At 61.6% G+C, this 111,515-nt stretch carries 100 protein-coding genes, 4 tRNA genes and 7 pseudogenes; 58 read left to right on the forward strand and 53 right to left on the reverse strand.

The genetic code is table 11. The features are described 5' to 3' along the window. The first annotated feature begins 72 nt into the window (after positions 1-72). Complete coding sequence (locus HAQ05_RS17835) at positions 73-993, forward strand: LysR substrate-binding domain-containing protein (RefSeq protein WP_238936543.1); 921 nt, start codon at positions 73-75, stop codon at positions 991-993. 13 nt (positions 994-1,006) lie between these two features. Here the strand turns inward: HAQ05_RS17835 and tsaA are convergent, their stop codons facing one another. From tsaA to rimO, 3 genes are all read right to left on the reverse strand, one after another. Beyond that, on the reverse strand, positions 1,007-1,705 hold the full coding sequence (gene tsaA, locus HAQ05_RS17840; protein WP_190422981.1) for a tRNA (N6-threonylcarbamoyladenosine(37)-N6)-methyltransferase TrmO: 699 nt from the start codon (positions 1,703-1,705) through the stop codon (positions 1,007-1,009). Between the two features lies 1 nt (position 1,706). Next, positions 1,707-2,168, reverse strand: a complete 462-nt coding sequence (locus HAQ05_RS17845) for a YehS family protein (RefSeq protein WP_190422983.1) — start codon at positions 2,166-2,168, stop codon at positions 1,707-1,709. Positions 2,169-2,316: 148 nt separating this feature from the next. Next, entirely contained in the window at positions 2,317-3,657 is a 1,341-nt protein-coding gene (gene rimO / locus HAQ05_RS17850; protein WP_190422985.1) for a 30S ribosomal protein S12 methylthiotransferase RimO, read from the reverse strand. 342 nt (positions 3,658-3,999) lie between these two features. Here rimO and HAQ05_RS17855 point away from each other — a divergent pair, with 342 nt between their 5' ends. After that, on the forward strand, positions 4,000-5,835 hold the full coding sequence (locus tag HAQ05_RS17855; RefSeq protein ID WP_420825780.1) for a potassium transporter Kup: 1,836 nt from the start codon (positions 4,000-4,002) through the stop codon (positions 5,833-5,835). A gap of 44 nt (positions 5,836-5,879) precedes the next feature. On the opposite strand, the gene HAQ05_RS17860 is transcribed toward HAQ05_RS17855, so the two are convergent. From HAQ05_RS17860 to HAQ05_RS17875, 4 genes are all read right to left on the reverse strand, one after another. Then, positions 5,880-7,163 carry a virulence factor family protein gene (locus HAQ05_RS17860; protein ID WP_190422990.1) on the reverse strand — a complete coding sequence of 428 codons (1,284 nt, stop codon included), beginning with the start codon at positions 7,161-7,163 and terminating at the stop codon, positions 5,880-5,882. Beyond that, the gene (gene mprF, locus HAQ05_RS17865; RefSeq protein ID WP_190422992.1) at positions 7,163-9,805 is read right to left on the reverse strand and encodes a bifunctional lysylphosphatidylglycerol flippase/synthetase MprF; all 2,643 of its coding nucleotides are present in this window, start codon (positions 9,803-9,805) and stop codon (positions 7,163-7,165) included. The genes HAQ05_RS17860 and mprF overlap by 1 nt, the downstream gene beginning before the upstream one ends. Before the next feature lie 255 nt (positions 9,806-10,060). Next, positions 10,061-10,137 (reverse strand) — tRNA-Met (locus HAQ05_RS17870). A gap of 116 nt (positions 10,138-10,253) precedes the next feature. After that, a tRNA-Met gene (locus tag HAQ05_RS17875) sits at positions 10,254-10,330 on the reverse strand. Between the two features lie 181 nt (positions 10,331-10,511). Between HAQ05_RS17875 and dinB the strand changes: the two genes are divergently transcribed. Next, the gene (dinB, locus tag HAQ05_RS17880; protein WP_190422993.1) at positions 10,512-11,579 is read left to right on the forward strand and encodes a DNA polymerase IV; all 1,068 of its coding nucleotides are present in this window, start codon (positions 10,512-10,514) and stop codon (positions 11,577-11,579) included. 124 nt (positions 11,580-11,703) lie between these two features. On the opposite strand, the gene HAQ05_RS17885 is transcribed toward dinB, so the two are convergent. Continuing rightward, positions 11,704-13,419, reverse strand: a complete 1,716-nt coding sequence (locus tag HAQ05_RS17885) for a proline--tRNA ligase (protein WP_190422994.1) — start codon at positions 13,417-13,419, stop codon at positions 11,704-11,706. 126 nt (positions 13,420-13,545) lie between these two features. After that, complete coding sequence (locus HAQ05_RS17890; RefSeq protein ID WP_190422995.1) at positions 13,546-14,853, reverse strand: OprD family porin; 1,308 nt, start codon at positions 14,851-14,853, stop codon at positions 13,546-13,548. A 793-nt stretch (positions 14,854-15,646) separates the two neighbouring features. Here HAQ05_RS17890 and HAQ05_RS17895 point away from each other — a divergent pair. After that, on the forward strand, positions 15,647-16,069 hold the full coding sequence (locus HAQ05_RS17895) for an HIT domain-containing protein (RefSeq protein ID WP_190423145.1): 423 nt from the start codon (positions 15,647-15,649) through the stop codon (positions 16,067-16,069). After that, positions 16,057-16,281: a SlyX family protein gene (locus tag HAQ05_RS17900; RefSeq protein ID WP_338050255.1), complete on the forward strand. Its 225-nt coding sequence runs from the start codon at positions 16,057-16,059 to the stop codon at positions 16,279-16,281. Before HAQ05_RS17895 ends, HAQ05_RS17900 begins: the two co-directional genes overlap by 13 nt. 17 nt (positions 16,282-16,298) lie before the next feature. Here the strand turns inward: HAQ05_RS17900 and HAQ05_RS28725 are convergent, their stop codons facing one another. Continuing rightward, a complete protein-coding gene (locus HAQ05_RS28725; RefSeq protein WP_238935105.1) occupies positions 16,299-16,538 on the reverse strand; it encodes a cold shock domain-containing protein in 240 nt (79 codons plus the stop codon). A gap of 99 nt (positions 16,539-16,637) precedes the next feature. Further along, positions 16,638-16,907: pseudogene (locus tag HAQ05_RS29170) on the reverse strand (cold shock domain-containing protein membrane protein); the annotation flags it as partial. A gap of 452 nt (positions 16,908-17,359) precedes the next feature. Between HAQ05_RS29170 and HAQ05_RS17910 the strand changes: the two are divergent. The 20 genes and pseudogenes from HAQ05_RS17910 to tnpB all read left to right on the forward strand — a co-directional run bounded on the left by HAQ05_RS17910 (position 17,360) and on the right by tnpB (position 31,330). After that, positions 17,360-17,680 carry a ribbon-helix-helix domain-containing protein gene (locus tag HAQ05_RS17910; protein ID WP_190422997.1) on the forward strand — a complete coding sequence of 107 codons (321 nt, stop codon included), beginning with the start codon at positions 17,360-17,362 and terminating at the stop codon, positions 17,678-17,680. Positions 17,681-17,776: 96 nt separating this feature from the next. Further along, positions 17,777-17,995, forward strand: coding sequence for an FmdB family zinc ribbon protein (locus tag HAQ05_RS17915; protein WP_190422998.1), 219 nt, complete (start codon positions 17,777-17,779; stop codon positions 17,993-17,995). A gap of 83 nt (positions 17,996-18,078) precedes the next feature. After that, positions 18,079-19,854 (forward strand): aspartate--tRNA ligase, encoded by a 1,776-nt coding sequence (gene aspS / locus HAQ05_RS17920; RefSeq protein ID WP_190423000.1) that lies wholly within the window; start codon positions 18,079-18,081, stop codon positions 19,852-19,854. Positions 19,855-19,942: 88 nt separating this feature from the next. Then, a complete protein-coding gene (locus tag HAQ05_RS17925; RefSeq protein ID WP_190423002.1) occupies positions 19,943-20,689 on the forward strand; it encodes a YebC/PmpR family DNA-binding transcriptional regulator in 747 nt (248 codons plus the stop codon). 85 nt (positions 20,690-20,774) lie between these two features. Next, complete coding sequence (ruvC, locus tag HAQ05_RS17930) at positions 20,775-21,305, forward strand: crossover junction endodeoxyribonuclease RuvC (protein ID WP_190423004.1); 531 nt, start codon at positions 20,775-20,777, stop codon at positions 21,303-21,305. 64 nt (positions 21,306-21,369) lie between these two features. Beyond that, positions 21,370-21,975, forward strand: coding sequence for a Holliday junction branch migration protein RuvA (gene ruvA, locus HAQ05_RS17935; RefSeq protein ID WP_190423006.1), 606 nt, complete (start codon positions 21,370-21,372; stop codon positions 21,973-21,975). After that, on the forward strand, positions 21,976-23,019 hold the full coding sequence (ruvB, locus tag HAQ05_RS17940; protein WP_190423008.1) for a Holliday junction branch migration DNA helicase RuvB: 1,044 nt from the start codon (positions 21,976-21,978) through the stop codon (positions 23,017-23,019). It begins immediately after the preceding gene. A 129-nt stretch (positions 23,020-23,148) separates the two neighbouring features. Continuing rightward, a complete protein-coding gene (ybgC, locus tag HAQ05_RS17945; protein ID WP_190423011.1) occupies positions 23,149-23,586 on the forward strand; it encodes a tol-pal system-associated acyl-CoA thioesterase in 438 nt (145 codons plus the stop codon). Positions 23,587-23,604: 18 nt separating this feature from the next. Continuing rightward, positions 23,605-24,300 (forward strand): protein TolQ, encoded by a 696-nt coding sequence (gene tolQ, locus HAQ05_RS17950; protein ID WP_190423012.1) that lies wholly within the window; start codon positions 23,605-23,607, stop codon positions 24,298-24,300. A 14-nt stretch (positions 24,301-24,314) separates the two neighbouring features. After that, positions 24,315-24,767, forward strand: coding sequence for a protein TolR (gene tolR / locus HAQ05_RS17955; protein WP_190423013.1), 453 nt, complete (start codon positions 24,315-24,317; stop codon positions 24,765-24,767). Further along, entirely contained in the window at positions 24,764-25,813 is a 1,050-nt protein-coding gene (tolA, locus tag HAQ05_RS17960) for a cell envelope integrity protein TolA (RefSeq protein WP_190423014.1), read from the forward strand. The genes tolR and tolA overlap by 4 nt, the downstream gene beginning before the upstream one ends. Then, positions 25,810-27,111: a Tol-Pal system beta propeller repeat protein TolB gene (tolB, locus tag HAQ05_RS17965; protein ID WP_190423015.1), complete on the forward strand. Its 1,302-nt coding sequence runs from the start codon at positions 25,810-25,812 to the stop codon at positions 27,109-27,111. The genes tolA and tolB overlap by 4 nt, the downstream gene beginning before the upstream one ends. Before the next feature lie 51 nt (positions 27,112-27,162). After that, on the forward strand, positions 27,163-27,669 hold the full coding sequence (gene pal, locus HAQ05_RS17970; RefSeq protein WP_190423016.1) for a peptidoglycan-associated lipoprotein Pal: 507 nt from the start codon (positions 27,163-27,165) through the stop codon (positions 27,667-27,669). A 6-nt stretch (positions 27,670-27,675) separates the two neighbouring features. Further along, positions 27,676-28,512, forward strand: coding sequence for a tol-pal system protein YbgF (gene ybgF / locus HAQ05_RS17975; RefSeq protein WP_190423017.1), 837 nt, complete (start codon positions 27,676-27,678; stop codon positions 28,510-28,512). Between the two features lie 159 nt (positions 28,513-28,671). Continuing rightward, the gene (queE, locus tag HAQ05_RS17980; protein WP_190423018.1) at positions 28,672-29,319 is read left to right on the forward strand and encodes a 7-carboxy-7-deazaguanine synthase QueE; all 648 of its coding nucleotides are present in this window, start codon (positions 28,672-28,674) and stop codon (positions 29,317-29,319) included. An 11-nt stretch (positions 29,320-29,330) separates the two neighbouring features. Next, entirely contained in the window at positions 29,331-30,005 is a 675-nt protein-coding gene (queC, locus tag HAQ05_RS17985; RefSeq protein ID WP_190423020.1) for a 7-cyano-7-deazaguanine synthase QueC, read from the forward strand. A 60-nt stretch (positions 30,006-30,065) separates the two neighbouring features. Beyond that, positions 30,066-30,141, forward strand: a tRNA-Lys gene (locus HAQ05_RS17990). Positions 30,142-30,765: 624 nt separating this feature from the next. Continuing rightward, positions 30,766-30,822 (forward strand): annotated as a pseudogene (locus HAQ05_RS29505) (hypothetical protein); the annotation flags it as partial. 23 nt (positions 30,823-30,845) lie between these two features. Continuing rightward, positions 30,846-31,037, forward strand: coding sequence for a hypothetical protein (locus HAQ05_RS28730; RefSeq protein ID WP_238935092.1), 192 nt, complete (start codon positions 30,846-30,848; stop codon positions 31,035-31,037). Beyond that, positions 31,034-31,330: an IS66 family insertion sequence element accessory protein TnpB gene (gene tnpB, locus HAQ05_RS18000; protein WP_338050258.1), complete on the forward strand. Its 297-nt coding sequence runs from the start codon at positions 31,034-31,036 to the stop codon at positions 31,328-31,330. The genes HAQ05_RS28730 and tnpB overlap by 4 nt, the downstream gene beginning before the upstream one ends. A gap of 23 nt (positions 31,331-31,353) precedes the next feature. Here tnpB and HAQ05_RS18005 read toward each other — a convergent pair whose 3' ends face one another. Then, positions 31,354-32,532: a M20 aminoacylase family protein gene (locus HAQ05_RS18005; RefSeq protein WP_190423026.1), complete on the reverse strand. Its 1,179-nt coding sequence runs from the start codon at positions 32,530-32,532 to the stop codon at positions 31,354-31,356. 3 nt (positions 32,533-32,535) lie between these two features. Next, entirely contained in the window at positions 32,536-33,852 is a 1,317-nt protein-coding gene (locus HAQ05_RS18010; RefSeq protein WP_190423028.1) for an MFS transporter, read from the reverse strand. Between the two features lie 384 nt (positions 33,853-34,236). Here HAQ05_RS18010 and HAQ05_RS18015 point away from each other — a divergent pair, with 384 nt between their 5' ends. Further along, a complete protein-coding gene (locus HAQ05_RS18015) occupies positions 34,237-35,376 on the forward strand; it encodes a porin (protein ID WP_190423029.1) in 1,140 nt (379 codons plus the stop codon). Here the strand turns inward: HAQ05_RS18015 and HAQ05_RS18020 are convergent. The 3 genes and pseudogenes from HAQ05_RS18020 to vapB form a co-directional block, all read right to left on the reverse strand. Beyond that, entirely contained in the window at positions 35,373-36,296 is a 924-nt protein-coding gene (locus tag HAQ05_RS18020) for a LysR substrate-binding domain-containing protein (RefSeq protein WP_190423030.1), read from the reverse strand. The two genes, HAQ05_RS18015 and HAQ05_RS18020, sit on opposite strands and share 4 nt — an antisense overlap. 498 nt (positions 36,297-36,794) lie before the next feature. Then, positions 36,795-37,203, reverse strand: a pseudogene (locus tag HAQ05_RS18025) (type II toxin-antitoxin system VapC family toxin). Continuing rightward, entirely contained in the window at positions 37,200-37,430 is a 231-nt protein-coding gene (vapB, locus tag HAQ05_RS18030) for a type II toxin-antitoxin system VapB family antitoxin (RefSeq protein ID WP_190423031.1), read from the reverse strand. Before vapB ends, HAQ05_RS18025 begins: the two are co-directional and overlap by 4 nt. Before the next feature lie 277 nt (positions 37,431-37,707). On the opposite strand from vapB, the gene HAQ05_RS18035 reads away from it, so the two are divergent. Further along, positions 37,708-38,220, forward strand: a complete 513-nt coding sequence (locus tag HAQ05_RS18035; RefSeq protein ID WP_190423032.1) for a MarR family winged helix-turn-helix transcriptional regulator — start codon at positions 37,708-37,710, stop codon at positions 38,218-38,220. On the opposite strand, the gene HAQ05_RS18040 is transcribed toward HAQ05_RS18035, so the two are convergent. Next, positions 38,212-38,622 carry an ester cyclase gene (locus tag HAQ05_RS18040; RefSeq protein ID WP_190423033.1) on the reverse strand — a complete coding sequence of 137 codons (411 nt, stop codon included), beginning with the start codon at positions 38,620-38,622 and terminating at the stop codon, positions 38,212-38,214. The two genes, HAQ05_RS18035 and HAQ05_RS18040, sit on opposite strands and share 9 nt — an antisense overlap. 318 nt (positions 38,623-38,940) lie before the next feature. Further along, positions 38,941-40,827, reverse strand: a complete 1,887-nt coding sequence (locus tag HAQ05_RS18045) for a sigma-54-dependent Fis family transcriptional regulator (protein WP_190423034.1) — start codon at positions 40,825-40,827, stop codon at positions 38,941-38,943. A gap of 432 nt (positions 40,828-41,259) precedes the next feature. Between HAQ05_RS18045 and HAQ05_RS18050 the strand changes: the two genes are divergently transcribed. The 3 genes from HAQ05_RS18050 to HAQ05_RS18060 are packed head-to-tail and all read left to right on the forward strand — an operon-like array spanning position 41,260 to position 45,795. After that, a complete protein-coding gene (locus HAQ05_RS18050) occupies positions 41,260-42,618 on the forward strand; it encodes an ammonium transporter (RefSeq protein ID WP_190423035.1) in 1,359 nt (452 codons plus the stop codon). Positions 42,619-42,648: 30 nt separating this feature from the next. Continuing rightward, the gene (locus tag HAQ05_RS18055; protein WP_190423036.1) at positions 42,649-44,283 is read left to right on the forward strand and encodes a GMC family oxidoreductase; all 1,635 of its coding nucleotides are present in this window, start codon (positions 42,649-42,651) and stop codon (positions 44,281-44,283) included. 12 nt (positions 44,284-44,295) lie between these two features. Then, a complete protein-coding gene (locus HAQ05_RS18060) occupies positions 44,296-45,795 on the forward strand; it encodes an aldehyde dehydrogenase family protein (RefSeq protein ID WP_190423037.1) in 1,500 nt (499 codons plus the stop codon). Positions 45,796-45,953: 158 nt separating this feature from the next. On the opposite strand, the gene HAQ05_RS18065 is transcribed toward HAQ05_RS18060, so the two are convergent. Beyond that, positions 45,954-46,538 carry a hypothetical protein gene (locus HAQ05_RS18065; protein WP_190423151.1) on the reverse strand — a complete coding sequence of 195 codons (585 nt, stop codon included), beginning with the start codon at positions 46,536-46,538 and terminating at the stop codon, positions 45,954-45,956. A gap of 400 nt (positions 46,539-46,938) precedes the next feature. Between HAQ05_RS18065 and HAQ05_RS28735 the strand changes: the two genes are divergently transcribed. Together HAQ05_RS28735 and HAQ05_RS18075 are read left to right on the forward strand one after the other, a co-directional pair. After that, positions 46,939-47,223 (forward strand): hypothetical protein, encoded by a 285-nt coding sequence (locus HAQ05_RS28735; RefSeq protein WP_238935090.1) that lies wholly within the window; start codon positions 46,939-46,941, stop codon positions 47,221-47,223. Beyond that, positions 47,220-48,998 (forward strand): ABC transporter ATP-binding protein, encoded by a 1,779-nt coding sequence (locus HAQ05_RS18075; RefSeq protein ID WP_190423038.1) that lies wholly within the window; start codon positions 47,220-47,222, stop codon positions 48,996-48,998. Before HAQ05_RS28735 ends, HAQ05_RS18075 begins: the two co-directional genes overlap by 4 nt. 321 nt (positions 48,999-49,319) lie before the next feature. Here the strand turns inward: HAQ05_RS18075 and HAQ05_RS18080 are convergent, their stop codons facing one another. Beyond that, positions 49,320-50,480 (reverse strand): lactonase family protein, encoded by a 1,161-nt coding sequence (locus tag HAQ05_RS18080; protein WP_190423040.1) that lies wholly within the window; start codon positions 50,478-50,480, stop codon positions 49,320-49,322. A gap of 264 nt (positions 50,481-50,744) precedes the next feature. Then, on the reverse strand, positions 50,745-51,740 hold the full coding sequence (locus HAQ05_RS18085; RefSeq protein WP_190423147.1) for an aldo/keto reductase: 996 nt from the start codon (positions 51,738-51,740) through the stop codon (positions 50,745-50,747). Between the two features lie 329 nt (positions 51,741-52,069). On the opposite strand from HAQ05_RS18085, the gene HAQ05_RS18090 reads away from it, so the two are divergent. The 5 genes from HAQ05_RS18090 (at position 52,070) to HAQ05_RS18110 (ending at position 59,011) form a co-directional block, all read left to right on the forward strand. Next, the gene (locus HAQ05_RS18090; protein ID WP_190423042.1) at positions 52,070-53,089 is read left to right on the forward strand and encodes a FecCD family ABC transporter permease; all 1,020 of its coding nucleotides are present in this window, start codon (positions 52,070-52,072) and stop codon (positions 53,087-53,089) included. Next, positions 53,086-53,847: an ABC transporter ATP-binding protein gene (locus HAQ05_RS18095; RefSeq protein WP_238935089.1), complete on the forward strand. Its 762-nt coding sequence runs from the start codon at positions 53,086-53,088 to the stop codon at positions 53,845-53,847. The genes HAQ05_RS18090 and HAQ05_RS18095 overlap by 4 nt, the downstream gene beginning before the upstream one ends. A gap of 14 nt (positions 53,848-53,861) precedes the next feature. Next, positions 53,862-55,973, forward strand: a complete 2,112-nt coding sequence (locus HAQ05_RS18100; RefSeq protein WP_190423046.1) for a TonB-dependent receptor — start codon at positions 53,862-53,864, stop codon at positions 55,971-55,973. Continuing rightward, complete coding sequence (locus HAQ05_RS18105) at positions 55,973-57,055, forward strand: ABC transporter substrate-binding protein (RefSeq protein ID WP_238935088.1); 1,083 nt, start codon at positions 55,973-55,975, stop codon at positions 57,053-57,055. Before HAQ05_RS18100 ends, HAQ05_RS18105 begins: the two co-directional genes overlap by 1 nt. A 654-nt stretch (positions 57,056-57,709) precedes the next feature. Beyond that, positions 57,710-59,011, forward strand: coding sequence for a hypothetical protein (locus HAQ05_RS18110; protein ID WP_190423048.1), 1,302 nt, complete (start codon positions 57,710-57,712; stop codon positions 59,009-59,011). On the opposite strand, the gene HAQ05_RS29510 is transcribed toward HAQ05_RS18110, so the two are convergent. From HAQ05_RS29510 to HAQ05_RS18135, 5 genes are all read right to left on the reverse strand, one after another. Further along, positions 58,955-59,302, reverse strand: coding sequence for a LysR substrate-binding domain-containing protein (locus HAQ05_RS29510; protein ID WP_190423050.1), 348 nt, complete (start codon positions 59,300-59,302; stop codon positions 58,955-58,957). The two genes, HAQ05_RS18110 and HAQ05_RS29510, sit on opposite strands and share 57 nt — an antisense overlap. Before the next feature lie 104 nt (positions 59,303-59,406). Further along, positions 59,407-61,005, reverse strand: a complete 1,599-nt coding sequence (locus HAQ05_RS18120) for a gamma-glutamyltransferase family protein (RefSeq protein ID WP_190423052.1) — start codon at positions 61,003-61,005, stop codon at positions 59,407-59,409. 424 nt (positions 61,006-61,429) lie between these two features. Then, positions 61,430-62,947, reverse strand: a complete 1,518-nt coding sequence (locus tag HAQ05_RS18125) for an ABC transporter substrate-binding protein (protein ID WP_190423053.1) — start codon at positions 62,945-62,947, stop codon at positions 61,430-61,432. A gap of 350 nt (positions 62,948-63,297) precedes the next feature. Continuing rightward, the gene (locus HAQ05_RS18130; protein WP_190423055.1) at positions 63,298-64,083 is read right to left on the reverse strand and encodes a GntR family transcriptional regulator; all 786 of its coding nucleotides are present in this window, start codon (positions 64,081-64,083) and stop codon (positions 63,298-63,300) included. A gap of 453 nt (positions 64,084-64,536) precedes the next feature. Further along, complete coding sequence (locus HAQ05_RS18135; RefSeq protein ID WP_190423057.1) at positions 64,537-64,998, reverse strand: hypothetical protein; 462 nt, start codon at positions 64,996-64,998, stop codon at positions 64,537-64,539. A gap of 384 nt (positions 64,999-65,382) precedes the next feature. Here HAQ05_RS18135 and HAQ05_RS18140 point away from each other — a divergent pair, with 384 nt between their 5' ends. Genes HAQ05_RS18140 through HAQ05_RS18155 form a run of 4 tightly spaced genes read left to right on the forward strand, consistent with a single transcriptional unit; the run spans position 65,383 to position 71,779 of the window. Next, positions 65,383-66,420 (forward strand): alcohol dehydrogenase catalytic domain-containing protein, encoded by a 1,038-nt coding sequence (locus HAQ05_RS18140; protein WP_190423059.1) that lies wholly within the window; start codon positions 65,383-65,385, stop codon positions 66,418-66,420. Between the two features lie 29 nt (positions 66,421-66,449). Beyond that, positions 66,450-67,697 (forward strand): acetate/propionate family kinase, encoded by a 1,248-nt coding sequence (locus tag HAQ05_RS18145; RefSeq protein WP_190423061.1) that lies wholly within the window; start codon positions 66,450-66,452, stop codon positions 67,695-67,697. Positions 67,698-67,755: 58 nt separating this feature from the next. Further along, a complete protein-coding gene (locus HAQ05_RS18150; RefSeq protein WP_190423063.1) occupies positions 67,756-70,251 on the forward strand; it encodes a phosphoketolase family protein in 2,496 nt (831 codons plus the stop codon). A 40-nt stretch (positions 70,252-70,291) separates the two neighbouring features. Further along, the gene (locus HAQ05_RS18155) at positions 70,292-71,779 is read left to right on the forward strand and encodes a DASS family sodium-coupled anion symporter (RefSeq protein WP_190423065.1); all 1,488 of its coding nucleotides are present in this window, start codon (positions 70,292-70,294) and stop codon (positions 71,777-71,779) included. Between the two features lie 57 nt (positions 71,780-71,836). Here the strand turns inward: HAQ05_RS18155 and HAQ05_RS18160 are convergent. Further along, a pseudogene (locus tag HAQ05_RS18160) lies at positions 71,837-72,527 on the reverse strand (MgtC/SapB family protein). A 332-nt stretch (positions 72,528-72,859) separates the two neighbouring features. Next, a complete protein-coding gene (locus tag HAQ05_RS18165) occupies positions 72,860-73,381 on the reverse strand; it encodes a CinA family protein (protein WP_190423068.1) in 522 nt (173 codons plus the stop codon). A 429-nt stretch (positions 73,382-73,810) separates the two neighbouring features. Between HAQ05_RS18165 and HAQ05_RS29515 the strand changes: the two are divergent. After that, positions 73,811-74,299, forward strand: a pseudogene (locus HAQ05_RS29515) (pyridoxal-phosphate dependent enzyme); the annotation flags it as partial. Positions 74,300-74,327: 28 nt separating this feature from the next. Here the strand turns inward: HAQ05_RS29515 and HAQ05_RS18175 are convergent. Then, positions 74,328-75,254 carry a Gfo/Idh/MocA family protein gene (locus HAQ05_RS18175; protein ID WP_190423070.1) on the reverse strand — a complete coding sequence of 309 codons (927 nt, stop codon included), beginning with the start codon at positions 75,252-75,254 and terminating at the stop codon, positions 74,328-74,330. Positions 75,255-75,509: 255 nt separating this feature from the next. Here HAQ05_RS18175 and HAQ05_RS18180 point away from each other — a divergent pair, with 255 nt between their 5' ends. After that, positions 75,510-76,133 (forward strand): cell wall hydrolase, encoded by a 624-nt coding sequence (locus tag HAQ05_RS18180; protein WP_190423072.1) that lies wholly within the window; start codon positions 75,510-75,512, stop codon positions 76,131-76,133. A 105-nt stretch (positions 76,134-76,238) separates the two neighbouring features. Here the strand turns inward: HAQ05_RS18180 and HAQ05_RS18185 are convergent, their stop codons facing one another. The 9 genes from HAQ05_RS18185 to HAQ05_RS18225 form a co-directional block, all read right to left on the reverse strand. Then, positions 76,239-76,691, reverse strand: coding sequence for a GNAT family N-acetyltransferase (locus HAQ05_RS18185; protein WP_190423074.1), 453 nt, complete (start codon positions 76,689-76,691; stop codon positions 76,239-76,241). A gap of 265 nt (positions 76,692-76,956) precedes the next feature. Continuing rightward, a complete protein-coding gene (locus tag HAQ05_RS18190; RefSeq protein ID WP_190423076.1) occupies positions 76,957-77,835 on the reverse strand; it encodes a manganese catalase family protein in 879 nt (292 codons plus the stop codon). A gap of 407 nt (positions 77,836-78,242) precedes the next feature. Beyond that, on the reverse strand, positions 78,243-79,133 hold the full coding sequence (yghX, locus tag HAQ05_RS18195; RefSeq protein ID WP_190423078.1) for a YghX family hydrolase: 891 nt from the start codon (positions 79,131-79,133) through the stop codon (positions 78,243-78,245). Between the two features lie 105 nt (positions 79,134-79,238). Further along, on the reverse strand, positions 79,239-79,718 hold the full coding sequence (locus HAQ05_RS18200; protein WP_190423080.1) for a nuclear transport factor 2 family protein: 480 nt from the start codon (positions 79,716-79,718) through the stop codon (positions 79,239-79,241). Between the two features lie 107 nt (positions 79,719-79,825). Further along, entirely contained in the window at positions 79,826-80,833 is a 1,008-nt protein-coding gene (locus HAQ05_RS18205) for a ligase-associated DNA damage response exonuclease (RefSeq protein ID WP_190423082.1), read from the reverse strand. 11 nt (positions 80,834-80,844) lie between these two features. Continuing rightward, a complete protein-coding gene (locus tag HAQ05_RS18210) occupies positions 80,845-82,686 on the reverse strand; it encodes an ABC transporter ATP-binding protein (protein ID WP_190423084.1) in 1,842 nt (613 codons plus the stop codon). Positions 82,687-82,720: 34 nt separating this feature from the next. Further along, the gene (locus HAQ05_RS18215; RefSeq protein WP_190423086.1) at positions 82,721-83,281 is read right to left on the reverse strand and encodes a peptidylprolyl isomerase; all 561 of its coding nucleotides are present in this window, start codon (positions 83,279-83,281) and stop codon (positions 82,721-82,723) included. 299 nt (positions 83,282-83,580) lie between these two features. After that, positions 83,581-84,501 (reverse strand): LysR family transcriptional regulator, encoded by a 921-nt coding sequence (locus HAQ05_RS18220; RefSeq protein WP_190423088.1) that lies wholly within the window; start codon positions 84,499-84,501, stop codon positions 83,581-83,583. A 149-nt stretch (positions 84,502-84,650) separates the two neighbouring features. Further along, the gene (locus HAQ05_RS18225) at positions 84,651-86,084 is read right to left on the reverse strand and encodes a M48 family metalloprotease (protein WP_190423090.1); all 1,434 of its coding nucleotides are present in this window, start codon (positions 86,082-86,084) and stop codon (positions 84,651-84,653) included. Positions 86,085-86,266: 182 nt separating this feature from the next. On the opposite strand from HAQ05_RS18225, the gene HAQ05_RS18230 reads away from it, so the two are divergent. The 3 genes from HAQ05_RS18230 (at position 86,267) to HAQ05_RS18240 (ending at position 88,320) form a co-directional block, all read left to right on the forward strand. After that, on the forward strand, positions 86,267-86,506 hold the full coding sequence (locus tag HAQ05_RS18230; RefSeq protein WP_190423092.1) for a sulfurtransferase TusA family protein: 240 nt from the start codon (positions 86,267-86,269) through the stop codon (positions 86,504-86,506). Between the two features lie 37 nt (positions 86,507-86,543). Then, complete coding sequence (locus HAQ05_RS18235) at positions 86,544-87,617, forward strand: AI-2E family transporter (protein WP_190423094.1); 1,074 nt, start codon at positions 86,544-86,546, stop codon at positions 87,615-87,617. Positions 87,618-87,729: 112 nt separating this feature from the next. Beyond that, complete coding sequence (locus tag HAQ05_RS18240) at positions 87,730-88,320, forward strand: tRNA-uridine aminocarboxypropyltransferase (protein ID WP_190423097.1); 591 nt, start codon at positions 87,730-87,732, stop codon at positions 88,318-88,320. Here the strand turns inward: HAQ05_RS18240 and HAQ05_RS18245 are convergent. The 6 genes from HAQ05_RS18245 to HAQ05_RS18270 form a co-directional block, all read right to left on the reverse strand. Beyond that, positions 88,308-88,961: an HAD family hydrolase gene (locus HAQ05_RS18245; RefSeq protein WP_190423098.1), complete on the reverse strand. Its 654-nt coding sequence runs from the start codon at positions 88,959-88,961 to the stop codon at positions 88,308-88,310. The two genes, HAQ05_RS18240 and HAQ05_RS18245, sit on opposite strands and share 13 nt — an antisense overlap. A 19-nt stretch (positions 88,962-88,980) precedes the next feature. Beyond that, on the reverse strand, positions 88,981-89,970 hold the full coding sequence (locus HAQ05_RS18250; protein WP_190423100.1) for an ABC transporter ATP-binding protein: 990 nt from the start codon (positions 89,968-89,970) through the stop codon (positions 88,981-88,983). A 1-nt stretch (position 89,971) separates the two neighbouring features. Then, the gene (locus HAQ05_RS18255; protein ID WP_190423102.1) at positions 89,972-90,766 is read right to left on the reverse strand and encodes an ABC transporter permease; all 795 of its coding nucleotides are present in this window, start codon (positions 90,764-90,766) and stop codon (positions 89,972-89,974) included. Then, positions 90,756-91,598, reverse strand: a complete 843-nt coding sequence (locus tag HAQ05_RS18260) for an ABC transporter permease subunit (RefSeq protein WP_190423103.1) — start codon at positions 91,596-91,598, stop codon at positions 90,756-90,758. The genes HAQ05_RS18255 and HAQ05_RS18260 overlap by 11 nt, the downstream gene beginning before the upstream one ends. After that, positions 91,595-92,401 carry an alkaline phosphatase family protein gene (locus HAQ05_RS18265; RefSeq protein ID WP_190423105.1) on the reverse strand — a complete coding sequence of 269 codons (807 nt, stop codon included), beginning with the start codon at positions 92,399-92,401 and terminating at the stop codon, positions 91,595-91,597. The genes HAQ05_RS18260 and HAQ05_RS18265 overlap by 4 nt, the downstream gene beginning before the upstream one ends. 72 nt (positions 92,402-92,473) lie before the next feature. Next, complete coding sequence (locus HAQ05_RS18270; protein WP_190423107.1) at positions 92,474-93,538, reverse strand: ABC transporter substrate-binding protein; 1,065 nt, start codon at positions 93,536-93,538, stop codon at positions 92,474-92,476. Between the two features lie 303 nt (positions 93,539-93,841). Here HAQ05_RS18270 and HAQ05_RS18275 point away from each other — a divergent pair, with 303 nt between their 5' ends. Then, positions 93,842-94,564 (forward strand): UTRA domain-containing protein, encoded by a 723-nt coding sequence (locus HAQ05_RS18275; RefSeq protein WP_190423109.1) that lies wholly within the window; start codon positions 93,842-93,844, stop codon positions 94,562-94,564. A 190-nt stretch (positions 94,565-94,754) separates the two neighbouring features. On the opposite strand, the gene HAQ05_RS18280 is transcribed toward HAQ05_RS18275, so the two are convergent. Beyond that, positions 94,755-95,012 carry a YdcH family protein gene (locus tag HAQ05_RS18280; protein ID WP_190423111.1) on the reverse strand — a complete coding sequence of 86 codons (258 nt, stop codon included), beginning with the start codon at positions 95,010-95,012 and terminating at the stop codon, positions 94,755-94,757. Between the two features lie 143 nt (positions 95,013-95,155). Between HAQ05_RS18280 and HAQ05_RS18285 the strand changes: the two genes are divergently transcribed. Next, positions 95,156-95,521, forward strand: coding sequence for a 5-carboxymethyl-2-hydroxymuconate Delta-isomerase (locus HAQ05_RS18285; protein WP_190423113.1), 366 nt, complete (start codon positions 95,156-95,158; stop codon positions 95,519-95,521). A 48-nt stretch (positions 95,522-95,569) separates the two neighbouring features. On the opposite strand, the gene HAQ05_RS18290 is transcribed toward HAQ05_RS18285, so the two are convergent. The 3 genes from HAQ05_RS18290 to HAQ05_RS18300 form a co-directional block, all read right to left on the reverse strand. Continuing rightward, positions 95,570-96,112, reverse strand: coding sequence for a DUF1003 domain-containing protein (locus HAQ05_RS18290; RefSeq protein WP_190423115.1), 543 nt, complete (start codon positions 96,110-96,112; stop codon positions 95,570-95,572). Positions 96,113-96,311: 199 nt separating this feature from the next. Continuing rightward, positions 96,312-97,586 (reverse strand): glucarate dehydratase family protein, encoded by a 1,275-nt coding sequence (locus tag HAQ05_RS18295; protein WP_190423117.1) that lies wholly within the window; start codon positions 97,584-97,586, stop codon positions 96,312-96,314. A gap of 37 nt (positions 97,587-97,623) precedes the next feature. After that, a complete protein-coding gene (locus HAQ05_RS18300; protein WP_190423119.1) occupies positions 97,624-98,955 on the reverse strand; it encodes an MFS transporter in 1,332 nt (443 codons plus the stop codon). A gap of 118 nt (positions 98,956-99,073) precedes the next feature. Here HAQ05_RS18300 and HAQ05_RS18305 point away from each other — a divergent pair, with 118 nt between their 5' ends. Further along, positions 99,074-99,973 (forward strand): LysR substrate-binding domain-containing protein, encoded by a 900-nt coding sequence (locus HAQ05_RS18305; RefSeq protein WP_190423121.1) that lies wholly within the window; start codon positions 99,074-99,076, stop codon positions 99,971-99,973. 83 nt (positions 99,974-100,056) lie between these two features. On the opposite strand, the gene HAQ05_RS18310 is transcribed toward HAQ05_RS18305, so the two are convergent. Both HAQ05_RS18310 and speB read right to left on the reverse strand, forming a co-directional pair. Further along, complete coding sequence (locus HAQ05_RS18310) at positions 100,057-101,556, reverse strand: purine-cytosine permease family protein (RefSeq protein ID WP_190423123.1); 1,500 nt, start codon at positions 101,554-101,556, stop codon at positions 100,057-100,059. 253 nt (positions 101,557-101,809) lie between these two features. After that, complete coding sequence (gene speB, locus HAQ05_RS18315) at positions 101,810-102,760, reverse strand: agmatinase (RefSeq protein ID WP_190423125.1); 951 nt, start codon at positions 102,758-102,760, stop codon at positions 101,810-101,812. A gap of 166 nt (positions 102,761-102,926) precedes the next feature. Here speB and HAQ05_RS18320 point away from each other — a divergent pair, with 166 nt between their 5' ends. The 3 genes and pseudogenes from HAQ05_RS18320 to HAQ05_RS18325 all read left to right on the forward strand — a co-directional run bounded on the left by HAQ05_RS18320 (position 102,927) and on the right by HAQ05_RS18325 (position 105,484). Further along, on the forward strand, positions 102,927-103,820 hold the full coding sequence (locus HAQ05_RS18320; RefSeq protein ID WP_190423127.1) for a LysR family transcriptional regulator: 894 nt from the start codon (positions 102,927-102,929) through the stop codon (positions 103,818-103,820). Positions 103,821-103,918: 98 nt separating this feature from the next. After that, a pseudogene (locus HAQ05_RS29520) lies at positions 103,919-104,209 on the forward strand (PAS domain-containing protein); the annotation flags it as partial. 246 nt (positions 104,210-104,455) lie between these two features. Beyond that, positions 104,456-105,484 (forward strand): methyl-accepting chemotaxis protein, encoded by a 1,029-nt coding sequence (locus HAQ05_RS18325; protein WP_420825781.1) that lies wholly within the window; start codon positions 104,456-104,458, stop codon positions 105,482-105,484. A 26-nt stretch (positions 105,485-105,510) separates the two neighbouring features. Here the strand turns inward: HAQ05_RS18325 and HAQ05_RS18330 are convergent, their stop codons facing one another. Continuing rightward, the gene (locus tag HAQ05_RS18330; RefSeq protein ID WP_190423132.1) at positions 105,511-105,975 is read right to left on the reverse strand and encodes a peroxiredoxin; all 465 of its coding nucleotides are present in this window, start codon (positions 105,973-105,975) and stop codon (positions 105,511-105,513) included. Between the two features lie 9 nt (positions 105,976-105,984). Beyond that, on the reverse strand, positions 105,985-106,545 hold the full coding sequence (locus HAQ05_RS18335; RefSeq protein WP_190423133.1) for a glycine cleavage system transcriptional repressor: 561 nt from the start codon (positions 106,543-106,545) through the stop codon (positions 105,985-105,987). Between the two features lie 370 nt (positions 106,546-106,915). Here HAQ05_RS18335 and dapA point away from each other — a divergent pair, with 370 nt between their 5' ends. The 5 genes from dapA to HAQ05_RS18360 all read left to right on the forward strand — a co-directional run bounded on the left by dapA (position 106,916) and on the right by HAQ05_RS18360 (position 110,608). Next, positions 106,916-107,794 (forward strand): 4-hydroxy-tetrahydrodipicolinate synthase, encoded by an 879-nt coding sequence (gene dapA / locus HAQ05_RS18340; protein ID WP_190423135.1) that lies wholly within the window; start codon positions 106,916-106,918, stop codon positions 107,792-107,794. Positions 107,795-107,811: 17 nt separating this feature from the next. Beyond that, positions 107,812-108,930, forward strand: coding sequence for an outer membrane protein assembly factor BamC (bamC, locus tag HAQ05_RS18345; protein ID WP_190423138.1), 1,119 nt, complete (start codon positions 107,812-107,814; stop codon positions 108,928-108,930). After that, entirely contained in the window at positions 108,931-109,689 is a 759-nt protein-coding gene (locus HAQ05_RS18350; RefSeq protein WP_190423140.1) for an MBL fold metallo-hydrolase, read from the forward strand. It abuts the gene before it with no gap. Between the two features lie 26 nt (positions 109,690-109,715). Next, the gene (purC, locus tag HAQ05_RS18355; RefSeq protein ID WP_190423142.1) at positions 109,716-110,426 is read left to right on the forward strand and encodes a phosphoribosylaminoimidazolesuccinocarboxamide synthase; all 711 of its coding nucleotides are present in this window, start codon (positions 109,716-109,718) and stop codon (positions 110,424-110,426) included. Between the two features lie 92 nt (positions 110,427-110,518). After that, a tRNA-Ser gene (locus HAQ05_RS18360) sits at positions 110,519-110,608 on the forward strand. A gap of 104 nt (positions 110,609-110,712) precedes the next feature. On the opposite strand, the gene HAQ05_RS18365 is transcribed toward HAQ05_RS18360, so the two are convergent. Then, positions 110,713-111,231, reverse strand: a complete 519-nt coding sequence (locus tag HAQ05_RS18365) for an HNH endonuclease (RefSeq protein WP_190423143.1) — start codon at positions 111,229-111,231, stop codon at positions 110,713-110,715. A 43-nt stretch (positions 111,232-111,274) separates the two neighbouring features. On the opposite strand from HAQ05_RS18365, the pseudogene HAQ05_RS29175 reads away from it, so the two are divergent. Beyond that, a pseudogene (locus HAQ05_RS29175) lies at positions 111,275-111,388 on the forward strand (site-specific integrase); the annotation flags it as partial. Between the last annotated feature and the right edge of the window lie 127 nt (positions 111,389-111,515).

The raw sequence follows: 111,515 nt of genomic DNA on the forward strand, positions 1-111,515 counted from the left end.
GGGCTGGGCTGGGATCATGACGAAAATGTTGCACCCTCCCGTTGATCGCGACAAACGAGATTAACGCGGGCTATGTGTGAGAAAATCGAACGCATGCTCAATTCATTGCCCCCGCTCAATGCCATACGTGCCTTTGTTTGCGCGGCGCGCCACCAGAGTTTTACGCTCGCTGCCAGTGAACTGCATGTGACCCACAGCGCAGTCAGCCGCCAGGTAAAGGCATTGGAAGCGTACCTGGGGGTGCGCCTGTTCGAGCGGCGTATTCGCCAGGTGAGCCTGACGGTGGAGGGGCTAAGGTTCTTCGCACAGGCTGAAGCGGCGTTGAGCCAAATCGTCGCGGCGGCCCAGTCGGTCATGGGCCAGATGCCTTCGCGGGTGGTCAAGATCAATGTCCGCCCCTCGTTCGCGGTACGTTGGTTGATCCCTCGGTTGCCTGACTTCGTCGAGCGCTATCCTGGGATCGAACCGCAGGTGCTCACCACGACGCTCCCCCCCGCCAAGGCCACCGACCACTTCGATATCACCGTGCGCCGGGGCCATGAAGGGTGGCCGCCTTCGATCGCGGTTCACCCGTTCCTCGAAGATGAAGCCTGCGTCGTGGCTGCACCGGCCTTGCTCGAAAACCATGCCGTCACCGACCCTTGCGCATTGGCATCCTGCGTAATGCTCTGGTCGCGATCACGCAAGGGCGATTGGGATGCGTGGCTGGCGCACACCGGTATCGCGCCGGTAAAACCGGCTGGGCAGATGCAGTTCGAACATGTGCATTTTGTGTTGCAAGCGGCCATAGACGGTTTGGGCTTTGCCGTGGCGCCGGTGTCATTGGTGTCGGCGGGCATCGCCTCAGGCCAGCTTCGTTGCCCGTTTCCCACGTTACGCATGCCGGTACCGCGCTATTACTATGGCATTGCCCGCAACGCCGTACCGGAGGCGAGGTTCTTCGCGGCGTGGCTGGAAGATGAGCTGGCCAGGCAGAACCTGGGCCAGGCTTAACGCCAGTGGAACCCTAGGCAGGGTTAGCAAGCACCTCCAGCACCTGAATATGCGCCGCATGAGGGTAGTGCCAACGCACGTCTACGTCCCAAAGCCGAACGCCGTAGCGGCGCTGCGGCGGCGGTACTTGATAGGCCGGCCGTGGGTCTTGCGCCAGGCATTGTTCGATCAGCGCCACCAGTGGCTCGCCCAGGCGCTGGCCATGGGCGGCGGCGGCCGCCAGTGCGGCGGCCTCCCAACCCACGGTGACCTGTTGCGGCGCTGCCGCGGCCATGTGGTTATGTGCTTGTGCCACATGGTCGGCATAAGGCACGTAGGGTTTTATGTCCAATACCGGGGTGCCGTCTAGCAGGTCGATGCCCGAAAGGTACAAGCGCCCAGGTTCCACACGCTCCAGGCGCACCACCGACTGGCCGATGCCATTGGGTCGGTGGGTGGCACGGGTGGCGAACACGCCCACGCTGCGGTTACCGCCTAACCGGGGTGGGCGCACTTTCAGCCGTGGGCTTTGCTCCAATGCCTGGTGGAACAAAAACAGCAACCACACGTGGCTGGCCTGTTCCAGGCCTTGTACGGCTTCGCCGGTGTCGAACGGGGGAACCAGCTCCAGCACGCCGCGCGCCGCGGGCGCCAGCGCCGGCTGGCGGGGAATGGCGAATTTTTCCTTGAAGCAGCTACGCACGTAGCCCACGGGTTCGACCAGGTGCTGCATGTTAGCCGCGCACGCGCAGGGTCAAACCCTTGAGGAAATTACGCAGCAGTTGATCGCCGCAGGGCCGGAAGTTACTGTGGCCGGCTTTGCGGAACAACGCGCTCAGCTCAGGCTTGGACACTTCGAATTGCACCGACTCGAGGATCTGGCGGATGTCATCCTCTTTCAGCTCGAAGGCCACGCGCAGTTTTTTCAGCACGTCGTTGTTGGTAACCGGCACCACGATAGGCAATGCGGGGCGGCTGTCGTCCTTGCCGCGCTTGTACACCACCAAGCCGTCGAGAAAATGCGCCATGACTTCGTCCGGGCAGCGCACGAAGCCTTCTTCCTCTTCTTTTTTAAGGTAGTGGGCAATGTCGGCCACGGTGACCGTTAACCCAGCCAGCTTGATAATGTCGACCAGTTTGCCGTCGCCCACATTCAGCAGGTAACGCACGCTGCGCAGTACATCGTTGAGTATCATCGGTTTGCCCGTTCCCTTGCCAAAAACAGCGGCATTGTAGCCTAACCGCCCAGGCGATTCTGGCCTGGGTATGCTCGGGGCGGCCGTGGCAGTGGCAGTGGCAGTGGCAGTGGCCAGGCCGGTGGGGGGGCGCGCCGGCCTGGCGGGGTCAGACGGTTTCGGCCCAGAGGTCGTACTCATCGGCATTGGTGATGCGGCAGCGCACTTTGTCACCGGGCTTCAAGTTGCGGTCGGTGTTGATATAAACGTTGCCGTCGATTTCTGGAGCGTCGAAGAAACTGCGGCCAACCGGGCCTTGTTCATCCACTTCGTCGACCAGTACTTCGATTTCCCGGCCCACACGCTGCTGCAAGCGGGCACTGCTGATGGCTTGCTGGTGGGCCATGAAGCGCTCCCAGCGTTCTTGTTTGATCGCCTCGGGCACCGGGCCGGCCAAGTCATTGGCAGGTGCGCCGTCCACGGGCGAATACTGGAAGCAGCCCACCCGGTCGAGCTGGGCTTCACTGAGCCAGTCGAGCAGGTATTGGAAGTCTTCTTCGGTTTCCCCAGGGAAACCCACGATGAAGGTCGAACGGATGATCAGGTCTGGGCACTGCTCACGCCAGGCCTTGATGCGCGCCAGGGTTTTGTCTTCGAACGCAGGCCGCTTCATGGCCTTGAGGATTTTCGGGCTGGCATGCTGGAAGGGGATGTCCAGATAAGGCAGCAATTTGCCCGCGGCCATCAGCGGGATGATGTCGTCCACATGCGGATAGGGGTACACATAATGCAAGCGCACCCACACGCCCAGCGTGCCGAGCGCCTCGCACAGTTCGGCCATACGGGTTTTGACCGGCTGGCCGTTCCAGAAGCCGGTGCGGTATTTCACATCCACCCCGTAGGCGCTGGTGTCTTGAGAAATCACCAACAGCTCCTTGACCCCAGCCTTGACCAGCCGCTGGGCTTCATCGAGCACGTCGCCCACCGGGCGGCTGACCAGTTTGCCGCGCATCGACGGGATGATGCAAAAGCTGCAACTGTGGTTGCAGCCTTCGGAGATCTTCAGGTAGGCGTAGTGGCGTGGGGTCAGCTTGATCCCTTGCGGGGGCACCAGGTCGACCAGCGGGTTGTGCTCGCGGTTGGGCGGCACCACCTCATGCACCGCGTTGACCACTTGCTCGTACTGCTGCGGCCCGGTAACGGCGAGCACGCTCGGGTGCACGTCACGGATGGCGTTCTCTTCGACGCCCATGCATCCGGTAACGATCACCCGGCCGTTTTCAGCGATCGCTTCGCCGATCACCTCGAGCGATTCGGCCTTGGCGCTGTCAATGAAGCCGCAGGTATTGACCACCACCACGTCGGCGTCTTGGTAGGTGGGTACGACGTCGTAACCTTCCATGCGCAGTTGCGTCAGGATGCGTTCGGAGTCGACGAGGGCCTTGGGGCAGCCCAGCGATACGAAACCGACACTGGGTGCCTTCTTGGGCGCAGCGGTGGGGGTGGTCATAGGAAAACGGCCTCGGCGAATCACGATCACGGCAAAAAGGCGCAAGAGTATACAGCTATTTGCTGTGTTTAGAGCCTGGGCAAGCGACGGATAGCCGCCTTGGTTGCCAGGTTTCGGTTCAACCCGCCCCCGGGCGTTCACATGGCCGGCGTTTTACCGGCACATATCGGCGAATGCTGCGCTATGCTTCGCCGCGTCGCGCGGCCTGGGCTGTGCACGGTTTCAATAGGGCGCCTGCCTATTTTAGGCGGGGCCGACCATAGGCTGCAGGAGAAGTGGATGGTTCACGCAAGCGGTGAGGTTCGGGAAGGCCGCCAGGCCGCCGGGCCGCTGAGTATTCTGATGGCCGCGGTGGGCGTTGTGTATGGCGATATCGGCACCAGCCCGTTGTACACCCTCAAGGAGGTGTTCACCGGTGGCTATGGTGTAGCGGCCAGCCATGACGGAGTATTGGGCATCCTGTCGTTGATATTCTGGGCGCTGGTTTGGGTGGTTTCGATCAAGTACGTACTGTTCGTGCTGCGCGCCGACAATGAAGGCGAGGGCGGTACCATGGCCCTGTTGGCGCTGGCCCGCCGCGCCGCCCTGGGCTATCCCAAGCTCGGCGCGGTATTGGTGGTGTTCGGCCTGTGTGGCACGGCGTTGTTCTACGGCGACAGCATGATTACCCCGGCGGTGTCGGTGTTGTCGGCGGTCGAGGGGTTGGAATTGGCGATGGATGGCATCAAGCACTTGGTGGTACCTATTACCCTGGTGATCTTGATTGGCCTGTTCATATTGCAAAAGCACGGGACCGCGCAAATCGGCAAGTTGTTTGGCCCGGTCATGGTGTGCTGGTTCGGCGTATTGGGGTTATTGGGTATCTATGGCATCTACCAGCACCCCGAAGTGCTGAAGGCACTCAACCCGGCATGGGTGTTGCGTTTTTTCGAGGTGCACCCGGGTATCAGTGTGTCGGTGCTCGGCGCCGTTGTGCTGGCCTTGACCGGCGCCGAGGCGTTGTATGCCGACCTGGGCCACTTTGGCCGTAAACCGATCGCCCGCGCCTGGTTCGCCTTGGTGCTGCCAGCGCTGGTGCTCAATTATTTCGGCCAAGGCGCCCTGCTGCTGGGCGATGCTGAAGCCGTGCGCAACCCCTTCTTTTTATTGGCACCGAGCTGGGCGTTGGTGCCGATGATCGTGCTCTCCACCGTTGCCACGGTCATCGCCTCGCAAGCCGTGATTTCGGGCGCGTTCTCGTTGACCCACCAGGCCATTCAGTTGGGTTACATCCCGCGCATGCACATCCAGCACACCTCTAGCAGCGAGCAAGGGCAAATCTACATCAGCGCGGTGAATTGGACGCTGATGGTTGGGGTGATCCTACTGGTGCTGGGTTTCAAATCGTCCGGCGCCCTGGCGTCGGCTTACGGGGTGGCGGTAACCGGCACCATGTTGTGCACCACGGTGATGCTGTCGGTGGTGGTCCTGCGCCTGTGGCGGTGGCCGCCCTTGTTGAGCGTGCCTCTGTTGCTGGGCTTTCTCGCGGTAGACTTGCTGTTCTTCACCGCCAACGTGCCGAAGATCATCCAGGGCGGGGCGTTTCCGGTGGTCGCGGGTATCGCGTTGTTTATCCTCATGAGCACTTGGAAGCGTGGCAAGCAATTGTTGGTGGAGCGTATCGACGAGGGCAGCCTGCCGCTGCCGATCTTCATTGCCAGCATTCGCATACAGCCGCCGCACCGGGTGCAGGGCACCGCGGTGTTTCTCACCGCCCGCCCAGCCGCGGTGCCCCACGCACTGCTGCATAACCTGCTGCACAACCAAGTGCTGCACGAGCAGGTGGTATTGCTGACGGTGGTCAACGAAGACAGCCCACGGGTGCCCAGGGAGCAGCGTATCGACGTGGAGGCCTACGGTGAAGGGTTCTTCCGGGTGATACTGCATTACGGCTTCATGGACGAACCCGACGTGCCGGCGGCATTGGCGCTATGCCGCCTCGACGGCCTGGACTTCACCCCCATGCGCACCACGTATTTCCTTAGCCGGGAAACCGTCATCTCTTCGAAGCTCAGGGGCATGGCACGTTGGCGCGAAAACTTGTTTGCGTTCATGCTCAAGAACGCAAACGGCAACTTGAAGTTCTTCCGGTTGCCGCTGAACAGGGTGATCGAATTGGGGACGCAGGTGGAGATATAGCGAACAGGCAACCGCCGTAGCGGTTTTGCCTGGGGGCTTGCCGCTTAGGGCGTCGCTTTACCGGTCCACTGATCGATGACCGCAATCAGTTTCTTGGCCAGCGCCGGGTAGTTTTCATCGAAGTGGTGCCCGCCTGGAAGTTTGAGTTTCTGGCCTACGGCGGTGGCCTCGGTGCAGCCGCTTTCGCCGGTTTCTTCTTCACCGTAAACGCATAGCACTTTCCCGGCCGGTAGTTTGGCCATTTCCGGGCCGGTGGGGGCTTCTTTACCTTCCTGGCCGAGCCAGCCTTCGACTTCAATCTCGAAGCTGCCACTGCGGGCGAAGGCCAGCAAAATCATACCGTCCACGCGCTTCTTGTCGTCTTCGCCCAGGCGGTTGTAGATCGCCGGCAGTACGTCGGCGCCGAATGAATAACCGGCCAGTATGAAGTGCTTGGCGCCCCATTTGTGCCGGTAATACTCCATCACTTCGGCCAGGTCTTCGGCGCTTTCTTCTGGGGCCTTGTGCTGCCAGTAGTAACGCAACGTGTCGATACCCACCACCGGGTAACCCAACTGTGCCATATCCCCGGCCACATCTTTGTCCAGGTCGCGCCAGCCGCCGTCGCCGGACAAGAAAAGCGTCACGGTGTCGCTAGCGTTTGTGGCGGGCACTTCCACCACCGGCATCTTCAGCGCGGCCGCTTCTTCGCCCAGCAGGGCTTGGACCAACTGCGCCTTGAGCAGCTCGGGCAGTTTCACGTCGTAGTCCGAAATACTGTTCTCGGCATTGGCTTGGCCACGCACGAACGCGGCGGCGGTGTCGTCCGGCCAGTCGTTCCACGCCACGTACCAGTGGCCATGCTCGGCTTTCTTGGCCCACTCGAGGGTGCAGCCGGTTTGTTCCAAGGCAAAGCCCACCGACACCGCCTTGGCCTTGTCGTTGCTTTGCCCTGCCAGCCAATTCCACGCTTCTGAGCCGCCGATGGCGATGCCACCAACCACGTTGGGGGGGCTGCCCAGTTGTTGCAGGCCAGCCTGGAAAGCAGCCTGCTGCAGGTTACAGTCGGTTTTGGGCAGTATGACCTGCACGATCTTCGCAGCGGCCTGGCGGCTAAGGTCAGACAACTGCTTGTCGCTCAAGGCTTCTTCCGCGGGTACCGCCAGCAGCACCTGGTTGCGGGCACTCTGCCCAGGCACCACCTCGGTGGCGGCACTGCCATCGCTTAAGGTCCGTTGCTGCAGCGTGGGCGCCGGTATCGGGCGGTTCCACCACCCGTAGCCAGCCGCTGCCACGGCTATCAGCACAACCAGCGTAATCAATACTGCGCGCCAGTAACGTCGAATCATCAGCGTTTCACCAATCCAGTCAGGCCACCTGCAATCAAGGCGGCGGTGTCGGCCAGTGCCACGAGCGGATCGAGGCCCGCCGGCACGGCCATGTAGCGAGGTTCCCAGTCGGGCTGGAATTTGTCTTTGAAGCGGCGCAAGCCTTGGAAGTTGTACAGTTGCTCACCGCGGGTGAATACCATGGACCCCAGCCGCTGGGCCAGCGGTGCACCCCTACGTGGTTGCAGCCCCGACAGTGGCACCATCCCCAGGCTGAATTTAGCGTAGCCGGCGGCTTTATAATGCTGGATCAGCCCGACCATCATGAACTCCATCGTGAGCTTCGGCGCCTCGGGGTGCGAACGCATGAGGTCAAGGCTTGCCAATTGCTTGCTATTGGTTTCCAACAGGTTGGCGAAGGCTACCGGGCGGCCTTCGAAGTGAACGATCACAATCCGAAAATGCTTGAGGTATTCGGGGCTGAAGCGGCCCAGGGAGAAACCTTTCTCGCGCACATTTTTACCGGAAAGCCACGCGTCGGAGATGATTTTAAGTTCATCCAACGGCGCCTGGCCGGCTTCATACACTTGCATCGATAAGCCGTCGCGGGTGCCGCGGTTCCAGGTGTAGCGCAGGTCTTTCATTTCTTTGCCCTTGGCTTCGAGGTCGAAGCCATGCAAATCGACCCGGGCCTCTTCGCCCAGCTTGATCGCGGTCAGGCCGATATCCATGTAGTACGGCAGGTTCTCGGCGCGTACCTGGTAGAACACTGGGCGGGCGTGGTGGAAGTCGCAGAGGTCGCGGAACTGCCAGATCATTTCTGCCCGCGGCTGGGTCGGGCCGATAGGGTCGTAAAGCGCCACCAGGCTGCGGCCACGGCGGGCATACATAATGAAGGCCTTGTTCTGGGGGTGAAACAACAGCGCCTTGTCGCCTGTCAGCGCCAGCCCGCCGTCGGGTTGGTGCGAGGCTTTGAGGATTTTTGCCGCGCGTTCGAGCTCTTCTTCGCTGGGTAAATGTATAACCGGGCGGGCCGTGCGCAGCAGCCAGGTGAGCGCGACGATGATCAACAGCACCGCACTGCCCAGCGCCGAGCGCAGGCCACGTGGGGCATCGGCGTCCAGTGCGAACTGCCACCACAGCTTGGTGCTGTAGGGCACATCCCGATAGGCAAAAAACAGCAGCCAGATCGACGCACCCACCACGCAGGTAGCGGCGATCAGGAACAGTGGCGACAGCGGCAGTTCCATCAGCCGGCTGGGGCGGTAGAAAGAGCGGCGGAACACGCCAAGCAGCGATGCGGTGGTGATCAGGATGCAAGCCTCTTCCCAATCAAAGCCCTTGAGCAATGACATCAGCGCGCCGGCCAGCAACAGCACCATGGTCAGCATCCATGCGGCAGACAGGCGCCGGCGCAGGCCCTGCGCCAGTAACAAACACAGCACGCCGATCAGGCTGGCGATGAAGTGCGAGGCGTCTATCAGCCGATGCGGCAGCAAAAAACCCATGTGTTCCAGGCGGGTGTCGATTTCCGGTGTGGCGCCCGAAAACAGCAGCACCACCCCGGAGAGAAACACCAACACCGCCAGGATCGGCGCGGCCAGCCCTGACGCCACGCGGATGGCTTGGCGCGCGAACAGCAGGCGGCGGCCTTCATGGACCAGCAGCACCAGGCAGGCCACCAAAAACGGCAGCACCACGTAGATCAGGCGGTACAGCAGCAGCGCTGCGGCCAGAGGCGCGGCGCCCAGTTGGTCGGCGAACGCGGCCAGCAGGATCGCCTCGAACACGCCCACGCCACCGGGCACATGGCTCAGCACGCCCGCCGCCAAGGCCAGTAGGTACACCAGCACGAAGGCGCCAAACGGTGGGGCTTCCGGTAGCAGGCAATACAGCACCGTTGCCGCAGCGGCCACGTCCAGTGCGGTGATCAACAACTGCAGGGCGGTGAGCTTTACCGAGGGCAAGCGCAGGGTTTTGCTACCCACGCGCACCACCAGGTTGTGCGGGTAGGGTTGTGCCTCTACGCGGCGCCGATAAACGCCCACCGCCAGGGCCACGAAAAGCACCAGCACGGCCACGGCCAGCAAACCCAGCAAGGGCGCTGGAATCCGCAAGGCGGTTGCGGCGGCCTGCACGTCGCTCAAGGTGGCGAGGGCGGCGAGTGGGGGGAGGGCGCAGCCCAACGACAATGCAGCGAACAGCGACATCCGGGCGACTTCCCCGGCGCCCACGCCCAGGCGCGAGTACAACCGGTAGCGTACCGAGCCGCCCGATAGCAGCGCCAAGCCTACCGCGTTGCCGATGGCGAACGCGGTAAAGCCGCCCAAGGCCAGCGAGCGCTTCGTCAGGGCAGCCCCCGCGTATCGGGCGGCGGACCACTCATAGCCCAGCAGAATCAAAAAACCCACCACCGTCGCGCCCAAGGCGCCCAGTAATGCGCTGCTGGGCGTGCTCAGTACGGCGTCATGCAGGGCATAGAGGTCAAGCTCGGCAAGCATGTGCCGGCAGGCAAGCAAAGCGATCGCGAACATCACCAGCGTTACCCCCAGGCCGATAGGCTGGCGGTTGCGGCTCAACCATTGCAGCCAGCGCGGGCGGGGCGAACGGGGTGGTGCGGTTACAGTGGCGGTGTCGTTTACGTCAGGCTTCTCAAGGCGCATCAATGACCTCGCGGATTGTGCGAGACAGGATGTGAATATCCGGCCAATTGACCAATCCCTCGATATGAATGTGCCGGGATATTACCCCGTTGGTCGTTACACTGCGACCAGACCCCTCACCTATAGGGCAAGTTTCATGGTTATTCCAGTGGGGGCCGCCGCAACCTTGTGCACAAGGCACTAACCCTTTGATGTAGCAGGTTTTTATTGCAGGCGAAAAAAAAGACCACCTATATAAGTGGCCTTTTTTCTGTGTGGTTGCGGGAGCCGGATTTGAACCGACGACCTTCGGGTTATGAGCCCGACGAGCTACCAGACTGCTCCATCCCGCGTCATGTGGGGCGTATTCTACACGCTGCTAACGCATTGTCAAGCTATTGATTACAAAGCGAATTGTGCAGTGTTTCGTGAACGAAAAACGCCACCCGAAGGTGGCGTTCTCTGAAGGTGGTTGCGGGAGCCGGATTTGAACCGACGACCTTCGGGTTATGAGCCCGACGAGCTACCAGACTGCTCCATCCCGCGTCATGTGGGGCGCATTTTACAGGCAATGCCTTGGGTGTCAATGGTTTTCTGTAAAAAGCGCTTTTTGTTCAATTATTTAGCGCACCGGCCGGTGCATGCTATGGGCGGCGGTGCCGCAAGCTGATAGCCAATCTAAAAAAACACTGTATATTTGTTCACCCCTGCTTACCTTTATTTCGCTATGGCTCAACGCAAGATCATCCACATCGACTGCGATTGCTTTTATGCCGCTATCGAAATGCGTGATGACCCGCGCCTGGCCGGCAAGCCAATGGCAGTAGGGGGCGCCCCCGACCGCCGCGGCGTGATCGCCACCTGCAACTATGAAGCGCGCGCCTATGGTGTTCGCTCGGCAATGGCGTCACGCCATGCCGTTAAGTTATGCCCAGGCCTCACGATCGTGCGCCCACGCTTCGATGCCTATAAACAGGCTTCAGGCGAGATCCAGCAGATTTTTCGCGAGTACACCGAACTGATCGAGCCCTTGTCGCTCGATGAGGCATACCTGGACGTTTCGCTGTGTACGCAATTCGACGGCAGTGCCACCCGCATCGCCCAAGACATCCGCCGCAAAGTGGCGCAGCGGTTGCGCATCACCGTATCGGCGGGTGTGGCCCCCAACAAATTCCTGGCCAAGATCGCCAGCGATTGGCGCAAGCCTGATGGCTTATTCGTGATCACCCCGGCGCAGGTCGATGAGTTCGTGGCCCAACTGCCGGTGGCGCGGCTGCATGGGGTAGGTAAAGTCACCGCGGATAAGCTCCAGCGGCTGGGCGTGGAGCAGTGCTGGCAGCTCCGTGAATGGCCACGGCTGGCGCTGGTTCGTGAATTCGGCAGTTTCGGCCAGCGGCTGCATGACCTGGCCCATGGCCTGGACGAGCGGCCGGTAGAGAATGACAACCGTCGGCAGTCGGTTAGCGTGGAAAACACTTACGATCAAGACCTCCCAGACCTACCCAGTTGCCTCGAAAAACTCCCCCAGTTGGTCGATACGCTCGAGCAGCGCGTGGCGCGGCTGGATAGCAGCTATCGGCCGGGCAAACCGTTCGTGAAGGTGAAGTTTCATGACTTCAGCCAGACCACCCTGGAGCAAACTGGCGCGGCCCGGGACCTGCGCAGTTACCAGCAATTACTGGGGCAGGCGTTCGCCCGCGGTGGCAAGCCGGTAAGGTTGCTGGGGGTGGGGGTGCGCCTTCATGACCGGCGCACGGATGTGGAACAATTGGAGCTGTTCGGCCCTGTGACATAACAAAGCAGGGGCGCATGGCGGGCGGCGCTTCGCTTGGCAACGGCGGGCGATTGAGCTGGAGCTGCCTTCGCTCCAACTCGGCCGGGGCTTCTGCCGATGCCCGCCAGGTTCCGCGTCCGGCGGGTTAGCGGGCCACCCGCGCGGTCAGGAACCCCAGTACATCGGCGGCATCGATGCTTTGCGCCTCGGCGTCTGTACGGTGTTTGTACTCGAGCTTACCGTCGGCCAAGCTGCGATCGCTGATCACCACCCGGTGCGGAATGCCGATCAGCTCCATGTCGGCGAACTTGATGCCGGGGCTGGTCTTCTTGTCGCGGTCATCGAGCAGCACCTCGAAGCCTGCGGCGGTCAACTGGGCATACAGGCTGTCGGTGGCCTCGCGCACGGCTTCGGTTTCATAGCGCAACGGGACCAGCGCCACCTGGAAGGGGGCCAATGTATCGTTCCAGATGATGCCCTTGTCGTCGTGGCTTTGCTCGATAGCCGCCGCCACCACCCGCGAAACACCAATGCCATAGCAGCCCATGGTCAGGGTTACCGGCTTGCCACTTTCGCCCAGTACCTGGCACTTCATTGCCTCGCTGTACTTGGTGCCCAACTGGAAAATGTGGCCCACCTCGATACCGCGCTTGATCACCAAGGTGCCCTGGCCATCAGGGCTAGGGTCGCCTTCGACGACGTTGCGCAGGTCCGCCACCTGCGGCAATGGCAGGTCACGTTCCCAATTCACGCCGAAATAGTGCTTGTCATCGATGTTCGCGCCCACGCCAAAGTCGCTCATCAGTGCGACGGAGCGGTCGACCACCACGGGCAGGGGCATGTTCAGCGGCCCGAGCGAACCGGGGCCGGCACCGACCACGGCCCGAATCTCGGCTTCGCTGGCCATGGCCAGGGGGCTGGCGACCTGGGGTAGGTTGGCCGCTTTGACTTCGTTGACTTCGTGGTCGCCGCGCACCACTAGCACCACCAGCTTGCCTTTTTCGGCGCCATGGACGATCAGCGTCTTGACCGTGCGCTCGATAGGCACGCCATGCTTCTCGACCAGGGCTGCGATGGTCTTGGTATTGGGCGTGTCGACTAAGCGTAATGGCTCGGTAGGCGCGGCGCGCTCGGTTTCACGGGGTACGGCCTCGGCCTTTTCGATGTTGGCGGCGTAGCCCGAGCCGTTACTGAATACGATGTCGTCTTCGCCAGAGGCAGCCAGCACTTGAAATTCGTGGGAGCCCGCGCCGCCGATAGAGCCGTTGTCGGCCACTACGGGGCGAAAGTCCAGGCCCAGGCGGCTGAATATAGTGCAGTACGCCTGGTACATGCGATCGTACGTTTGCTGCAGCGAGGCTTGGTCGGTGTGGAAGGAGTAAGCATCCTTCATCACGAATTCGCGGCCGCGCATCAAGCCAAACCGCGGGCGGATTTCGTCACGGAATTTGGTTTGAATCTGATAAAGGTTCAATGGCAGCTGCTTATAGCTGCTGACCTCGTTGCGAACGAGGTCTGTGATCACTTCCTCGTGGGTAGGGCCCACGCAGAATTCCCGGTCGTGGCGGTCTTTCAGGCGCAGCAACTCAGGGCCGTACTCTTCCCAGCGGCCGGATTCCTGCCACAGCTCGGCGGGCTGGATGGACGGCATCAGCACCTCATGGGCACCGGCGGCATTCATTTCCTCACGCACGATCGCTTCTACCTTGCGCATCACTCGCAGGCCCATCGGTAGCCAGGTGTACAGGCCCGAGGCCAGTTTGCGGATCATGCCCGCGCGTAGCATCAGTTGGTGGCTGATCACCACCGCATCGGATGGGGTTTCTTTGAGGGTGGCAAGCAGGTATTGACTAGTGCGCATGGTAAGCCAGTGTGTTTGCTGGGTTTTAATGGGTTGCCGGCATTGTACGGTGCGGGCACGGCGGCGTATACCCAAAGAAAAGCCCGGCCTAGGCCGGGCTTCGTACTGCAGGGTAATGCCTTTCGATTACAGGATCGAGATCGGGTAATCGATGATGAAGCGGAAGTTGTTCTGGCTGCCGTCGAGCTGCCCTGCGCTCGCACTGTGCCATGCCAGGCGGGTGCGGAACGACAGGTCTTTGACCGGGCCGCTCTGAACTACGTATTTGGCTTCCACGTTGGTTTCATGGTGGTCAGCTTTGCTCTCGAGACGCGCGCCATAGTAGCCGGTAATGTCATCACCCTTGACGTAACGGCCCATGAACGACAGCCCAGGCACACCGTAGGAGGCCATGTTCAACTCGTATTGCAGCTTCCAGGATTTCTCGCCAGCGCCGTTGAAGTCGGAGATTTGGATCGAGTTGGCCAGGAAGATCGAGTCGCCACCCTCACCGGAACTGTTGTCACCGACACCTACATAGTCGAACGCGGTGCTGCCGTTCACTTTCTGGAAGGCCAGGGTCACAGTGTGAGCGGTCAAGAACGAATACGCCGCCGCCAAGGAGTACGTATTGTTGTTGATGTCGCCGGCTTTGGCGCTGCCTTCATCCTGAGTGTTGTAGTAGTTCAGGTCGAAGGTCAGGGATTGGTCGCTGGCCAGCGGCAGAACGTAGTTCACGTTACCGTAGTATTGGTTCCAGACGTCTTTGAACTCCGACGCGTAGAAGCCAATGCTGAGGTTATCGCTGATCGCGTAGCGGCCGCCACCGAAGTCTACGGAGCTTGCCGTTACGCCCGCGTACGTAGCCCACAACTCACCGTCGCGGTTGCTGTTGATGGCGCTGCTGGAGGAATAGAAGTGGCCGGCTTCCAGGTCCAGGCCTTCGATTTCGCTGCTCATCAAGTTGATGCCGCTGGCCGTTTGCGGAGCGATGCGCGAACCACCAACAGCGAACACAGGCGAAGTAGTCGGTTGCATGTCGCCGATTTTCAGCATCGTTTTAGAGATGCGAAACTTGGCGGCGGCGCCGGCTTTGCTGAACGTGTCGTCGGTATCGCCATCGGCGCCGATCGGCAGGTTACCGGTGCTGCCGTTATTGCTGTCTAGCTTGCCGGTGAAGTAGGCGAATGCATCCACACCTACGCCGATCGTCCCCTGAGTGAAGCCGGAGCTGTATACACCTTGAATGCCTTGAGTCCAGCTCTTGGCATCACGGCCGCCGTTTTTGTTGTCCTGGTTCCAGTAGTAGTTGCGAAGCAGCAGGTTGAGGCTGCTGTCTTCAACAAAACCCTTGGCTTCCGATTGGTCGCTTACGAAGGCTGCTGCCGTCGCCAGTTGCGAGGTCGCCCCCGCGGTGACCGCCAGTGCGATTGCGCTCCACTTCATCACTCTCATCGTGACTTGCTCCTTTGGTTTTAGGAAGATTGCTGCCGGCCTCTGGTTTTTTTTTGGACGGCTCTTCTTTTTCTGATCGGCGCAACTTACATCACGCCAACGACGCGTTGCGATACTACGGGAAGCTTCTTGACGGCTTCTTTACGGTTGTGTCGCTTAATGTTTCGCCAGTGTCGCTTTGAAGCTGTCGCTTGGGCGACCGTTTAACTTCCCCTCCGAAGAGGGTTTTTGTGCACCTGCGGCTGTTGCGGATTGATATAGCAACAAGCGTGCACAAACCTGCGGCCATCTCACAGTTTTTTCACTTTTTTTTCGCAAATAGGCTCAACCCCCCGTAAAACGGGCGCTTCGCCCGCGGTAAAAGTCCCCCCGCCCTACATCTGGCGGCCGATACCGGCTTGCCCAAAACTGCGTTTGCGTTACCGCCGCCATGGGTTTGCCGGCTGCGCGGCGGCGTTACTGCGCACTTGGAATGGGCCGCGTGACCACAATTGGTGCGAAAAGTAGCACGCTGGGCACAGAGGTTAGCCCACCGTGGCGCAATGGCAAGTGGTACAGCTGGCAGCCTGAAAGGTAGCGCGCAGGCTCTGCCATACGGCTAGCTGGCCTGGCTTGCGTTATATAGCAAGGCGGTGGAAGGCGCCGAAGGCCGGGCGCGCCCCGGCCGCGTGCTGCGTCTTGGTGCGCAGGCTGCGCCGTCACGGCGCCGCTTGCCCCGGTACATAGGCTGGGAGCCCGCCGGCTAAGCGGGTATCCTTGGGCGATGGTTTTTGAACATTACGAGGCGGCCCAGGTGTTCTCACTAGATCCCCAACTGCAAGCTGATGCCCATGTACTGGGTGATTTTCCGCTGTGCCAGCTCTTGCTGAATAACGACTGCCAGTACCCTTGGCTAATCTTGGTGCCCCGCCGAGGGGCCGTCAGCGAGATATTCGAGCTGCCGGAGAGCGATCAGCAACAATTGTGGCAAGAAGTTACCGAACTGGGGCGTGTGGTACAACAAGCGTTCGCGGCGCACAAAGTCAATATCGCCGCGCTGGGTAATGTGGTGCGGCAACTGCACGTGCATGTGATTGCGCGCTTTATAGAAGACCCGGCCTGGCCGGCACCGGTATGGGCGAAGTTGCCGGCCATACCTTATGGGCCGGGCGGCGTGGAGGCGCTGAGTGAGCGTTTGCGCCCCTTGCTGGGCAGGGGGTTCGTGTGGGCGAGTTAGCTACCGAGCAGTTACGTGCCCGCGTGACTGAGTTGGAAAGCCGCCAAGCCTTCCAGGACGACACCCTCCAGGCCCTTAACGACGCAGTGGTGCAGCAGCGCCGCGAAATAGATCGGCTGCAGTTGCAGATGCAGGAGTTGATTCGGCGCTTTACCGAAGTGGCCGGGCAATTACCCGGCGAGTCGGAGGATGTGCCGCCGCCTCATTATTGAGGCAGCGGCGCGGCCAGTCAGCGGCGCGGCGGAGTGGGGACCACGTCTTCGGCCTGCAGGCCCTTGTCGCGGTTCATCACCGAGAATTCCACGCGCTGGCCTTCTACCAGTACGCGATGGCCTTCCCCACGGATGGCGCGAAAGTGCACGAAGATATCATCCCCCGAATCGCGCGAGATGAAACCAAAGCCCTTGGAGGTGTTGAACCACTTCACGGTGCCTGTATCGCGCTTGGCCGGGTCGTAGTTGGCGGGCAAGGGTGTTGTGGTGCCGTGTTTTTTCGGCAGGCTTGCCAGGGCTTGCAGCACCACCGCCAAGCCCGTGGTCAGCAAGCTCAGCAATACCGCGGGCTGGTCGCCCACTACGGGCAGCGGGGCGAGTAGGACCAACGCCTGAAGTACCGCGGCCAATACCAAAAGGGCACTTACGAAAGCTTGCAGGTGTTGCCGTGGCGCTTTTTTCCAAGTGGGGACGATGGGCGCCAGCAGTAGGTTGAGAAGCCCGATGAAGGCGAGGTAAATGGCGTCGGGTTGGGTGAGGTAGGGGGCAGCCTCCGGATGCAGGCTGGGTATGAGCGACAGCGCCAGAGCGGCTGCGCCCGTGAGGGTGTGAACGATTTTCAACATGGTGCTTGGCTCATTCTCAGGATCACGATGGAAAGCGGATCCCGGCAGGGCGGTCGGCAGATGAATGACGCGGGAAAAACCTGGCGGGAACCTCGACACGGTTACGGGCGTGAATGCCCTCGAAAACCGGCCACGGGTATTTAACCGCAAAGCCTGGCCCTACTCAAACCCGCCTTGCATGTTGACGCCGGCGTTGGGTGTCAGTGTGTGACATCCGCGCTATAGCGCCCTGCGCACGTTCAAGCGGCGCCCTCGTGGCCCGGAGGGCGCGGTTCGAGGCGGGCCCACTGGCGTGGGCACCTCCGCGTTCCCACACTATTACGTGCTTTTTCCTACGTGCTGGATTGCGTGGTAGGCGTGCGCCCGCAGGGGGCGAAAAGGTTTCATGGGGCTTGGGGCTGATAAGGCATCAGCCGTGCTTCCGGCCGACGAACCAAGGATGGTCACCCTCTATGTCTGCACATACTCCCACTTCCAAATGGTTGGGCCAGCGCGCGGGCGCTGTGCGCTGCGATCCGTTCAGCAGCGACTTCGACATGGCCCTGGCCGTACCGCAATCGCGGTCGGTGCGGCTCAACGGTTTCGCCACCTGCTTGCGCCTTGAGCGAGTCTACTGGGCGATTCTTGAGCAAATGGCGCGCGATAACGCCTGTACCGTCAGCCAGGTGCTGTCATATCTGGACCGCGAAGTGCATCTGCGCCACGGCGGTGTGAAAAACTTTAGCGGCTTGGTGCGGGTGATCTGCGTGGTTTACCAACGGGGGCATGTGTAGACGCATGGCTGCACAGCGCCGCTTAACCGGATATACTCGCGCTCTTTGCCAACATGGGCGCCGATCGGCGCGTTTTTGAACTCGAGATGCTCGGAAATGCCGCTCTACGACTACCAATGCGATGGCTGCGGCCATCACCTGGAAATCATCCAGAAACTCAGTGAATCACCCTTGGTCGATTGCCCTGCTTGCCACACGCCGCAATTGAAGAAACTGCTTTCCACGCCGGGCTTTCGCCTCAGCGGTACCGGCTGGTACGAAACCGATTTCAAAACCGGGGCCAAGAAGAACCTGGCCGGCGACAAGGCCGACTGAGTTGAACCGAGCCGCCGGGCCCCACCGCTGGGTAGCGCTCGGCCCGCCCCGATTACCGAATGACTGGAAGTGAATAGAACATCATGATGCGCAGCCACTATTGCGGCCAACTTAACGAAAGCCTGGATGGCCAGGAAGTCACTCTTTGCGGTTGGGTCCATCGCCGCCGGGACCACGGCGGGGTGATTTTCCTCGACATCCGCGACCGCGAAGGCATGGCCCAGGTGGTGTTCGACCCTGACCGCGCCGATACCTTCGCCACCGCCGATCGTGTGCGCAGCGAGTACGTGGTCAAGCTCACCGGTAGAGTGCGCCTGCGCCCGGCCGGCGCGGTCAACCCCAACATGGCCTCCGGCGCCATCGAGGTGCTCGGTTACGAGCTCAGTGTGCTCAACGAAGCGGAAACTCCACCGTTCCCGCTAAACGAATATTCCGACGTGGGCGAGGAAACCCGCCTGCGCTACCGTTTCATCGACCTGCGCCGGCCGGAAATGGCCGACAAGCTGCGCCTGCGCTCGCGCATCACCAGCAGCATCCGCGGCTACCTCGATGAAAACGGCTTCCTCGATGTCGAAACACCGATCCTGACCCGGGCCACCCCGGAGGGCGCCCGTGATTACCTGGTGCCCAGCCGCACCCACCCCGGCAATTTCTTCGCGTTGCCGCAGTCGCCGCAGTTGTTCAAGCAGTTGCTGATGGTGGCCGGCTTCGACCGTTACTACCAGATCGCCAAGTGTTTCCGTGACGAGGACCTGCGCGCCGATCGCCAGCCTGAATTCACCCAGATCGACATCGAAACCAGTTTCCTTGAAGAAAGCGACATCATGGGCCTGACCGAAGGCATGATCCGCAAGCTGTTCAAGGAAGTGCTGGGCGTGGAATTCGGCGAGTTCCCGCACTTGACCTACGCTGAAGCGATGCGCCGCTATGGCTCGGACAAACCCGACCTGCGCATTGCGCTTGAATTGGTCGACGTCGAAGACCAACTCAAGGCCGTGGAATTCAAGGTGTTCAGCGGGCCGGCCAACGACCCGCAATGCCGCGTGGCGGCCCTGAGGGTGCCGGGCGGCGCGAGCATGCCGCGCAGCAAAATCGACGAGTACACCAAGTTCGTGGGTATCTACGGTGCCAGGGGCTTGGCTTATATTAAGGTCAACGACCGCGCCAAGGGCGTGGAGGGCCTGCAATCGCCGATCGTGAAGAACATCCCTGAGGCCAACCTGAACGCGATCCTCGATCGAGTGGGTGCGGTCGATGGCGACATCGTGTTCTTCGGCGCCGATAAAGCCAAGGTCGTCAGCGAGGCGCTGGGCGCGCTGCGTGTTCGCCTGGGCCACGACCTCGAACTGTTGACCGGCCAATGGGCACCGCTGTGGGTCATCGATTTCCCGATGTTCGAAGAAAGCGATGAAGGCGGCTTCGCCGCGTTGCACCACCCTTTCACCGCGCCTAAATGCACGGCGGCCGAGCTTGAGGCGAACCCGGGCGCAGCGCTGTCGCGTGCCTATGACATGGTGCTCAACGGTACTGAGCTGGGCGGCGGTTCGATTCGTATCCACCGCAAGGACATGCAGCAGGCGGTGTTCCGTGTGCTGGGTATCGAGGCCGCGGAACAGGAAGAGAAGTTCGGCTTCCTGCTCGATGCGCTCAAGTTCGGAGCACCGCCCCATGGCGGGTTGGCGTTTGGCCTGGACCGCCTGGTGATGCTCATGACCGGCGCGCAGTCGATTCGTGAAGTGATCGCCTTCCCGAAAACCCAGAGCGCCGCCGACGTGATGACCCAAGCGCCGGGCGCGGTCGATGCCAAGGCGTTGCGCGAATTGCACATTCGCCTGCGTGAGCAAACCAAGGCCGAATAAGGCCGCCGGGCGCGCAGTGCCCGTTCGATGAAGCCCTGGCGCACGCCGGGGCTTTGTCTGCAAACTCAAGAACACATTCGGAGTCAATATGGCCGGTCATTCCAAGTGGGCTAACATCAAGCACCGCAAAGAACGCCAAGATGCCAAGCGCGGCAAGGTTTTCACCAAATGGATTCGCGAGCTGACCGTCGCCGCCAAGCAGGGCGGTGCTGACCCGGCGGCCAACCCACGCTTGCGCCTGGCCCTGGACAAGGCGCTGGGCGCCAACATGAGCCGCGACATCATCGACCGGGCTATCGCCCGGGGTGCTGGCACAAATGACAGCGAAAACGTCGAGGAACTCAGTTACGAAGGTTATGGCCCAGGTGGCGTGGCGCTGATGGTCGAGGCCATGACCGATAACCGCAACCGTACAGCGGCGGCGGTGCGCCACGCCTTCAGCAAGTGCGGGGGTAACCTCGGCACCGATGGCTCGGTGGCCTACCTGTTCGAACGCAAGGGGCAGCTTAGCTTCGCCGCCGGTGTCGATGAAGACGCGCTGATCGAGGCCGCGGTCGAAGCCGGTGCCGACGATGTGGTCGCCCAGGACGACGGTTCGGTAGAGGTGTTCACCTCGTTCGGCGACTTCTACAGCGTGCGTACGGCGCTTGAGGCCGCCGGTTTCAAAGCGCAGGATGCCGAAATCATCATGCAGCCAAGCACCAGTGCCGAACTCGACAAAGACCTGGCCGAGAAAGTGCTGAAGCTGATCGACATGCTCGAGGACCTGGACGACGTGCAGAACGTTTATTCCAACGCCTCGATTTCCGACGAGATCCTGGAGCAGCTGGGCTGACCCACGGTCGTCATCCGCCGGGGCCGTTGGTGCGTAGGCGCAAGCCTTGCGTGCCGCCGGCCCCGGCATCTTTCAGGATGCTGGCATGACCCTGATCCTCGGTATCGACCCCGGCTCGCGTATCACCGGTTATGGTGTGGTACGTGATCGCGGCCAGGGCCGCGGCTGTGAGTACGTGGCATCCGGTTGTATCCGCACCGGCAGCGGCGAATTGCCCGAACGCTTGCAGGTGGTGTTTCGCAGCGTGCGTGAGGTGATCCGCGGCCATGGGCCGGTGACGATGGGCATCGAGCGGGTGTTCATGGCACGCAATGCCGACTCGGCGCTCAAGTTGGGCCAGGCGCGTGGCGCGGCGATAGTGGCGGCGGTGGAGGAGGGCCTCGAGGTGGCGGAATACACCGCCACCCAGGTCAAGCAGGCGGTCACCGGCACCGGCGGGGCGAGCAAGGAGCAGGTGCAGTTGATGGTCATGCACCTGTTGGGCCTTACGCAAAAGCCGCAGATCGATGCCTCGGATGCTCTGGCCATCGCGTTGTGTCATGCTCATACGCGCTCAAGCTTGATACCCCATGGCCTGGGCACCGCGCGACGGCGCGGCGGCCGCTTGCGGCTTTGAATTTCTATTAAACCGGGCATGCGTGGTGGCACTTGGCGCGCCGGGCAACCCTCTGGACATCGATGTGATTGGACGCTTGCGTGGCACCCTGGCGGAGAAACAACCGCCGCACTTGATCGTAGACGTTAACGGCCTGGGCTATGAGCTCGAAGTACCGATGACCACCTTGTACCGCCTACCGTCGGTCGGCCAGGCGGTTACCCTGCACACGCACCTGGTGGTGCGTGAAGATGCCCAGTTACTCTATGGTTTTTTTGAAAAGCGCGAGCGGGAGCTGTTTCGCGAGTTGATCCGGCTCAATGGCGTAGGGCCCAAGCTTGCCTTGGCGCTGATGTCGGGCTTTGAGGCCGATGAACTGGTGCGGGTGGTGCAGGCGCAGGACGCCCAAGCGCTGGTCAAGGTGCCTGGGGTAGGCAAAAAAACCGCCGAACGCCTGTTGGTCGAGCTCAAGGACCGCTTCAAGGCTTGGCAAACCAGCCCGGCCATGTTCGCGCTGATGCCTTACAGCACGCCACAGGCGCCGGTCGCCAGCGCTGAAGCCGATGCGGTCAGTGCTCTGATTTCCCTGGGGTACAAACCCCAAGAGGCCAGCAAGGCGGTGTCGGCGATCGATGCCCAGGGGCTGTCTTCCGAAGAGCTGATTCGCCATGCGCTGAAGGGGATGATTTAAGTGATCGAAGCCGATCGTTTGATATCTGCCGCCGGTGGCGGGCGTGATGAGCAACAGGACCGCGCCATCCGCCCGTTGAGCTTGGCCGAATACATCGGCCAGCCGGTGGTGCGCGAGCAGATGGAATTGTTCATTCAGGCCGCGCGGGCACGCCACGAATCGCTCGATCACACCTTGATTTTCGGCCCTCCGGGGCTGGGTAAGACGACCTTGGCGAACATCATCGCCGAAGAAATGGGCGTGTCGATCAAAAGCACCTCGGGCCCTGTGCTTGAACGCCCGGGTGACTTGGCGGCCATGCTGACCAACCTTGAGCCCCATGACGTGCTATTCATCGACGAAATTCACCGGCTTTCGCCGATCGTCGAAGAAGTGCTGTACCCGGCCATGGAAGATTTCCAGCTCGATATCATGATCGGTGAGGGTCCGGCGGCCCGTTCGATCAAGCTCGATTTGCCGCCGTTCACGCTGGTCGGCGCCACCACCCGGGCGGGCATGCTCACCAACCCCCTGCGCGACCGCTTCGGCATCGTGCAGCGTCTGGAGTTCTACAGTGCCGCGGACCTGGCCACTATCGTGGCGCGGTCCGGCCGGATCCTCAACCTTGCCATCGACGAGCCGGGCGCGTTCGAGATCGCCCGGCGCGCCCGCGGCACCCCTCGTATCGCCAACCGCCTGCTGCGGCGGGTACGTGACTACTCCCAGGTGCGTGGCAAGGGTCATATCGACAAGGCGGTGGCAGACTTGGCGCTGAACCTGCTGGATGTGGACGAGCGCGGCTTCGACCACCAGGACCGGCGCCTGCTGCTGACGATGATCGAAAAGTTCGATGGCGGCCCGGTGGGGCTGGATAACCTCAGCGCGGCCATCGGCGAGGAGCGCCACACCATCGAGGATGTGCTCGAACCTTACCTGATCCAGCAGGGCTACATCATGCGCACGCCGCGTGGCCGGGTAGTTACCCGCCATGCCTACCTGCACTTCGGCCTGCAGGTGCGTGGGGCGCTGGGTAGCCTTGACCTTGGGGAGCCTGGCGGTGAATAAAAAATCATGGGACACAATGATTTATTCAGGTTTTTTATGGTCCTAGGTGCGATGCGCGCAGGTCGCGGCGAGCGTGGAAAAAAACAGTTGCATCGCCGGATTGGCAACCCGAGGAGTAAGCACTAGAGTATGCGCGCGCAAAACGAGTCAGGGCCCTTCGCCATTCGCTGTCGCGTCTATTACGAGGACACCGATGCCGGTGGCATCGTTTATTACGTCAATTACCTCAAGTTCATGGAGCGGGCGCGTACCGAACGGCTGCGTGACCTAGGTTTCGTGCAGTCGAGGCTGGCGGCGGAAAACCTGCTGTTCGTGGTCCACAGCAGCGAGGCGCGGTACTGGGCGCCGGCGCGGTTGGATGACGAACTTCAGGTCAACGCCGAGGTGGTCGAATTGGGGCGTGCTCGCGTGCGCTTTCGCCAGCAGGTAACGCGTGTCGGCGATGGCACGCTGCTGTGCGAAGGCCATGTGCTAGTCGCCTGTGTGCGGGCCGATAACTTCAAGCCCCGGGCCATGCCCGTCGCGATGCGAACTGCGTTCGCCGCCGATGGCCCGGGTTTATACTGAAACATCAGGAGAGCAAGCGTGGAAGCAACCGCCGTCGACCATACCTCCATGTGGAGCCTGGTCAGCAATGCCAGTGTAGTGGTGCAGTTGGTGATGCTGATCCTAGTGGCCGCCTCGGTCACTTCCTGGGTCATCATCTTCCAGCGCAGCAACCTGATCCGTGCCGGGCGCCGCGCGCTCGACGCCTTCGAGGAGCGCTTCTGGTCGGGGATCGACCTGTCCAAGCTATACCGCCAGGCCGGCAGCAACCCCGACCCGGATTCGGGTGTGGAGCAGATATTTCGCGCGGGCTTCAAGGAGTTTTCGCGCCTGCGCCAGCAACCGGGTGTAGACCCGGACGCGGTCATGGAGGGGGTCTCGCGCGCGATGCGGGTGGCTATCTCCCGCGAGGAAGAAAAACTCGACCAAACCCTGCCGTTTCTGGCCACCGTCGGCTCCACCAGCCCCTACATCGGCCTGTTCGGCACCGTATGGGGGATCATGAACTCCTTCCGTGGCCTTGCCAGCGCGCAGCAGGCGACCCTGGCCACCGTAGCCCCGGGTATCGCCGAGGCGCTGGTGGCCACCGCCATCGGCCTGTTCGCGGCGATCCCGGCAGTGATCGCCTATAACCGTTTCGCCGCGCGCAGTGAAACCCTGATCGGCCGTTACTACACCTTCGCCGACGAGTTCCAGGCCATCCTGCACCGCAAGGTGCACACCAGCGAAGAATAAACAGGTATTTTGCAATGGCTCGAGTTCGGCAAAAACGCAAGCCGGTAGCCGAAATGAACGTAGTGCCGTACATCGACGTGATGTTGGTGCTGCTGGTCATCTTCATGGTTACCGCACCGATGATCAACCAGGGGGTAAAGGTCGACCTACCCAAGGTTTCCAGCGAAGCCTTGCCCCAAGACAACAATGTGCAGATTCTGACCATCTCCATCAAGGCCGACAAAACCTACTACTGGAATGTGGGCAGCGAGGTCGATACGCAGCGCCAAATGGACAAGGCCATGACCCTTGAACAGATGACCCAGGCCGCGACCGCGATCATCAACCAGGGCAATGCCAGCGGTAAGAAAACCCAAGTGTTCATCCGGGCTGACAAAACCGTGGACTACGGTGCCGTGATGGGCGCCATGGGCGGGTTGCAAAAGGCCGGTGTCGGCAACGTCGGCCTGATCACTGAGGCGCCGTGATGCGACAGCGTGAGCCAGCCCGCTCGGAAAACTATTTCTGGCCCACTTTTTGGGCCATTGTGCTGCACGTCGTGATTTTCGGTGCGTTGTTCGTAAGCTTTGCCTTCACCCCTGAGCTGCCACCGAGCAAGCCGATCGTGCAGGCTACCCTCTACCAGCTCAAATCCAAGAGCCAGGCCACCACGCAGACCAACCAGAAGCTCGCCGGCGAAGCCAAGAAGTCCGCTGCCCGCCAGACCGAGATCGAGCAGATGGAGCAGAAGAAGGTCGAGCAAGAGCAAATCGCCGCGGCGGAACAAAAGAAAGCCGACGCCGCTCAAAAGGCCGAGCAGGCGCGCCAGGCGGACGAAGCCAAAAAAGCCGCCGCCGATGAAGCCGCCGCGGCGGCAGAGGCGAAAAAGGCCGCCGATGCCGCGAAAGCCGCTGACGCTAAAAAGGTAGAGGAGGCCGCCATCGCCAAGAAAAGGGCCGAGGACGACGCGAAGAAACAAGCGCAAGAGGACGCCAAGCAGAAGGCCGCCGAGGACGCCAAGAAACAAGCGGCCGAGGATGCCAAGAAGCAAGCGGCTGACGATGCCAAGAAAAAGGCCGCTGACGACGCCAAGAAACAAGCTGCCGCCGACGCGGCCAAGAAGAAGGCTCAGGACGCGGCGCGTAAGTCCCAGGAAGATAAAAAGGCCCAGGCCCTGGCCGACCTTTTGTCCGACAAGGTCGAGCGCCAGCAAGCGCTGGCCGACGAGCAAGGCGATGAGGTGGCAGGCAACTTCGATGACTTGATTCGTTCACGCGCGGCCGAAGGGTGGAACCGCCCACCGTCCGCCCGCAAGGGGATGACCGTGATACTGCAGATCAACATGCTGCCCGACGGCACCGTCACCAACGTGAGCGTGGCCAAGAGCAGTGGCGATTCGCCGTTTGACAGCTCGGCGGTGGCCGCGGTGAAGAACATCGGGCGCCTGATCGAAATGCAGGGCTTGAGCCCCAAAGACTTCAACCCCTATCGTTCATTCAAAATGACATTCACACCTGAGGATCTTGCGTTGTGATAAACCTTCTTCGAGGGCTGCTGGTCGTGCTCTGCTGCGCGGCAGGGTTCGCATCGGCAGATGAAAAGAACATCCTGGTCACCAGCGGTACCGACCGCGCCACCCCTATCGCCGTGGTGCCGTTCGGCTTCCAAGGCGGTGCCGTGCTGCCGGAGGACATGTCCGAGATCATCGGTAACGACCTGCGCAACTCCGGCTACTATGCGCCGATTCCTCGGCAAAACATGATCAGCCAGCCTACCCAGCCCACCGACATCATCTTTCGTGACTGGAAGGCACTGGGTGCGCAATACATCGTGATCGGTAATATCGTACCCAGCGGGGGCCGGCTGCAGGTGACCTACGCGTTGTATAACGTCAATACCGAGCAGCAGGTGTTGAACGGGAGCGTGTCCGGCGGCACCGACCAACTGCGTGATATGTCTCATTACATTGCCGACCAGTCGTTCGAAAAGCTCACGGGTATCAAGGGCGCGTTCTCCACACGTATCCTCTATGTGACCGCCGAGCAGTTTTCCGCCGGCAATACTCGGTACACATTGCAGCGTTCCGACTATGACGGCGCACGTGCCGTGACCCTGCTGCAATCGCGCGAACCGATCCTCTCGCCACGCTATGCCTCCGATGGCAAGCGCATCGCCTATGTGTCGTTCGAACAGCGCAAGCCGCGCATCTTCTTGCAATACATCGATACTGGCCGCCGTGAAATGCTCACCAACTTCGAGGGCCTCAACGGCGCCCCGGCCTTCTCGCCCGATGGCAACCGGTTGGCGTTCGTGCTCTCCAAGGACGGTAACGCGGAAATCTACGTGATGGACCTCGCCACCCGTGGGCTCACGCGGGTGACCAACAGCCCGGCCATCGACACCGAGCCAACCTGGGGTAAAGACGGCCGCACCTTGTACTTCACCTCTGACCGGGGCGGCAAGCCACAGATCTACAAGACCACCATCGGTTCCGGCAATGCCGACCGGGTGACGTTCGTAGGCAACTATAATGCTGCGCCTAAACTTTCGGCGGATGAAAAGACCCTGGTGATGATCCACCGCCAGGATGGTTTTACCAACTTCAAGGTGGCGTCGCAGGACCTGGAACGCGGTAACGTCAAGATTCTTACAGACTCAAGTCTGGATGAGTCGCCTACTGTTGCGCCCAACGGCACCATGGTAATCTACGCCACCCGTTCTGAGGGGCGGGGCGTCTTGATGCTGGTGTCCTTGAACGGACGCGTCAGGATTCCACTTCCAACCGCACAAGGCGAAGTCAGAGAACCATCCTGGTCCCCTTTCTTGAACTGACGCGGCGCAAGACGTTTTATTTAACACACTGGGGTTCATTAGGAGTTTCACATGGAAATGCTGAAGTTTGGTAAGTTCGCTGCGCTGGCGCTGGCCATGGCCGTAGCGGTAGGTTGCTCCTCCAAGGGCGGTGACAACGCTGGCGCCGGCAACGGCGGCGCTGTTGACCCGAACGCTGGCTATGGTGCCAACACCGGTGCCGTCGACGGCAGCCTGAGCGAAGAAGCTGCTCTGCGCGCTATCACCACGTTCTACTTCGAATACGACAGCTCTGACTTGAAGCCTGAAGCCATGCGCGCGCTGGACGTACACGCCAAGGACCTGAAAGCCAGCGGCGCCCACGTCGTTCTGGAAGGTAACACCGACGAGCGTGGTACCCGCGAGTACAACATGGCCCTGGGTGAGCGCCGCGCCAAGGCCGTTCAGCGTTACCTGGTTCTGCAGGGCGTTTCCCCTGCGCAGCTGGAGCTGGTTTCCTACGGCGAAGAGCGCCCGGTTGCCACCGGCCACGACGAGCAGTCCTGGGCTCAGAACCGTCGCGTCGAACTGCGTAAGTAATTCGCCATGCGAAAGTGCCGTTTGGTCGTAACTGCTTTGGCGCTGTCCTTATCGCTTTCGGCGGTGGCAGCGGTTCCTGTGGTAGAGGGTGACGCCAGTAATTATGGCGGCAGCAGCAACCCACCTTCCGGTTATGGCACGAGCGGCGCCTATGCCGGGTCGGGGGCCCAACAGGCCCCCGTCTCGGCACAGGGCGAATTGTTCATGCAGTTGCAGCAAATGCAAGAAGACATCGCGCGTTTGCGCGGCCAGGTTGAAGTACAGCAGAACCAGATCCAGCAAATGAAGCAGGAAGCACTGGACCGCTACCAAGACCTTGACCGGCGTATTGGCGCTGGAGGCTCCGCCCAGCAGCAGGCGGCACCTGCCGACACTTCCCAAGCCAACGGCGCAATCAATGCCGGGGGCGCTTCGGCGGCTGACACTCAAAGTGCGCAGCAGCCCACCGCAGGTGGCGAGCCCGCCGACCCTGCGAAAGAAAAGCTTTATTACGATGCAGCCTTTGACCTGATCAAGGCCAAGGATTTCGATAAGGCCAGCCAGGCGTTCACCGCCTTCCTGCGCCGTTACCCCAATAGCCAATACGCCGGCAATGCGCAGTACTGGCTGGGCGAAGTGAACCTGGCCAAGGGCGACCTCCAGGGCGCTGGCCAAGCGTTCGCCAAGGTCAGCCAGGCGTACCCCAAGCACGCCAAAGTGCCCGATTCGCTGTACAAATTGGCCGACGTCGAACGCCGCCTGGGCCATACCGACCGGGTAAAGCCCCTTCTGCAACAGGTGGTGAGCCAGTACCCGGGCACCTCGGCGGCGCAATTGGCGCAACGCGACTTGGCGCGCATGTGACCAGTTCGCTTTCATGAAGAAACCCGCGCTGGCCGCGGGTTTTTTCGTTAGAATCGGCGCCCCTTTGAACCACAATCGGCGCAAGCGACGCTCACGCGGGGTTGCGCACGGTGCTAACGGAGGCGGATGGCCTGTTTCGCTGTCACGCCCGTGGCGACTATGCAAAACACATTACGTATTACCGAAGTCTTCTACTCGTTGCAGGGGGAGACACGGACCAGTGGCTTGCCTACGGTGTTCGTGCGCCTCACCGGTTGCCCCTTGCGGTGCCAATACTGCGACAGCGCCTACGCCTTCAGCGGCGGCACCCAGCGCACCCTCGACAGCCTCTTGGAACAGGTGGCCGGTTACCGGCCACGTTACGTGTGCGTGACCGGCGGTGAGCCGTTGGCCCAGCCTAACGTGATTCCCCTGCTTGAACGGCTATGCGACAGCGGTTACAGCGTGTCGCTGGAAACCAGTGGCGCACTGGACATCAGCGCGGTCGACACCCGGGTTAGCCGTGTGGTCGACCTCAAGACCCCAGGCTCGAACGAAGCCCACCGCAACCGCTACGAGAACATAGCGCTGCTTACCGCCCACGACCAAGTGAAGTTCGTGATCTGCTCGCGCGAAGACTACGACTGGGCCGTGAGCAAACTCATCGAGTACCGCCTGGAGCAGCGCGCCGGCGAAGTGCTGTTCTCTCCCAGCCACCAGGATGTTAGCGCCCGCGACTTGGCCGACTGGGTGGTGGCCGACAACCTGCCTGTGCGTATGCAACTGCAGTTGCATAAAATTTTATGGAATGATGAACCCGGCCGCTGAGGAGCACCGCGATGAATGTAAAAAAAGCCGTAATCCTGCTGTCTGGCGGCCTCGACTCCGCGACCGTGGTGGCCATGGCCCGGGCCGAAGGTTACACCTGTTATACCCTGAGCTTCGATTATGGCCAGCGCCACCGGGCAGAGCTCAACGCTGCCGCGCGGGTGGCCAAGGCCCTGGGGGCAGCCGAGCACAAGGTGATTGGCTTGACCTTGGACGGCATTGGTGGCTCAGCACTGACCGACAGCAGCATCGCCGTGCCTGAAGCACCCACCGACGGTATCCCGGTCACCTACGTACCGGCACGCAACACAGTGTTTCTCGCCCTGGCCTTGGGCTGGGCCGAAGTACTCGGTGCGCAGGACATCTTTATCGGGGTCAATGCCGTGGACTATTCCGGCTACCCCGACTGCCGCCCGGCATTCGTCGAGGCCTTCGAGCGCATGGCTAACTTGGCCACCAAGGCCGGTGTAGAAGGGCAGGGCTTTCGCATCCAAGCGCCGCTGCAGATGCTCAGCAAGGCTGACATCATCCGCGCCGGGCTGCAAAAAGGTGTTGACTACAGCCTCACGGTTTCATGCTATCAGGCCAACGATGATGGCCAAGCCTGCGGCAAATGCGACAGCTGCCGCCTGCGTGCCGAGGGCTTCGCCGCGGCGGGCGTAACCGACCCTACCCGTTATTTTTGATTTTTTTGCTGCAAGGTATTGAATAGTTGTTATAAATCAGTATCATGCACGCCATCCAGCGGGTCGTTAGCTCAGTTGGTAGAGCAGTTGGCTTTTAACCAATTGGTCGTAGGTTCGAATCCTACACGACCCACCATCTTCATCCAGAACCCTCCTTTCGGAGGGTTTTTGTGCTTCATATGACCGATCACACAGCCGTCTGATCCGAAACATACCTTAGATTTCATGATTTCGAACCGGAATCGGTTCGTCGCCGGGCCGTTGGCGTCGTTCCCTGGACCTTGCAGATTCCATATCTCAAGCCTTGGGTATCGAAAACGCGCATAAATACCTGAGTTGACACTCAGGCTTTTCGACTAAGGGTTTGAACGATCTCGTGAGGCGGTCAGCCGCCCTTAAGCCGCGAAAGCGTTCCGTGGCCTGGGCGAAGTTTCGAATATCCATTAAAAAGTGGGGCGTGATAACGGCCCCTCTAGACGCTCTGCAATCGCGTCAGTTGTGGCTCCTCCCACAGCAACCTCGTTCAGCAGATTCGCCAGCAGCGTCAATCCGTCTTGCATGGCCTGCCTAGAGGGTAGCTCAGGCGGGTCGGCGTGTCGGTGTCGTTCATACTCCGTAAGCGTTCAGGGAACACACCTTCCGAACTCCAGCATTAAGGGCGATGTTGCCCGCGTATTGTTTAGCGGACGCGATCGCCCTTATCGCTAGGATTTCCATGCGCCAATGAAGCTCTTACCCCAAACCCTTCAAGGCCCAGGTCGTGCAGGAATGCCTGCAACCGGGAGCCACGGTTCCCAGTGTTGCCATCAGCCACGGCATTAACGCCAATGTGATCCGCAAATGGCTGCCGATTTACCGCGACATGGCCCCGCAGCCTTGCCAGCGTTCGTGCCGGTACACGCGACGGCCAAGCGGCCGGCTGATGAGGCGGCGGTGATCGCATTGCCGCTGGGTGACAAATCCATCACTGTCAAATGGCCAGCCTCAGACCCCGACGGCTGCGCACGCTTTATCCGCGGTCTCTCGCAGTGATCCACATTGATGCCATCTGGCTCGCCACCGAGCCCATGGACCTGCGCGCCGGCACTGACACGGCACTGGCCCGCGTGGTTGCAGTGTTCGGTGCGGCAAAGCCGCACTGCGCTTATCTGTTCGCCAACCGCCGCGCCAACCGGATGAAAGTCCTGGTGCACGATGGCGTGGGCATTTGGCTTGCCGCACGGCGGCTAAACCAAGGGAAATTCCATTGGCCCGGCATTCATCGCAGCCTGGAAGTCGAACTCGACGCCGAACAGCTTCACGCCTTGGGCGGCACTTTTCCGTGAACAGGATGACGCTACGGCCGGGCCTAGACGAGAAAATCTTCCACCAGCTTGACCCAGCAATCAGCACCCAAGCGGATCAGTTCGTCGTTGAAGTCGTAGTGTGGGTTATGCACCGAGCAGCCGTGAAACTCGCCCTCGCCGTTCCCTAGCATGAAGTAGCAGCCCGGCACCTCATTGAGCATCCAGGCAAAGTCCTCGGTACCCATCACCTTGGGGCCGCGGCTGTGTAACTGGCCGGGCGCGAACAGAGGCGACAGGCTTTGGCGCACCCATTGCGTTTCGGCCGCATGGTTGATCAGCGCCGGGGCCAGTTGGGTAATCTGCACGTCAATGCTGACGCCGAATAACTGCTCGTGGCCGCGGGTGATTTGCTCGAGCCGCTGGTTGATCTTTTGCTGAGTTTGCGGGGTGTCGGTGCGCACGCTGATCAACAGGCTGGCTTCATCGGGAATGATGTTGTAGACGGTCCCGGCCTGGAGCATCCCAATGCTGATCACGGCATATTCCTCCGGGCCCAGGTTGCGTGACTTGATGGTCTGGATGGCGTTGATCAAGCTGGCCACCACCGGTACCGGATCGATCGCCAGCTCAGGTATGGCGCCGTGCCCACCCTTGCCGGTGATACTCAACCGCACCCGCTCGGACGACGCCATGGTCGGCCCCGCCTGGACCACCGCTGTGCCCACCGGGGCCCCGGGCATGTTGTGCAGAGCGAACACCGCATCGCACGGAAAACGCTCGAATAGCCCGTCGTCGATCATCGCCTTGGCCCCGCACAACCCCTCCTCGTCGGGCTGGAAAATCACATTGAGGGTGCCATTGAAGTCAGCACCCTTCGCCAGGCGATAGGCGGCGCAAAGCAAGATCGCGGTGTGCCCGTCATGGCCGCAGGCATGCATGCGGCCGGGAATTTGGCTGGCATGGGCAAAGGCGTTTTTCTCTTGCATCGGCAGCGCGTCCATATCGGCGCGCAAGCCGATGCGGCGGCTGCCTTGGCCTTTTTGTAGCACCCCGACCAGACCATGGCCGCCGATACCGCGATGGACCTGGTAGCCCCATTGCGCCAGCTTGGCGGCAACTCGCTCGGCGGTGTGCGGCGTCTGCGCCCCGAGCTCGGGCGCGGCATGGAGCTGCCGGCGCAACGCCACGAAGGTTTGCAAATCGGTGTCGCTCAACGCGGTGTCGGTGTATTGGCTGCGCATGGTTCAGGCTCTTCCTATGTGTTCGGGGAACAGTTTCAGGCAGGTCAGGCTGACCGCCCCGCCGGCCAGCAAGTAAAAGGCCGGGGCCAACGGGTCATTGAGGGTCGAGGTCAGCCATGTAGCGATCAGCGGCGAAAAACCACCGAATAGGGTTACGCCGAAGCTGTAGCTGACCGACGTGCCCAAGGCCCGCTGCGGCTTGGCAAAGGCTTCCATAATCAGCGCGAAAAACGCCCCGGAGCCGACACAGCCGGGCAGTACCAGCAACGCCACGGTCAGCATCGCCGCGTACACGTCGGTGGTATGCGACAACAGCCACAACGCCGGCCATGCGGTTATCACCGGCAAGGTAACGGTCCATACCAGGAGTTTTTTGCGCAGGCCGTGGCGGTCGGCATAGCGCCCGGCAACCGGTGTGATGATCGCCAGGCACGCCGCGGCGACACAGGCAATCGCCAAGGCGCTGCGCTGCGGATAGTGCAGCGTGGCAACCAGGTACGATGGCATATAAAAAATGAACAGGTACATGCCGATGGTCGCGCTCGCCATCAGCCCGGTGGCCAAGGCGGTGTTACGCAGGTCGATTGCCTCGCGCCAGTGAGGCTTGCGGCGGCTCGCTGGCTGTTCGCATGTCGCTGCCGGCTCAAGCGTCTCTGGCAGGCAGCTGCGAATGTACCAGCCGACTGGGCCGATCAGCAGGCCGATGATGAACGGGATACGCCAGCCCCAGCCTTCCAGGGCAGGCGTGGTCATGATGTTGGTCAGCAACAGGCCGATGCCGGCCCCTACCAAGGCTGCATAACCTTGGCTGGCGGCCTGCCAACTGACGCTGCGGCAGCGCTTGGCGGCGGAGGTCGACTCCATCAGCATCACCGAGGCAGTGCCGATTTCACCGCCGGCGGAAAACCCCTGGGTCAGCCGCCCGATCACTAAAAGCACGGTGCCGAAGACCCCGGCCCGCTGGTGGGTGGGCGCAAAGGCAATCAGCGCGGTACCCAGGGTCATCAGGAAGATGGTCAACGTCAGCGCCGCCTTGCGGCCTTTTCGGTCGGCGAAGCGGCCGATCACCAAGGCCCCCACCGGCCGCATCAGAAAGCCCACGCCAAACGCGGTCAACGACATCAGCAACGACGCCATGGGGGACTGTGCCGGGAAAAACTGCTTGGCGATCACCACGGCGAAAAAGCTATAGATGGTGAAATCGTACATTTCCAGGGCGTTACCCAAGGCGCACGCCACGGTGGCTTTTCTAGACCCGATGGCGGCGCCGGGCCGCACCGTGCGGTTCGCCATGGGGGTATCCGAGTGCAAAGTGGTCATGGGGGCTCGCTCCAGTCATTCGCGTGTCGACGCCAACTATCGAGCAACCCCGGCGATGAATCACTTGCGCTTTTCGCAGGCGATTAACCAACGGTTAACTTTGTAGCGCATCACCAGGCAATTTCGCCCCATGGCAGTGCGAGTTGTTCGCCGCGGTCCATCCGACGCACTGATTTCTGCCAGTAATAAGCACCGAACCGGGCCCTAAATGCGCCACGAAAAGCTATTTTCCCCACTATGCCCGCCCTTACTGCCCGAAAACCCTCCCCGCCCAGCCGGCAAATTAACAAAAATGCATAACAGTCCAAAAATTACAATTTCCTGCAGATTTTATTTTCATTGAGGCTGCAGCTCCTCAGCCATCATGTTCACGGAGAGTCTGCAATGGGTACGACCGGCGCGCGCAACTCGTCATTAGCCGCCATGCTTCTGGGGCTCGGACTGCCTATCGCCAGCCTGGCGGAGGGTTTCCCCGCGATCGCCCGGGTGGCTTCGGGGTTTGGCTACTACAACGTCGACAAGGGCTACAGCGACACCCTCAAGCTCTATGGCACCTTCGATGCTTTTGTGAACTACCAGGACTCGGGCCATTACTCCGGCTTCAAGGTTGCCGGCGGCGCCGCTTGGACCAATAAGTTGGGGCTGTATATGCGCAAGGCGCTCACTCCGAGCACCGTGCTGGAGGCGGATGTCGAAGAGGGCTTCAACCTTAATGGCCAGGCGCTCGACCAACATTGGAAGCAGGTCGGCGCGTTACGCCTGGCGGTCGTGGCGCTGCGCTCGCTGGACTATGGCAAGCTGGAATTCGGCAAAACCTACGGCATGGGCACGCCAACCTTCGCCGACCCGTTCCTGGCCACCTATGGTTCGCCCTATACCTACCTGACCACCCCACCCGCAGGGCGCGGTGCTTATTATCTGGACCTGCGGCCCAAGCACACACTGGCCTACACCACACCCAAATTCGGCGGTTTCAGCCTCGGCAGCGCGTTGAGCTTTGGCCTGGACGACGCCGCCAGTTCGGGGAAAACCCTGCGCGGCAAGGGCCTGAGCGTGCAATACAGCAATGCCCGGTGGATCTTACTGGGCTCGTTCAACGACTACCTCAGCGACCCATGGGCCGATGGCGATCGCCAACGCCAAACCCACAATTACTTCAAAAGCGCTTCGGCGTTTTATGACTTCGGGCCGCTCGCTGCCAGCCTGACCTGGCAGCGCCAGGACGTCGACTACCGCGCTACGCCGAGCATGAGCGCATGGACCGTAGGCATCACCGCCCCCGTGGGCAAAGCGGACGTGGCGCGCCTACTGCTGGTCAAGCGCAACGTCGAATTCGGCGACAAGGATGCGTTCGGGATGATGCTCGGCTACGACCATTTCTTGCGGCCCAACTGGGCTATCTATGGCCGTGTCGCGCTGATCGACAACCGCCCCAATTCAGCCATCACCTATGCCGGCATCCCGCTCGAGCAGGCCGGCGACGACCCCCAAAACCTGGCAATCGGTATGTACTATCACTTTTAGCGGGCGCGCTCGGCCAATGGGTCTGCGGTCAGCTTGGATTTAAGGCCGTAGAACAGATCCCGGGCCGGCGACGTCAGCGAGTGGCGGTCGACGCATACCAGATAAATCGGGTACTCGGGGATGATCTCCTCGACCTCGACCCAGACCAACTCCGGCGCCCGGCCCGATGGCAGGGTATTGCCCACTGCCAGATGGCTCAGTGTCATGAAGGCATCGGCGTTTTCTACCAAACGCAGTGCCAGGAGCAGAGACGCGCACTCGATGACCTTCTGCGGCGGGTGGATATCGTTGACCTCGAACATCTGATAGAACTGCGACGAGCGATCGTCGATTTCATCCAAGCTGATCCAGTTGGCGTACTGCAATTGGCGCAGCGAGCGCGACTGGCGCAACGGGTTGTTGGGGCTGCAGAGCACCGCGCCCTGGATGCGATGCAGCGCCTCCCAATCGAGGTTCAGGCGCTGGGTGTTTTGCTGCGACGTCACGGCAAAATCCAGCGTGCCGTCGCGCAAGCGCTGAACGATATGGCTCGGGCGCTGCTCGACGAGTTTGATCCGCACCCGTTGGTTCTTCGCCTGGAAATCACTGATGCACAACTCGAACCCCGGCAGCATCGCGGTCAGTGAAGTGACCCCGATGGCCACCTCCCCCACTGCCGTGTCATGAATATTATCGGCCTCGATCTGCAAGCGCCGCATGCTTTCAACCGCCATGTGGGCGTGGCGGATGATCCGCCGGCCCTCGTCGGTCAATGACATGCCCTTGTACGAACGTTGCAGCAAGGTCAGCCCAAGCTCGCGTTCCAGATCCTTGATCGAGCGGCTCAACGCCGGCTGGGTAACATGCAGGATTTGCGAAGCCTCATTGATGCTGCCGCACTGATTGATCGCGACCAAGGCTTTGATTTGATGAAATTTCACGGTGTCTGGCTCGCTTTAATCAGTCGCCTAAGGCCAAGCAAGATACTGGCCAGCGACGGCCATGGAGCCAAGGCGGCCCGATCATGCGGCATGCTGGGCCGTGGGCGACAACGCAGGCCAGCTTTCGGACAGCGCCCTACCGATGCGTCAAACCCAAACTTGCGCGACCCGTTCGGCGAGAGAATCAAGCAGCCCCCGGACCTTGGCCGGCACATAGCTGCTTTGGCACCGGAATGACCGTGACGGAGATTTGCCCCCTGCGCATGAGCGATGACCTGACCGAATCCGGCTTAGTGCTCATCGACTCCCAGGTACGCGCAGAAATCGCAGCTCTCCTACGTACTTGCCCCACATAAGGCGGGGTTTGGTACGTAGGCGGTGTGCATGCATGAAGGCGGACCGATGGCGCGCCTGAACAGCTTTCCCCACCTTGGGCAGACCCGCCAAGCGACGGTGTGGCATCGCCAGTGGAGTTGGTGATTGCGGCCGCGGTAAACCTTAAGCCCAGTCTTCGTATACCAGATTTGGCACCCGGGCAAACTCGCGTACGTTGTTGGTCACCAGCGTGCAGTCGAGCGCCACTGCATGCCCGGCAATAGCCGTGTCATTGGGGCCGATGGGGGGCGGCCTGAGACAGCAACCGCATGGTTTCAACGGTGGCATCAACGGCCTTCATATCCCATGGCAGCACGGCATCCAGTCGCCTCACGAACTCATCAACGAGCGCCTTGTGCTTGGGCGAAGCCTTCTTGCCGATTTGCCCGTAACGCATCTCGGCATAGGTGATCGCTGAAATGACAATCCGGTTGCCCCTCTGCACTTTTCCCATCGGCCGCTGCGGCACCGATGCTGGATGGTCGAGCATGATGAAGGAGCAAATGCCAGTGTTGAGCATGAAAGTGGTCACAGATTGAACCTGCCTTTATCGTCCACAATCGCAGCACGCTCTTGCAGGTAATCGGCATCGGTTTTTTGCAGTTCGGCAAAGGACGCCCAGGACGGCCGGGCAGGGCGCAGCGTGAGCACGTCACCTTCTCGGGTGATTTCCAGTTCCGCAACGCCCTCGTATGCCATATCGGCGGGAAAGCGAACGGCCCGGTTCTTGCCGTTCTTGAAGATAGAGACGGTACGCATGGCGCAACTCCCTGCATATGGTTGGCATATGACTTCGGGCGACGATCGCGTGCGGCAAAAAATTTGGTGCCTCGAATTCGCGGCCGAAAGGGTGGTGGTCAACTGACCGTGGACACTGCGTTGAGCTTTTCCTCGGCAACCGTAGGCGGTAGCCCTTCGTTGAACTGACGCGACGGTTGCCAGTTGTACCTTTGCATCATAAACCGAACGATATCTTGCCCGGCCGGCGCCGCAGTCGTGTAACCCATTAGCATGCAAAAACCGGCGAGGGCCCTGTATGCTCGATACACCCCACCCGCATAGAGGCACCGCTTTGTCGCCTTCGAATCATCAAACATCGCAGCACGCCGTATCGCGGGCTGAGCAAGTGGCCGAGGGCCTTCGCAGAGTGGTCGGCGATCTGGTCCGAAAGGTACGCAACGAGGCACACACGCCGTCTTCTGCCCAATCTGAAACGCTCGGGTTTATAGACCGCAACGGCGCTGCCAGCATCAGCGAGGTGGCCGCTTACCGGCATGTGAAGCATCAAAGCATGCGGCTGGTTATCGACCAGTTGGAATTGCAGGCGTTAGTGACCCGCACCCCCGACCCGGTAGACGGGCGTAAACAATTGATTGAATTGACAGCAAAAGGAAAAGCGGCCCTTGAAACCGGCCGGAGCCAAAGGAGCCAATGGCTGGCTGACGAACTCAAGCACAAAACGAACGCGGCGGAACTGGAAACCCTGAGTTGCGCCGTCGAAATACTGGGCCGCCTATTAGCCGCTGAACAAAACGACCAATCAGTCTGATCGCAGAGCGGCCAGCGTGCCGCTCAAAGAGTTGATGCCCCAGTGCTCCACGTATTGACTGTTGTGGATGCGAACGATGTCTATCACGTCGATCACCACCGAGCGGCCCGTCGCCGCAATACCCAAAAGCTCCCCGACGTGTATGGCGGTAATGCGCTTACGCGTGGTGACCTTGTCGCCTTCTGCTACCTGATCCAGCACCGTGACCTTCAAGTCGGCCAGCCCAGGGCGAAGCACATGGTTAAAGGTGTGCCAAAGGCTTTCCTTGCCGTCGGGTGTACCGGGCGCCGTTGTTCTATTGATGAAGTCGTCCGCCACGAGGGCATCGAAAGCGGCGCGATTGCATTGCTCGATAACCTCCTCGTTGAAACGGCAGACAAGCGCTTTGTTCGTTTTAGACATGAGGTGGCCCGGATTCACTAGGTTGGCTTCATGCCAATATATACAGTGTGACTGTATAAATCTACGATCATCGTATCCTTGGTGGTGGGGTAGCGCTTCGATCAAACCATTATCGGTAACTCCGAACGGCCGGGTGCTAAGCGCTGATAGCGCAGGGGCGCCGCCCCCCCCCCCGTTTTAAGGTGCGAAGCGCTGCTGATGATCATTCATATCCCGTGGGTTTGATGCTTGGGCAGTTGCCTCCAATAATTGATGGCATGGATCGGTGCCCTGACGTGCAAGCGCTCAGGGCTAACCGGGGCCGGTGATCAGAAGCGCTTATCGCCGCTGTTCATCACGCACACGTAAAAGCTGCGGGGTGGCACGGATACGGCGTTGTAATGTTGAGCGGCTGATGCCCAACTGTTCAGCGGCCAGCGACACGTTGCCTTGGGTGCGGTATAGGGCCTGAGTGATGCCTTGTTCTTCGAGATCGGCCAAAGGCACGGGCTGTTGGTTTGTTTGGGTGGCACAAGCTTTGCGCCGATCATCCGCCGGCGTTAAAGCAAAGCGGACGCACTCGGCAGATAGTACCTGGTGGGCGTCGCACATCAAGGTAGCCCGCTTGAGTACGCTAATCACTTCCCGGGTGTTACCCGGCCAGGAATGGCGGGTCAGTAGGTCCAGTGCCTCAGCACTGATACCGCCCTGATGCCCGCAGGCCGTTGACAGCAGCGAGCGAAACAACGACGCCTGTTGCGTGCGTTGGCGCAATGGCCTAAGCGTCAGGGTTATGCCGGCAATCCGGTAAAAAAGGTCAGCGCGAAAAAGGTCCTTTTCAATCAAGCTTTCCAGGTTCTGGTGGGTCGCGCAGACCAGGCTGAATTTGACCTTGCGGGCCTTGCCGCTCCCCACCCGGGTGACCTCGCGGGTGTCGAGTACCCGCAACAAGCGGGCCTGAAGAGCGATGGGCATGTCACCGATTTCGTCCAGGAACAGCACGCCGCCGTCAGCTTCTTCGATACGGCCGCTGGCGCCGCCACGGCGGGCGCCGGTAAAGGCACCCTCAACATAGCCAAACAGTTCGGCTTCGATCAGGTGCTCCGGTAAGGCGGCGCAATTGATCGCCACAAACGGCCGGTTGCGGCAATGCCGTTCGTGCAGGCTGCGGGCAACCACCTCCTTGCCCGTGCCCGTTTCGCCGCGCACCAGCACCGAGAGGTCTTTGCCGAGCGCTTTGAGCGCGAGTTGGAATTGCGCCGGGAACTGCCCATCGCCCATCAGCGGTGCGGTCGGCGCAGCGTCGAGCGTATAGGCCCGAGGCGCAACGGCGTCCAACGCTTCGATAAAGACAAAGGCTCCTGAATGCAAGCGAATCGGCTGGGGCCGAGCGGTATCGGCGAGTTGCTTGAGCCATGGCCCGAAGCGTCCATCGAACAGACGCTCGAAGGTCAACCACGACAATGGTTGGCCGCGCGGATTAAGCAACTGCCCTGCCTCCCGGGTCATGCCCAGCAGCTCGCCATCGACACCGAATGCCACGGTCGCGGTGCGCGATTGGCCGTTGGCTGTCCACGACATGCGCACGGTCAAACAGGCGAGCAAGCGTTCCAATTGACGTTGCTCGATCGCGGCAGCGCAACTCTCGACAAAGCTCAGGGCACCGAATTCTGGGCCGTGCTGGTGCTTGGTCAGGTTGACCGCGCCCACCAGGCGCCCGTCGATACCGAAGATGGGTGCCGCAGCACAATAGAACAGCGAATTGGCATCGAAATAGTGCTCGTCACCCAATACCTGCACCGCCCGCTGTGACACCAGCGCGCAGTTCATGGCGGCGGTACCGATGGCCGACTCCGACATGTCACTGCCCAATTGCAGTGCATGGAACAGGTCGCCGCTGGCATGGCGAGGGTCACAGGCTCGGGCAATGGTAATGGCGTTGGCATCGGTCAGCACCGGATGGAACCCCGAGCGATGGAGCACCGTGGAAAACGCTCCCAGCGTACTGTCGAAGTCCTGGATCAGGGTGGCGTGCCGGTCTTGTAAGTCTTCCAACAGCATTCGGTCTCGGATGTTGAAGCCGATGCGCTCGGCCGTGTTCCGGCGAAAACCGGCGCAGCGCCGCCACGACTCGAGGATCGCGTTATCCACCAGGCCCGTTGGGTCCTCTCCGGCCTCAAAGAACAGGGAGCGCGCACGCTGTACGATCGGAGTCGAGAGGGACATGACGAAGTCCTGTAGCGAGTCGCCGGAAGCCGGCGGGAAAGGCCGTATCACGACAGCCCACCCGCGTGGATCAAGCAACGATTATGCCGCTCGCTGCCAGGATAAGGATGAAAACAGCGCCCACTACCCCTGGCCCGGTTCAGGTTGACTGAGTCAAGTTGACCCACTGACCCATTGGGTGGATCTGCCGACCGCTCTTGCTCCCCCTGATCCAACGCCTTGCCAAATATAAAACCCTTTTGAATCAGAACGATAAATCTAATACCCACATCATTCACGCGCTGTGAAAAAACTGGAATAGCCCATGCATTGGTGCTCCCAGGATAAAAGCTGCCGTACGAAGCAGCAGGCTCTGTGCCTGGCCAGAGTCCGTTTCGGTTCCTGCTCAGCCCTGCCCCATTGTTGGCCGCTATCGGCTGGAGAACTCTCGATATGTCCGTGCCCTTGCAAGTGTTCAGTGACCAGGTCGACCTGCATCAGCAAGTCACCGCTTTTTTCTACATCTTCGCCTCTCTGGGGGTATTTCTCGGCGTGATCGCCGTAGCACTGATTGACGCCGGCTTCGTGCATCGCAAGAACCTGATGGACACCATCGTGCAGAAAATCCTCAGCGCCTTTATCGCCAGCGGCAGCTTTATGCTGGTGGGCTATGCCGTATGGAACTACCAGTATTACCAGGCGTTTGCCGTACCCAACGGTTTCAGCCAGGCGCTGAGCGACTGGTGGATGGCCGGCGCCAACCTGTCGAAGTTTGCCCAGAACATCGACCCCGCCGGCGTGCCGGAAGCCGATACTTTCCAGGTCTTCAGCGTGTTTTTCTTCTGCTTTTCCGGGCTCACCGCTGCGCTGATTCATGGCGCGGGGCTCGAACGGATCAAGCCGGGGGCAAGTTTCATCACCGCTGCATTCGTCGGCGGTGTGATGGTGCCCGCTTTGTCTTACCTGACCTACGGCTCGGTGAGCCCGCTGACCAATGCCGGCCTGCACGACTTCGTTGGCGCCTATTGCCTGTACATGCTGGTGGGCGTGTGGTCGCTGGTGCTGGCCTGGCGCTTGGGCCCCCGCCTGAGCATTCCGGCAGGGCCGCATAATCCGCTGTTGGCAGCCGGTGGTTTTTTCGCTTTGTTGCTGGCGATTCCCATGTTCGTCATCGGCTGTGGTTTTCTCACGCCGGGGCAAGGTTATTTCGGCCCGACCATGACCACCAGCGGCCTGGGCATCGTATTCGCCAACGTATTCATGTCGTTCGCAGGGGGGGCACTTAGCGGCGGCTGGATCGCTTACAGAAAGCGCAAGCCGTTGTACATCCTCAGCGGGCCGGTTGCGGGCTACCTCGCCTGTACCGCCTTGTTCGACTTGGTATTGCCCTGGCAAGCGCTGGTCATCTCACTCTGCGGGCCGTTCATCCTGATCGGCGGCGAAGCCCTATTGCGCAAACTGAAGATCGACGACCCCAAGGTCACGCCATTGGCGCTGGGGCCGAGTGTATTCAGTGTGTTGATGGCGGGCTGGGTCGGCGCCGGTGTGCCGCAAGGCGGCTTTCCTGGCATTGCCGACGGCACCTATGCCTTCCAGCACGCCCATGTGTCGTTCGCTACGCAGTTGGAAGGGGTACTGATCGTCGTTGCCATCAGCGCCTTCGCGGCCTTGATCCTGTCGCTCATCATCGAGAAAACCGTAGGCCTTCGGGTCTCTGCGCAAGCTGAGCAGCGCGGCCTGGATGACGTGTACTGGAACATGCAGCCCCAGGCTGCAAACGCTGCCGCCAAGCCTCAGGCCACCGCCGCTTGAACCCCCAACCCAATTCTGTTGGAGTCTGAAATGTATCACTCTCTTGACCACGTAAAGCCTGATCGCGAAATCATGAACGAGTCCATTCGCTCGCACTACGACTTCATCGTCTGCGGTGGCGGCTCGGCCGGCTGCGTCGTCGCCCGGCGCTTGGCCGAAGACCCCGACGTCACCGTGCTCTTGCTCGAAGCGGGGGGCAGCGATCGGGTACCCCAGGCCATCGACTCGACACAGTGGATGTGGAACATTGGCACGTCACGGGATTGGGGTTTCAAGGCGCAGCCGTCGGCGAGCCTGAATGGCCGTACGCCACTGTTGCCCATGGGCAAGTTACTCGGCGGCGGCTCGAGCATCAACGGCTCGGTCTGGGCACGCGGCCACAAGCATGATTATGATTTCTGGGCACAATGCGCAGACGACGAAGGCTGGGGCTACGAATCGGTGCTGAGCCTCTATCGCCGAATTGAGGATTGGAAGGGCCCGGCCGATGCGCACCGGCGGGGGGTTGGCGGCCTGCTGAACATCCTGCAACCGGACAATCCGATTCCACTGGTGCCGGCGCTGATCGAGTCGGCCCAGGCTTTGGGCATTCCCTTTGTGCAGGACATCAACGGCGCCGCCATGGAAGGCGACGGCGGCTGCGGCCTGCCCAATGTGCTAGTGCAAGACGGCAACCAGCGGGTGTCGATGGCGGCCACCTACTTGCACCCGTACATGGGCCGCAGCAACCTGGATATTCTGCTCTGCGCGGAAGTCGGCAGGGTACTGCTGGAAGGCAAGCGGGCAACCGGCGTCGAATTCATCCGTCGCGGCAAATTGCACAAGGTCGAATGCACCCGCGAAGTGATCCTCTCGCTCGGCGCAATGAACACGCCCAAGGTGCTGATGCTCTCGGGCATTGGTGACGCGGCGCAGTTGCGCCCGCACGGTATCGAAGTGAGGCACCACTTGCCGGGGGTCGGCAAGAACTTTCAAGATCATATCCTGCTGGCCGGTTGCATGTGGGAGTACATCGTGCCGGAGGCGCCGCGCAACAACGCTGCCGAGTTCGTTTTCTACTGCAAGAGCGACCCCTCGCTGAAAACGCCGGACCTGATGCCGGTTCTCGAAGAGTGCCCGTTCGCCAGCGAAGTCACTGGCACTCAGTACGACGTGCCGACCGGAGCAGCTTCGGCCTGGACACTGGCGCCGGGGCTGGCCCGACCCGACAGCCGCGGGCAGATTCGCCTGGCCAGCGCCAACCCCCTGGACGCGCCGCTGATCGAGGCGAACTTCCTGAGCACCGACACAGACATGAAGGCCATGATCCGCTGCGTGGAAATCTGCCGTGACATCGGCAACGCCGCGGGCCTTGCGCCCTTCCGTAAGCGTGAGGTAATGCCCGGCAACCTCTCAGCCAAGGACATGGAGCAGTTCATTCGCAACGCTGCTGGCACCTACTTCCACGGCAGTTGCACCGCCAAGATGGGCCGCGACGAGCAGTCGGTGGTCGATGGGCAACTCCAGGTGCATGGCATCGACGGCTTGCGGATTGCCGATGCCTCGATCATGCCGGCCATCACCACCGGTAACACCATGGCTCCTACCGTCATCATCGGCGAACGGGCCGGCGACATTCTGCGCAAGGCCCACTCGTTGTCTAGCGCCCACATTACCCTGGGCTGAGGAATAGTGAACATGATTGATTTGACTCGTGTCGCACCGCTGTTGAACGAGGGTGCGCGGCAGTTCCTAGGCAGCGCTCAGCCGATGTTGATTGGCGAGCAGTGGTGCAATGCCGACAGCGGTGAGCTGATTGATGTTTTCGACCCTGCCACCGGCACGCTGCTCAGCCAGGTGCCCGCCGGCGGTGCCAGCGATGTCGACCGCGCAGTGACGGCTGCCCGCCAGGCATTGGCGGGGCCCTGGGGGCAAATGACCGGGCTGGAGCGCGGCAAGCTGATCACGCGCTTCGCGCAGCGGCTGGAAGCGCTTGCCGACGAATTGGCACAGATCGAAGCGATCGACTGCGGCAAGGCCGTGACCCATGCCCGCTACGTTGATGTGCCGCTGACGGCCAACACCTACCACTACATGGCAGGTTGGGCGAGCAAGGTCGCGGGGGCCACCGTGGGGCTGTCGAGCCCAGGCAATGCTCATGCCTTTACCTTGCGCGAGCCCATCGGCGTGGTCGCGCAGATCGTACCGTGGAATTTTCCGCTGGTACTCACCGCCTACAAGTTGGCACCCATCCTGGCTACCGGCTGCACCACCATCATCAAGCCGGCCGAACAAACGCCCTTGAGCACCCTGCGCCTGGCCCAGATCGCCCTGGAGGTCGGCTTTCCGCCAGGTGTGATCAATGTGGTGACCGGCTATGGCGCGGCGGCTGGTGCGGCGCTGGCCGCTCATCCTGGGGTCGACAAGATCGCCTTCACCGGTTCGACCGAAGTCGGCAAACAGGTCGCCCGCACAGCCCTGGACTCGGTCAAGCGGGTGACGTTGGAACTGGGCGGCAAATCACCCATGGTGGTGTTTGCCGACGCCGATCTGGACCACGCTATTCCGGCCCTGGCACAAGCGATCTTCTTTCACCAAGGCCAAGTGTGTACCGCCGGTTCACGACTTCTGGTGCACCGCTCGATTCATGATCGGGTCATCGAAGGCATCATCCGGCAGGCAGGCCTACTGAAGATGGGCCATGGCCTGGAGCCGGAAACCACGCTGGGCCCGCTGATTTCTAAACGCCAACTCGACCGGGTCCGCCACTACATCGAACAGGGCCAGCGGGATGGGGCCGATGTCATCAGCACCGGCCTGGAAACCGCCGAGTCCGGGTACTTTGTACAACCCACTTTGCTTGTGGGGGCATCGCCCGAGTCGGCGGTGATGCGTGAGGAGATCTTCGGGCCGGTACTCTGCGTGACGTCGTTTGGCGACGAAGGCTTGCATGATATCGCTCGGCAAGCCAACGATACCCCCTTTGGCCTGAGCGCCAGTGTATGGACCCACGACCTGTCCACCGCCCATACCATGGCCAAGCTGATCAAGGCCGGCAGCGTGTGGGTCAATGCCCATCACTGCTTCGACCCGGCCCTGCCATTCGGCGGCTTCAAACAGTCTGGCTTTGGCCGCGAACAAGGCGCCGAGGCGATTCACACGTTTACCGAAGTCAAGTCGGTGTGTATGAAACTTTGACACACCAAGCGCCCCTTTTGGGTGAAGGGGCCCCCTGGAAAACTTCACCCCGCTTTCTTCATGAACTGTGTAGATCGTATCTCGCCAGGGGGTGGATGGTCGGCGTTGGAACGCCACAGTTGTCGCCGGTCAGCCATAGCGCTCAGGTCGTGCCATTTCTAGTAGCTGGGGTAGCTGGGGTAGCTGGGGCTGTCGGGGCTGTTGTTGTGAGCGTAGTCGTAGCAGGCAAAGCCCACCGACAGGCGCATCGCCATCGAAAGGGTAGGTGGTTTTGCTATCCACCCACACGCTGCCCGGGCGGCGGCTGCCGGTGCCCCATACTGGAAGGCGGTGACCCGCGCAGGGTCTCGATGTAGTTCACCCCCTAGGCGTTGAGAAACCCATACGGCGTGCCGCGGCAGCCCAGCGTCATGGCCGGACAGTTCGTGGCGGCCGCCACGCGGGCCACAATCACTGGCAGGCCCGCCGGTGGGCCTGAAGCGGTTACCCCGGCTGCCGGGTACCCTCGCCTCAGACCGAGCTGCGCACCGCGGGCGGCAGGTGCCTTGGCTAGAGAGGTATGTCACCAGCACCACTCCAGGGGCCAGTTCGCAGCCATTGAGGTCGCTGAGCGTGCGCTCGGCCACCGGCTCTCGGCTGCGCGCCGCAATCACCTGGGCGCTTTCCCAGGCGCCGCCGCTGGCGGCGAACTTATGAAAGTCATCGGCCAACAGGGCGTAGAGGGCGCTGGCGCCATGGCGCACGGCGGGTGCCAGCAGCTGGGTTTCTCATGTATGGAGGTGCGTTTGGATGTTCATGTTCTCCGGCTGCTCATGGCAGCATACGCCACCGGCTGACCTAGAAGGGCACGGTAATCTGCTTGATGTGTTCTACCCGGCTGAACAGGTACGCCACCTGGGTTTGGGCCAACAATTACACGAGCATGTAGGGGGATCAACTGGTCGAACTGCACGCGGATGCAATTGTGCGCGATGGCGGGTAACCTGCTGGCGCTGCGTTTTTGCCTGTGCAATGGCTGGCGCGAGCTGGGCCACACGAGGATGATGGGGTGTTCAGCGGTACGTGCGCTCGGTGCGACCGGCGACACCAAACGGAGGAGGGTTACTTGAACGATGAGCCCGTTTCGTATTCCAAGGAGGCATCGTGCCCAAGCCACTGCATGCCCACCTGTTTGAGATGAACTGCGTCAACCACATCATGCACGGCAGGGTGCCCCCGGACAACCGCCACCGCGCCAACGACCTCGACTACTGGATCGAGCTGGCGCCGCTGCTCGAATACGGCACGTTCGATGAGGTGTATTTGGCCGAGGTGGTAGGCCGACCGCGCTTGCTCGCCAGCCGCCCCGGGGCACGTTACCGAGATCTGGCGGCGCTTGAGCAAAGCCTGCCACCGCTGCGCTTCGATGCCCCGGCGGTGGCGCCATGAGCGCGAACGAGCAGGGCTGGGATGTGCGCCGGCTGCCCTCCACCCCAGGCGCGTTCGTGTGGTACTTCATCGCCCGTTACCGGCGGTTTTACCTGGGCATGTTGGCGCTGCAAACCGTGGCGGTGATGTGCGCGGTGCTGGTGCCTTGGGCGCTGGGGCAGATCACCCGCAAGGTCAGCCAGGGGTTGGCGGCCGACCAGGCCTTCGCGGTACTGACCTGGCCGCTGGCAGGCTTTGCCGGGTTGCTGGTGCTGGAGATGGTGTGCATACGCGGCGCCAGTTGGCTGCACGTGCGCACGCTGCCACGCCAGCGCCGCTCAGTGACCCACGCGATGTTCGCCTACCTGCAGCAACATTCGCACCGCTACATCACCAGCGAGTTCGCCGGGGCCCTGGCGCACCGTATCTCGGAAGTCTCCATGGGGGTCACGCAAACCCTGGCGATCCTGATTTTCGATTTGATCCCGCTGTTGGCCACCCTGGCCCTGGCGGTAGTGATCCTGGCCACGGCCAACGCCTGGCTGGCGCTGTTCATGGGCGCCTGGGCCGTGGGCTTTTTGCTGCTGTGTTGGTTTTTGGCGCAGCGCAGCCACCCCTTGTCGCGCGAATACGCCGCCGCGCGCAGCACCAGCACCGGTAAGGTGGTCGATGCCGTGAGCAACCTCACCAACATCCGCCTGTTCGCTCGCCACCCCTTCGAGCACCAGTACCTGGGGCAATACCTGGACCGTGAGGTGGCCGCGGCGCACCGTTCGCTGGGCTACATGGAGCAGATCCGCTGGTTCCAGAACGCCTGCGGGGTGGTGCTCAAACTTGGCATCCTGGGCTTGGTCCTGTGGCTGTGGCGCGCTGGGGCCATCGACATCGCCACCTTCGTCATGGCCACCAGCTTGTCGCTGATGATCATTACCGACGTGGCGGGGCTGTCGCGCCGGTTGCTGGAGTTTTTCGAAGCCACCGGCAACATCGCCAACGGCGTGCGCACCGTGGTACGCCCCCACGAGGTCACCGACCGGCCCGATGCGCGGCCGCTAAAGGTCGCCCGTGGCGAGGTGAGCTTCAACGATGTGACCTTCGGCTACCACGCCGGCCGGCCGATTTTCCAGCATCTGAACCTGCACATTCCCGCTGGGCAGCGGGTGGGCCTGGTGGGCGCATCGGGCTCGGGTAAGTCCACGCTGCTGAGCCTGCTGTTGCGCTTGTACGACGTGAACGAGGGGCAAGTGCTGGTCGACGGCCAGGACGTGCGCAGCGTCACCCAGCATTCGCTGCACAGGCAGATCGGGCTGATCCCCCAGGAGCCTGGGCTGTTCCACCGCAGCATCCGTGAAAACATCCATTACGGCCGGCTGGATGCCGACGATGAGGCGTTGCTGGCCGCCATCGACCGGGCCGGCGCGCGCGGCTTCATCGAGGCCATGGAGCAAGGCTACGACTCATTGGTGGGGGAGCGCGGGGTCAAGCTATCCGGCGGCCAGCGCCAGCGCATAGCCATTGCCCGGGTGCTGCTTAAGAACGCGCCCATCCTCGTGATGGACGAAGCCACCTCCAGCCTGGACTCGATCACCGAGCGCTACATCCAGGACAAGCTCGATGAAATCATGGACGACAAAACCGTGATCGTGGTTGCCCACCGGCTTTCCACCGTGGCCCACCTCGACCGCATCATCGTGTTTGATCGCGGCCGGGTGGTCGAAGACGGCAGCCACGCCCAACTGCTGGCCCAACGTGGGTATTATTACCGGCTGTGGAGCCGGCAGGATGTGGCCGCGTGAGCCTCTGGCCGTTGCTGCCGTGCGCCCGGCCGCAGCCCCTACAACTGCGCGCCCTGGCGCTGTTGCCCCAGTGGCAATGACCCCACAGTTGCCCCGTCCTCAGCACCGGCCTACACACAAAGCGTGTTTGATCGGTAAGTTATAAGTGGGCACGGCTCCTGCAACCGCGCCGTTGAGCTTTCCGCTGGGCGCCGGCAAGCGCGGATTGCCAGCGCCCTGAGGCCGCTGCTGTGGGTCGCCGACGAACCCACCACTGCCCTAGGCGCCGTTGACGAGGCCTTTAACCTGTTCGATGAAACCCGACGCTGGAAAATCGCCGCCTCAGTTGTAGAACTTCACATCCGACGGCGCATCGATGTCGAACTTCTGCACCGTCGCGCCTAGGGTGCCCTTGGCCGGGTCACGCTGTACCACCACGATCTGGTTGCTCTTCTGGTTGGCGATCAGCACGTACTTGCCGCTGGGGTCGAAGGTGAACTCACGTGGTTCGATGCCTTCGACGCTGCGCCGCTGCACTTCCTTGAGTTCGCCGTTGGCCTTGTTCACGCTGAACACCAGCAGCTCGTTGCTTTGCCCGCGGTTGGTCACGTACAGGTAGCCGCCATCGGGCGAGAAATGCAGCGCTGCGCCGGCCTTGTGCGCGGCGTCAGTGCCGGCGGCCAGTTCGACACTTTGCGTTTGCACCAGGTTGCCGGCCTTGACATCGAACACCACCACCCCACCGGCCATTTCCAGGGTCAGGTAGGCGTGTTTGCCATCTGGGCTAAACAGCAAATGGCGCGGGCCGCTGCCGGGCGGCAGCGCCACGGCCGCTGGGTTGGCGGCGGTGAGCGGGTGGGCCCTGTTGGCCGCATCGTAGTGGTAAACGAACACCTTGTCGGCGCCCAGGTCTTGCACGTACACATAGCGGCCATCGGGGCTGGACACCACCGAGTGCACATGGCTGCTGGCCTGGCGCTCGGGGTTGACCTTCGAAGCTTCATGAGTTTCCTGCTGCTGCACTTCGCTCAGCTTGCCCGCCTTGTCGACCGCCAGTACCGCCAGGCTGCCGCCCGGTTGCGGGTGCACGGCGTAGTTGGCGACAAACAAATGGGCCTCGCCCTTGGCCAGGCTGGAGAAGGTCGGCTCTTCACCACGGGTGTCAACCTGGTTGAGCAGCGCCAGGGCATGGGTTTTAGGGTCGATGCTGAAGGCGCTGGCCTTACCGACCACATCCTTGGCGCCTGGGCCGTTTTCGTTCACTGCGTAGAGACGGCTGCGGTCGTGGTTGAAGGTCAACCAGGAAGGGTTTTCGCTCACGGCCACCTGCAGTGGGGCGCTGGCGATCTGGCCGGTGGCGGGGTCGAACGCGTACCGGTAAATGCCCTGGCTGGTGCCGGCGGTATAAGTGCCGACCCACAGTTCGTGGCTGGCAGCACTGGCGTAGGTAGCCCACAGGCTAAGGCTGCTGGCGAGCAGCAAGGGCAAGGCTTGACGTTTCATTATTTTTTTCCTTGACGGCGGTGGGTCGTGAGACCGGAAGACGGGGCGGTAGCGGCACACGGCTATGCGGCAATACGCCTACTTGTACGGTAGCCCGCCCCCCGGTTGCTCGATAATCTTAGCGCCAAACGCTAAGTTTATTTTTAGCCCAAATGAAATACCGTTGCCGCTAGGGCGATGGGCCCCGTGGCGTGGCGCTACGCCGACAGCGGCAGGGCCACCGCCTCGGCCGCAAACGGGCCGTTTATAGGAGCCCGAAATCAGTCAGGAGAACCCGGTCACCGCGTGAGGTACGTAGTGCGCTTGCAGCCGTTCGGTTTGCGCCGTGCTCAGCTCTACGCCTAATGCGGCGATGGCGTCGTCCAGTTGCGCTACTTTCGAGGCCCCGACGATGGGCGCCGACACCCCTCGCTGGCCCAGCACCCAGGCCAGGGCAATTTGTGCCATTGGCAGGCCACGTTCGGCGGCGACGGCTTCGACCACGTCGATTACCTCGCCGTCTTGCACCTCGGTGCCTTGGTAGAACGATTGGCCGGAGAGGTCGGTGCGGGTGCGCTCGGTCTGTTCGCCCTTGGGCCGGGTCAACCGGCCGCGGGCCATGGGGCTCCAAGGGATCAGCCCGACGCCTTGGTCGAGGCACAGCGGGATCATTTCGCGCTCTTCTTCGCGGTACAGCAGGTTCAGGTAATTCTGCATGGAGACGAACCGGCTCCAGCCGTTGGCCAGTGCCACCTGCTGCGCCTTGGCGAACTGCCAGGCGAACATCGAAGAGGCGCCGATGTAGCGCGCCTTGCCGGCCCTGACCACGTCGTGCAGGGCCTCCATGGTTTCCTCGATGGGGGTGTGGTAGTCCCAGCGGTGGATCTGGTACAGGTCGACGTAGTCGGTGCCCAAGCGCTGCAAGCTGGCGTCGATACCCGCCAGGATGGCCTTGCGCGACAGCCCTTGCTCGTTGGGCTTGGTGGAACCTTCCCACATGTTGGCCGGGTAGAACACCTTGGTGGCGATCACCGTTTCGTCGCGGCGGGTGTACTCCTTGAGCAGCTTGCCGACGATGATCTCCGAAGTGCCGGCCGAGTAGCTGTTGGCGGTGTCGAAGAAGTTGATGCCTTGCTCGACGGCATGCTTGATGATCGGCCGGCTGGCCGATTCGTCGAGGGTCCAGGGGTGGGTGCCGGCATTCGGCTCGCCGAAGGTCATGCAACCCAGGCACAACCGCGAGATGTCCAGGCCGGTGCTGCCTAGTTTGACGTATTGCATTTGGGGTAGCCCTGCTGTGGGTGGTGAAGAGGGGTTAAGGGTAACCGCTGCAGGGGCAGCTTTCAGCTGCTGCCTGCGCCAGTTGCTCACCGGCTCGCGTTGTACGATGTGCTCGACCACGTGGGCGATGCTGGCGTACAGGCCCAGGTCGCGCAGTTGTACCAGCGCTTTGCTATGTATCGGCCCCGCTGCGCTGTAAGGGCAGCCGAAGAACGCGCCGTTAACATCGGCGCCCACAAAGATGAAGATTTTCGCTGTGACACTTAGCCACGTAGAGGGCCGGGCTGGATCGCTGTATAGTTTCTTACATACCGAAGTTCGAGTGTCCGATGTCTGTGCGAACGCGCCCGTACCTCCCTTTGCTCAGTGTTTTGCTGCTGGTCGGTGCGGCGTTATCGGCCTTATTGTTTGGGCGCTACGCGATCTCAATCAATGAGCTGTGCCAGTTCATCCAGGCATCCAGCGGCGTCGGCGACATGCCCGCCGGGCGTTATCAACTGATCCACAGCCTTATCATCGATGCCCGCCTGCCGCGGGTTATCGCCGGGGTGTTGGTGGGTGCGGGGCTTTCAGTATCTGGCGCGGCGTACCAGGCGGTGTTCCGTAATCCATTGGTATCGCCGGGCTTGCTCGGGGTGCTCAGTGGTTGTGCGTTCGGTGCCGCGCTGGGCGTTATCTGGCATTTGCATCCGTTACCTACGGCGTTACTGGCCTGCGCCACCGGTTTGCTCGCGGTGGCGGTCGGCATGGGCATCGCTCACCTGTTCCAGGCGCCGTCGATTTTGCTGTTGGTGCTGGGGGGCATCGTCGCCAATGCGTTGTTCACTTCCTTGTTGTCGATCGCCCAGTATATGGCCGACCCGCTGGATCAACTGCCCAGCATCGTTTATTGGCTACTGGGCAGCCTTAGCGCAGTCGATCAACACGCGCTGTTGCTCACCGGGCCGGTGCTGGCATTCGCCATTGTTCTTTTGTGCTTAGGTGGCCGGGCTATCGACGCGCTCTCCCTCAGCGATGACGAAGCTCACAGCCTGGGTGTGCCGGTGCGCAAAATCCGCGTTGGGGTGATCATCCTGGCCACGTTGGTTTGCGCACTGACGGTGAGCCTGGCCGGGATGGTCGGCTGGGTTGGCCTACTGGTACCGCACGTGGCGCGGCTTCTCGTGGGCCCTGGCAACGCTCGGCTGCTGCCCGTGAGCGGCTGCCTGGGCGGGGCCTTTCTGCTCGCCGCCGACGGGGTTGCGCGCAGTGTGTCGGCCGGCGAAATCCCCTTGGGCATCATTACCGAACTGTTCGGTGCCGTTGCGTTCGTGCTGGTGCTGCACCGAGTCCGCAAGGGTTGGCTATGACGCTGTTGCAGGCAGACCAACTGAGCTATCGCTTGGGTGACCGGCTCATTCTCGACAACCTATCTTTTGGCATTTACAGCGGTGACAACATCGCCCTGCTGGGCGCCAATGGCGCGGGTAAAAGTACCCTGTTGCGAATTCTTCTGGGCCTGCTCAAACCGACAACAGGGCGGGTGCTGCTCGCCGGCCAGCCGCTGTACGGCCTCAGCCGCCGCGCCGTCGCCCGGCAGTTGGCTTACGTACCGCAAAGCCATGTACCGAGCTTCCCCTTCAGCGTTGCGCATATCGTTGCGCAAGGGCGCTTGCCCGCTACTGGGCTCGGCCGTGCCCCGGCCGAGGCGGATGAGCAATGTGCCCGCCAAGCGCTCACTGAGCTGGGCATCGATCACTTGCGTGCCCGGCCTTATACCGAGTTGTCCGGTGGTGAACGGCAGTTGGTGCTGATCGCCCGGGCAATGGTGCAGCGTGCCCGCGTGATCATTCTGGATGAGCCGATCACCGGCCTGGATTATGGCCACCAGCTGCGTTTGCTCGGTTTGCTGCAGCGGCTCGCCGAACAGGGCCTGAGCGTTTTGTCGAGCAGCCACCGCCCGGAACAAGCCTTGGCGTCGGCCAATCGCGTACTGGTGTTGCACCAGGGGCAGTTGATCGCTGATGGCCCACCGCGCGAGACCATCGACAGCGCCCTGATGCAGCGCCTTTATCGCGTCACCCTGAGGCAGATCGATGCCGCCGGCCACCGTTTTTTTGTCCCTTGATAAGCCCCTTCCCTATGAAACGTTCTCGCTCATCACGCCTTGCCTTTGCACCGCTGCTGCTCGGCAGCACCGTTCATCTAGCCCATGCCGAAGAAATCAACTTGGCGCCGATCGATGTCAATGCCGAAACTTCAATCGAGCAGCAAGCCCGGGAAAAGTCGGCAACCCTCGGGCCGATGGGGCAGCGGCGCCTTCAAGACACGCCTTATTCCATAAGCGTCATGTCGCGCGATTTGATCGACAGCCAGCAGCTCAAGAGCTTCAAGGACATCATCCGCTACCTGCCTTCGGTGCAGGCAGACGGTGCAAGGCCGCAAACCCGAGGGCTGCAGGGTAGCGTGGTACAGAACAGCCGGCTCGACGGGTTGAATGTCGTTTCGACCACCGATTACCCTGCAGAGCAGTTGGGCGGTGTTGAAGTCCTCAGCGGCTTATCGGGCTCTTTGTATGGCCCGGCGAACCCGGCCGGCACGTTCAACCTGCTGTCCAAGCGCCCGACCGACTTCACCCGCAACCGGGTCACCGTGGGTGTCGGCACGGGGTTGAGCTGGCTGAAAGCGGTGGACCTGAGCGGCCCGTTCGACCCTGAAGGCAAGATCAAGTACCGCCTGAACCTGGCGGACGAACAAGGGCACAGCTATGCCCCGGGCAGCACCTTGCGCCGGCAACTGGTCAGCCTGGCGACGGACTTTCAACTCAGCGACGACAGCGTCATCGAAACCAACCTCAGCCACTACAACTACCTGGCCAAGGGGCTGCCGGGCAAGTTCGCCGTGGCATCTGGCGTCACGCTGCCCCATGCACCGGACCCCACCCGCAGCAACCTGGGGCAGAACTATGCAGGCGACAACAACACCACCGACACGGCCAGCGCCCACTTCAAACACGACTTCGACGGAAACTGGAAACTCGACGCCGGTGTGTTGCGCCAGATTGCCGATCGCGAATCGACTGCCGTTACCAACACGCTGACCAACAACAGCGGTGCCTATCGCACCTCGGTATCCAGCGCCACCGCGAGCCGTTTCACCATCAACAGCTACTTGATCAACCTCAACGGCGGCGTATACACCGGGCCGATCCACCATGACCTCACCTTTGGCCTGACGGGTTTCGATTGGGACAACTACAACCCGGTGGCAGGCGGTACCCAAACGCTGGGCAGCGCAACGTTGAGTGACCCTGCCAACTTCACCGAGCCCGACTACCCGGATTTTACCGATCGCTACCACTCGGCCAATGCCAAGCAGCGCTCCATCATTGTTGGCGACACTTTGGCGTTCACGCCACAGTGGAGCGTGATGCTCAGCGGTAGCCAAAGCCGCCTGACCGCCGATAACTACACATTGGCGGGTGCCCATACCTCATCGGAGGACTCAGGCATCAGCACCGCCAGCAGCCTTTTGTATAAACCCGTCGACGACCTGACGTTGTACCTGACCTATGCCGACAGCCTGCAACAAGGCGACAGCGCAGCGGCCGGCAGCAGCAACGCCGGTAGCATCCTTGCACCGTATCGCAGCCGCATGTGGGAGCTGGGCGGCAAATGGGTGGTCAGCGGCGTGAACCTGTCTCTGGCGGCGTTCCAGATCAAGCGGCCCTTTGCTTACACCCAGGCCGACAATGTGTATGCGGTGGCGGGGCAGCAACGCAACCGGGGGCTGGAGTTTTTGGCCGACGGAAACTTGACCCAAAATCTAAAAATGTATGGCGGTATCACCTGGCTCGACCCCAAGCTGCTCTCCACCGGCAACGCGAGCACGGAAAACACGCGTATCGTTGGCTTGTCGCGGGTGACGGCCAGCCTGCTGACGGAATACAGCATCGACCAAGTGCCAGGCTTGGCGGTCAATCTCAATGCCCGTTATGTCGGCCCGCGCCCCACGGACGACAGCAATGACCACTGGGTTGGCAGCTACGAAACGTTCGACGTGGGTGCCAGCTACAGCACACGGCTGATGAAACGCGATACGGTGTATCGGCTCGAAATGACCAACGTTGGCAATCAGCATTACTGGACGAACATCGTCCCCGGCGGGTTGAACGGCTACACCGGCGCGGGCCAGGCCAGCGCCTCGCCGGGGGCGCCGCGCATGCTGCAGGCGTCTATTCAGGTAGATATCTAATGCGCGTGGGGCGTGTTCAGTGGTTCGGCAAGGCGCTGGCCGGCTGCCTGTTGTTCATGAGCCTCGCGGCAGCGGATGCAGGTGCCGCCGACACAGGCCCGCCGGTTGTGGCCGGCGGCTCGACCGGCACACGGCAAGTCATCGATGACAGCGGCAGGGCGGTCAGCGTACCCGCTGAACCCATGCGCCTGGCAGACGCCTGGTTCGCCCACCATGTGCTGCTCATGACCCTTGGTGCCGGGCCGCGTATCGTCGCCACGGTCAACCACCCGCGCAGCCTGCCGTGGATGTTCAAGGTGCTGCCGAGCCTGAATAACGCCACCGGTGTCGAAGGCACCACCTTCAATGCAGAGGCGCTGCTTGCAGCCGGTGTCGATCTGGTGTTCACCTCCACCGCAGATCGCCAGGCGCTGGCCTACCAACAGGTCGGGCTGGCAGTAATGCGCATGGGCTACACCGACCTTCCTGGCCTGCAGCGATCGATGCTCGCCACCGCCCAAGCCCTGGGTGGCACGCCACCTATGGTGCGTGCCCATGCATACAACCAATACCTCGATCAGCAACTGGCCTTCGTCGCCGGCAGGGTCGCAACTGTCCCTGCCGAGCAACGGCCAAGGGTGCTGCATATCGCGTCTGTGAACCCCTTGAAAGTCGACGGCAGCGGCACCTTGATCGATGACTGGATCAAGATTGCCGGGGGTCGCAATGCGGCGACCGGGCTCAAAGGCAACCTGCAGGTGGTGTCGGCAGAACAACTGCTGGTTTGGCAACCCGATGTGCTGATCCTGGCGGCGGGCGCGGGTGACTTGAAGCAGGCAGCACAAGCGCAGCTGCTGAGCCAGTTGACGGCTGTACAACGTGGCTGGGTGTTGCGCAACCCGGCCGGCGTATTCCCCTGGGATCGCTACGGTACCGAAGTAGCACTGCAGATTGAATGGGCCGCTCAACAACTGCATCCGGCTCTGTTCCGGGATGTCGATATGGTCCAGCAAACCATGGGCTTCTATCAGCGGTTCTTTGATTACGCGCTGAGTGAGGCCGACGCTCAGAGGATACTTCAAGCGCTGCCGCCAGCACCCTAAAAGCAGCAACCCGTGGGGCGGCATGAGGGCTGGGGTGAACCGCCGTGGCGCTATTAGCCAAACGCCGGTTGGCTCATTTCCACTGCGGCTCAGACTCCTTGAAGGGCTTCCCAGGGTTGGCTTACGGTGCAGCGTACGCACCGCGGTAAACCGTCTCAGGGCAACAAGGGGCAGTAGGGCTCATCTCACGACTCAGGGGGTTCCTTCGGAACACTCAGCCTTCGTGGCACGGCGAGCGCCCATTCCAGGCCCTCCTATGGAACCACATCAGTCATCAGACCACATACTCACTGTCCGCCCGATGATGGGCGGCGGCTTTCATGTGCATCACCCCCGTTGCCAATGATCCGTTCATTTCGCTACAAGGTGCGCCCCCGGCCGCGCAGGTCGTTTGCTGGAATGGCGCTCTCCGACAATGAGGCCGGCCGATCCGAGCCAGGCTGTTAGTAGTGCTGTTTCCCTGCCAAACCCTGACCCTAGCTCGATAAGGAGGCATCACACATGGTTGATTCAATCAGAGCTCACTCTCCTCACTTGGCACCGTCCCTGGCTACAGATGAAGCTAGCCGTACGCACGGCGCTCGGCGATCTCGGGAAACGACACAACTCACGGGGATTACGGACCCGCAAGAGCGCGCCAATGTCCGTAGTTACATGGAGGGCCTCTTTGAGCCTTACCAGAAAAGCGACAGGCCTGGGGCTGCACACAACGGGCAAATCAAGGCGCTCGCCCGCAGCCGGGCCGACAAGCTACTGAGCCTGGGCGAGGATGAAGCGGCCATTCGCAAGACGATGGACAACGCCCACCGGCTGGATCGCTACGCCACGACCGGTACCGCGCTGGTGGGCGGCGTGCCGTTTTCCGGCATGGTGGCTCTGCAATTCGCCAAGCCAGGGGTTATTAGCGGGGCCACCCAATACCTGTTCGGCGAAATAGAAAACGCCGTGGCTAAAGCCGCGGCGGAGGGTGGTGTCGGCGGTATGGAGGCTCACTACCCGGATGAGTTCTTTCAACGATTATTCAAGGAGGCGAAGCAGGATTCGTTCTTCCTCAAGCCACCTGCCGAGAAATTGCATGGTGCCCTGACCGATTCACTGACCCAAAAACAGCCCGGCAAGTTGCAGGAAGCGATGGAGGACGCCCTCCAGATTCAGACGTATCTCGCACGCGCGTTTGCTACCAACTTAACGGCTGCCGTATTGACCGCCACCAACAAGGCGGCGCACGTCGAGACCTTCAACAAGTTTGCGGTGCCGCTCGGTAACTACCTGTCCGGCCTTGGCACGGCGCACCTCAAGCACAAGGCCCAGAATGGCCGCCATGAGCGGGGCGAAGCGCTACTGTTCGGGTTGAGGGACGCCGAGCCCAAGGCCAACTTCGATGAGGAAGAGGATTGGCTAAACGTTTACATGGCAGCGAAAAACGGCAGCCTATTGTCCGCCATGGGGCATGGCGGTGAACGCATGGGCAACATGTTGCTCGGCGCTTTGGGCAATAGCCTTGATGCATTGGGTAAGGCCTTGACCAGCGCCAATAGCCTGGGCGGCGGGTATGTGGGGCTTGGCTTGACCTTCGCAGCCCGTGCAGCAGCGCAGCAGGCTGCTACGGCTTTAGTGTCCGGCGCATGGCAGAAGGCGGCCGTAGGTGGGGCTGTCAATTTCGTCGGAACGGGAGCGGCCTTCGGAATGTGGGCGTTCATCGCATCGTTGTCGAGCAAGCTGTCGGACGAAGGCAAGGCGTGGGTGAACGCTGACAACCATGCGGCACCCAAAGCGGCCCTTGGCATCCGGGCAGCTCAGCAACTGCAGACCGAAACCGATGGTGGGAATCTTCGCCAGCGCACCCACCGGCTAAGGAACCTGCGTGGTGATCTCGAGGCTCAAGTCGGTGATAACGCCCTAGCATTGAGCACCCTGGGGAGGGCCTCCAGTGCAGATACCTCTGGGCGAGCCTGAGTGGCCTGCCCATATCCACCCTGAATGGCTAGCCGGGGCCCGTTCAAGTGCATTGATGTGGATAACCCGGCCGAGCAGCTCCCTGAGCGCCGGGTTTTGGTTATGCCGGCGCCAGGCAATGTACCTGGCGGTTTCCACAGGCGCCGCGTCGATTGGCTTGAACAGGATGCCCGGTGGCTGAGGGCTGCGCAAAGACGAGGGTACGATGCCAACCCCCAGGCCGGCGCGCATCAGCCTCAGCAACGCATTGCTCTGGTACGCGCGCTGCACGTACCGTGGGGTGGGCGCCATGGCGGGTGAGCAGGCCGGCAATCAAATCATGCAAGTGTCGGCCTCCAGATCTTCGGCGTGGGGCCGGCTCAACCAGTCCAGATTGCGCGGTGTTCCATGGCGGTTTAAAACACCAGCGCCTGCCCGTCCTTGCGCGATTCGCTGGCGGCCACGTAATGCCCCTGTGGATGGCGCTGTATAATCTGGCACCCGCCAAACAGATGGTTAAGTTGGACGTCCTCAATCTCAACCTGATGCCCTAGCGCGCGAAGCGCAGTCAGCAAGTTACGGTCCAGCGTATGTTCGACCATGACCCGCCGCCCGCCAATAATCCGCCAGCGTGGCGCATCAATGGCAGCCTGGGGGTTTTGCTTATACTGCATCACCCTGAGGGCTATCTGGAGGTGGCCTTGCGCCTGCATTGGCCCGCCCGTTAGACCAAAAGACATCAGCGGCTGGCCGCTGCCGTCAAGGGCAAACGCCGGGATGATGGTATGCAATGGGCGCTTGTTCGGTGCCACGCAGTTGGGGTGTCCGGTTTTAAGCACAAAGCCCGCACCCCGGTTTTGCAAGCTGATCCCAGTACTCGGAACCACAAGCCCCGACCCGAAGCCTTTATAGTTCGACTGGATATAGGACACCATCATGCCGTTACTGTCGGCACTGGTGACATACACCGTTCCGCCTTCACGGGGCGCACCGTAACTGAAATCGCCGGCCTTGTGGGGGTCGATCAACGCCGCCCGCTGCCGCAGATACTCATCCGTTAACAGCGAGTCGGCGGGTAACAGCATACTGTCGATATCGGCGATATGATTGTCCAGATCCGCCAGCGCCAGTTTCATGGCCTCAATGGATAAATGCAGCACCTCAATGGAATCGGGCGCATACCGGCCGATATCCAACTGTTCCAGAATACCCAGCGCCATCAGCATGGCGATCCCCTGCCCGTTGGGTGGCAATTCATGCACCGTGCCGCCGGCGAAAGTGCGAGACAGTGGCTGGACCCAGTCGGTACGATGATTATTCAGATCGTCAAGGGTCATGGCCCCGCCGCATTGCTTGATAAAAGCGATGGTTTTTTCGGCCAGCTCGCCGCGATAGAAGGCCTCACCATTACTTTCGGCGATTAGCGACAGCGAGCGCGCCTGATCAGGATTTTTAAAGCATTCGCCGGCGCGGGGAGCACGGCCATCGGGGGCGAAGCAGGTGCTGAAACCCGGTTGGTCTTTGAGCAATGCCAGATTTTTGTGCCATAGCAGACTCACCAGCGGCGAAACAGGAAAGCCCTGCTGCGCATAATCAATTGCTGGCTGAGCCAATGTGGTCAGCGGCAGGGAGCCAAAGCGATGCGCCAGTTCCACCCAGGCGGACACCGCGCCGGGTACGGTTATCGAATCGTAGCCCCGCATCGGCATCTCGCTTCGGCCGGCGAAATACGCTTCGTTCCACGCCGCCGGCGCGCGGCCCGACGCATTAAGGGCATGCAGTTGTTTGCCGTCCCATACCATGGCGAACGCATCGCTGCCCATGCCGCAGCCGGTCGGTTCCACAACTGTGAGCGCCATGGCGGTGGCGAGCGCCGCGTCCACCGCATTTCCGCCCTGCATCAACATTCTCATCCCGGCCTGCGCGGCCAACGGCTGCGAGGTCGCTACGGCATTGCGCCCCATCATAACTGGCCGGTAAGAGGGATAGGCAATATTGAAATCAATATCCTTCATCGTATTATCCTGTTTTATCCAGATCGGGGATCGAGTGCGTCGCGTAGTCCCTCACCCAATAAGTAAAGCCGTGTAACGCGTGGACCCTAGCCACCCTGGGAGGGCGATAGACATCGACGGTGCTGCTCTGGTGTTTCAGCAGTTGGCTGCACAATTTTGATGAGGCCTTTTGCCGCGGTGTTGCGTTGCCGCACTTCGCCATAGCCCTGCTATGGCGACAACAGTCATACGTCAACGCTTATGTAAACTTCTGAAACATCACGCTGGACTCTGTACGAAATATCTAGCCAGGATTGGATCGCCTGGTATGTCTGCAGGCCGAAAACAGTTACGGTGGGAAGCAATAGTGTTGGTATTGCCGGTACCCGTCGTTTGCGAATGATCGCCACTATCTGTTTAGCCAATTGCTTGTCATTCGGTTAGATCATTGACTAAAGGTCACATCAGCCAGACGCAATAATGCGTCGGGATACGGTGAGAACCCTTTCACCTTTTTATTGATGGCGAACATCCGCGGTTCGAAATAGAGATAGGCTATAGGCATATCGGCCTGCAACTGCTGAACCACATTGGTGTAGAGCGCTTTGCGCTGGCTGGTATCATTGCTTTGGCGGGCCGCCAACAGCCATTTGTCCACCTGCTCGTTGCTGTAACGGCCATCATTGAGCGCGCCGCGCGTCGCTACGAACGAATAGACGTCACCATCGGGATCCGGGCGGCCAGACCATGACGATAGCGCCAGTTCGAAGTCTCCGGACGATAACCGGCTAAGCAGCATGGCGTGCTCCGTCATTTGCAGGCTGACATCAAAACCGGCCTCGGCTTCCATGGATTGAATCACCTGGGCGACCTGTTGAGCCACCGGGTCGTTTGGCACCATCAGCGTGACGTGCAATGGCGAGGTAATCCCGGCATCGGCCAGCAAAGCACGCGCTTTGGCAGCATCCCTCGGAGGGATAGGCCGCTCGACATGATAAGGGCTGGCATCGGTAAAGGGCTGGTTGGCCGGCGTATATAGCCCCCCGAATACCACCTGGTTGATGGCATCGCGGTCGAGGCCCCATGAAAACGCCTGCCTGACTCGCGTATCGGTAGCCAACGGGCTGGTCGCTGTGGTTTGTCCATGGCCAATATTGAAAACCACGCTCATATAGCCCAGCGGCGTGGGCTTAGCCAGCATTAAGTTGTTATCCGACGTTACCGTCTTTACGTCGCTGGCCGCTATCCAGTCGACCAGATCCAGATCGCCGGCCCGCAAATTGGCCAAGCGAACAGACGCATCGGGCACCGGCAGGAAGATTACTTTGTCAAAATGATAAGGTTTAGGGTTCCAGTACTGATTGAAGCGGGTCAGTACGATGCGATCCTGCTGTACCCGGCTGTCGAACTGATAAGGCCCCGAACATACCGGATGGGCGGCGACGTTCCCTTTGGCCGTGGCTTCGGGGGCCAGCATGGCGCCGGCGCGATCGGTTAATTGTGATAACAACGCCGCATCAGGGGTTTTAAGGTTAAAAACAATGGTGTAGGGGTCAGCCACCTCTACCGTACTGATGGATGAAATTTCGCTCTTTCGTGTGGAGCCCGGTAAGGTAAGTTCGCGCTCGATATTGTATTTGACAGCGGCGGCATCGAATTTTTCGCCATCATGGAAAACCACGCCCTGGCGCAAATGCATCGTCAGTACTTGATTATCCGCGCTCCAGGACCAATCGGTTGCCAGTCCGGGAACAATATTCAGATGGGCATCGATATCCACCAGGCGGTCGCATAGCGCATTGAAGATAAACCGGCCGGTGTAGGAGCGTGACGTCACTGGGTCGAGCTGGTCCGGATCGCTACTTATACCCACCCGCAGCACCGTTTCCGCCTCGGTGAAACCACTGGCAGCCAGCATTATCAAACTGCTGAAACCGAGAAAAAGCCGGGAACTTATTTTCATCGATATTTACCTTTTGGCATGACAGCTGTTTATGGAAAACTGACGTTCAAAAAGCGCATGGCGTTTTAGAAACGCCTCGGATAAGGGGACGCGACGATAACCGCGTCATGTTGCAACACCCGCCAACGATGGCGGATACCGACCGTGAAAAGCCCCGGGCAAATCTATTGTTTTCGACAATTCGCCGACCCTTGTGCTGGCGCACGTTGAATCCCACTCGGAGCCGTCCGGCTCTAAGCACGCTGCGCCCCGGGCGTGGCTTGAGCGCGGACCGGTGGTGTCCATTAGCTGGCTCACTGGTCTTATCCCCTTTCAGGGCGGGTGACTGTGGTTGTGAAGCACGCTCGCGTTCAGGCCTGGTTGTTCACCCTTATCGCGCGCATCGCGCTGAGTCCGCGTTGCCAAACGGCTAGAATGTGCGCCTCGATCTCCTCCTCGGCGGCCGCTTCGTCAGGTATCGACAGCGCATCGATCAATCGCTGATGGGTGAACGCGTTCTCCGCCCGCTTGCTGCGCCGCTCCATTTCGCTATAAATGGCCCGGGAGTAGGCGAATGACAGCCGATGCATGTGCAGCATGCAGCGACCCAGTACCGGCTCCAGCACCGGCAGTCTGGCGCAGCGGAACAGCGAGAGATGAAAGGCGTGATCGCACTCCATCGAGGCGTAAAAATGACCTTGCGCACTGTTTTCATGCATCTCATGGATCAATCCGCCCAGCGTCGTGAGCAACTTGTCATCGTAGCGCGCTCGAGCACAACGAAAGCCGAGTCGCTCCAAGCGCAGCCTAATCGCCAGCAGTTCCTCTGCCTCACTCAGGCCGATTCCAGCAATCTGAGTACCTCGATAACCATCGCGAAATACCAGCCCCTCTTCGGCGAGCCGCATCAACGCCTCGCGGACGGTGCCCTGACTCGTAGAGAACTCAAGCGCCAATGCGGTTTCGAGCAGCACATCGCCCGCCAGCCGTTTCCCCAGCACGATCTCTTCGCGCAAGAGATGAAATATATGGTCGACTTTGCGCGTGATGCGCTTGGCCCCGGTTTTCGAGCTTGGCAGAACAGACATCGATACCTCGATACGAACGCAGATCAAATGTTGACTATCAATATCGATATTGATAATTGGCTTTTGCAAATCCTGCGCCAGCTATCGACGATGCCGTGTGGCGACGGCGGTAGGTCGAAAGGCCTGCAGCGTGCATCGCGGTGTGCGGAAAAGGCCTTGCACAGGGCCGCTTGGCGAGCTTTTACGTCCGACGCTCGTTCTAAAGCCCGCAACTTGCCATACTCATAGCCGCTTTCGGGCTGTCCGTAGGTGTGACAAAGCGAAGATGGGTTACCCGGAGTCGCCGAACCGCTCCTTATGGGCCTATGGGGTTAATGGCGGCCGCCATCGGTATCGCGGTTGCCATATCGCTACCAAATATCGCCTCGGTCATTGTCTCGAAGCGCTATGGGCATGGCGGTAGCTCGGCCGCTGGCAGATTGTCAGAGCGTCGCTGAAAACCCTTGCCAACCTATGCTGGCGGGTTATCGTCTAACGAGAGTGGTTTGATGCCTATGCTCACCCAGTGCCCCGTTTTGGGCGCTAGATGATCCGTTCGCAGCCGCTGTCGACAGGCGTGTCAGGCTGCTCAGGGGGTGGCTCGCGACCATCGGTGGCGTGCGGCGCGTCGACCACCAGGCCGGGTGAAACCCGCCGGATGCGTCGATCGGCGTGGTAGGCACCGTCATCGTTGTGCCGCAAGTACAGGCGTGCGCAGGCCACGCACGCCCACACGCCACATTGGTTATAGGGGTAGTAGTGCGGCGCGATAGGGGCCTCTGGGGCCCAATAAGACGTCCCGTTGGGGTGGTATTCCTCGATGGTTGCGTCTTCAGGCGCGAACCTGGCCAGCGTGCCCACGTCGACGAAGTGCTCTTCTCGGTAGGCCACCGGCCAACTGCTCCAACCGCTCAGGTCACGGGCTAAGCAGTGGCAGGCCGGGGCTTGGGCCAGCGCGGCTTCCGAGCAGGCGGCCAGCAGCTTCGCGTCAAACACACGAGTCATATCCTTGAACCCTCCGTCGCCTTCGCAATCACTTGCACAGTGGCGGCAGTTTACGCCCGTTGCAAACCCGCAATCCACCGTCGCGCCAAAGGCCGGCGTGGCCCTGCTTGCCGGGCCGGGTAGGGCGGTTAACAAAAGGCGCCCCTAGACGTTTGACTCATTCAAAAGCACCTACCCGTGGGTGTGTCGCCGGGCATGCATAGGTGAGCCCGCGAGCGGGTTTTGCGAGGTTTCCCCGACGAAAGGGCGCAATTGGCCTACAGTGAACAGGTTGGCGGATGAGCGCGGTGATTTTTCGGGTGGCTACATAGCGACCTCGGCGCGGGTATCTGGCCCGGCACCTTCGATCCATACGGATGTTCAATCGGATAAAGGAGCACCCTCGTGAAAGCGCTCGTCTACCTCGGCCCAGGTGAGAAATCCTGGACCGACAAGCCCACCCCGGCCATCGACAAGCCCACCGACGCCGTGGTTCGGCTGTTGCACACCACCATCTGCGGCACAGACCTGCACATTCTCGAGGGTGATGTACCGGAAGTCACCCCAGGGCGGGTGCTCGGCCATGAGGGTGTGGGTGTGGTAGAAACGGTGGGCGCGGCGGTTCGCAATTTCAAGCCGGGCGACCATGTGCTGATTTCGTGCGTAACCTCCTGCGGCAGTTGCACCAACTGCCGGCGCCAGATGTACTCGCATTGCGCCGATGGCGGGTGGATTCTGGGCCATACCATCGATGGCACCCAAGCCGAATACGTACGTATCCCCCATGCCGACAACAGCCTGTATCCGATCCCCGCGGGGGCCGATGAGCAAGCGCTGGTGATGTTGAGCGATATTCTCCCGACCGGCTTCGAAATCGGCGTGCTGGCGGGCAAGGTCAAGCCCGGCGACAGTGTGGCGATCGTCGGCGCCGGCCCGGTAGGCATGGCCGCACTGCTCACGGCGCAGTTTTATTCCCCGGCCATGCTGATCGTGGTCGACGCTGACCGCAATCGCCTGGAGGTCGCCCAAGGCTTTGGTGCCACTCACCTGATCGACATCAATAGCGAGAACGCGGTGCAGCGTATCTTCGAGCTAACCGATGGGGTAGGCGTCGACGTGGCGATCGAGGCCGTTGGCATCCCGGCATCGTTCGACACCTGCCAGGCGGTGATTGCCCCGGGCGGCAACATCGCCAATGTGGGCGTGCATGGCAAAAGCGTCGAGCTGCACCTGGAAAAACTATGGATCCAGAACATCAACCTCTCCACCGGCTTGGTCAATACCAATACCACGCCCATGCTGCTCAAGACCGTACAAGCCGGCAAGATCGATGCAAGCCAGTTGATCACCCATCGCTTTGCCTTGGCGGACATCCTCGCGGCATACGAGGTGTTTGGCAACGCCGCCCGGGAAAAGGCCATCAAGGTTATCCTCACCCAATAGGCTCAGCCACCAAGCCGCAGGAGATGTGCATGACGGCCGAAGCATTACACGACACCGCGCAGGGGCCAGGCGATGCGTTGCTGGTGCTCAATGCTGGCTCTTCAAGCATCAAGTTCTCGCTGTACCGCGCCACCCCCGACGTACAGGGGGAGCCGGTGCTGCGGGGCCAGGGCAGCCTTGAGCAACGGCCGGGGCAGTGGCGGCTGGCGTTTGTCGATGCATCGGGCAATGCCCAGCATGAACAGTGGCCGCTGCCCGAGGAGGGCGCACCGGGCGACAGCCTGGAACCGCTGGTAGCCTGGATCGAACGCCACACCGGTGCGCCGCTGGCCGCAGCCGGGCACCGCATCGTGCATGGTGGTAGCCGGCAAGCGGTGGCGGCACGGGTCGATGGCGCCTTGCTCGATGAACTGCAAGCCCTGACCCCCATAGCCCCCTTGCATCAACCGCTGTGCTTGGCGCCGGTTCGGTTTCTCGCCCGGCGCCACCCGCAGTTGCCCCAGGTCGCCTGTTTCGATACCGCGTTTCACCATACCCTCGATGCTCTGGAATGCCACTATGGCTTGCCGCGCCACCTCACGGACGAAGGCGTGCGGCGCTATGGGTTTCACGGGTTGTCTTACGAATACATCGCCGGCGCCTTGCCCGGCTACGACGCCGAGGCTGCCCGCGGCCGCACCATCGTCGCCCACTTGGGCAATGGCGCCAGCCTGTGCGCGTTGCACAAGGGGCGCAGCCGTGCCACCAGCATGGGCTTCACCACGCTGGATGGCTTGCTGATGGGCAGCCGCCCCGGCCATCTGGACCCAGGCATCCTGCTGTACTTGCTGCGTGAACGTGGCCTGTCGGTTCAGGCACTGGAGCACTTGCTGTACCACGAGTGTGGTTTGCTCGGGGTATCCGGCGGTATTTCCGGCGACATGCGCGAGCTGTTGGCCAGTGATAGCAGCGCGGCACGCGAGGCGGTGGCCTTGTATGTGCATAACGTGGTGCGAGAAATCGGCGCATTCAGCGCGGTGCTCGGCGGGCTGGATGCCGTGGTGCTTACCGGCGGCATCGGTGAGCATGCGGCGGCGGTGCGCGCGGGCATCCTGCGTGGCTGCGCCTGGCTGGGTGTGCAGTTGGACGAGCAGGCCAACGAGGCGGCCGGCCCCCGTTTATCACGCCCGGGCAGCCCGGTGAGCGCCTGGATGATCCCCACCGACGAAGACCGGGTGATCGCCCGGCACACATTGAAGTTGCTACGCGGCAACGCCCGCGGGCAGCCGCCGCAATAACCCGCAGCCCTGGGCCTGCGCCTAGCAGGATGTTCATGTCAGCTTTCACGGAGTCGCTATGTTCACCTTCAACCCGCAATTTTCCAGCGCCGACGATTCAAGCACCCTGGCCCTTCCGGCCGTGGCCCCAGGTGGCCCCTTGGCCCCGCAATTGCTCGACCGCATGCACCGTTATTGGCAGGCGGCCAATTACCTGTGCGTGGGCCAGATTTACCTGAAGGCCAACCCGCTGTTGCGCGAACCCCTGGCTGTGGAGCACATCAAACCCAGGCTATTGGGCCATTGGGGCACCTCGGCCGGGCAGAATTTCATTTATGTCCACCTCAACCGTTTGATCAGCGAACAGCTCGCGCAAATGGTGTACATATCCGGGCCCGGGCATGGCGGCCCCACGCTTAATGCCTGCGCCTGGCTTGAGGGGACGTACACCGACGTACACCCGGACATCACCGCCGACGAAGCGGGTATGCTGCGGTTTTTCCGCAGCTTCTCCACCCCCGGCGGCGTACCCAGCCACTGCGGCCCGCACACGCCAAACTCGCTGCACGAGGGCGGCGAACTGGGCTATTCGCTGGTGCACGCATTCGGCGCTGTGTTCGACAACCCGGACCTGCTGGTGGCCTGTGTGGTGGGTGACGGCGAAGCCGAGACGTGCCCGCTGGAGGGCAGTTGGAAGAGCGTGCGTTTTCTGAACCCCCGCCACGACGGCGCGGTACTGCCGATTCTGCACCTTAACGGCTACAAGATTTCCGGCCCCACCGTGGAGGCGCGCACCGACGACGCTGACTTGATCGAGCTATACCAGGGCCGGGGCTACGCGCCGATTATCGTCGCGGGCGACGACCTGCCCGGCATGCACCAGCGCTTTGCCGCCGCCCTCGACGCAGCTTATGCCCAGGTGCGGGACATCCAACGCCAGGCCCGAGAGCAAGGCGTTACCAAGCGGCCGCGCTGGCCGATGATCATCCTGCGTAGCCCGAAAGGCTGGACAGGCCCCAAAGTGGTCGACGACCTGCCCGTGGAGGGCACGTTCCGCGCCCACCAGGTGCCATTGGCCAACGTGTTGGAAAACCCTGAGCATTTGGCGCAATTGGAAGCCTGGATGCGCAGTTACAACCCACAGAGCTTGTTCGATGACAAGGGCTCGTTGATCGCGGAATTGCAAGCGTTGACGCCGCCCGCACCCTTGCGCTTGGGTGCGGTGCCTCATGTGAATGGCGGGCGCTTGCTCACCGCGTTGGACCTTCCGAATTTTGCCGATTACGGTTTGCATGTGCCGGGGCCGGGGCAGGTGATCGCCGAAGCGCCACGGAAGTTGGGCGAGTACCTGCGCGACGTGATCCGGGCCAACCCGCGTAATTTCCGCCTGTTCGGCCCGGATGAAACCAACTCCAATCGCCTGAACGCGGTGTTCGAGGCCACCGGCCGCACGGCTGCCGGGCCGCTGCTGGGCGTCGACGACCACCTCTCGGTTGATGGCCGGGTGATGGAGGTATTGAGCGAGCACCTGTGCGAAGGCTGGCTCGAAGGCTATTTGTTGACCGGCCGCCATGGCATGTGGTCGACCTACGAGGCGTTCGCTCAAGTGGTCGATTCGATGGTGACCCAACACGCCAAGTGGTTGCAGCAATGCCGGGACTTCGCCTGGCGGCGGCCATTGGCCTCGCTCAACATCCTGCTGACCAGCCATGCCTGGCGCAATGACCACAATGGTTTCAGCCACCAGTCCACGGGCTTCGTCGACAATGTGCTGCAACGCCGTTCCGACGTGGTGCGGGTGTATTATCCGCCAGACTCCAACTGCCTGGTCAATGTGTTCGACCATTGCCTGCGCAGCCGCAATTACGTCAATGTGGTGACCTGCGGCAAACAGCCGGACTTCCAATGGCTGGATTTCGAACAGGCGCTCAAGCACTGTTCGCAAGGCGCGTCGATATGGGATTTTGCCACCAACGACGCCGGTGCCGACCCGGATATTGTGTTGGCCTGCGCTGGGGACGTGCCCACCACTGAGGCGGTGGCAGCGTCATGGTTGTTGCAAAAGCACGTGCCGGGTATTCGCGTGCGATTGGTCAATGTGGTCGACCTGAGCATCCTCGCCAGCCCCGAGTCTCGGCCGCATGGCATGGACCATGTGTCGTTCGAGGCGCTGTTCACGCGGGAGGCACCGGTGATGTTCGCCTTCCACGGGTCTACCTGGGTCATTCATTCGCTGGTCCATGGGCGGGCCAACGAGGCGCGGTTCCATGTGCGGGGTTTTTCCGACCGCGGCACCACCACCACCCCCTTCGACATGGTGGTGCTGAACAACATGAGCCGCTTCCAACTCGCCATCGATGCCTTAAGCCATGTGCCGCGGCTGCGCTCAAGCAGCCTTAACGCCATGAGTTATTTCGAAGAGCAACTGCGCACCCACCACACGTATATCCGCCAGCACTTCGAAGACATGCCCGACATCCGCAATTGGCACTGGACAGCCGACTTCAGCCAACCGCAAAGCCCACCCCCCTTGGCCAAGGGCCAGGCGCGCGGCCAGACGTTTACCGATGCGTGAGCGGCCGGTGCAGTTGAATGATCAGCGAGCGAAGTGATTGATGAGTGAGCGTACATCCCAAGCCACACCGGCGGCCGCGGTGCGGTTCCCCCTGGGCTTGATCGCCGCCTGCCTGGCGCTGGTGGCGGTGCTTCTCTTACCGTTGCCGGCTGACCTACCGGTAGCCGGGCATCGGATGTTGGCGATCCTGGTATTCGCGGTAACGGTATGGGTCACCGAAGCGGTGTCGTATGAAGCCAGCGCGATCATGATCACTTCATTGATGGCGATACTGATCGGCACGGCGCCCACCGTGCACGACCCGTCGCTGGTCTACGGCTCTTCGGCGGGTATCTCCATGGCGTTGAGCGGGTTTTCCAACCCGGCCCTGGCGTTGGTAGTGGGGGCGTTGTTCCTGGCCGCGGCGATGACCTATACCGGCTTGGACCGGCGCATCGCGCTGGTCACGCTGTCGAAGGTCGGTGCCAGTACCCGGCGGATTTTGCTGGGTGCCATGCTGGTGATTGTGCTGCTTAGCCTCGTGGTGCCCAGCGCCACGGCGCGCAGCGCCTGTGTGGTGCCGATCATGGTAGGGGTGATCGCCGCCTTCGGTGTGGCCAAGCGTTCCAATATCGCGGCGGGGATCATGATCATCGTTGCCCAGGGCACCAGCATCTGGAATGTCGGCATTCAAACTGCCGCGGCGCAAAACCTGTTGACGGTCGGCTTTATGGATAAAATGCTCGGCCAGCGCGTGTCGTGGCTGGACTGGCTGATTGCCGGCGCGCCATGGGCGCTGATCATGTCGGGAGTATTGATCGCCCTGGTGTTGAAAATCCTCCCGCCGGAAACCGACAGCATACCGGGCGGCATGGCCGCGGTGAAGCGCAACCTGGCCGAACTGGGGCCGATGACCGGGCCGCAAAAGCGCTTGGCCGCCGTGTCGGTATTGTTGCTGCTGGGTTGGGCGACCGAGGGTAAACTGCACCCCTTCGACACCACCTCGACCACCTATGCCGGGCTGGTTTGGTTGTTGCTGCCGCGTTTCGGTGTGATGAACTGGAAAGACGTACAAGCCAGCATCCCCTGGGGCACGGTGATCGTGTTCGGCGTCGGTATCAGCCTGGGTACCGCGCTGCTGACCACTCAGGCGGGGCAGTGGCTGGGCGTCCAGGTCGTGCAGCACACCGGCTTGGACCGGATCGGTACGTTAGGCGTGTTCGCGGTGCTTAGCGGCTTCTTGATTCTGATTCACCTGGGTTTCGCCAGTGCCACGGCGTTGACCTCGGCGATGCTGCCCATCCTGGTCGCGGTGTTGCAAACCTTGCCCGGCGATTTCAGCCGGTTGGGCATGGCCATGCTGTTGGGCTTTGCCGTCAGTTTTGGCTTCATACTGCCTATCAACGCGCCACAAAACATGGTGTGCCTGGGTACCGATACCTTTAACCCTAAGCAGTTCGCCTTGGTGGGCGGTGCGGTCAGCCTGATCGGTTACTTGTTGCTGCTGCTGTTCGCGGCAACCTATTGGGCGTGGCTAGGCTGGATGTGATCAGCTTTGCCGCGCCGCGCCGGGCGCTTTCACTAGGGAGCGGAGCCCGTAAAGGCGTTATTCGTAGCGTTGCCGCCGCACTGAGCTGACGCCATTTCCGAGCTGATACGGCTGACCAAGCGCTTGTCTTGCGCCGCTGCGCTGCCCAGGCCCAACCGCTTGGCCGTCACTTGCAGCTGCGCGGCGCCCGCTTGTTTCTGCCTGTGCACAGAGCGCAGGCGCAGGTGGGCGTTGTCGAAGTTGTGCAGCATCAGGCTGCGCACTTGGATTTCTTCGTCGGCGCGGCACACCACGCGCCGCACAATCGCTGTTCCTCTTCGTTGGCCGGCAGCACCTGCTGGCGATTCAAGCGCAGGGCTATGTCGCGCAACAGCACGTTCGCACACAGCACCATCAAGCTGCCCAAGGCGGCCTCAAGCAACAGCCCCATGCCGCACAGCACGCTAACGGCTGCCGTGCAGCAGAGCGTGGCCGCGGTATTAAGCCCGCGAAAGTTGAACCCATCGCGCATGATCACACCGCCCCCCAGAAACCCGATGCCTGACACCACATAGGCGGCGATCCGCGACGCATCGCCGGCCAAGCCTGGAACGGCCTGCATCATCAACACGAACAAGCAAGCGCCAATACTGACCAGCGCGTTGGTGCGCAGGCCGGTGAGGCGCTGGCGCCGTTGCCGTTCGGCACCGATCAAGGCCCCGAGTACCAAAGCTGCGAACACACGCAGCACAAACCCTTTCCAATCCATCATTTTTTTATTCCACAACCGAGGCATGCGCCTGCCGGGGCCGGCGCTACAGGTATTCATTGGGATTGCGAAAGGCCATGCCCGGCCGGGCAGGCCGGGGGCAGAGAAAAGGGGCAAACATAGGGTCGGAAAAGGCGGTGGTTGCCACTGTTCACGCGGGGGTGCGAGGCAGTGGCAACAGGGCTGCTGAACTGGGCTCGCGGGTTAGGCCTGTCGCAATCGACTGGGGCTGGCGTCCAATTCAGGCTCCTGTAGTTAAAGGCGGGGCGAATCTACCGCGGTGAAAATAACCCGTCAATTCTGTGGCGGGTCAATTTAAATCAGTTTGCGCCCTAAGCGCTTTCGCCGTGCAGCGCACGGCGATGAAAATGCTGAATCTGCCCTAGGGCGAAACAGGAGGCGTAATGGATGATCGCCTCGCGGTCACCGAAGAACCGCTGCGTGCGAGAAAACAAATGCAAGTTGCCTTGAATGTCGAAGGCCCAGGCAAAACACACTGTACCGGGGGGTATCCCGTCCATGGGTTGGTCGCCGGCGATCCCGGTGGTCGCGACGGCTACGTTGGCGGTGCTGTTGCGCAAGGCGCCGGTCGCCATTTCACGGGCGACCTCTTCGCTGGTCAGGGTAAAGGTGTCGATCGTTCTCGCGTTTACCCCCAGCAAGCGGATCTTCGCCTGGGGCGAGTACACCACATGGCCGCTCTCGATCACCTGGCCACTGCCCGGTACCACGCCTAAAGCCGCCGTAATACGCCCCGCAGTGCAGGACTCGGCCGTAGTGAGGTAGAGCTTGTGCTCAGTGAGGTAGGCCATCAATGCCTCGATGTCCTGGATGAACGCCCGTGGAATGTCCATGTCAAGCTCCAGTGCCGTGCCGTGTTATTCAGAGTCCATCGCCGGGGCGCAGTTCTGTGCCCTTTTTAGCACTCCCCTGGAGCGCTGCGCTGTTACGCCAGATAGGCGTGGGGGCGGCGCCCGGCCATCAAATAGCGAAATGCCGGGCAATGGCAGGTGTGTAATGCGCGCAATTGATCCGCGTGAGGTGCGAATGGGCCTGACCCACCGAAAACGCCGCGCCGGCTCGGCTTCAGCAAGGCTGAAAGGCAGCTTCTGGAGTGTTTCGGAGCACGTTTGATCGGTAAGGTTATGCTGGCCGATGGGGCCACACCCAAGCAAGTTATTGCTCACTACCTTGCCCGGCAGTGCACGTTGGGCAAGCATTAGTTCTATACGGATCAATTCTCCAATAAAGGGGCTTTATACGCGCACCGCTACCAGACAGCGCCAGAACTGGCCTCTCAGTTGAAAGCGATAGGCGTAGGAAAGGAACTGGTTTTTATCGGGTGTGCCGGGACGGGCGCAAGCTTTATGGGAATAGTGCAGGGCTTGACCGATGCAGGCTTTGAGGTGATCGGCGTGCTCGTGGAACCCAAAGGGTGCGATAGCAAAAGCGGCACTTTTGCAGAGCATCGCCTTGAAGTATCTGCGGCGGGTGTTGTGCCACCCTTTGTGGATTGGCAGCACGTTAATGAATGTGTTTGGGTAAGTACCCGCACTATGCTCGAAGCGCAACGCGAGTGTTTCAAGCGCCACGGGCTGTTCATGGGTAATACCGCGGCGGCATGCCTAGCCGCCGCGGGGTGGCCGGGTGAGGCGAAATGGTATAGCCGCGCGACGCTCATAACGCTCGCCTACGATTCCGAGCCGTGGTACGACGACCTTTGCGTTGCGTCACCCGCCAGGCCCCTGGCCACCGATGTACAGCCCGTGTAGTGAGCCATCCGCCGCCGCACCATGGGTTTCACCACTCGAACGCCGGCCCCACCTGCCGGGTGGCGGCGAGGAATGCATCGGCCACCACTTGCAGCGGCTGCAGGTCCATGTCACTGGCCCGGTTTTGGATCAACCGCTCGAAGTGCCGGTAGAGCAGGGTGTATTCGCCCTCATCGGCCAGCCATTGGCGTACACCATCGACCGCGACCTCGGCGCCGCCCTTGTCCAGGCGCAAAGTGCCTTCGGTGCAGCGAAACTCGATGCGCCACAGTTCATCATCAATGGGTTGGTCGAAGTTGAATTCCGCACCCACCTGCACGGTGCCGGCGCGCATCTCTAATTGGGCGGCGATCGGTGCCAGGCGGTTGGCCGGCATCACCAGCTCGGCGCGCTGCATCAACAGCGGCGCTGGCAGCAGGGCGGTGGCGATTGACAACGCATTGATGCCGGGGTCGAACACCCCCAGCCCGCCGGTCTGCCAAATCCAATCCTGGCCGGGGTGATATTTACGCACCTGTTCTTTCCACTGTATGTGCACCTGCTGCAGGGTCATCCCGGCCAGCCATTCACGGGCCACTTCCACGCCCGGGGCAAACCGTGAATGCCAGGCGAACAGGCCGCTCACACCATGCTGCGCGGCAGCCTCCACCAACGCTTTGGCTTCCCCGACGCTGGCGCAGGGCGGTTTTTCCAGCAGCACGTGCTTCCCCGCCGCCAGCGCCTGCTGTACCAGCGCATAGCGGCTTTGTGGCGGGGTGCAAAAGGCAATGGCATCGACCTGTGGGCCCTGCGCCAGCAACTCACCGAGCGAACCGAAATTGGCCACCCCCGGGCAGGGCGCGCCAAGTGTGGCCACGGCCACCAGTTCGAAGGCGGGGTTGGCGCGCACGGCGGGAAGGTGCTGGTCTTGGGCGATCTTGCCGTAGCCGGCCAGCCCGAGGCGGATCGGTTGCATGGGAAGCTCTCCTGTGGCGTTTTGGATTGTTCTGCACTATTACCCTATGGTGAGCGCACCGCTTCGGTCACGCAATGGGTTCGTGCATAGAGCGCCCGCGCAATAGCATAGCCGCGCAACGATGAGCGTGCGCGGCGGTCCATAGCGCAGCGCACAGGTAGCACACCTCAGTAGCCGTGCCTGGCGGTCGCCCAAAGACCCCCTGCCGGGCAGGGCGCAAGCTACGATCACATAGGCCCTGCAGCAGGTTCGACCATGCGCTTACGTCAACTCGTTATCGCTGTCTATTGCGTCTCAATCGGCCACGGTGGCCTGGCGCTGGCCGACCCGCTCACCGCCACTGCCACCCACAAAGCCGAAGTACTGGAAGAAAAAGCCGCCAGTGGCGCGAAGGCTTCGCCGCCGCCGGCAAGCCAAGCCATCAGCCCTGCCGAGGCCCAGGCCGTCGACCCGGCTGGCCAAGCGCCCCTGGATGACGCCCTGACGTGCCTGGCGCGCTCGATCTATTGGGAAGCCAAAGGCGGCAGCCAAGGCGACATGGAAGACGTCGCCAGCGTGGTGATGAACCGCCTCGGCCAGGCGGGCTTCCCCGGCACCGTGTGCGGCGTGGTCAAGCAAGGCTCGGAGCACAACAATTGCCAGTTCTCTTGGTGGTGCGATGGCCGCGCGGACCAAGCCGAAGAAAACGACCGCTACACCCTGGCCAAAGACGTCGCGCGCAAGGCCCTGAACCGCCAATTGGTCGACCGCACCCACGGTGCGCAGTACTTCCATGATCACAGCGTGACGCCGGCGACCTTCACCAGCATGGTACGCACGGCGCAAAGCAGCCGGTTCGTGTTCTACCGCCCGCGCGGTGAGCAGGCGCCAGGCAAGTAGGGCGAGGAAGATAATGACCTTGGCTTGCCGGCTCACCGGTCAGGTCTACCCAACCCCGGTCGGCGCAGGCCATGGACCTGTTTTTCTAGGCTACTGCGGGCTATCTCAGCTTGAAAGACGCCGCATATCGATGTGCGGGATACCATCTTCCAGGTACGGCTCGCCTTCGGGGTGGAAGCCATAGCGCCCGTAATAGCCTTGTAGATGTGCTTGCGCGGCCAGGTACAACGGGCGTTCAGGCCAGCGTTGTGCGACCTCGGCGAGGGCGCGCTGCATCAATTGGTGGCCCAGCCCCTGGCCGCGCCCGGCCGGGGCGGTGATCACCCGGCCGATGGCTACTTCACCCTGGGCGGGCACCAACAGGCGCAGGTAAGCCAGCAACTGATGGTTGTCGAAGGCCAGCAGGTGATGGGTATCACCTGCCAAGTCTTGGCCGTCGATGTCTTGGTAGGGGCATTGCTGTTCTACCACGAACACTTCGCAGCGCAATTGCAACAAAGCGTACAGCTCGTTGTTGCTCAGTTCGCTGTGGTGCTTGCAGGTCCACATCAAGGGCATTGGCGCGCTCCGGCTGATAAGGGCGGCATCATCGCACGCTCAGGGCCGGCTCGCAGCCTTCAAGGTTTGCCCACGTGTGACCAGGGCGCCCGGCGCGCCGCCACAGCGTACCGTAGCCGCCCAAGCCAACCCTGTGCTGTAAGGCAAAAAAAAGGGCCATTGTAGAATGGCCCCTGGCTATTGCGGGTTTCGCTGATGGGTAATACGACCTGACGCGCTTAAAAAGCACGGCTAAAAAGGCTGCAGGTTCCAGCGAAACACCCTGCTAGATTTTTTCGACTTTACCCGCCCCCAGGTGCGCCCCGGTAATAGGGTCGGCATCTGGAGACGACGTCGTGCGTAGCTTCATGGCTTCGCAGGCAGCTTCTTCGATGTCAGACAACCCCGTGACGCTGGCCGAACCATCGCCACCGTCCACGGCCGGTTGCGGGTCTTCTACGTACTCCCAACCCTCTCCCTTGTTCCACGAGCCACGAACTTCCCCGCCTTTGGACAGGTTGAAGTAAGTACGGGTGAAGTCTGGGTCGCCGGGCAGTTTCCCCTGCGGGAAGTTGGGCTGGATAGAATGCAAGGCTTTTTCGAAGGACAGTTGGTGGGCGATTTCCCGTGTCATTAAAAAACCCAACGCTTCCTTGATACCCGGGTCGTCGGTGACGTTAATCAAACGTTCATAAACGATTTTGGCGCGGGCTTCGGCCGCGATGTTCGAGCGTAAATCGGCGGTGGGTTCGCCGATCGTATCAATATACGCGGCCGACCACGGTACACCGGCGGAATTGGTCAATGCCGCACCGCCGCCGTACAGCAAACTGGTCACGTGCGAGTCGTTACCGGCACCGGTGAGCGAACGGTACAGTTCACCCTCTTCCTCAGCGCCCTCTGCCAGGGCCCCGCGTGCGCCTTTATTGAGCATCACGATAATGGAGCCAATGATCTCCAAGTGGCTGAGCTCTTCAGTGGCAATGTCGTACAGCAAGTCTTTGCGGCCGGCATCCACTTCGGTAACGGCCTGGGTAAAGTAGCGCATGGCCGCGCCCAGCTCCCCTTGAGGCCCGCCGAATTGCTCCAGCAGAAGGTTGGCCAGACCCGGGTTGGGTTCGCTGACGCGGACGGTGTATTGCAAACGTTTATTGTGCATGAACATGGAGTGTTCTCCCAGGCTGTTCAGAATCTCGGTGATAAAACAAAGTGTGCAAGGGTGCGCGGGGCTCTGTGACTAAAGCCACTATATTTTTAATCAACCAAACGTACATGCGTTATATAAATAACGGGGGTGAAAAAGTGGTTGTTTGTGGTGGGGCTGCCCCAGCCTTACTTAGTAACTGAGTGGCGCAAGCGCAGGAACGTCTTATTTAATAGCGGCTGGCGCGACGGGTGGTAGCTGCGAGTCAATTATTAGCGCGCAGGTTATCTGCTCTCGTGTGTAAATTTTTGCTTTGTAATCAACAAGCATTGATTAAGCGAGTGAGTTAATTAGCGCCTGAGTGGTCATTATTGGTTTTGGGTGAAATGAGGCGCCTCGGCAGGGCGCCCCACGCTGAATGCCCAATGTCACGCCAAATAACGCTCGAACCAGCCTAACGTGCGCTGCCAGGAAAGCTCCGCCGCTGCCTTGTCGTAGCGAGGCGTGGAATCGTTGTGAAAACCATGGTTCACCCCAGGGTAAATATACGCCTCATAGGTTTTGCCGCCGGCCTTCAAGGCTTTCTCATAGGCGGGCCAGCCGTCGGTGATGGGTTTGTCCAGCTCGGCATAGTGCAGCAACAGCGGCGCCTTGATCCGCGCGGCCTCTTCGGCGGAAGGCTGGCGCCCGTAGTAGGGCACGGCTGCAGCCAGTTCTGGGTAGGCCACTGCCGCAGCGTTGGTCACGCCCCCGCCATAGCAAAAGCCGACCATGCCTACCTTGGTGTTGGTGCCCTCGTGCTGGCCTAGCCATTCGATGGCGGCGAAGAAGTCGTTCATCAATTTTTGCGGGTCGATCTTGGCCTGCAATTCACGGCCCTGGTCATCGTTGCCGGGATAGCCGCCCAGCGAACTCAACCCGTCTGGCGCCAGGGCGATATAACCGGCCTTGGCGACGCGCCGGGCAACGTCTTCGATGTAGGGGTTCAGCCCGCGGTTTTCATGCACCACCACCACCGCGCCCGCCTTACCCGTGGGCTTGGCCGGGCGTACGCGGTAGCCGCGAACCTGGCCGTGGCCCTTCGGCGAGGGGTAGTGCACGTAGTCGGCGATGATATCCGGGTCGGTGAACGACACCTGTTCGGCCAGCGCATAGTTGGGCGCGAGTGCCGCCACCAGCGCCGGCCCGGTGAGGCCTAGCACGGTGAAGGCAGCGGCGCGATCGAGGAACTCGCGCCGGTTGATCTTGCCATGCACGTAGCCGTCATAGATCTCCAGCAGTTCTGGGGAGAAGTCTTTGGCAGTCAAGCGCGGTGGCATAGGGGGCATCCTTTTGCTGTTGGGTGTTGGAAGGGGGCGCAGGGGACCGGCCCAGGCAGCACAACGCGAGTGCGCGGGCCTATCAAGCCATTTTGCAAACCCTTATTAAAGCCCAAGATCCGACAACGAGGGGTGCTCGTCTGGGCGGCGGCCTTGTGGCCAATGGAATAGCCGTTGCTCGGGGCCCGCCAGGGCCAGGTCGTTGATGCTTGCATGGCGCTGGCACATCAGCCCGTGCTCATCGAACGCCCAATTTTCGTTGCCATAGCTGCGCCACCAGCAGCCTGTCGCATCATGCCATTCGTAGGCGAAGCGCACGGCGATACGGTTGCCGTTGTAGGCCCACACTTGCTTGATCAGCCGGTAGTCAAGCTCTGTCGCCCATTTTTCGGTGAGAAATGCTTCGATCTGGTCGCGCCCCTGAATGAACCGGTCGCGGTTTCGCCAGCGGCTGTCGGGCGTATACGCCAGCGCAACACGGGCTGGGTCGCGGCTGTTCCAAGCATCTTCGGCCAGGCGGGCTTTTTGCTCGGCCTGCTCGAGGGTTTCGAAGGGCGGCAGTGGGGGGCGCGGCGCGGTGGTCATAACAGGCCTCGGGCAGGGGCGGGGCAGGTGGATGCATGCGTTACACCGGCGCCCACCGCGTTTGATGGGGTTACAGCATGCCTAACGAGCAGCCGCGCTGGCAAAGGCTAATCATCGTCACGTTCGAATTCGCTCATTCCCGCTTCGTCGAAGCCGCGTGCGTCCAGCCCGCGCTGCTCCCGCAAATAGCGTGCGAGCACGGCTACCGAGCCATGGGTGACCATCACCCGTTCGGCACCGGTTTGCTCGATGGCCCAGAGCAACCCCGGCCAATCGGCATGGTCCGAAAGCACGAAGCCACGGTCGACACCCCGCCGGCGGCGGGTGCCACGCAGGCGCATCCAGCCGCTGGCGAAGCCATCGCTGTATTGGCCGAAACGGCGCATCCAGGTGCTGCCGGCGGCTGAGGGCGGGGCGATGATCAACGCTTGGCGCAAGGTAGGGTCGGTTTTCTTGAATTCGGTGGCATAGAGCGTGGGCGGTAGTTCGACCCCGGCGGCGCGGTATACCCGGTTCAGCGGCTCTACCGCGCCGTGGGCCAGGATCGGCCCGAGGCTAGCGTCGATGCCGTGTAGAATCCGTTGCGCCTTGCCGAAGGCGTAGGCGAACAGCACGCTGGGACGCCCGGCTTCGATGTTGGCGCGCCACCATTGGTTGATCTCTTCGAACACCTGTTGCTGCGCTTGCCAGCGGTAAATCGGCAAGCCAAAGGTGGATTCGGTGATGAACGTGTGGCAGCGCACCGGTTCGAACGCAGCGCAGGTGCCGTCGGCTTCGACCTTGTAGTCGCCCGAGGCGACCCAGACTTCGCCCTGGTATTCCAAACGCACTTGTGCCGAGCCCAATACATGCCCGGCCGGATGGAAGCTCACCGTCACGCCGTTATGCACCAACCGTTGGCCGTAGGGCAGCACTTGCAGGTCGATGTCTTGCCCCAGGCGTGTGCGCAAGATGCCCTCGCCGGGCGCGGCCGCCAGGTAATGGCCGTTGCCCGTGCGCGCATGGTCGCCATGGCCGTGGGTGATCACGGCGTGTGGTACCGGCCGCCAAGGGTCGATGTAGAAGTTCCCCGGCGGGCAGTACAACCCCTCCCGGCGCGCGATGACCAAATCCACGGCCTACTCCCTCAGCCCATGCCCACGAAACCACCGGTCTGGTGCTTCCACAGCCGGGCGTACAAGCCTTTTTGCGTCATCAGTTCTTCATGGTTGCCGATCTCGACGATGCGGCCTTTTTCCATGACCACCAAACGGTCCATTTCGGCGATGGTCGATAGGCGATGAGCAATGGCAATCACGGTTTTGCCCTGCATCAAGGTTTCCAGGCTTTCCTGGATGGCCGCTTCCACTTCAGAGTCGAGCGCCGAGGTGGCTTCGTCCATCACCAGGATGGGCGCGTTCTTGAGCAATACGCGGGCGATGGCAATGCGTTGGCGTTGCCCGCCGGAGAGCTTGACCCCTCGCTCACCCACGTGCGAATCGAGCCCGACACGGCCTTGGGCGTCGGAGAGCAATGGTATGAACTCATCGGCCCTGGCCTTGTGGATGGCGTCGAGCAATTCCTCTTCGGTCGCGTAGGGGCGGCCATACATCAGGTTTTCCCGTAGCGACCGGTGCAGCAGTGAAGTGTCTTGGGTGATCAGGCCGATCTGTGAGCGCAGGCTTTCTTGTTGTACGCCAGCGATGTCTTGGCCGTCGATGAGGATACGCCCACCGTCGAGGTCGTACAGGCGCAGCAACAAGTTGACTAAAGTCGATTTGCCGGCGCCGGAAGGGCCGAGCAGGCCGATTTTTTCGCCTGGGCGGATGGTCAGGTCCATGCCGGAAATAATCGGCCGGGCCTTGCCATAGCGGAACTCGACGTTTTCGAACTGGATACCGCCATGCTCGATCTTCAGCGGTAGGGCGTTCGGTTTGTCGCTTACCGCAATCGGTTGGCTGATAGTCTGCAAGCCGTCCTGGACCATCCCGATGTTTTCGAAGATACCGTTGACCACCCACATGATCCAGCCCGACATGTTGACGATACGGATCACCAAGCCAGTGGCCAGGGCGATCACCCCCACGCTGAGTACCGATTGCGTCCACAGCCATAGCGCAAGGCCCGTGGTGCACACAATCAGCAGGCCGTTGAGGGTGGTGATGACCACGTCCATTTCGGTGATGGTACGGTTGGCGATCTGGGTTTTCTCGGTTTGTTCGCTGATCGCTTCGCGGGTGTATTGCTGCTCCAGGTTGGTATGGGTAAACAGTTTGAGGGTTGTGATGTTGCTGTAGCCGTCGACGATCCGCCCCATCAGTTTGGAGCGCGCATCCGATGACACCACCGAGCGCGCCTGGACGCGTGGCACGAAGTACAGCAGCGATAGGGTAAAGCCAAAAATCCACACGATCAGTGGCAGCATCATGCGCCAGTCGGCCTCGGCGAACAGCACCAGCGAACTGATTGCATAGATCGTTACATGCCAGATCGCGTCCATTGCCTGCACCGCCGAGTCGCGCAGCGAGTTGCCGGTTTGCATGATGCGCTGGGCGATGCGCCCGGCAAAATCGTTCTGGAAGAACGTCATACTCTGGCGCAGTACGTAATTGTGATTTTGCCAGCGTATCAGGCTGGTCATGCCGGGGGTGATGGTCTGGTGCACCAGCAGGTCATGCAGGCCCACGAAAATGGGCCGTAGCACCAGCGCCACCAGGACCATCCACACCAGCGCCCCCCAATGTTCGCGAAAGAACGCCTTGGGCGGGGTGGCGTTGGCCATGTCGATGAGGGTCGACAGGTAACCGAACAGCGCCACTTCGATCAGTGCTGCGACCAGGCCCACCACCAATAACGCGACGAAGGCCGGCCAGACCTGGCGAATGTAGTAGAGGTAGAACGACCACACCTTGTTCGGAGGTGCCTCGGTCGGCGCTTCGCGAAACACGTCGATCCAATGTTCAAAGCGGCGATGTAGCTCCGACAACATGGCGGGCTCTCCTGTTCAGGCAGTGGGCGGCAAATCAGTCGATGCGCTTGGCACTGTTGATCATGATCGGGTTGGACGGCACGTTCTGCATGCCGCTGCGGGTGCTGGTGGGGGCGTTGACGATTTGGTCGACCACGTCCATACCCTGCGTGACCTTGCCGAATACGGCGTAGCCGAAGTCGCGGCCGCCGTGGTCGAGGAAGTCGTTGTCCTTGACGTTGATGAAAAACTGCGCGGTGGCCGAGTTGGGGTCTTGAGTGCGGGCCATGGCCAGGGTGCCACGAACATTGTGCAGGCCATTATCCGCTTCGTTCTTGATGGGCGCCTGGGTGGGTTTTTCGGCCATGTCGCGAGTAAAACCGCCGCCCTGCACCATAAACCCCGGTATCACACGATGAAACTGGGTGTTGTTGTAAAAGCCTGCCTTCACGTATTCGAGAAAATTCGCGGTGCTGATCGGGGCTTTTTGCCCGTCGAGCTCCAGGGTGATCTGCCCGAAATCGGTGGATAACTCAATGTGCGGGTGCTGGTCATCAGCCAGCGCGGCAGTGCATAGCAACACGGTAGTGGCAGCGAAACAAAGGTTTTTCAGCATGGACTCACGGATCCCTGACAGTGGATTCAACCGCCGCCAACAACGGCAGCAGCGGGTGGTTGGCCCGCCTAGGCGGCCCAGGGGCATAGCCTGCCGTGAATAGGCGAGCAGTTCCAGTGCGTACGCAGTGCGTACGCAGTGCGGACGTAGTGTGGGTGTTTCCGGATGTTGGCCACCATGGCTGTATCGGGGTTTCCAAGGCACTTGGCGTTTCGCATCGATGGCCGCTAACGATAAGCGTGGGACAGCCGATAGGGTGGATGCGTTCCTGTACATTCGCCCCCGCGGGGGAGCATGCGCTAGGTGCTGGAAGCCGCCGGCTCGGTAGTCGGCGGCGGGCTGGCATCGAATTGGCGCAACAGGTCGATGAGGATCTGGGTCGCCGGCCCAAGGGGCTTATCGGGGTTGGCGTAAAGGTAGAACGCCGGGTGGCGGGTGGCGCCCTGTTCCAGCGGCAGCGGCTTCAGGGTGCCAGCGGCAAGCTCCCGCTCGATGATGTGCCGGGGCAGCCACGCAAAGCCCAAGCCGCTGCCGACGAAGGTGGCCGCGGTGGCCAGGCTGCCGACTGTCCAGCGTTGTTCGGAACCGAGCCAGCCTTCGTCGCGCGGCTGCTGGTGGCCGGAGTCACGGATCACTACCTGCAATTGGCTCTCCAGGTCGTGGAAGGTCAGCTGGCGCTTGAGCTGGTGTAGTGGGTGGCTGGGGTGGGCCACGGCGATGAACTCCACCGCGCTCATCTCGCTGCCCAGGTAGCCAGGGATGCTGTAGCCGCAAATGGCGAGGTCCGTGCCCTCCTTGAGCACTTCTTCTACCCCAGACAGCACCTCTTCGCGCAGGCGCACCCGGCAGCCACGGCTTTTGGGCATGAACGCGGTCAGGGTTTGCACCAACTGCGCAGTGGGGTAGGCAGCATCGACCACCAGGCGAACCTCCGCTTCCCAGCCTTGCTCCATGTGCTGGGCCAGGTCTTCCAACTGGCTGGCCTGTTTCACCAGTTGCCGGGAGCGGCGCAGCAGCACCGCGCCCGCCTCGGTCAACACCGCGCGGCGCCCATCGATACGCAGCAGCGGAACACCGAGTTGCTCCTGCATGCGGCCCACCGTGTAACTCACGGACGATTGCGAGCGGTGCATGGCCTCGGCGGCCTGGGCAAAACCACCATGGTCGACTACCGCCTGCAGCATTCGCCATTGGTCGAGGGTGACACGCGGGGCTTTCATCGGGGCTCCAGGTAGGGGTACTGCTAGCCAATCAATAAACCAAGGTTTTCGATAGTTTGCACCACAATTTTGCAATAGATCTATCGAACCCTATTTGCCGGCCGAAGCGGGCAGCCTGATGGCTGCGAAGTGAGCTGCATGGCTGCGACTTATTGCATCATATCCTTGGCGATCTTCTCTTGATCACGCAGCTCTTTCTCCCGGGCGTCGATGCGCGAGGCCAGCGGGAAGTTGTTACTGGCACGCCGCTTGGCGAATTCAAGCTGTTGCTCGGCACCGCGGTAGTCACCGGTTAGCGCCAGGTATTCAGCGCGGGCCTGGTACGAGCCGATGATATTGCCGTTCATTCCACGGGTGTCGGCCACCAGGTTCCATACATCTGGGTCGTGTGGGCGGCTGTCGAGCAGTTGGTTGAGGCCTTTTTCAGCATCGGCTGGGCGGTTTTGCTTAAGCAGCAGGTTGATTCGGGCTTGGTTGAGCGGGTAGCTGTCGGGGTACTGCTGCAACAATTTGTCGACCCGGGCTTGGGCGTCGGGCAGGTGATTGCGGGTAATGTCCAGGTCTACCTGGGCCAGGTTCAGCGTGAGGTCATCGGGGGCGGCGGCCAGTAGCGGCGCCAATGCATCGCGGGCCTCGTTCAACTGCCCGGCCTTGGTCAGTGCCAAGGCCAAGCCGTAGCGGGCGCCGTTGTCCTTGGGGTTCTCGTCGAGGCGGGCGCGAAAGCGCTTGGCGGCCATGCCAGGTGAATCTTCGTAGATCAACTGCGTGCGGGCGCGCATGTATTGGTACGTCTGGCTGTCTTCCCTGCCGCCGGGCTTGGCCATTTCGGCGCGGTTGCGGGTATCGGCGATCCGCGACTCGGTGACGGGGTGGGTGAGCAGGAATTCCGGTGGTTTGCCGCCATATTGATATTGTTTGGCCAAGCGCTCGAACATGTCGGGCATGTTGCGCGGGTCGTAGCCGGCCTTTTCCAAGGTCAAGATGCCGACGCGGTCGGCCTCCGCTTCGTTTTGCCGTGAGAAGCCCAACTGGTTCTGGATGGCCGCGGCCTGGCTACCGAAAATGGCCGCCATGCCCGCTTCACCGGCCCCGGCGGCAGCCATCACCACCCCGGCCAGCAAGCCGGCCATCATAGGCAGTTGCAGGCGCTGCTGTGCTTCCAGGCCCCGGGCGAAATGGCGTTGCGACAAGTGCCCCAATTCGTGGGCCAGCACTGAGGCGTATTGCCCTTCGGTTTCAGCGCCCAAGAACAGCCCCCCGTTGACCCCTATGATGCCGCCGGGCGCTGCGAAGGCGTTGAGTTCCTTGCTGTCGACCAGGATGAATTCCAGCCGGCGGTCTTGTACTTCGCTACTCTCGGCCAGGCGATACACAGAGGTTTCGACGAAATCCTTGAGCAACGGGTCAGACAATTGCCCCACCTGCCCGCGCAGCACGCTCAACCAAGCGCGGCCCAGGTCATGCTCCTGTTGCGGCGAAACAATGGCGGAGCTGGCGTCGCCCAACGAAGGCAGATCGTCGCCATGGGCAGGTAGGGCCAGCAGGCAGGCCAGCGTCAACAGGGTAGGGCGCAGGATGGTCATGCAGCAAACTCTGGCGAGAAAGGAAGCACTTTAGAAGCTTCAAGCTGTAAGCTTCAAGCAGCAAGAAACAGCAGCGGTGGCCCGCATGGTTGCGCACACTGTTGTTTGTTGTCGTTCGAGGCTTGTAGCGTGCGGCCTGGCCTTTATCCTGACCCCATCACCGCGAGGGCTTCTGGTTTCTGATGAATGATGTAATTGAATGTGACGCGGAGCTGGATGCCAGCGGTCTGAATTGTCCACTCCCTTTGCTCAAGGCCAAGTTGGCCCTCAATGGTATGGCCAGCGGTGCGGTACTCAAGGTGACCGCCACGGATGCGGGGTCGCAACGGGATTTTCGTACTTTTGCGCAGTTGTCTGGGCATGTACTGCTCAAGGAACACGCCGAAGGCGCGAGCTTTATTTATTGGCTAAGGAAGGCCTGACGCAACGGCCCGCCCTGTGCCCGACACGGAACCTGTGATGTTCAAACTGCTGCAAGACTGGACCCAGCGTTATTTCTCCGATGAAGAAGCCGTCGTGCTGGTGATGCTGCTGGTACTGGCCTTTACCGCGATCCTCACCGTGGGCGGCATGCTCGCCCCGGTACTCGCCGGCATGGTGCTGTCGTTTCTGATGCACGGGCTGGTGGCCCGGCTGGAGCGTTGGCGCGTGCCATCGGCATTGGCGGTGGCGCTGGTGTTCAGCCTGTTCATGGTGCTGATGGTGTTGTTCGTGCTGGTGTTGGTGCCGTTGCTGTGGCACCAGTTCATCACCCTGTTCAACGAGTTGCCGGGCATGCTTGGCAAGGGCCAGTCATTGTTGTTGCTGTTGCCGGAGCGTTACCCGCACCTGGTCAGCGACGAACAGGTACTGGCGGCGATCGAGGCCGCGCGCGGCGAAATCGGCAAATTTGGCCAGTGGGCGCTGACGTTGTCGCTCTCCAGCCTGCCGCTGTTGGTGAGCGCGATGATCTACTTCGTGCTGGTACCGATCCTGGTGTTCTTTTTCCTCAAGGACCGCGAAATGATCGGCCGCTGGATTCGCGGCTACCTGCCCCGCCAACGCACGCTGCTCACCCGGGTGGCGCACGAGATGAACCGGCAGATCGCCAATTACATTCGCGGCAAGGTGATCGAGATTTTCATCTGTGGCGCGGCCACCTATATCGCGTTCTTCGCCATGGGCCTGAATTATGCAGCGCTGCTGGCCTTGCTCGTGGGTGTGTCGGTGGTGGTGCCTTACGTGGGCGCGGTGGTGGTGACCGTGCCGGTGGCGGCGATCGCGCTGTTTCAGTGGGGCTGGGGTGACCAGTTCATCTACCTGATGGTGGTGTACGGCATCATCCAGGCGCTCGATGGCAACGTGCTGGTACCGCTGTTGTTCTCTGAGGCGGTGAACTTGCATCCGGTGGCCATCATTTGTGCGGTGTTGTTGTTCGGCGGCCTCTGGGGCTTTTGGGGGATCTTTTTTGCGATCCCGTTGGCCACCTTGGTCAAGGCGGTGCTTGACGCCTGGCCGAAGAACGATGAACCGCCCGTGGCGCCGATTATCTAGTGGGGTGCTTCAGCCGTTTGCCTGAGCCCTGGCGCGGCAACCGCGCCGGGCGGCGAAAGATACCGCCAAACGTGTGCGGCCCCCGCCTGGGCCACCACACCGGGTGGCGCCGTTGACGCCTGGCGCCCGCCCGCGTTGCAGCCGCTGCCAGCGCCCACCCGGGCATTGCCTGTGCGCGTTGCTGCCGAGCCTGGCCAGCCGCACCCGCGTGTTGGTGCTGCAGCACCCCAGCGAAACCCACCATGCACTCAACACCGGGCGCCTGGCGGCCTTGGGCCTTGCTAACGCAGCCTTGAAGGTGGGCGAGCAGTTTGCCCCTGGCCTATGGGAACAACGCGGTTATACGCCTTGCGTGTTGTTTCCGGGCGACGGGGCCGAGCCGTTGCGGGCGGGCGGCCCGCCACGGTTGCTGATCGTGCCCGATGGCACCTGGCGCAAAGCGCGCAAGCTGTTGCACCTGAACCCGACGCTGGCCGCGCTGCCACGGGTGGCCTTGAGCGAGCCGGGGCCGTCGAACTACCGCTTGCGCAAGGCCCCGGGCCCCGATGCGCTGGCCACGATCGAAGCGATCGTGCAGGCCCTCGAAACGCTCGAAGCGCCAGCCAGCTTCCAGGCCCTGCTGCGGCCATTCGAGGCGTTGATCGACGGGCAGATCCAGGCCATGGGCACGGCGACCTTCGCCCGTAACCATCAGCGCCAGTGATGGATTGGCCACCCGGCCTGCTCGGCGTGGGCCCGTAGTACCGGGTCGGGGTTGACCGCGTTGGGCCGGTCGACGGTTTCCAGCAGGGGCAAGTCGTTGCGTGAGTCGGAATAAAAGCTTGCCCCCTCCAGGCTTTCGCCTTCTTGCGCCAGCCACTGTACCAGCCGCGTGACCTTGCCTTCGCGGTAGGTGAGCGTGCCAAGGGTACGGCCGCTATAGGCGCCATGGGCCACTTCGGTTTCAATGGCCAATACGTCGTCGATGCCGACGCGCGCGGCAATCGGCGCGACGATAAAGCGTGCGGTGGCCGAAATCACCAGAATACGGTCGCCCAGGCTGCGGTGGGCGGCAATGACCCGGGTCGCGTCGCTGTGGATCAGCGGTTCGATCACCTCTTCTACCCACGGCTGGACCAGGTGCTCCACCTCCTCGAGGCTGCGCCCAATCATAGGCTCCAGGGCAAAGGCCATGAAGTCTTCCATCGCCAGCTTGCCCAGGGCGTAGGCCGCCATCAGTTCTTCGTTGCGGCGTAGGAATGCCGTGCTGTCGACCCAGCCCAGCCGCCCCATCTGCGCGTTCCATAACGCGGCGCTATCGCCGGCGATCAAGGTGTCGTCCAGGTCGAAAATTGCCAAGGCCATGCGCTTATTGCTCCTCCGTTCAAGCCACTTCGCGCAATTCGCCTGGCTCGATCGCCAGGCGCACGCGTTGGCCATTAGGATACAGGTCGGCGGCGCTGCGGTTGAGTACATCGACCACCAAACTCACCCCCTGGGCGCGGACGCGGTAGCGGATCACGTTGCCGAGCAAGCTATGGCCGGTGATTTCGCCGTCGCCGCCAGGGTCGGCCAGCAGGCCGATGGCCTCTGGGCGAATGGCCAGGCTGCGGGGGACCGCGCGGCCGAGCAGGCGGCTGGCGTCTTCACTGCCAAGCAGGTTGTAATTGCCGATGAAGCCGGCGGCGAAGGCGTTTACCGGTGCCGTGTACAGCGCTTGCGCGTCGCCGCTCTGCACGATTTGGCCTTTGTTCATCAGGAAAATACGATCAGACATCGTCAGTGCCTCTTCCTGGTCATGGGTCACGAACAGGGTGGTCAACCCCAGTTCTTGCTGGATCTGCCGGATTTGCTCGCGCAAGTGCTTGCGGATGCGCGCATCCAGCGCCGACAGCGGCTCGTCGAGCAGCAGCAGGCGTGGCCGCGTGACCAATGAACGCGCCAAGGCCACGCGCTGGCATTGCCCGCCCGAGAGTTGGTGCGGGTAGCGCTGGGCAAAGGTGTCTAGCTCGACCAATTGCAGCACCTCGGCCACGCGCTCCCGTGCCGGGCCGGTGGCGACCTTTTGCATGCGCAGGCCGAAGGCCACGTTCTGCTCCACGGTCATGTTGGGAAACAGTGCATAGCTTTGAAACACCATGCCAATGTCGCGCTTTTGTGGCGCCAGCGGCACCAGGTCCTGGCCATCGAGCAGAATGCGCCCGGCGCTCACCCCGGTAAGCCCGGCGATGCAACGCAGCAGGGTCGACTTGCCGCACCCGGACGGCCCGAGCAGGGTGATGAACTCCCCCTTGGCGATGCTGAACGCGATGTCGCTGAACACGGCCGTGTCGCCGTAGCGCTTTTGCAAGTTCTCGACTGTGACGAAGCTCATGTCAGTGTTTGCCCTTATTCAGGAAGGTGGCCAGCCAGGTCAGCACCAGCACGAAAAAGAAGTAGGAAATCACCAGGGCGCTGTTGATGTGCCCGGTGCTGTTGCGCATGTTGTTCAGGTACACCTGCAAGGTTTCGTACTGGGTGCCCACCAGCAGGTTGGCGAACACGAATTCGCCAAACAAAAACGAAAACGACAGTAGCAGCGCCACCAACAGCCCCTTGCGCAGGTTCGGCAGCACTACCAGCAACGCCGCCTGGAGGGTACTGGCACCGAGCAGGTGGGCGGCGTCCATCAGGTCACGCAGCTGAATGGCCTGCAGGTTATTGCTGATGGCCCGGTACATGAACGGCAACGCCACGGTGAAGTAACAGCCCATCAGTATCCACGGTGTGCCCACCATGGCCAGGGGCCCTGAACCATACAGTTGCAACAGGCCCACCGCGGACACCACCGGCGGCACCGCGAACGGCAGCAGGATCAACACGTTCATCAGTGCATCCAGGCGCGGGAAATGGTAGTTGATCACGAACAGCAGGGGCAGTATCAGCACCGTGGCCAGCACCAGGGCGCCTACGCACACAAACAGCGACCGGCCAAAGGCTTGCAGAAAACGCGTCTCGCTCCACAATGCCAGGTACCACTTGAGCGTAAGCCCGCTGGGCAGGATGGTCGCCGACCAACTGGTGGCCAACGAATAGAGCAGGGTGCCGGCCAGTGGCAGCAGCAATATCAAAAACAGCACCCAGACCACCGTGCGGTGGTAGAGGGCATGTGCGGTGCGTTCAGCGGGCAACGTGATAGCTCCTACGCAGCATCCATTGGTGGACCACGGTCACCAGGGTCATCATCCCGACCAGGATGATTGCCAGGGCGCTGGCCATGTTCGGGTCCAGGGAAATGTCGCCGGCCACCATGGCGGCAATGCGGATCGGTAATACGTTGAAGTTGCCGGTGGTCAGCGCATACACGGTGGCATAAGCGCCCAGCGCATTAGCCAGCAAAATCACGAACGTGCCCAGAAGCGCGGGAGTCAGCACCGGCAGGCCGATGTGCCACCAGTACCGCCACGTGCTGGCGCCCAGCAGCGCGGCCGACTCGCGCCAGTCTTCGCGCAGTGCATCGAGCGCGGGGTAGAGCAGCAACACCCCCAGTGGGATCTGGAAGTAGGTATACACCAGGATCAACCCGCCTTTGGAGTACAGGTTGAAGCCATCGACCAGCCCGCTCTGTTTGAGCACCAGGGTGATGGCGCCGTTGAAGCCGAGCAGGATGATGAACGCGAACGCCAAGGGGACCCCGGCGAAGTTGCTGGTCATGTTGGCGAACGCGTTAACGAAATTGCGCAGGCGCGAATCGACCTTGCTCAGCGAGATGCTACCGACCACGGCGATCAGCAAGCCCAGCAGGCTCGACCACACGCTGATCTCCAGGCTGAACTGCATCGCCTGGCGGTAGAACTTCGAGCCAAAGGCGCGGGTGAAGTTCGAAAGGCTCCAGCCATCGTCTACCTGCACGCTGTGGACGGCTACCCAGAGCAACGGTGCGATCTGGAACACGATAAAAAACAGCGCGAACGGCAACAGGCAAAGCACTGCCCAGCCTTTGCCTTGGAAGAGGCCTTTCACCGCAGTAGCTCCTGGCACAAAGGTTTGTCGTGGGGTACCCCGAGCAGGGTACAAATGGTGCCGCACAACTCGGTTTGCCGAGGCTGGGCGCCCGGGTCCAGCGAAAACCCTGCGCCTAGCACGAACAACGGCACGTGGCGCTCCTCGCTGAGCAAGCCGTTATGCGAGCGGTCGTTGTTCATGCCGTGGTCGGCCGTCACCAGTACCTGATAGCCGGCGGCCAGCCAGCCGGCGAGGTAATCGGCCAATAGCATATCGGCCCGGCGTGCAGCATTACGGTACTGCGGGCTGTCCAGCCCATGCTGGTGGCCGGCATCGTCGATGTTCATCGGGTGCACCAACAGAACGTCTGGATCATGGCGAAGGCGCAAGCTTTCGGCATCCACGAACAGGTGCGAGTCAGGGTAATGGTCGGCGTAGTAGAAGTGCCCATACTGGATGGGCAATTCCGCGGCCTGGGTGTGGCGGTCGCGCACTGCGCTGAAGGGCGAGCGGTTATACAGCTCGCTGACCCAATGGTAGGCCGCCGCCGCCGTGGTAAGGCCGGCAGCGCGCGCCAGGTGGAACAGGCTGCGTTGGTTCGACAGGCGGGTGACCTGGTTGTGCACAATGCCACTGTCTATTGGCGTAGCACCGGTGAGAATGCATTCGTAGAGTGGGCGCGACAGCGCCGGGAGTTCGCATTCAAGCCGGTATGCTTGGGCGCGGCCGGCCTGCACGTAAGCGTGCAGGTGGCCCATGGCGTGTTCGGCCACCGCGTGGGCCAGGCCATCGAGGACGACCAGGATAACTTTATGGGGCATGGGCAGGTGCCTGTGGCCGGCGTTCGAGGCGCCAGCGCCAGGCCGCACATGCCTGGGCGCTGGCCGGTTGCGTTATTTCATTTCAACGATCACTTGCTCGTTCCACTGCTGCGGCAACGCTTTGGAACTCTTCTCCCAGGCTTCAGCATTGGTGATCGGTTTCACGCTTTTGTACTGCTCGTTGGGCAGCAACTTGGCGGCCACCTCTGGCGGAAGCTTCAAGTTCTCGGCGCGGATCGGCCGCGCATTGCCACGGGCGAGGTTGATTTGCCCGGCGTCGCTGAAGATGTACTCACGCGCGAACTTGGCGGCGTTCGGGTGTTTGGCGTACTTGTTGATGATCGTGGTGTAGCCGGAGATCACCGACCCGTCGGAGGGAATCAGCACGTCGAAGCGTTTGGGGTCGATTTGTTCGCGGTAGCTCAGCCCGTTGAAGTCCCACACCACGCCCACTTCGATTTCGCCCTTTTCCAGGGTTTGGATGGTGGGGTTGGCCAGTGACAGGCGCCCCTGCTGGGCCAGCTTGGTGAACAGCGCCAAGCCAGGGGCGAGGTTGCTTTCGTCACCCTTGTAAGCGATGGCGGCGGCCAATACGCCGTTGGCCGCTTGGGCGGCGGTACTCACATCACCGATGGCGACCTTGTACTTACCTTTTTCCAGGTCCTTCCAGCTTTTGGGCGCGTCTTCGTCCTTGACCAACTGTTTGTTGATAATGAACGCGATGGTGCCGGTATAGGCCAGCATCCAATGGCCGTCTTTATCCTTGGCCCAATCGGGTACTTGGTCGAACGTGCTGGGCTTGTACGGCTGGGTCACACCCTTGGCCTTGGCAATGGGCCCGAAGGCTGCGCCGACGTCACCGATGTCGGCGCTGGCGTTATCCTTCTCGGCGTCGAACTTGGCCACTTCCTGCGCCGAACTCATGTCGGTGTCGATGTGCTTGATGCCGTATTGCCCGGCCAAGTCATCCCAGGTGCCTTTCCAGTTGGCCCAGCTGTCGGGCATGCCGACGCTGTTGACCTGGCCTTCGGCCTTGGCCGCCGCTTCCAGTGCCTTTACATCGCCTTCTGCGCCCACGGCAAAGTGGGACAGGGCGATGGTCGAACCTAACAATGATGCCAGGAAAAGCTTTTTCATCCGTTGCTCCTTGGGCGTCGGCTTTATTGAACCGGGAAAACGTGCGGACCCTCGCTGGTCTAGGTCAGCAATACCCGCGCCAATTTAGCGATCGCAGGTGACAATTTGATGTACGGCCCGCCGGTACGCGACTTGCAGCGGGTTCCGGGGTGAAGCGTAGACGATTGCCTAACCCGCGCCGTGCGGGGCGTGGCGGTTTCGTTGTCACAGGCCGGTCATGCCCGCCGGCTAGGCTTGCTCAGCCATGGATCACCTACGGCCCGTGCGATGTACTGCACTGGTCTAGACCAATAAGGAACCGGTATGCGCGACAGTGCACCACGAGCGGTCACCGCTATCTGCCAGGCACTGCAGGAACAAATCGAACATGGCTTGCTGCAGGCCGGTCACAAACTGCCCGGTGAGCGCACCCTCAGCGAGGTATTCGCCACCACCCGCATCACCTTGCGCGAAGCATTGGTGCAACTGGAGGCGCGCGGGCTGGTATACCGGGAAGAACGCCGCGGCTGGTTCATTTCGCCGCCGCGGCTATGCTACGACCTCAATGCCCGCAGCCATTTCCATGCCATGGTACGCGCCCAGGGGCGCGAGCCTTTTACCGAGTTGCTCAGCGCCCAGGCGTTGCCAGCGTCGGCGGTGGTATGCGACCACTTGGGCCTGCCGCCGCTGTCCCGGGTGTTCCGGCTGTGTCGGCGGCGGCGCATCGATGGGCGCTTGGTGCTGTACGTAGAGCACCACCTGAACCCGGCGTATTTTCCGGGCGTGTTAGAGCATGACTTGAGCCAGCCACTGACTGAGCTGTATGCCCGCCAGTACGGTATCGAATACGGCCAAGTGCGCTTCGAGGTGGCGCCCACAGCCCTGGGCGCCGACGCGGCGGCGGCATTGAAGGTGTCGGCGGGCAGCCCGGGGCTGCGAATATTGCGGGCCAACTACGACCGCCAAGGGCGCTTGATTGACTGCGACCTGGAGTTCTGGCGCCACGATGCGATCACCGTGGTTGCCACCCATGGGGACAAAAGCTGAAAGCTGCGAGCCTTTGAGTGAACACGGGGCGCCGAGGTGCAGGTAATGCCGCAGGCGTTGGCGCATTCTTTAAGCGGCGCCTTTTGCTGCCGGGCCCCATTGGCGCCTCTTCATAGCCATGCTATGGCTCGGCGTGGCGCCTTGCCCGGCAGCGACGTTCAGGCGTCAATCTTGTGCGAACCGCGCCACACTAAAAGCTTTTCGCCGCACCGCGGCTGCCCGGGTATTCGAGCTGCTGCACGATCTTATCCTTGGTCAGCAGGCGTTTTTCTTTCAGCTTGCGAATTTCGTCGTCGTTGGCGGTGGCGCTTTCGGCGTCGATCACCTCTTTATCGATCAACGCGTAGTCTTCCAGCAGTTTTGCCAATTTCGAATCGGCTTTGCCGCGCTCTGCGACTTCTTCCTTGCTCAGTTTCAAGTCTTCGTACAGGTTGTGCTTGACTGGCATATGCTCACCTCTGGGTTGGGTTGAAGATTCAGGATAGCCCCGAGTTACCCGTTTGGAGTGTGCATCAAGGCCGTTTCGTTCCGTCGTGATTGTGTATCCTGTGACGGTCGGCGCCCGCCAACCCTGAACCTGAAGAGGCCACCATGCCCCATCTGCACGTTGAATACACGCCCAATCTGGCCGCACTGGAGCCACAAAAGCTGCTGCTGCGCCTGAACCATGCGCTGGTGGCCACCGGCCAATTCGCCCATGAAGCCGATATAAAAGCCCGTGCTACCGCTGTGGAGGTATTTCAAGTAGGCACTATGCCGGCCGAGCGGGGGTTTATCTACGCGCGCCTAGCCATCCTCAGCGGGCGCCCAGAGCAAGTGAAAAAAACCTTGTCCGATGCGTTGCTGGAGGTGCTCAAAGGCGCCGCGCCGTGGCCACCCGGGCTGGATGTGCAGTTCGGCGTAGACATCGTCGACATGGACCGCGCCAGCTATGGCAAGGCGCGCATCGGCGGTTGAGGGCGGCGCGCAGTTCGCCAATGGCTGGCCTGGCCGCCGCGCCTGGCGTCAGTCGGGTGCTACCGGCCCGGCCTGGCGCTCCAACCGGGCGAGGATCCGGTCGAGGCGTTCGACGATCAGGCTGTCGATCTTATCGTGCAGGTGCATGATCTCGATCTCGGTGCGTAGGTTCACTTCGTAGTCCAGGCTGGCCGCGATGCGGTCCTTCGCCGACTGGCGGTTCTGGCTCATCATGATCACCGGCGCCTGGATCGCCGCCAGGGTCGAGAGCATCAAGTTGAGGAAAATGTACGGGTAGGGGTCGAACGCCAGCCCGAAGTGCCCCAGCACATCGGAGTTGAGCAGCATCCAGCCCAGCAGAATCACGCCGAAGGTGATGATGAATGCCCAGGAACCACCTACCGCCGCCACCCGGTCGGCGAGGCGGTCGCCGAAGGTGGCCACATCATCGGAGGCGTCGGCGGCATCCCGGCTGACCGGGCGGTGCTCTTTCATTTGTTCGAGCACGTGGATTTCTTCGGGGTCCAAGGCCCGCGCGCCTTTACCGAAGAAGTGTTGGGCGGCGGTGTCGAGTGGGTGCTTGCTGGTCATGGCGAATGTCTCGGAAGCAGGGCGGATAATTCGCCGGGCACCGATGGCGGGCCCAGCTTTGCGCCGGCCAAGCATAGCAGCGTGTGGCAAGTGTTCGCGTGGGCGGTGCGAAGGGGGCGAGGGCCACCCCGGCCCTTCGGCTTGTGGGCGCGACCCGGGCTGCGGGCAGATGGGCTGCCTCGCCCCCGGGCAGCCTCGCTCAATAGCGCGGCTTGAGCTGTTTCCAATCCGGCTTGTAGCGCTGCATCTGGCGCACGTCGTCGCGCGAGCGAATGCCGCAGCGCAGGTACTGCTCGTGCAGCTTGCCAAGTTGGTCGTAGTCCAGCTCCAGGCCCAGGCCTGGGGTGCTGTTGATTTTCACCGCGCCGCCGGTAATCGGCAGTTTGCCACCCTTGATCACCTCTTCATCCGCCTCTTGCCAGGGATAATGGGTGTCGCAGGCGTAATCGAGGTTTGGCGAGGCGGCCGCGACGTGGGCCATGGCCATCAGGCTGATGCCCAGGTGGGAGTTCGAATGCATCGACACACCCAAGCCCCAGGTGTGGCACATGTGCGCCAGCACCTGGGTCGCACGCAGGCCGCCCCAGTAGTGGTGGTCTGCCAATACGATCTGCACGCTACCCAGCGCTACGCTGCGGCGGAACTCCTCGAAATCGGTCACCACCATGTTGGTCGCCAACGGCAGGCCGGTGCGCTTGTGCAACTCGGCCATGCCTTCGAGGCCAGGGCAGGGGTCTTCGTAGTATTGCAAGGTATCGCCGAGCCGTTCGGCCATGCGAACCGCTGTTTCCAGAGACCAGTTGCCGTTGGGGTCGATGCGCAGTGGGGTGCCGGGAAACGCCCGGTGCAGGGCCTTGATGCAGTTCACTTCGTGTTCGGGGTCCAAGGCGCCGGCCTTGAGCTTGATGCTCTTGAAGCCGTACTGATCGATCATCCGCCGCGCCTGAGCAACGATTTGTTCTTCGTTGAGCGCTTCGCCCCAGCTGTCGGCCGGGTAGGGCGAATCAATATGCTCGGCGTACTTGAAGAACAGGTAGGCGCTGAACGGCACCTCGTCACGGGCCTTGCCGCCAAGTAGGTCTACCAGCGGCAGGTTCAGGGCGTGGGCCTGCAAATCGAGGAATGCCACTTCGAAGGCTGAATAGGCATTGCTTACCGCCTTGCTGGCATGCGAGCCAGGGGCCAGCTCCGCGCCCGCTACGCTCTGCGGCTTGTGCTGGGCCACGGTGGCCTGCACCACTTTGCGCAATTGGTTCAGGTTGAACGGGTCCAGGCCGACCAGTTGCTCTTTCACGGCATTTTGGATCGCCAGTGCCGGTGCATCGCCGTAGCTCTCGCCCAGGCCGATGTAGCCGTTATCGCTTTCGACCTCGATGATCGAGCGCAAGGCGTAGGGTTCATGGATGCCGCTGGCGTTGAGCAGCGGGGCGTCGCGAAAGGCGATAGGGGTGACGGTTACGCGTTTGATCTTCATCGGGGCACTTCGCAAGTCGATTCCAATAATAGGTTGTTCACGCCGCCACAGCGGTAGACGGCGCTTGCCGGCCATCCGGGCGGCCGCCGGGGTTGCCGGTGAGCATGACCACCACCGCGGCCACCACCGAGGTGATGGCCAAGCCGTACATGCCGCCCTGAATCGAACCGGTGGTTTGCTCCAGAAAGCCAAACGTGGCCGGGGCAACGAAACCGCCCAGGTTACCCACCGAGTTGATCAGTGCAATCACCGCTGCCGCGATGCGTGTATCCAGGTAGGCTTGCGGGATGGGCCAGAACAGCGCCGAGGCCGCCTTGAAACCGATGGCCGCGAAGCACACGGCGACGAAGGCGAACACCGGGCCGCCGAAGGTAGACATGAACATGCCCACTGCGGCGATCAGCAGCGTGATCGCGCACCAAGCCTGTTGGTTTTTCCACCTAGCGGCCAGGGCGGCAAAGCCATACATGGCCGCGATGGAGATCAGCCATGGCACCGAATTGAGCAGGCCCACCTGGAAGTCGCCCAAGTTGCCCATCTTCTTGATCATGCTTGGCAGCCAAAAGGTGGCGCCATAGATGGTCAACGCCACTGAGAAATAGATGAAGCAGAACAGCACAATCTGTTTGTCGGCCAGCAGCTTGAACATCGATGGCCGCTCGCTGCGCTGTGCTTCGCGTGCCTGTTGCTCAGCGGCGATAGTGCCGAGCAGGGCGTCTTGCTCTTGTACCGTCAACCATTTGGCCTGGCGTGGGTTCGACTGCAGGCACCGCCACGTCACGGCGCACAGCACCACCGAAGCCGCGCCTTCGATGAGAAACATCCATTGCCAACTGTGCAGGCCCAGGCCATTCACGTTCAACAGCGCGCCGGTGACGGGCCCAGAGATGACCGAGGCAATGGCCGACCCGCTGAGAAACACCGCCATTGCCTTGCCGCGCTCGGCACTGGGTAGCCACTGGGTAAAATAGTAAATGATCCCGGGAAAGAACCCGGCTTCGGCGGCGCCGAGTACAAAACGCAGCACATAGAAACTGGTTTCGCCTTTTACGAAAGCCATCGCCATGGCTGCCATGCCCCAGGTGAGCATGATGCGTGTGAGCCAGGCGCGGGCGCCGTAGCGTTGCAACAGCATGTTCGAGGGCACTTCAAGTAGCGCATAACCGATGAAGAACAGCCCGGCGCCCAAGCCATAGGCGGCCGCGCCGATGCCCAGGTCTGCTTCCATGTGGCTGCGCACGAAACCGATGTTCACCCGGTCGATGTAGTTGACGATGAACATCGCCACGAACAGCGGTAACACGTGCCGCTTCACCTTGGCCGCCGCTTGGGCGAGCACCGATGGGTCTATTGCGGTAGAAACCTGCATCACAGGGCCACTCCCGAACGTTGTTGTTGGATACGGGTAGGTACGCCGGCGATGATGGACGTTGGCATTGTTGTCGTCTATTTTAGAAAAGCATTTAATTGATACCCAGGTTGAATCAGTGTTCGAGCTCTCACAGTTGCGTTGTTTTATCACGGTGGCCACCGAGCTGAATTTCCGCCGCGCCGCCGCCAGGCTGAACATGACCCAGCCACCCCTGAGCCGGCAGGTGCAACTGCTTGAACACCAACTTGGTGTTGCCTTACTCACCCGCGACACTCGCAATGTGAAACTCACCGCGGCGGGCCGGGCGTTTTTTTTCGAGGCGCAAAACCTGCTGGAGCGCGCGCAGATGGCTGCGCTCTCGGCCAAGCGTTTCGCCCAGGGTGATATCGGCGCGGTGAGCATCGGCTTCGTCGGCAGTGCGGTGTATGAGTTTTTGCCTAACGTGATTGCCGAAGCGCAAGAAAAACAGCCGAATGTGCACATCGCCCTGATGGAAATGAATACCGCACAACAACAAGAAGCCCTGCAGGCTCAGCGGATCGACGTCGGGATCGTGCGTTCGCCGCTGCAGGCCCCTGGCTTTGAAACCGAGCGGCTGGTGCGCGAACCCTTCGTGCTCGCCGTGCCGCGCCGGCACCCCTTGGCCGGGACGGCGCCGGTAGCCTTGCCGATGCTCGACGGTGAGCCGTTTTTGATGTACTCGCACTCCGCCTACGCGCCGTTCAACGAACTGCTCACCGGCATGTTCCGCTCGGCCGGGGTGACCCCCGCCTACGTGCAGTGGTTGGGTTCCTCGCTGACCATGCTGGCACTGGTGAACGCCGGCCTGGGCCTGGCGCTGGTGCCCCGCTGCGCCGCGAACGTGACCTTCAAGGATGTGGTGTTCCACGCCATCGAGCTGGGCGAAGGGGTGCAAAGCGAGCTGCATTTGGTGTGGCGCAGCGACAACGACAACCCGGCGGTGGGCCGGCTATTGGGGGCCATCCGGGCGGCTGTGGCCAAGGGCGCTGCATAAGTTAGGCTGCGAGCCTGCCGCGTTGGCGTACTTCCAAGCTGCCACCGCACGCCGGCAGGCGCGGCGGTGGCAAGTTGGCCCAATCAGGCGGCGTGCGGCTGGGCCGGCTGGGGGCTAGGTATTGGCCGGGGCGGGCCATACACGGCGGCGGGCTCGGGGAACAGGCTGAGCAAGGCCAGGTACACCAGCGCCGAGAACCCCAGGGTGACCAGCAAGCTGATGTCGACGCCACCGGCCAAGTTGCCCAGCGGGCCGACGAACTGCCCCGGTAGGTTGACGAAGCATAGGCCCAGCGCCGCCGAGGGGATCCATGCGCCTAGGCCGCGCCAGTTCCACCCATGCTGGAACCAGTAGCGCCCGCCGCGCTCGCCGCGGGTGAACACCTGCAGGTCGTCGGGGCAGTACCAACCGCGGCGCTTGATCAGGCCGATCAACATGATCACCATCCACGGTGTGGTGCAGGTGATGATCAGCACGGCGAAGGTCGATACGCTCTGCACCAGGTTGGCGGCGAAACGGCCGATAAAAATGAAGGCGATCGACAGGATGCCGATCAGCAAGGTGGCCTGGACCCGGCTGAGCAGCCGCGGGAACACGCTCGACATATCAAGCCCGGTGCCATAGAGGGCGGTGGTACCGGTGGACATCCCGCCGATCACGGCGATCAGGCACACCGGTAGGAAAAACCAACCCGGCGACACTGCCAACAACCCACCGACGTAGTTGTTCGCGGTGATGTAGTCCGGCGCCTGGGTGGCAACGATGGTAGCGGTGCACAGGCCGAACAGCGACGGCAACAAGGTGGCCAGTTGCGCCAGCAGCACCGCGCCGAGGATGCGCACGCGTGGCGTATGGCGTGGAATGTACCGCGACCAGTCACCGAGAAAGGCGCCGAACGAGATCGGGTTGCTCATCGCCACCAGTGCAGCGCCGATGAATGCGGCCCAGAACCCTTCCTGGCCGTGGGCCACGCTGCCGGCATAGTGGCTGTCGAACCCGGGTGCGAAAGCCGCTAGGCCGAGCAGAAACAGCGCGCTGGCGCTCCAGACGGCGACACGGTTGACCCACAACATGAAGCGAAAGCCATAGATGCACACCGCCAATACCAACACGGCAAACAGTCCATAGGTCACGCCCAGGCTAACGTTTGTTTCTGGCAGGCCCACCAGCCGCTTGGCACCGCCGACCAAGGCATCGCCCGAGCTCCACACCGACAGCGAGAAAAACGCGATGGCGGTCAGTAGCGACAGGAACGAGCCGACGATACGCCCATGCACGCCAAAGTGGGCCCCCGACGACACCGCGTTGTTGGTGCCGTTGAGCGGGCCGAACAGGCCCATGGGCGCAAGGATGATCGCCCCGACCAGCACACCGAGCACCACCGCCAGCGCGCCGGCCTGGAACGACAAACCGAACAGCACCGGAAAGCTACCCAACACAGCGGTAGAAAAGGTATTGGCGCCGCCGAAGACCAAGCGGAACAGGTCCGTGGGCGTGGCGTCGCGGGCGTGGTCGGGAATCTGCTCCACGCCAAAGGTTTCGATCTGGCTGACGGCGGGTGCGGCACGGTTGTTATTGTTCATGATCTGCTCCGATCATTGCGCGCAGGCTTCTTGGCGGGCCTGTCGCTAGCTAAGGGAAGGGCAGTGAGCTAAAAGCCGAATGTCGCGGCGGGCTTACCAGTGGCCTTGTTGTTGTAGGCGGAACACAACCGTATCCCGCGGCTGGCGTGTATGTGTCTCCCCTGGCGGGCGCCGTGTGCCGTGCAGCTGATCGAAGATCGCCATCGCGCCCGGCAGGCGGTTGCTCGCCTGCCGGGCCAATGGCGAGTGTTGATCAACGGTGCACCACCCCTGGCAGCACGCAGAGCATTTCGTAAAGCAGGTTGGCGCCGAGCAGCGATGTATTGCCGCTGGTGTCGTAGGGGGGGGACACCTCGACCAGATCACAGCCGATCAGGTCCAGGCCCTGGCAACCCCGGATGATTTCCATCGCCTGGATGGTGGTCAAACCGCCGATTTCCGGGGTGCCGGTGCCTGGCGCCCAGGCGGGGTCGATGCCATCGATGTCGAACGACAAATACACCGGGCCGCCCCCCACCTTGGCGCGCACCTCATCCATCAGCGGTGCCAGCGACTTGTGCCAGCATTCCTCGGCCTGGACCACGCGAAAACCCTGGCGGCGGCTCCAGTTGAAGTCATCGGCGGTATAGCCCTGGGCGCGCAAGCCTATCTGCACCACGCGGTCGCAGTCGAGCAAGCCTTCTTCCACGGCGCGGCGGAACGTGGTGCCGTGGGCGATTTTTTCACCGAACATATGGTCGTTGACATCGGCGTGCGCATCCACGTGTACCAGGCCGACCTTGCCGTGCTTTTTATGGATAGCACGCAGAATCGGCAGGGTTATGGTGTGGTCGCCGCCCAGGGTCATGGGCACCACGTTGTGTTCGAGCAGGGTGTCATAGGCCTCTTCGATGATGCGCACCGCGTCAAGCAGGTTGAACGTGTTGATCGCCACATCGCCGATGTCGGCTACCGCCAGCGAATCGAACGGTGCGGCGCCGGTGGCCATGTTATAGGGGCGGATCATCACCGACTCGGCGCGGATCTGCCGCGGACCAAAGCGGGTGCCGGAACGCAGCGAGGTGCCGATGTCCAGCGGCACGCCTACAAAGGCGGCATCCAGGCCCGCAGCGCTGGCCAGATGCGGCAGGCGCAGCATGGTGGCGATGCCGCCGAAGCGCGGCATTTCGTTACCGCCCAAGGGTTGGTGAAGGGTCTTATCCACGGTGTAGTCTCTCGTGCGTTGCAGGCGTGAACGGCAGTCTGCAAAACGCCGCGGGTGGGTAGAATCGGCAGCGGCAAAAACTTACTTTAGGTTTTTATGAAGTAATGGAAAAAAGCCTCGGTAAGCCGCAAGCTTGCCACTTACCCTTGCTTCTGGCCGAGCCGTTATGCCTTCAAGCCTCCCCGACCTCAAACTGCTGCGTATCTTCGCCAGCGTCGTGCGCCACCAGGGTTTCGCCACGGCGCAGCAAGAGCTGAATTTGTCTACCTCAGCCATCAGCACTTACATGAGTCAGCTCGAAAGCCAGCTTGGCCTGGTGCTGTGCCACCGCGGCCGTGGTGGGTTCAGCCTCACCAGCAAGGGTGAGTTGTTCCACCAGGAAACCCTACGGTTGTTGGGCGAACTCGAAGGCTTCGAGCAATACGCCGCCGCGCTCAAGGGGGAGCTGCGCGGCACGCTCAACGTGGGCGTGCTCGATTCCACCGTGGGCGACCGGGCCCTGCCGTTAGCCGAAGCCATTGGTGCTTATAGCCAGGAACACCCCGCGGTACATTTGCACTTGGCGGTCATGAGCCCCTATGAGTTGCAGTTGGGCGTGCAGGACAACCGCCTGGACCTTGCCATCGGTGCATTCTCCACGCGCATGAGTGGGTTGGTGTACCAGCCGCTGTACCGCGAGCAGCACTGGCTGTACTGCAGCAACCGCCACGCGCTGTACGCCGAGCGGCGCATTCCCGAGCAGGTGATTACCCAGCAGCGCATGGTAGGGCGCGGTTACTGGAGCCAGGCCGAACTTGCCCGGCATGGCTTCAAGCACAGCGCGGCGACGGTCGAGAGTATGGAGGCGCAGTTGATCTTGGTGCTGTCGGGGGCGTACATCGGCTACTTGCCAGAGCATTACGCCCAGGCCTGGGCGGATAAAGGCGACCTGCGCGTGTTGTCGCCGGCAACCTTTGGTTATCAGGCGCCGTTTTCGTTGATACTGCGCCGCGGCCGAAGCCGCGAGCCGCTGATACAAACATTTAGAGACTTGCTCAAAAGCCAATTGCTGGCGGCCTGAACCTGCAAGCACAACGCAGCCGATCCGCTAAACTGTGATGCAAGTGTGGCAGTGCGCCATTTAACTGAACAGTGCTGTTGCAAGGATGCCCAACCCCGATGCGTACCCATTTGCCGGTTACCGAACAAGAACGTACCTTTCCCGCCGAGCAACGCCTGATTTCCACCACCGACTTGGACAGCCGCATCACCTATTGCAACGATGCGTTCGCGGCGTTAAGCGGCTTTACCTACGAAGAGCTGCTGGGCCAACCACACAACATTGTGCGCCACCCAGACATGCCTCCGGCGGTGTTTGCCCACATGTGGGACACCATTCGCCAAGGCAAAGCTTGGATGGGTATCGTCAAGAACCGCGCCAAGAACGGCGACTTTTATTGGGTCAGTGCGTATGTGACTGCGATCTACGAGGGCGGTCGCATCGCCGGGTTCGAGTCGGTGCGGACCTTGCCCAGCCGCGATCAGGTACGCCGTGCCAGTGCGCTGTATGCGCGATTGCGCGCAGGCAAGCCTTCGCTTTCGCCCGTAGCGGTGCTTGGCCATTGGCTGGGGCGCACTTGGCCCTACCTGGCTACGGCAGCCGTGGCCGTGGCCGGCTATCTCTGGCTGGGGCCCACCGCCACCCTTTGGCTAACGCTGCTGGCTGTACTCGTCAGTGCCGGCTGGAGCATCGCGCTGCAGCGCCGGGCCCTGGCGCGAACACTGGCTGAACACCCCAAGGCCTTCACCAGCCCACTGGTTGCGCTGACCTACAGCGGCCAATTCGGCGGCCAGGCGCAGGTGGACTTGGCCATGTTCAGCGAAGAGGCGCGGCTGCAAACCGCGCTCACCCGCTTGGTCGATGCCGGGGTCAGCGTGAAGGCACGTGCCGGGGAGTCGGCCCAATTGTCGCAAAGCCAGGCCCAGGCGCTGGAGCGCCAGCGCAGCGAAACCGACCAATCGGCCACTGCCATCGCCGAAATGGCGGCGACCATCCAGGAAGTTGCGCAAAACGTACAGGCTACCGCCAGTGCGGCGGGCGATGCCGACCGTTTGGCCCGCGAGGGTAGCCAATTGGCCGATGAAAGCCTGGGCGCCATGCAGCACATGGCCGATGCCGTCAGTGCCATCGGCCAGGCGGTGAATGACTTGGCCGAACAAACCCAAAGCATCGGCAGCGTGGCCGATGTGATCACTGCCATCGCCGAGCAAACCAACCTGCTGGCCCTTAACGCCGCCATCGAAGCGGCGCGGGCGGGTGAGCAGGGCCGCGGCTTCGCGGTGGTGGCCGATGAAGTGCGCCAACTGGCCATGCGCACGCGCACCTCGACCGAGCAGATTCACCAGATTATTGGCTCATTACGCGCCGGTGCCGACCGTGCGGTGGCTACGGCCGGCCAGGGCGAGCAGATTTCCCAGCAGAGCAGGCACAGCGTAGAGGCAGTGAAGGCCGCGTTGGTGGGTATCGGCCAGGCGGTTACGCGCATCACCGGCATGAGCCAACAAATGGCCACGGCTGCTGAACAGCAGAGCCGCGTGGCCGAAGACATCAATCAGCAAATTACCCGTATCGCACAACTGTGTGACGACAGCGCGAACCAGGCGCGCCAAGGGGCGGGCATCAGCGAAGAGCTGGAACGGATGGCTGAATACCTGCACGCCCTGGCCGCGCGGTTCAACCGGTAAGCGGCAAGCCACACCGCCAACGTCGGCTACAGTTGCTGGGCCGCCGCTAGCACCTCATCGACGTGGCCGGGTACCTTCACCCCGCGCCATTCACGGCGCAGCACGCCTTGTTCGTCGATCAGGAAGGTGCTGCGGTCCACGCCCAGGTACTCCTTGCCATAGAGCTTCTTGAGCTTGATCACGCCGAACAGCTGGCAGAGAGTTTCGTCTGGATCACTGATCAGCGCGAAGGGAAACCCCTGCTTCGCCTTGAAGTTCTCATGGGATTTGATGCCGTCACGCGATACGCCGAACACTTCGGCGCCGGCGGCCTGGAACGCCGCGTAGGCATCGCGAAAGCCCTGGCCTTGGGTGGTGCAGCCGGGGGTGTTGTCTTTGGGGTAGAAATACAGCACCACCTTGCGCCCTTTCAGCGCCGCCAAGCTAACCGCCTGGCCGCCGGTGGCCAGGGCGCTAAAATCGGCGACGGGTTGGTCGAGGGTCACGGCCATGAGGTGTCCTTACATCGGGTTCTGTGGGCGCCAGGGTTCGATCAGCGCATCAAGGTTCATGGCGTCGGCGAAGTCCAGGAATTGGTCGCGCAGCCAACTGATTTGTACGCCCGCCGGTAGCGTTACGGTAAACGTGGCGTTGAGCATCAGGCCGCCGGTTTGAGGCGCCTGGTAGGTGTCACAGGTCAGGCTCTCCAGGTCGATCGTATGGTCGATGAAGAACTGGCACAGCTCGCTGACGATATCCGGGCGGTACACCGAGCTGACGTAGGCCACGTAGGGCAAGGCGAGCGGGCGCGCATCCAGGTTGCCGCTACGGACCACGCTTGCGGTCATTTCATGGCGCTTGGCCAGCGCCGGTAGGCCGGTTTCGAGCCGGGCCAGGGCGTCCCAGTTGCCAGACACTTGTAGCACCAGGGCGCTGAATTCACCGTGCCGGGTCAACCGCGAGGTGACCACCGAGCAACGGCTGTCATGGGCGGCCCGGCTGAGCACGCTGGCCAGCTCCATGGGGTTGCGGCCCAAGGCGCTGATGACGAGGAATTGTTCGCGAACGGGTGGGGTGGACATGCAGCCTTCCTAAAACAGTGAGCGGTCGAGGGGCGCGCCATCGCAGGCTTCGTGAAACCGCTGCGCGTTGCCAGCTGCGTTGAAAACAGGGTGGGAATGCTCATGTACTACAGGGTACATCCGATTGCGGACCCAGTCCGCTTCCTTGCCTGTTTTCGCCTTGCTTGGCCTTTGCGTGCGGTGTTTTCAGCCAGCCCGCCAGTGCAGCGGCGACGAACGGCGGGCGGGGTGGCCGCCCGAGCCAGTCGACCAAAGACAGAAGGGTATCGAAAATCACCGCCCGGGGGAATGCTCCGGCTACGGTTGTTCGCTTGTGCAAGCCTGACCGCGCCAGTACCATTACCGCACTTTTTTCGGCAGGAGTGGTTGCATGTACACGGGGAGCATGGTGGCGCTGGTCACTCCGATGGACGCACAAGGTCGTCTCGACTGGGGCAGCCTGGAGAAACTGGTGGACTTCCACCTGAACAACGGCACCGATGCCATTGTCGCCGTCGGGACCACCGGTGAGTCGGCCACGCTCGACGTGAGCGAGCACATCGACGTGATCCGCCGTGTCGTGCAGCAGGTGAACAAACGCATCCCGGTCATCGCCGGTACCGGCGCCAATTCCACCCGCGAAGCCGTGGAACTGACCGAGAACGCCAAAAAGGCCGGTGCCGATGCCTGCCTGCTGGTCACCCCGTATTACAACAGGCCCACCCAGGAGGGCCTGTTCCTGCACTTCAAACACATCGCCGAAGCCGTGGCCATCCCGCAAATTCTCTACAACGTGCCCGGCCGCACAGCGTGCGACATGCAGGCAGACACCGTGGCACGCTTGGCCAAGGTGCCGAATATCATCGGCGTCAAGGAAGCAACGGGCGACATGGAGCGTGCCCAGCAGATCCTCGACCGCACCGACGGCGATTTCATCCTGTTGTCCGGCGACGACCCCACCGCGGTCGAGCTGATCCTGCTCGGTGGCAAGGGCAACATCTCGGTCACGGCCAATGTCGCCCCCCGTGAAGTTGCCGACCTGTGCGCCGCCGCCATCAAGGGCGATGCCACCACCGCCCGGGCCATCAACGATAAATTGATGCCGCTGCACAAGAACCTGTTCATCGAAGCCAACCCGATTCCGGTAAAGTGGGCGCTGCATGAAATGGGCCTGATGCCCGAAGGCATCCGCCTGCCGTTGACCTGGCTCAGCGATGCCTGTCACGAACCGCTACGGCAGGCCCTGCGCCAGTCCGGCGTTCTGGTCTGATCGAGGAAGTACACCGCATGAAGCGTTTGGCTGGTCTCTCCGCCCTTGCCGTCATCATTTCCAGCACCAGCGGTTGTGGCTGGGTGTGGGGCGAACACGGTTATTTCCGTGACCGTGGTAACGATTACCTGGATGCGCGCCAGACTGCACCGATGGAGGTTCCGCCAGACGTGCAGGGCAGCAAGCGCCTCGACCCTTTGCTGCCGATCCCGCGCAACGTGGCCGACGCCCAGGCCGACAAGAACTTCGAAGTGCCGCGCCCGCAGCCGCTGCAGGTGGCCGCGCAAGAGAGCGACTTCACCTTGCAGCGCAGCGCCGGTTCCAGTTGGATCCTCGCCCAGCGGCCGCCGGCTGAAGCGTGGCCGGTGGCCCACCAGTTCTTCGAAGACAACGGTTTTCGTATCGCTGACGATCGCGCCAGCACCGGTGAATTCACCACTGCATGGCAGCCACTCAGCGAGTTGTCCGGTGCGCTGGCCGACCGCCTGCGTGCGGCGGCGCCCGGGGGGGAAGTCGAAGCCCGCGTACACGTACGCATCGAGCCTGGGGTTGCACGCAACACCAGTGAAATCTACCTGACCAGCGCCCAACGCCCGGCCGGCAGCACCGCCGACGTTCCGCTGCCCGACCGCCCAACCGGTAATGGCATCGACGCGGCCCTGGTCGACGAAATGCTTGCTGGCTTGACCCGTGATGCCGAACGCGGTGGCTCGGTGTCGATGCTCGCTGCCCGCGACTACGATGCGCCCAGCCGTGTGAGCCTGAGCGAAGATGGCAGCGGCAACCCGGTGCTGAATGTGGGGGCCGACCTCGATCGCGCCTGGTCCAGCGTCGGCCGCGCGCTCGACAAGGGCCAGTGGCGCGTTGAAGACGTCAACCGCAGCCTGGGCTTGTACTACATCAACCTGGCGGAAAAACCCGGCAACCCCGAAGATAACAAACCCGGCTTCTTCGGCCGATTGTTCGGCCACACGCCAACCAAGGAAGAACTCGAAGCCCGCGCCGAGCGTTATCAGGTTCGCCTGAGCAAGGTGGGTGACGACGTCGAGGTCACCGTGGAGAAAAACATCAACACCGTGGCACCGGCCGATGTGGCCCGCCGGGTGCTGAGCGTGATCCAGGATAACCTCGGTTAAGTGCGCTTCGCCGTCCTCGGAAGTGGCAGCCAAGGGAATGGCATGCTGGTCGCCCAGGGCAACACCCGGGTGCTGGTCGATTGCGGCTTTTCCCTGCGGGAAACCGAGCGCCGCCTGGCCATGCTGGGTGTGCATGCCCGGCAATTGAACGCCGTGCTGCTCACCCACGAACATGCCGACCACGTGCATGGGGTGGCCCTGCTGGCGCAGCGCTACAATGTGCCTGTATACCTGAGCCACGGCACCGCCAGTGGCTTGCGCAAACCGGTGCAGGCCGCCCGCCATGTACGCTGCGGCGATCGCTTCGACATCGGCGAGTTGCAGGTGAGCGTGGTGGGCGTTGCCCACGACGCCCGCGAGCCCACGCAGTACGTGTTTGGTAACGGCAACCGGCGCTTCGGTTTGTTGACCGACCTGGGCTCGTACTGCCCAAGGGTGCTCAAGCATTACGAAGGCCTCGATGCGTTGATGATCGAGGCCAACCATTGTCGCGACCTGCTCGCCAGCGGGCCTTACCCGTGGTTTCTCAAGCAGCGCGTAGGCGGCGACAGAGGCCATTTGAACAACCACCAGGCCGCAAACCTGGTGGCCGAGCTCGGTTGGCAGGGCCTGCAACATCTGGTTCTAGCCCACCTGAGCAGCAAGAACAACCAGCCACGGCTGGCCCGCGACCGGTTCGTCGACACCCTTGGGTGCGACCCGGCCTGGCTGCAGGTGGCCGACCAAGCCTCTGGGCTAGACTGGCGCGAGATCGCCTGAGCCCAACATCGTTAAGCGGAGCCACCATGGAAAAACGTGAAGAACTTTACCGCGGCAAAGCCAAATCGGTGTACCAAACCGATGACGCCGACCGCCTGATCCTACTGTTTCGCAATGACACCTCGGCCTTCGATGGCAAACGCATCGAACAGCTCGACCGCAAGGGCATGGTGAACAACAAGTTCAACGCTTTCATCATGCAAAAGCTCGAGGCCGCCGGCATCCCCACCCAGTTCGACCGCCTGTTGGGCGAGAACGAATCGCTGGTGAAAAAGCTCGAGATGATCCCGGTCGAATGCGTGGTGCGCAATTACGCCGCCGGCAGCCTGGTCAAACGCCTCGGCGTGGAAGAGGGCAAGAAGCTTGAGCCTTCGACCTTCGAACTGTTCCTGAAGAACGACGCCATGGGCGACCCGTTCATTAACGAATCCCACGTAGTAGCCTTCGGCTGGGGCACCGCCGAGCAACTCGCGACCATGAAAGCCCTGTCGCTGAAGGTCAACGAGGTGCTGAGCAAGCTGTTCGACGACGCCGGGCTGTTGCTGGTCGACTTCAAGCTCGAATTCGGCGTGTTCCACGGCCAAATCGTGCTGGGCGACGAATTCAGCCCCGACGGTTGCCGCCTGTGGGACAAGGAAACCCGCAAAAAGATGGACAAAGACCGCTTCCGCCAAGGCCTCGGCGGGGTGATCGAAGCCTATGAAGAAGTCGCGGCACGTTTGGGCGTCGCGCTCTGACCCGTACGGCGCGCGCAAATAGCTGATCCTTTTGGTTTTTTTACGCAAAGGGGTTTGTGCCGGGTAAAAGTGCTGGTATGATGCGCGCCATTGGAGAGATGCCGGAGTGGTCGAACGGGACGGATTCGAAATCCGTTGTGTCAGCAATGGCACCTAGGGTTCAAATCCCTATCTCTCCGCCAAATTGCTATATAGATCATGGGCTTGGCAATCTTAGGATGCCAGGCCCTTTTTCTTTATTCGGGTATTTGGTGCAAAAATGGGGGAATTGATCCAACTACCATCGTTATTCATGGTGGGCAAATTCACCGTGATGAGCCTCTGATGCAGCCCTGTAGGCCTGGGCCGCTTCCTCAACCGTGCTGAACAGCCCAAGCCAGATCCTTCTTTTGTCCACGCGTATTGCCGCTCGGTACTTCCCGGATGCAGCGTGCGGGCTAACACCCTTGATTCCCGTTGATGATCGTCGTCCCACTGGGACATTCCTGAAATTCTGCTGGTGATTCGCAACCCGAAGGTTCTCAATGCGGTTGTCGCTCGGGTTTCGATTGATATGATCGACCAGTCCGTCTGGCCAAACCCCGTGGACATACAGCCAAGCCAGCCTGTGGGCTTGATAGCTGACAAGGTTGACGCGTATCTCGATATAGCCTTTCGGTTTGGTTTTGCCGGCTACCGCCCCAAATTTGACCTTCAGCTTCCGAATTGCCCACTTGAACACCTCCGTATCAGGGTCATAGCTGAGCTGTCGTTTTAGCTCTTCCTGGGTAAGCATCTGACGCCTCACTTTGGCTTGATCAGCCATAATACCTTGACGCTCCCCCACGTCCCCCCATAAATTCGCCCTTATGGCCTACTACGAAAAGCGCGGCGAAGCCTGGCGAGCACAGATTCGGCGCAAGGGATACCCAACACTTACTGCGACCTTCGACACCAAAGCCGAAGCCCAACGCTGGGCCGCGGTGTAGTGGTCTAATGAAACCGGACACCCATTTAGGCGAGAATGCTCGCCACAGAGAGGTGTCTGATGACCAAGCAACGTCGTACCTTTACCCCTGAGTTCAAGCGCGAGGCTGCGTGCCTGGTGCT

Source organism: Pseudomonas typographi (assembly GCF_014694385.1).
Classification (GTDB): Bacteria; Pseudomonadota; Gammaproteobacteria; order Pseudomonadales; family Pseudomonadaceae; genus Aquipseudomonas; species Aquipseudomonas typographi.

Coding starts and splice junctions, on each gene's coding strand:
- HAQ05_RS17835 (WP_238936543.1), top strand. CDS start 73: ATGTGTGAGAAAATCGAACGCATGCTCAATTCATTGCCCCCGCTCAAT.
- tsaA (WP_190422981.1), bottom strand. CDS start 1,705: ATGCAGCACCTGGTCGAACCCGTGGGCTACGTGCGTAGCTGCTTCAAG.
- HAQ05_RS17845 (WP_190422983.1), bottom strand. CDS start 2,168: ATGATACTCAACGATGTACTGCGCAGCGTGCGTTACCTGCTGAATGTG.
- rimO (WP_190422985.1), bottom strand. CDS start 3,657: ATGACCACCCCCACCGCTGCGCCCAAGAAGGCACCCAGTGTCGGTTTC.
- HAQ05_RS17855 (WP_420825780.1), top strand. CDS start 4,000: ATGGCCGCGGTGGGCGTTGTGTATGGCGATATCGGCACCAGCCCGTTG.
- HAQ05_RS17860 (WP_190422990.1), bottom strand. CDS start 7,163: ATGATTCGACGTTACTGGCGCGCAGTATTGATTACGCTGGTTGTGCTG.
- mprF (WP_190422992.1), bottom strand. CDS start 9,805: ATGCGCCTTGAGAAGCCTGACGTAAACGACACCGCCACTGTAACCGCA.
- dinB (WP_190422993.1), top strand. CDS start 10,512: ATGGCTCAACGCAAGATCATCCACATCGACTGCGATTGCTTTTATGCC.
- HAQ05_RS17885 (WP_190422994.1), bottom strand. CDS start 13,419: ATGCGCACTAGTCAATACCTGCTTGCCACCCTCAAAGAAACCCCATCC.
- HAQ05_RS17890 (WP_190422995.1), bottom strand. CDS start 14,853: ATGAGAGTGATGAAGTGGAGCGCAATCGCACTGGCGGTCACCGCGGGG.
- HAQ05_RS17910 (WP_190422997.1), top strand. CDS start 17,360: ATGTCTGCACATACTCCCACTTCCAAATGGTTGGGCCAGCGCGCGGGC.
- HAQ05_RS17915 (WP_190422998.1), top strand. CDS start 17,777: ATGCCGCTCTACGACTACCAATGCGATGGCTGCGGCCATCACCTGGAA.
- aspS (WP_190423000.1), top strand. CDS start 18,079: ATGATGCGCAGCCACTATTGCGGCCAACTTAACGAAAGCCTGGATGGC.
- HAQ05_RS17925 (WP_190423002.1), top strand. CDS start 19,943: ATGGCCGGTCATTCCAAGTGGGCTAACATCAAGCACCGCAAAGAACGC.
- ruvC (WP_190423004.1), top strand. CDS start 20,775: ATGACCCTGATCCTCGGTATCGACCCCGGCTCGCGTATCACCGGTTAT.
- ybgC (WP_190423011.1), top strand. CDS start 23,149: ATGCGCGCGCAAAACGAGTCAGGGCCCTTCGCCATTCGCTGTCGCGTC.
- tolR (WP_190423013.1), top strand. CDS start 24,315: ATGGCTCGAGTTCGGCAAAAACGCAAGCCGGTAGCCGAAATGAACGTA.
- pal (WP_190423016.1), top strand. CDS start 27,163: ATGGAAATGCTGAAGTTTGGTAAGTTCGCTGCGCTGGCGCTGGCCATG.
- ybgF (WP_190423017.1), top strand. CDS start 27,676: ATGCGAAAGTGCCGTTTGGTCGTAACTGCTTTGGCGCTGTCCTTATCG.
- queE (WP_190423018.1), top strand. CDS start 28,672: ATGCAAAACACATTACGTATTACCGAAGTCTTCTACTCGTTGCAGGGG.
- queC (WP_190423020.1), top strand. CDS start 29,331: ATGAATGTAAAAAAAGCCGTAATCCTGCTGTCTGGCGGCCTCGACTCC.
- HAQ05_RS28730 (WP_238935092.1), top strand. CDS start 30,846: ATGGCTGCCGATTTACCGCGACATGGCCCCGCAGCCTTGCCAGCGTTC.
- HAQ05_RS18005 (WP_190423026.1), bottom strand. CDS start 32,532: ATGCGCAGCCAATACACCGACACCGCGTTGAGCGACACCGATTTGCAA.
- HAQ05_RS18010 (WP_190423028.1), bottom strand. CDS start 33,852: ATGACCACTTTGCACTCGGATACCCCCATGGCGAACCGCACGGTGCGG.
- HAQ05_RS18015 (WP_190423029.1), top strand. CDS start 34,237: ATGGGTACGACCGGCGCGCGCAACTCGTCATTAGCCGCCATGCTTCTG.
- vapB (WP_190423031.1), bottom strand. CDS start 37,430: ATGCGTACCGTCTCTATCTTCAAGAACGGCAAGAACCGGGCCGTTCGC.
- HAQ05_RS18035 (WP_190423032.1), top strand. CDS start 37,708: ATGCTCGATACACCCCACCCGCATAGAGGCACCGCTTTGTCGCCTTCG.
- HAQ05_RS18040 (WP_190423033.1), bottom strand. CDS start 38,622: ATGTCTAAAACGAACAAAGCGCTTGTCTGCCGTTTCAACGAGGAGGTT.
- HAQ05_RS18045 (WP_190423034.1), bottom strand. CDS start 40,827: ATGTCCCTCTCGACTCCGATCGTACAGCGTGCGCGCTCCCTGTTCTTT.
- HAQ05_RS18050 (WP_190423035.1), top strand. CDS start 41,260: ATGTCCGTGCCCTTGCAAGTGTTCAGTGACCAGGTCGACCTGCATCAG.
- HAQ05_RS18055 (WP_190423036.1), top strand. CDS start 42,649: ATGTATCACTCTCTTGACCACGTAAAGCCTGATCGCGAAATCATGAAC.
- HAQ05_RS18060 (WP_190423037.1), top strand. CDS start 44,296: ATGATTGATTTGACTCGTGTCGCACCGCTGTTGAACGAGGGTGCGCGG.
- HAQ05_RS18075 (WP_190423038.1), top strand. CDS start 47,220: ATGAGCGCGAACGAGCAGGGCTGGGATGTGCGCCGGCTGCCCTCCACC.
- HAQ05_RS18080 (WP_190423040.1), bottom strand. CDS start 50,480: ATGAAACGTCAAGCCTTGCCCTTGCTGCTCGCCAGCAGCCTTAGCCTG.
- HAQ05_RS18085 (WP_190423147.1), bottom strand. CDS start 51,740: ATGCAATACGTCAAACTAGGCAGCACCGGCCTGGACATCTCGCGGTTG.
- HAQ05_RS18090 (WP_190423042.1), top strand. CDS start 52,070: ATGTCTGTGCGAACGCGCCCGTACCTCCCTTTGCTCAGTGTTTTGCTG.
- HAQ05_RS18095 (WP_238935089.1), top strand. CDS start 53,086: ATGACGCTGTTGCAGGCAGACCAACTGAGCTATCGCTTGGGTGACCGG.
- HAQ05_RS18100 (WP_190423046.1), top strand. CDS start 53,862: ATGAAACGTTCTCGCTCATCACGCCTTGCCTTTGCACCGCTGCTGCTC.
- HAQ05_RS18105 (WP_238935088.1), top strand. CDS start 55,973: ATGCGCGTGGGGCGTGTTCAGTGGTTCGGCAAGGCGCTGGCCGGCTGC.
- HAQ05_RS18110 (WP_190423048.1), top strand. CDS start 57,710: ATGGAGGGCCTCTTTGAGCCTTACCAGAAAAGCGACAGGCCTGGGGCT.
- HAQ05_RS29510 (WP_190423050.1), bottom strand. CDS start 59,302: ATGGCGCCCACCCCACGGTACGTGCAGCGCGCGTACCAGAGCAATGCG.
- HAQ05_RS18120 (WP_190423052.1), bottom strand. CDS start 61,005: ATGAAGGATATTGATTTCAATATTGCCTATCCCTCTTACCGGCCAGTT.
- HAQ05_RS18125 (WP_190423053.1), bottom strand. CDS start 62,947: ATGAAAATAAGTTCCCGGCTTTTTCTCGGTTTCAGCAGTTTGATAATG.
- HAQ05_RS18135 (WP_190423057.1), bottom strand. CDS start 64,998: ATGACTCGTGTGTTTGACGCGAAGCTGCTGGCCGCCTGCTCGGAAGCC.
- HAQ05_RS18145 (WP_190423061.1), top strand. CDS start 66,450: ATGACGGCCGAAGCATTACACGACACCGCGCAGGGGCCAGGCGATGCG.
- HAQ05_RS18150 (WP_190423063.1), top strand. CDS start 67,756: ATGTTCACCTTCAACCCGCAATTTTCCAGCGCCGACGATTCAAGCACC.
- HAQ05_RS18155 (WP_190423065.1), top strand. CDS start 70,292: ATGAGTGAGCGTACATCCCAAGCCACACCGGCGGCCGCGGTGCGGTTC.
- HAQ05_RS18165 (WP_190423068.1), bottom strand. CDS start 73,381: ATGGACATTCCACGGGCGTTCATCCAGGACATCGAGGCATTGATGGCC.
- HAQ05_RS18175 (WP_190423070.1), bottom strand. CDS start 75,254: ATGCAACCGATCCGCCTCGGGCTGGCCGGCTACGGCAAGATCGCCCAA.
- HAQ05_RS18180 (WP_190423072.1), top strand. CDS start 75,510: ATGCGCTTACGTCAACTCGTTATCGCTGTCTATTGCGTCTCAATCGGC.
- HAQ05_RS18185 (WP_190423074.1), bottom strand. CDS start 76,691: ATGCCCTTGATGTGGACCTGCAAGCACCACAGCGAACTGAGCAACAAC.
- HAQ05_RS18190 (WP_190423076.1), bottom strand. CDS start 77,835: ATGTTCATGCACAATAAACGTTTGCAATACACCGTCCGCGTCAGCGAA.
- yghX (WP_190423078.1), bottom strand. CDS start 79,133: ATGCCACCGCGCTTGACTGCCAAAGACTTCTCCCCAGAACTGCTGGAG.
- HAQ05_RS18200 (WP_190423080.1), bottom strand. CDS start 79,718: ATGACCACCGCGCCGCGCCCCCCACTGCCGCCCTTCGAAACCCTCGAG.
- HAQ05_RS18210 (WP_190423084.1), bottom strand. CDS start 82,686: ATGTTGTCGGAGCTACATCGCCGCTTTGAACATTGGATCGACGTGTTT.
- HAQ05_RS18215 (WP_190423086.1), bottom strand. CDS start 83,281: ATGCTGAAAAACCTTTGTTTCGCTGCCACTACCGTGTTGCTATGCACT.
- HAQ05_RS18220 (WP_190423088.1), bottom strand. CDS start 84,501: ATGAAAGCCCCGCGTGTCACCCTCGACCAATGGCGAATGCTGCAGGCG.
- HAQ05_RS18225 (WP_190423090.1), bottom strand. CDS start 86,084: ATGACCATCCTGCGCCCTACCCTGTTGACGCTGGCCTGCCTGCTGGCC.
- HAQ05_RS18230 (WP_190423092.1), top strand. CDS start 86,267: ATGAATGATGTAATTGAATGTGACGCGGAGCTGGATGCCAGCGGTCTG.
- HAQ05_RS18235 (WP_190423094.1), top strand. CDS start 86,544: ATGTTCAAACTGCTGCAAGACTGGACCCAGCGTTATTTCTCCGATGAA.
- HAQ05_RS18245 (WP_190423098.1), bottom strand. CDS start 88,961: ATGGCCTTGGCAATTTTCGACCTGGACGACACCTTGATCGCCGGCGAT.
- HAQ05_RS18250 (WP_190423100.1), bottom strand. CDS start 89,970: ATGAGCTTCGTCACAGTCGAGAACTTGCAAAAGCGCTACGGCGACACG.
- HAQ05_RS18265 (WP_190423105.1), bottom strand. CDS start 92,401: ATGCCCCATAAAGTTATCCTGGTCGTCCTCGATGGCCTGGCCCACGCG.
- HAQ05_RS18270 (WP_190423107.1), bottom strand. CDS start 93,538: ATGAAAAAGCTTTTCCTGGCATCATTGTTAGGTTCGACCATCGCCCTG.
- HAQ05_RS18275 (WP_190423109.1), top strand. CDS start 93,842: ATGCGCGACAGTGCACCACGAGCGGTCACCGCTATCTGCCAGGCACTG.
- HAQ05_RS18280 (WP_190423111.1), bottom strand. CDS start 95,012: ATGCCAGTCAAGCACAACCTGTACGAAGACTTGAAACTGAGCAAGGAA.
- HAQ05_RS18285 (WP_190423113.1), top strand. CDS start 95,156: ATGCCCCATCTGCACGTTGAATACACGCCCAATCTGGCCGCACTGGAG.
- HAQ05_RS18290 (WP_190423115.1), bottom strand. CDS start 96,112: ATGACCAGCAAGCACCCACTCGACACCGCCGCCCAACACTTCTTCGGT.
- HAQ05_RS18295 (WP_190423117.1), bottom strand. CDS start 97,586: ATGAAGATCAAACGCGTAACCGTCACCCCTATCGCCTTTCGCGACGCC.
- HAQ05_RS18300 (WP_190423119.1), bottom strand. CDS start 98,955: ATGCAGGTTTCTACCGCAATAGACCCATCGGTGCTCGCCCAAGCGGCG.
- HAQ05_RS18310 (WP_190423123.1), bottom strand. CDS start 101,556: ATGAACAATAACAACCGTGCCGCACCCGCCGTCAGCCAGATCGAAACC.
- HAQ05_RS18320 (WP_190423127.1), top strand. CDS start 102,927: ATGCCTTCAAGCCTCCCCGACCTCAAACTGCTGCGTATCTTCGCCAGC.
- HAQ05_RS18330 (WP_190423132.1), bottom strand. CDS start 105,975: ATGGCCGTGACCCTCGACCAACCCGTCGCCGATTTTAGCGCCCTGGCC.
- HAQ05_RS18335 (WP_190423133.1), bottom strand. CDS start 106,545: ATGTCCACCCCACCCGTTCGCGAACAATTCCTCGTCATCAGCGCCTTG.
- dapA (WP_190423135.1), top strand. CDS start 106,916: ATGTACACGGGGAGCATGGTGGCGCTGGTCACTCCGATGGACGCACAA.
- bamC (WP_190423138.1), top strand. CDS start 107,812: ATGAAGCGTTTGGCTGGTCTCTCCGCCCTTGCCGTCATCATTTCCAGC.
- purC (WP_190423142.1), top strand. CDS start 109,716: ATGGAAAAACGTGAAGAACTTTACCGCGGCAAAGCCAAATCGGTGTAC.
- HAQ05_RS18365 (WP_190423143.1), bottom strand. CDS start 111,231: ATGGCTGATCAAGCCAAAGTGAGGCGTCAGATGCTTACCCAGGAAGAG.